Here is a 115,343-nt window from a genome sequence, read left to right as displayed (position 1 = left end):
CGGAAAGCCGTCACGTCTGCGTGTACCTAAAGTGGTCCTGACCACGCTGCTGGGGGAGATGGCGAAGGAAACGCTGCTGACCAGCACCCGCGCGGTCCCCGGGGTGCTGCTCGAGCACGGATTCACCTTCCAGCATCCGACGGCGGCGGCCGTGGCGGCATGGGTAGGCGGCCCGGAAGAATCCACCGTGATTTAGCGCACGTCATGGGCGGGGCTGGTGAACCTCGGCGATCCGCCAGCGCCCCTGCTCCCGGTGGAGCACAAACAACAGCTGCTGTGTGACGGCGTCGGGTTGCGTCCGGACCACCACGCCCTGCCCGTCCTGTTCGGCGAAACCGCTGGTCACTGTGGTGGCGTTGAGCTCCGCTGAATCGGGAAGCTCGTCTGCCAATTCCGTGACGTTGAGGACCTGGCTTTCCAACCCGCTCAGCACGTGCCCCTTTTGCTCAAGCGCCGCGGCAACGTCCCCGTCCGCTGCCGCGGCGGGCGAACCGCTGACGTTAACAAACTGCAGCATGTTGGGCTGTCCGGACGAAAAGGCGTAGGACCGCAGCCAGGCCAGGGCACCGAGGGCTTCTGAGGGGGCGTTGGATGCGAGCCTGATCCGAATGCTGTCCGGAACCGCCAAGGACAGCAGCGCATCGTGCGGTGGTACAGCTTCCGTATCGACGTCTGCCGGCGCCAGAGGCCCCGCCGGCATCGTCCCCCACATCAGCATGCATGCCGCCGCCAGCAGCAGCAGGACCAGCGCAGCCGCAACCGCACGGATCCCTCGGACGGTCCTGCTGCGCAGATGATGTCGTCCACCAGCAGCCACCGCCACGGCCCGACTGTTCCTGCGCGGATGATTGCCACCGCGAAGGTCCCTGTGCCGGTGGCTGCGGTCCCGGGCACGGTCGATTCCCCTGCCGTCTTGCCGAGTTGATGGCAGGTGTGGACCGGCAGCGAAGGGCCGGCTGAGCCAGTCTCCCGGCTTGTACCAGCGGGCGCGCGGCGCCCGCACCTTTCGACGCGTCAGCAGGTCGGGGAGGACACTGGGGTGAACTGCGCTGGACAGATCGATGGGCGCAGCCGGCGCGCTGCGGTACACGGCCTGGGCAAATTCCATCGCCGTGGGGCGCCGTGAGGGAGCCTCCTGTAATCCTGCTTCGAGGGCGGCAGCAAGCTCCTCCGGCACGCCCGGCACGAAGGCCGAAAGCGGCGGCCGAGAGTCCGTATCCCCGGGCACTTGCCCGGTTAGGGCATACCAACCTACGGCCGCGGCTGCATACACATCGCCCGTGGTATCCAAAGCCAGGTCGGCATCACCGCGTAGGAGATCACCGTGAAGGGGATCACCATGAAGGGGATCACCATGAAGTTGATCACTGAGTGGATCACCGCGAAGGGGACCATCGCGAAGGGGATCATCGAACTCGGCGGTACCACCAGGCCTTCGGGACTCCGGATCGCGGCGGGCTGCTGCAAAGAATCCCGGGGTCCCGAATTGGGGCCGCCCGGCCTCGCCCACCATTCTCGCGACGCCAAAATCGGCCAGCATCGGTTTGCCCTGAGCGCTGAAGAGCACATTGCCCGGGGAAACATCACCGTGCGCAACACCCTCGCCGTGCAGGTAACCTAACACCTGGGCCAGCGGCGTGAGGACGGTGACGGCCTCGCCAACGCTGATCCGCCCGCGGATGGCGACCAGACCCGCCAAGGATCCGCCTGGTGCATAGTCCATCAGCAGCGCTCTACCGCCGCGCCAGCTGCCGGACAGTCCAACGACGCCCCGGGCTGTGAGCAGGTGTTCGTGGCTAAAATTTCCCAGGATACGCAGTTCGCGCAGCAATGCCGGGCCGGAACATAAGCCAGGTGCCGCATTTAGTGGGCCCGCAACTCCCGGCCCGGCGACTCCGGCAACTGCGGCACCACCGGCGTTCCCGCCCGCACCCGTGGCGCCCGCGTCTGCGGCTTCCACGCCTCCAGCTTCCACACTTCCAGCTTCCACGCCTGTAGCTGCCACGCCTGCAGCTTCCACATCTGCAACGACGGGCGGGAAGCACTTCGCCGCCAGGAGTTCGCCGGTTCCTTCATGCTGGACCAACCAAACTTGCGCGCTTGCCCCGGTGCCGAGCAGCCGCTCGGAACGGTAGCCCGGCAGGACAGGGGTGGCAACCAGTCCGTCGTCGAACCCGGCTGCCAGTCTGTCGTCGAACCCGGCTGCCAATCCATCGTCGACCCCGGTCCTGGCGGCGTCATCGACCCCGGTCCTGGCGGCGTCATCCCGGCCGAAACTATCCATACCTCAGGAATAGCCCAAATCCAGCCGGACCGCAGAAGTTATCCACAGGTTGCCTGTTCCCGGATGGATTTAGGCCTGCGGTTCAAGAGGTCTACCCTTGAGTTCATGACTCTTGAGTTCGCTGAGGTCGGTTTCGCACCGGACTTCGTAGATTACACACAGGCGTGGGATCTGCAGCGCACGCTGCACGGTGACGTCCTGGCCTCCCGTGCACCCAGCACTGTCCTGTTACTTGAACACGCGGCCGTTTACACCGCGGGCAAGCGGACCGAAGACCACGAGAGGCCCTTTGACGGCACGCCGGTGATTGCGGTCGACCGCGGCGGAAAGCTGACCTGGCACGGTCCAGGGCAGCTGGTGGGGTATCCGATCCTGGCGTTACGGGATCCGCATGGTATCCGCCAGTACGTCCGCATCCTCGAGGAAATCATCATCAATGTACTGAGCGGCTATTCGCTGCTGGTCAGCCGGGTTGAAGGCCGCGCCGGGATCTGGATCGAGGCCGACAGCAAGGGGCCGACGCGCAAGATTGCGGCCATCGGCATTCGCGTTCATGAGGGCGTCACAATGCACGGCTTTGCCATTAACTGCAACAATGATCTGACTCCGTATTCAATGATCATTGCCTGCGGGATCACGGACGCAGGCACCACGTCCATTGCGGCGGAGACAGGTCTGGACGTTCGCCCGGCGGATCTGACCGCAAGGATCAAAGAGGAATTTTACAAGTACGAAGGGGCGCTCGTTGCCCCGGACGTTCATCATGACGCGAGCGGATGCGGCCCCACCGGACCGGCACCGGCAGAAGGAGTTCTACTGTGACCTTGGCACCCGAAGGCCGCAAGATGTTGCGCATTGAACAGCGCAACTCCGAAACGCCCGTTGAGCGTAAGCCCGATTGGATCAAGGCGAAGGTCAAGATGGGCCCGGAATACATCGGCCTGAAGAACCTGGTCAAAAAGGAGGGGTTGCATACGGTCTGTGAGGAAGCGGGCTGCCCTAACATTTTTGAGTGCTGGGAAGACAAAGAGGCTACGTTCCTGATCGGTGGGGCGCAGTGCACCCGCCGCTGCGATTTCTGTCAGATCGATACCGGGAAGCCCTCTCCGCTGGACCGCTTTGAGCCCACCAAGGTGGCCCGTTCGGTCAAGGCAATGGAGCTGCGCTACGCCACTGTCACCGGAGTGGCGCGCGATGATCTCCCGGACGAGGGAGTCTGGCTGTACGCCGAAACGATCCGCAAGATCCACGAGCTGAACCCCGGCACCGGCGTCGAAATCCTCATTCCGGATTTCTCCGGCAAACCCGAGCACATAGGGGCCATCTGTGACTCGCGGCCGGAAGTCTTCGCGCACAACGTCGAGACTGTTCCGCGTATTTTCAAGAGCATCAGACCGGCGTTCCGCTACGAGCGGTCGCTCGGAGTCATCACGCAGGGACGCGATCTGGGCATGGTCACTAAATCGAATTTGATCCTCGGCATGGGGGAAACGCGGGAGGAAGTCTCCTCGGCGTTGCGCGATCTGCACGAGGCCGGTTGCGATCTGATCACTATTAACCAGTACCTGCGCCCCAGTGAGCGTCACCACCCGGTGGACCGCTGGGTCAAGCCGCAGGAATTCGTGGAACTGGCGCAGGAAGCGGAGGAAATCGGGTTTCTCGGCGTCATGGCAGGACCGTTGGTGCGCTCGTCCTACCGCGCCGGTCGGCTTTGGGCGACGGCGATGCGCAAGAAGGGCCTGACGATACCGGAAGAACTGGCGCACATCGCCGATTCGGGATCCACCCGCCAGGAGGCGGCGACCCTTCTGGCCGCACACTAAGCGCTCCAATTACGGTTAGAATTAGTTCCACTATGGCCAAATCCTCTAGCTCCGCAGCCACCAGCCCCGACGCGCCAAAGCGCAAGGTGTTTACCCGTCGTGCCAAAGGTGGTGCCACGGCCGTCCCTAAGAAACAGGGACGCGTCAAACAGATGGTGGAAATCTTCAAGATAACCCGCCGCCACGACCCGAACGTGGCGTGGCTCATGCTGTTGGTCTTCCTCGGGGCCATCATTGTGGCACTGGTTCTGGGAATCTTCGTCTTCGGCGGGAACTGGATTACCGGGCTGATCCTGGGCATCGCGCTCGGACTGCTTGGCGCATTGCTGGTCCTGTCCCGACGTGCCGAGAGCGCAGCTTTTGCCCAGATCGAAGGCAAGCCCGGTGCCGCGGGGGCTGCGTTGAACACGCTCAAACGCGGTTGGATCATTGATGAGCAGCCGGTAGCCGTCAACCCGAGGACGCAGGATGTCGTCTTCCGTGCCGTTGGCCGGCCGGGCATTGTGCTGATCACCGAGGGCCCCTCCATCAGGGTGCGCACCCTGGTGGACTCCGAGCGCAAGCGCTTGAAGCGCATTCTCCCTAACGTCACCGTACATGTGATCGAAACGGGCCGCGACGAAGGTCAGGTAAAGCTGCAGAAGCTGACCAAGAAGCTGCGAAAGTTCAAGCCGGAGCTGACGAAGACCGAGGTCGGGGCGGTCAACAAACGTATCTCTTCCTTGGGGAACAAGCTGCCGATCCCTAAGGGCATCGACCCCAACAAAGCCCGGCCAGACCGCAAGGCCGCCCGGGGCCGCTGACCCACAGACAGCAAATCCGGGAAAGATGACAGAGGTGCCGTCCCTTGGGGCGGCACCTCTTTCATCCTTCCCGATCCAGCCTTTGCCTGCCGCACCATCTCCGGCAACAGGGAATTCCTCTCCTGCTACGTTGGCGGTTGTTCATGCCGGCGATGGCTTGAGCGGCGAGGAAATGCAGCCGTTCGCCACCCGGGCATGGCTGGACGCCGGGACAGTCCGACGTTAACCGATCATGCTCCTCGTGCCCCCAGGCCGGTAATGATCGAGCGCTACATCCGGACGAGTTTGGTGTTGAACGCCTGGTCGTGGAGGCCGCGGTGATCGGCGTCCACAACAGCGACGGGGATCACCAGGGCCAGCAGCAGGGTGCGGACTACTGCGGCCAGCGGGCCGGCCGGGCCGCCGTCGAGCCTTGTCACGTGGATGCCGGCAATCCGGTGACCAATGCTGTAACCCAGCGTGCCCACCAGGAGAATTTGTTCCAGGATGAAAATACCCAGGATTCCAGCGGAGTTTCCGTTCAACAGCAGGTGCGCTATCAGGTAGCACAGTCCCCAGTCAATGCAGATGGCCAGGATTCGCCGCCCGGCCCGGGCCATCGAGCCGGGGCCGGATTCGGGCAAGCCGAGCCGTTCCCCCGGATATTTGGAAATTCCCGAGGTATCCGGGCCACCGAGCCAGGAACCGATGTCTTTGCGATCTACCACGTAACAAGCCTACCCGCGTCACGGGTGCGGGCCGGACCCGGCACCGCCGCTAGACTAAAGGCAGCGGCGAGTGCGAAACCTCTCCGAAACACTGCAGACACTCCCGGGTAATCCCGTGTGCTTAGTCTGGTAACAGTTGCAGTTGCACTACACGGCCCGCTGCGGCCGGAAACCCCTTATGCGTAAGGAGCATAGATGTTCAAGAACGCGGACGAAGTCCTCAAATACATCAAGGACGAAGACGTTAAATTCGTCGATATCCGATTCACCGATCTCCCGGGGGTCCAGCAGCATTTCAATGTTCCCGCGAAAAGCGTCGACGCGGACTTCTTCGTCCACGGGCAGCTGTTCGATGGTTCCTCCATCCGCGGTTTCCAGGGCATTGCCGAGTCCGACATGCAGCTGATCCCTGATGTGACCACCGCCTTCGTGGACGCCTTCCGGCTCGAAAAGACGCTGGCATTGAACTTTTCCATTGTTAATCCGCGCACCGGGGATCCGTACCACCGGGATCCCCGCGGGGTTGCCGAGAAGGCTGAGGCCTACCTGGCCTCCACCGGGATCGCAGACACCGCGTTCTTTGGCTCCGAAGCGGAGTTCTTCGTCTTCGACAACGTCCAGTTTGAGTCCTCCCCGCAGGGTTCGTTCTACAAGATCGATTCCGTGGAGGCGCCGTGGAACAGCGGCCGCAAGGAAGAAGGCGGCAACCTCGGATATAAGACGCCCACCAAGGGCGGCTACTTCCCAGTAGCACCCGTTGACCACCAGGCAGATCTGCGCGATGCGATGTGCATCGAATTGGACAATGTTGATCTGGAGGTGGAGCGCTCCCACCATGAGGTCGGCGCTGCCGGCCAGGCCGAGATCAACTATAAGTTCAACACTCTGGTCCATGCCGCGGACGATCTGCAGAAGTTCAAATACGTCATCAAGAACACCGCGTGGCAGTGGAACAAGTCCGTGACGTTCATGCCCAAGCCGGTCTTTGGTGACAATGGCTCCGGCATGCACTGCCACCAGTCACTGTGGAATGGCGGCGAGCCGCTGTTCTACGATGAGAAGGGCTATGCGGGACTGTCCGACCTGGCGCGCTGGTACATTGGCGGCTTGCTCAAGCATTCCTCCGCCGTGCTGGCCTTCACCAACCCGACGGTGAACTCCTATCGCCGCCTGGTCAAGGGTTTCGAGGCCCCGGTGAATATGGTGTATTCGCAGGGCAACCGTTCGGCCGGTATCCGCATTCCGATTACCGGTTCCAACCCGAAGGCCAAGCGCCTGGAGTTCCGTGCCCCTGATGCCTCGTCCAATCCGTACCTGGCGTTCGCCGCGCAGCTGATGGCCGGGCTTGACGGGATTAAGAACAGGATCGAACCGCCGGCACCGATTGACAAGGACCTCTACGAGCTGCCCGCCGAGGAGGCCAAGGACATCCCCAAGGCTCCGGGCTCCCTTGAGGAAGCGCTGCAGGCTCTGGCCGATGACAACGAGTTCCTGCAGGCCGGAGGGGTCTTTACCCAGGACCTGATCGACACCTGGATCGAGTACAAGTACGAATACGAGATCCGGCCGCTGTCCCTGCGCCCGAATCCGTACGAGTTCGAGCTCTACTACGGGGTGTAGCGTCCGCAGCACGTGTCGCTGACAGAACGACGACGGCGGCCTGCACCTGATGGTGCGGGCCGCCGTCGGGCTTGTAAGGAATTTCCGGCGGCAGAGGACTAGAAGATGGACCAGCCGGTCCGGGTGGTGAATTCGTCTAACGCGGCCATGCCGGCCAGCGAGTTGCCCGATTTGCTCAGTCCCGGACTCCAGACACAGATGGTACAACGGCCCGGTACCACGGCAACGATTCCGCCGCCGACGCCGCTTTTGCCCGGCAGCCCAACGCGGTAGGCGAATTCACCAGCAGCATCATAGGTGCCGCAGGTGAGCATCACGGCGTTGATCCGCTTGGTCTGGCTGGGCGAGAGGAACTGCGAGCCGTCCGCAGCCACACCGTTGCGGGAGAGGAAGCGGGCTCCCACGGCTAAATCCCGGCAGCTCATCTCCAGGGCACACTGGTCAAAATACTGCTCGAGGACCAGGTCCACCGAATTTTCCAGATTTCCGTAACTGGCCAAAAGATGCGCCAGGGAGGAGTTCCGGTGCCCATATTCCGCCTCCGACGCCGCCACCAGCGGATCAACGGCGACCTCCGGGTTGCCGCTCTCGCGGCGGAGCAGATCCCGCACGGCCGCTCCCGCGTCGCCGGTGAGGGTGATCAGCCGATCCGTCACTACCAACGCCCCGGCGTTGATAAAAGGATTGCGGGGTATGCCCTCTTCGGATTCCAGCTGAACCAGTGAATTAAACGGGGTACCGGACGGCTCCCGGAAAACGCGCTGCCAGATACGATCGCCGTCGCCGGCCAGCACCAGAGCTAGGCTGAAGACCTTGGAAATACTTTGGATGGAGAACTTGCTGGCCCACTCCCCGGCGCCGTAAATTTCGCCGTCGGCCGTCGCTACGCAAATGCCGAAGTGATCGGCGCTGACCGAGCTCAGCCCGGGGATGTAGTTTGCCACCTCACCCGCGGCCGCCACGGGGCGCACTGTGCCGGCGATCTCTTCGAGCAGATTCTGAATATCCATGCGTGGGTTCTCCTGTCTTGCGGTGCGTTCTCCCCGGCCATCAAGGGTGCTTAACGTCGCCATGGAAGTCCGTGAAAGCACAGCACCCTAACGGACAGGCACCCTAGCGCACAGAACCTCAGAGAACTTTGGCCAGGAAGTCCTGCAGGCGCGGCTGCTGCGCGTGGGCAAAAATGTCCTCGGGGCTTCCCTGCTCGCAGATGACGCCGTCGGCCATGAAGATCACCCGATCTGCCACTTCGCGGGCAAACCCCATTTCATGGGTCACCACAACCATGGTCATCCCCTCGGCGGCCAGGTCCCGAATGACCTGGAGCACCTCGCCCACCATTTCCGGATCCAGCGCGCTGGTGGCTTCATCGAACAGCATAATCCCGGGGTTCATGGCCAGCGCCCTCGCGATGGCAACGCGCTGCTTTTGGCCACCGGAAAGGGACGCGGGCCGGGCATCCGCTTTCTCGGCCAGGCCGACGCGCTGGAGCAGGTTCATTCCGCTCTGGCGGGCCTGTTCCTTGGTCTGCTTCTTCAGCTCCACGGGGGCCAGGGTGATGTTCTCCAGCACAGTCATGTGCGGGAAGAGGTTGAAATGCTGGAAGACCATACCGATCTGCTGGCGGACTTTGTTAAGATCCACTTTAGGTTCCGTCAGGTCGGTGCCCCCGACCAGCACCGACCCGGCGGTGATGTCCTCCAGCTTGTTCAGGCAGCGCAGGAACGTCGACTTCCCGGAACCGGAGGGACCTATCACACACACCACTTCACCGTCCGCGACCTCCACATCGATGCCCTTGAGGACCTCGTTGGTGCCGAAACTCTTCTTCAGCCCCCTGACGGAGATTTTGCTGCTGCGGTTTGTGCCGGTGGATCCCGGGCCGGATCCTTCGCCCGGCTGCGCCGCCTGTGCCTGCTCGCTCATTTGTTGAACCTCTTATCCACGATGTTGGACAGCTTCGTCAGGATCATGATCACGATAAAGTACATCGCGGCCACAATCAGCAGCGTTTCGCTGATGCGGAAGTTATTGGAGTAGATCTGCTGTCCCTGGTACAGCAACTCGGCGAAACCGATGGCCAGCAGCAGGGAGCTGTCCTTGAGCAGGATGACCAGTTGGTTGATCAGCGACGGAGTCATGATTTTGAAGGCCTGAGGAACCACGACGCGACGCATCGAGGTGCCGTAGCCAAGCCCAAGGCTGCGGCTGGCTTCCAGCTGGCCGGGATCCACCGACTGGATGCCGCCGCGGACGATCTCGGTGACGTAGGCGGCAGAGTTCAGGCTCAGGGTCAGCACACCGGCAACCCAGATATTGACCGGTTGGCCGATGATCTGCGGCAGTCCGAAGTAGAAGAAAAACGCCTGCACCAGCAGCGGAGTACCGCGGAATATGTTCACGAAGGTGGTGGCTGCACCACGCATGACAATGTTGTGGGAGACCTTCAGGAAGCCAAAAAACAGTCCAAGAAGCATGGCGAATGCGAAGGAAATCAGCGTCACAACGACGGTGTTCTGCAGACCCTTCAGCAGCGCGGGCATGCTTTGGACCAGCAGCGCCCAGAAACTGCTGTCCGCCGATACAGTGTCCTGCGGGGATTTGAGGTACTTATCCAGGATTTTCTGGTACTGGCCATTGTCCTTCAGCTCCGCCAGCCCGGTGTTGAAGGCGGCCATCAGGTCCGCATTCTGCCCCTTGTTGACCGCGAATCCATAGGATCCGCCGGCCTCCTTTGCGGTTACCGTTTTCAGTCCGTTGTTCTGGCTGACGCCGTAGGCCAGCACGGGATAGTCGTCAAAGACAGCGGCGGCATTGCCGGATTTGACCAGTTCATACATGGTCGCCGATTGGTCAAGCGCCTTGATAGTGAAGCCGTACTTGGCCGCAATGGATTTTGCGAACGTCTCCCCTTCGCTGCCGGTTTTGGCGGTGACCGTCTTTCCCTTTAGGTCCGCATAGCCCTTGATATCCGTGTTGTCCTTGGCGACGGCCATCTGCACACCGGAATCGAAATACGGATCGGAGAAGTCGTAGACCTTTTTCCTCTCGTCCGTGATGGACATTGCAGCGATGACCCCGTCCACCTGCTTCGACGACAGTGCCTGCAATGCCGCGGCGAATCCGAGCGACTTCACCTCCACGGTGAAACCCTGGCTTTTGGCTACGGCCCGGATAATATCCATGTCAATGCCGACCAGTTCGCCGCTGCTGTCGCGGAACTCAAACGGGGCAAACGTGGTGTCGGTGCCGATAGTGAAGGTTTTGCCCTCGACTTTCGACGACCCAACGTTCGACGACGGCGCAACGTTCGACGACGACGCAGCGAGCGCCTGGGCAGCTTTCGGCTGGGCAGACGGACCCTGTGCCCAAGCACCACTGACACCGAAAAACATGGCCAAGACGGTCAATAACACGCCCATTACGGCGAAGCCGCCGCGCCGGGTTCGTCGGGCTATCGGTAGCCTCTGCATCTAATACAACCCCTCATAGTTCACGACCGGCGGGTTTGAACGCCGATAAAGTACGCAGCTACGCTACCCGCTCTGTGCGGCTGCGCGAAAACGCGTCAGCCGCGCCCCTGATGTCAGTACCCGTAAAAAAGCCGTTCAAAGACGGCTCGGGCGCGCCTCGTCAGGCCAAGGTAGTCATCTTCGAGCTGCGCCGCCTGACCCCCTTCGTATCCGCACCAGCGGGCCACCGCCTCCAGATCCCGGCGGGAAGACGGCAATACATCCGACGATTTTCCGCTCCAGATCACATTGGCCGAGCGGATCCTGCTGGCCAGCCGCCAGCTCCCGGCCAGCAGTCCGGCGTCCTCGGCGTTCACCAGGCCCAGTTCCTGGGCTGCTTGCAGCGCACCCAGAGTGGACGTGGTGCGCAGCGCGGGTTCATGGTGTGCGTGTTGGAGTTGCCACAGCTGCACCAGCCACTCGACGTCGCTCAGTCCGCCACGGCCCAGCTTCACGTGCCGTGCCGGGTCGGCCCCGCGCGGCAGCCGCTCGGATTCGACTCTCGCCTTGACCCGGCGCACCTCGCGCAGATCCGCTTCCGTCACTGCCGCAGGGTAGCGCACCGGATCGATCAGCGCAGTGAAATCGGCGGCCAGCTCGTCGGGGCCGGCCATCGGCCGGGCCCGCAGCAGCGCCTGTGCCTCCCAGATGAGGGACCACCGCTGGTAGTACTCCCGGTAGGACTCCAGCGACCTGACCATCGGCCCGTTCTTTCCCTCTGGGCGAAGATCCGCGTCGATGCTCAGCACCCGCTCGGCCGGAATGGCCGGCTTAAGCGGCTGCGTCAGTAACCCGGAGAGCCGGGACACCATGGATTCGGCCTGCTGCTGCGCCGCAGACGCCGGTACGCCCGGCAATGGCCTGTGCACGTAGATGACGTCCGCGTCCGAACCATAGCCGATTTCGCGCCCTCCCTGACGGCCCATTGCCACCACCAGCAGCTCCGTTTTCGCGCCTTCGGCAGCATAGGCCTCCGCTTCGGCCACGTTCAAAGCGCCGAGTACGGCTGCACGATCCACATCCGCCAGCGCATGGCCGACTTCGTCCTGGCGCAGCAGTCCGGAACTGTCCGCGATGGCAATCCGCAGGACCTCGCGCCGGCGGATCAGCCGAATCAGCCGCATCGCCTCGGTCGCGGCCGGGTGCCGGGACATTTTGGCCCGGATCTCCTGCCATTGCGCCTCAAAAGTCAGCGGCACCAGTTCCTTGTTCGAGCCGAGCCACGCCGTCGATTCGGGCGAAACCTCCAGCAGATCAGTGATAAGTCTGGAGCTGGAGAGAACATGGCAGAGCCGTTCCGCCGCCGCCTGCGAATCCCGGAGCATGCCCAGATACCAATGTGTTGTGCCCAAGGCCTCGCTTACCCGCCGGAAGCCGAGGAGCCCGGCATCGGGATCAACGCCGTCGGCCAGCCAGTCCAGCAGCACCGGCAGCAGCTGGCGCTGCAGCGCCGCGCGCCTGCTCACCCCCGAAGTCAGGGCCTCGATGTGGCGGATGGCACCGGCGGTGTCCCGATAGCCCAGCGCGCCCAGCCTTCCCTGCGCCGCCTCGGACGTGAGCCGGACGTCGTCGGCACTCAGGTGCGCCGCCGTCGTCAGCAGCGGCCGGTAAAAAATCCGCTCATGCAGGCTACGGACGTCGCGCTTGATCTTCTGCCACTGCGCCAGCAGTGAATCTCCCGTGGGGCGCCCGGTGCTCAGCGGGCCGGCCAGCGACTTCGCGAGCGCCCGCAAGGCGCTGTCCTTAGTGGGCATCAGGTGCGTGCGGCGCAGCTGCACCAGCTGGATCCGATGCTCCAGCACCCGCAGGTAGCGGTAGGCTGCATCGAAACCGCGGGCATCCGTGCGGCCGATGTACCCGGCGCTGGACAACGCTGCGATGGCCGACGTCGTGTCCCGGCAGCGCAGCGCAGCGTCGGCCTTGGCATGGACCAGCTGGAGCAGCTGGACGGTGAACTCGACGTCGCGCAGGCCGCCCTTGCCAAGTTTGATCTGCCGGCCCTCTTCCGTGCCGGGAATATTGTCCGTGACCCTGCGGCGCATGCTTTGCACCGATTCAACAAAACCGTCCCGTTCGGAGGACTGCCAGACCAGGGGCGCCACGGCGTCCTCATAGCGCGCCCCGAGGGCCGGGTCTCCGGCGATGCTGCGGGCCTTGAGCAGCGCCTGGAACTCCCAGCTCTGGGCCCAGCGCTGGTAGTAAGTCAGGTGCGATTCCAGCGTCCGCACCAAGGGGCCGTCCTTGCCCTCCGGGCGGAGGTTGGCATCGACGTCCCACAAACCAGGCTCCCGGCCGGGAGCGTTGATGGCATGCGAGATTCCGGCGGCAAGCCGGTTTCCAATGGTGACGGCCAGGGACTCCTCCATACCGGGGGCATCAATGACGTAGATGACGTCGACGTCGGAAATATAGTTCAGTTCCCGTGCCCCGCACTTGCCCATGCCAATCACCGACAGCCGCACGCCGGCGACTTCGCTGGGACTTACCGTTGCGGCCAGTTCGCACCGGGACACGGCCAGCGCAGCCTCGAGCGCGGCTCCGGCCAGGTCTGCCAGCTCCGCGGCCGCGTCCGGCATGAAGTCCTGCGGGGACGCCGCACACAGGTCACGAATGGCCAGTTCGGTCAGGTGCCGGCGGTACCGGGTGCGCAGCGCGATGTACGCCTCGGCGCCGTGCAGCTGCGCCACGGGCAGGTCGGCCTGCGGATCCGCCCCCACAGACTGCAGCAGCGACCGCCGTAACTCAGCGCCGTCCCTGGCCCTGGGCTCGGGGCTGACGGCGGCATTGAGCACGTCCAGGTGTTCGGGATGACGCATCAGAAATTCGGCCAGCGCCTCGGACGCTCCGAGCAGCCGGAACAGCGGTTCGGAGCGCTGCACACCGTCGTCGATCAGCGTCCGCAGTGCCGGGTTATGGCTCAACAGCCGGACCAGGGACTGCAGCGCCAGGTCAGGATCCGCAGCCATGGCCAGGCCGTCAAAAAGCACCGGTTCCGTTATGCCGTGAAGTTCCGGCGCGTTTAGGAACCTCTCGCTCTTGTCCAGATCCGCGAAGCCGTTGGCAATGAGCGTGCGCTGCAGGCTTATCACCTGCGTTCCCCTGCTGTGTTCGGCACCGTCATGGACACGGCTTACAGGATGCCCAGATAGCGCTGCAGCTCATAGCGGGTCACCTGCAGGCGGTATTCCTGCCATTCGGCGCGCTTATTGCGCAGGAAGTGCTCAAAGACCTGCTCGCCCAGGATCTGCGGCAGCAGCTCGGAGTCCTCCATCTGCCGGACTGCGTCGTGCAGGCTGGAGGGCAGCGGATCGTGACCCATCGCCCGTCGCTCGCCGGCGGTCAGGGACTCGATGTCATCTTCGGCCGCCGCGGGCAGTTCATAGCCCTCTTCGATGCCCTTAAGGCCAGCGCCGAGCAACACGGCATAGGCCAAGTACGGGTTGGCTGCCGAGTCGATGCCGCGGTACTCGATCCTCGCTGACTGGCCCTTGCCGGGCTTATACAACGGCACCCGTACCAGAGCTGAACGGTTATTGTGCCCCCAGGACAGGTAGCTCGGCGCCTCTCCCCCGCCCCAGAGCCGCTTATAAGAATTGACAAACTGGTTCGTCACGGCGGTGAATTCGGGCGCGTGGCGCAGTACGCCGGCGATGAATTGCCGGGCGGTCAAGGAGAGCTGGAATTCCGCCCCTGCTTCGTAGAACGCGTTGGTATCGCCTTCAAAAAGGGAGAAATGTGTGTGCATTCCGGAGCCGGGATGCTCGGAGAAAGGCTTGGGCATGAACGTCGCATAGGTGCCCTGCTGGAGCGCGACCTCCTTAATCACCGTCCGGAACGTCATGATGTTGTCCGCGGTCTGCAGGGCATCCGCATAGCGCAGATCGATCTCATTCTGCCCGGGGCCGCCCTCATGGTGGCTGAATTCCACGGAAATGCCTACGTTTTCCAGCATGGTCACCGCCGTACGGCGGAAGTCCTGCGCCGCACCGCCGGGAACGTGATCAAAATACCCCGCCTGATCCACCGGTACCGGAATGCCGTCCGGTCCCAGATCCTGGGACTTGAGCAGGTAAAACTCGATCTCCGGATGGGTATAACAGGTGAACCCCATGTCCGCGGCCTTCGCCAGCGTCCGCTTGAGCACATTGCGCGGATCAGCGGCCGACGGTTCGCCGTCGGGTGTGAGAATGTCGCAGAACATCCGCGACGTCTGGTCCTTCTCCCCTCGCCACGGCAAAATCTGGAAGGTGGATGGATCGGGCTGGGCCAGCATGTCAGACTCAAAAACCCGGGCCAGACCTTCGATCGCGGAGCCGTCAAAACCGAGTCCCTCCTCGAAGGCGCCCTCCACCTCGGCGGGCGCCAGGGCGACGGATTTTAGCGAGCCGACGACGTCGGTGAACCACATGCGCACAAAGCGCACGTCGCGCTCTTCGATGGTGCGAAGTACGAATTCCTGCTGGCGATCCAAGACGCCCTCATTTCTGACTCGGTAGCGCATCTTCGGGGCACTACATACTGTACTAAGTAAATCGCCATCCTCTCCCGCCCGGCATTAAGCTCAAAGCATGGCCTCCGCAAGCACTCCCGATCCGTCGCCCGCCACCGAACTCCCCGCGCCGTACGGCTCCGGGCCACGCGCCGCTGGTCCGCCGGCGGCTTCTACGGACCCGCAGACCACCCGTGCGGCCCCGATTAAGCGGGTGCGCACCCACCATCTCCAGGCAGCCAAGGACAGCGGCAGCAAATTCGCCATGCTCACCGCCTACGACCAGTACGCCGCGCAAATTTTTGACGAGGCGGGGATCGAGGTGCTGCTGATCGGTGATTCCGCAGCGAACAACGTCCTGGGGTACCAGACGTCGCTGCCGATCACGATGGATGAAATGGTCATCTTTTCCCGCGCGGTCAGCACCGCCGCCCACCGCGCCCTCATCGTCGCTGACCTGCCCTTCGGCAGCTACGAGGCCTCCCCGGCCCAAGCCATCGGGTCCTCCGTCCGGCTGATGAAAGAAGGCGGGGTGCACGCGGTCAAGATGGAAGGTGGCGCCTACTATGCGGAAACGGTGCGGGCCCTGACGGCCGCCGGCATTCCCGTGATGGCGCACATCGGCTTCACTCCACAAAGCGAGCACGCCTTGGGCGGGTACCGTGTGCAGGGCCGCGGTGCGGCCCAGCAGGCACTCATTGACGACGCCGTCGCCCTGGCCGAAGCGGGCGCGTTCTGCGTCCTGATGGAAATGGTGCCGGCCGAGGCCGCGGCCGCCGTCGACGCCGCCGTGCGGGTGCCGACCGTCGGCATCGGGGCGGGAAATTCGACCACCGGCCAGGTGCTCGTCTGGCAGGACATGGCCGGTCTGCGGACCGGACACATCGCCAAGTTCGTCAAGCAGTATGCGGATCTGCACAGCGTACTCGCCAATGCCGCCGCGGCGTTTGGCGATGACGTCCGCAAGGGGACGTTCCCGGGACCGGAACACTCCTTTTAGCCCCCGAGCTCCCGCTCGCCGGATTTTCGCTGCACCACGGAAACCGGGACCGGCCGGCGGAACCGGTCAGTCGTCGTCGCCCGCTTCCCAGGACTCATTGCGGGCCTTAACCTTCTGCAGCGCCAGTTCTGCCTCCTCACGGCTGTTGTACGGGCCGATCAGCTGCGTGTAGTCGCTCATCGCGTCCTCTTCGACCTGGTGGGTGTTGACGTTGTACCAGAACTGCGGCATTGCTGCTCCTTCGGTTGATCCGAAACGCTGCTGACCGCAACGCCTCCGGTGACTCCTTATAGGATAGGACCATGCCTGCGTACGCTACCACCGCCCCCGTCGGAACTCTTATGCAAGGAACCGTCAGCCCGCAATTACCGGTGCCGGCTTCCATTGCCCGCCCCGAGTACGTGGGAAAGTCCGCCCCGGCCAAGTTCACCGGGACGGAGGTCAAGTCCCCTGAGACCGTGGAGCGAATCCGCGTGGCGTCCAAAATTGCCGCCGGCGCCATCGTGGAAGTGGGCAAACATATTGTCCCAGGCGTCACCACGGATGAGTTGGATCGGGTAGGCCACGAATTCCTGCTGGACCACAAGTCCTATCCGTCGACGCTGGGCTATCGTGGTTTCCCCAAGTCGCTGTGCTCCTCGCTCAACGAAGTCATCTGCCATGGCATCCCGGACAGCACCGTTGTGCAGGACGGCGACATCATCAACATCGATATCACCGCTTACATTAACGGCGTGCACGGCGACACTAATTACACCTTCCTCTGCGGCGACGTTGACGAGGAGTCGCGGCTGCTGGTGGAGCGCACCCAGGAATCCCTGGCAAGGGCCATCCGCGCGGTGGCGCCGGGGCGCGAAATCAATGTCATCGGACGCACGATCGAGTCCTATGCAAAGCGGTTCGGCTATGGAGTGGTCCGTGATTTCACCGGCCATGGGGTCGGCGAGGCCTTCCACACCGGACTGATTATTCCCCACTATGACGCCGCCCCTGCTTACAGCACTGTGATCGAAACGGGAATGGTGTTTACCATCGAACCGATGCTTACGCTCGGCACCGTCGAGTGGGACATGTGGGACGATGACTGGACGGTCGTTACACGTGACCGCAAGCGAACGGCACAGTTCGAGCACACCCTGCTGGTTACCGATTCGGGCGCCGAAGTCCTTACCCTTCCCTGAGGCTGGAAACTCTGCACCACCCGCGGTCCCCCTACCCAACCCTCAACCCTTCCGGAGTCACCATGTCGAAAAAGTCCCATTCGCATTCCAATGTCATCGGCATTGACATTGGCGGCACCGGCATCAAGGGCGGCATCGTCAATCTGGACAAGGGCAAGCTGGTCGGCGACAGGTTCCGCATCGACACTCCGCAGCCCTCAACTCCAGAGGCTGTGGCCAAGGTTGTCGGCGCCATTGTGGCTGAGCTGATGACCCGCGACGGCGCGCCGGACAAGGACGCGCCGGTGGGCGTCACCTTTCCGGCCATCATTGCCCATGGCGTCGCCAAATCGGCTGCCAACGTGGATAAAGGCTGGAAAGGCACGGACGTCGACGCCCTGCTAACGAAGGAACTAGGCCGGGACGTTCAGGTCATAAACGATGCGGACGCCGCCGGACTGGCCGAGGCCCGCTACGGCGCCGGGCGCGGGGTCAAAGGTACGGTACTGGTTATCACCCTGGGAACCGGCATTGGTTCGGCCTTCATCTTCAACGGCAAGCTGGTGCCCAACGCCGAACTCGGCCATCTTGAGCTCGACGGCGCCGACGCCGAATCCCGTGCTTCGGCAGCTGCCCGCCAACGGGAAAATCTCAGCTGGCCCGACTACGCCGAGCGACTGCAACGCTACTTCGGCCACCTCGAATTTATCTTCTCCCCTGAACTGTTCATCATTGGCGGCGGCATCTCCAAACGCACCGAAGACTTCCTGCCGGCCTTGCACCTGGAAACCGAAATCATCCCGGCGCAGCTGCAGAACAACGCGGGGATCGTCGGCGGAGCTCTGCAGGCCGCAATGCACTTCAAGCTCGTCAAGTAACCGGTGGTGCCGGTGGCGGCCCGGGCTTCCCCTCCCCGGCCGCCACCGGAGTCTACTGTGCACTCCGGCCTCAGATATGCTATCCGGCCTCAGATATGCTATCCGGCCCCAGATACGCTATCCTGCCTCAGATGGGCTGCCGCCCTCAGGTGCCGGGGCCTGCGGCTGAGGCGCCGGGTGAGTTGCCGGCCGGTACCGCCCCGTCCAGGCTGGGGTTCCGATCCTGCCGAAGAACCGCGATGGCCTTTTCGAAGTCCTCCAGCGACTCAAAGTCCTGATAAACACTCGCGAACCGCAGGTAGGCGATCTGATCCAGTTTCTGCAGCGGGCCCAGAATGGACAGGCCGACCTCGTGGGCTTGGATTTCAGCTGCCCCGCTGGCACGAATGGCTTCTTCAACTTCCTGGGCCAGTAAAGCCAGATCATCTTCGGTGACCGGGCGGCCCTGGCATGCCTTGCGCACGCCGCTGATGACCTTGCTCCGGCTGAATGGTTCACCGACTCCGGAGCGTTTAATCACCGAAAGGCTGGCCGCTTCCACTGTGCTGAACCGGCGACCGCACTCCGGACACTGCCTGCGGCGCTTGATGGCTGCGCCGTCGTCGGTCATTCGGCTGTCGACCACCCGAGAATCGGGGTTCCGGCAAAACGGACAGTACATGCCTCACCCTTCTCGCGTTAGTCACACAGTCGTGACCGATCGACTCCAGTCTAGGACTACATCTGGTTGAACTACAACAACGTCATTACCATATGTAGTGGTCGGCATCGCTTGCAGCGTCAGCGCAGTGTCCCGCTGCCGGCGGTCACGGTCTGGCCGAAGCGGGCCCGCACCGCATCTGCATGCGCGGGAAGGTTCTCCGCAGCGGATAACGCGCCGATGTGCTCAGCCACCTGCGCCAGTGCCGCCTTGCCGTAGTTAATCACCTGGACGGCGCGCAGGAACGTCGTGACATTCAGTCCCGAGGAGAACGCCGCGGTACCCCCGGTAGGGAGCACATGGTTAGACCCTGCACAGTAGTCCCCCAGGCTCACCGGGCTGTACTCGCCGACAAAGATGGCACCGGCGTTGCTGATCCTGGCAGCCACCGCGGGAGCGTCCTCGGTCATGATTTCCAGATGTTCGGCCGCGTAGGCATCGCAGACGGCGATGCCCTGTTCCAGCGAATCCACCAGCACGACGCCGGACTGCCGGCCGGAGAGCGCCTGAGCCACTCGGTCACGGTGCCGGGTTGCCGCACCCTGGACCTGCAGTTCGCCCTCGACTGCCAGGGCAAGTTCCGGCGAGGCTGTGACCAGGACCGCTCCCGCCTGTGGATCATGCTCGGCCTGACTGATCAGGTCCGCGGCCACCAGAACGGGATTAGCCCCAGCGTCGGCCAGGATTGCGATCTCCGTAGGCCCGGCCTCCGAATCGATGCCGACCACCCCGCGCACCAGCCGCTTGGCGGTGGCAACAAATATATTCCCCGGCCCGGTGATCACATCCACGGGATCCAGCCCGGCTGCCCCGTCGTCCCCGGCGGAAATGCCGTAGGCGAAGGCCGCGATGGCCTGGGCGCCACCGATGGCATAAACCTCCTCGATGCCGAGCAAGGCAGCGGCCGCCAGAATCGTCGGGTGCGGGCGCCCGTTGAACGACTTCTGCGGTGGTGACGCGAGCGCAATGGAACCGACCCCAGCTACCTGGGCGGGCACGACGGACATCACGACGGAGGATGGATACACGGCCAGGCCGCCGGGAACATACAGCCCGACGCGGCCCATCGGCAGCCACTTTTGGCCCACCACGGCACCATCGGCCAGTTCGACGTCAGCATCGGCCGGGCGCTGGGCAGTGGCGACTCTCCTGACCCGGTCAATTGACTCCTCCAGTGCCGCCCGTACGTCCGGAGCGAGCCCGGCCAGAGCCTCGGCCAGCGCAGCCGCCGGGACGCGCGGGTGCCGTTGGGTGACGCCATCGAACCGTTCCGCCATCTCGCTGAGTGCGGCAAAACCGCGCCGCCGCACGTCGTCGATGATCTGCTGGACCTTGGCCTCGGCATCGGCAGCGTCGGCCGGTGCGGCCCTGGGCACTACGCGCCGGAGCCCGGCGGCGCCCAGTTCCCTGCCGCGCAGGTCAATCGTGCGGAAGGTGAGGGCATCGGTGGGGCGGGAACCTTGAACCTGGCTGCTAGTCACTCTTGCAGTTTACCGTCTGGCGCGCTGTGGACCGGAGCCAGCCAACACCTGGGACTAATCAGCACCTGAGGAGTACGGGCACCCGATCGTGGAATGTGGCACTTCACTGTTCGTGGGACGGACCGGCGCGCAGCAGGCTGACCAAGGTCACGGCAAAAACGATCAGCGAACAAACGGCCGGCCAAAGCGCGAGTACGCCGAGGGAACGCAGCGAGAAGGAGATGCTCTCACTCGCCGGGTGGTCGGGGGTGTGGCCGAAGAGCGCTCCGGCCAGGGTGCCGATCTGCCATGCGACAACCGAGCCTGCTGCGGAACCGACCACGGCGGCGAGCACCTTTGCGAACGAACCGGCACGACGGCGTTGTGGCAGCAGGATGGCCGCGACGACGATGCCGGCTACCAGTCCCAGTGTGCCCAGGACAAGATCCCGTGGAAGCCAGGTTGCGGTGTCAGCCCCTGACCCGTAGAGCGCACCGCCGGGTGCCAGCAACCACCAGAGGACCCCCACCACGATGCCTGCGGCTGCGGTGAGGGAAAACCAGCGCAGCAGCGACGCCGGCGGGGCGCTGGTGAGGTCGCCCGGAACGGCCTGCGCGTAAACGGCGGGCGGGTACTGTGCTGCGCCGGTGTTGGGCGGTTGGGTCATGGTTCTACGCTAGCAAACGAAACAGCGCGCCAAATCCGTCCGGTTAGGCAACTCGTGACACTGCAGGGTCCGCCATCGAAGTCCCTGGCATCGGCGCCGGCGCCGCTCACACCTCCAGGCATGCCGGGCCCAACAGGACCTTGAGGTCCCCGAAGAGCGCCGGACTCGGGTTCACGCGCAGGTGGAGTCCGAGTTTCATTACCTCCACGGTGCGGGATCCGGCCAGCCGCACCTGCACTTCCGTGGTTCCCGGGTGCGTCTGCAGAACGTCGCCCAGGGCAGTGACCACGTGTTCGGTGGCCTTGAAGCTCGGCAGCGAGATAACGACCGGTCCGGAATGGCCGTCGCTGAGGTCGGGAACCGTCAGCTCCATCGCGTTCAAGGCGATCGCGCCGTCGTCGCGTTTCTGCAGCCTGCCCTTGACCACCACGATCAGGTCTTCCGCCAGAACGGTGGCGATCGGCCCGTACACCTGGCCAAAGAACATCACCTCGATCGAGGCGCCCAGATCCTCCACCTCTGCCCGGGCATAGGCATTGCCGCTGGCCTTGGCGATGCGCCGGGACAAGGAGGTGATCATCCCGGCGATGGTGACGATGGCGCCGTCGGCCGGACCGTCCTCGCCGATCAGGGCCGTAATCGTCTGGTCGGCGTGCTGGCTGAGCACACCCGCCAGCCCCTGCAGGGGATGGTCCGATACGTATAGACCCAGCATGTCCCGTTCGAAGGCAAGTTTGTCCTTCTTCTCCCATTCGGGCAGCTCCGGAATATCCAGGGCAAGGCTCGCCTCGGGCTCCTCCTCGGCGAAACCGGCGAAAAGGTCGAACTGACCGACGGCCTCATTGCGCTTGAGGACGATCACCGAATCGATGGCCTCCTCGTGCACCATCGCCAGCGCACGGCGCGGATGGCCGAGGGAATCGAAGGCACCGGCCTTGATCAGGGATTCGATGGTCCGCTTATTGCAGACGACGGCGGGAACCTTCAGCAGGTAGTCCTTAAAGGACGTGAAATCGCCCGCTTCTCCCCGGGCGGTAACCATGGCTTCAACGACGTTGACGCCGACATTACGGATCGCTGCCATACCGAATCGGATGTCGTGCCCGACCGGAGTGAAGTTCACACTGGATTCATTGACATCCGGCGGCAGCACCGTGATGCCCATCCGCCGGCACTCGTTCAGGTACAGCGCGAGTTTGTCCTTGTCATCGCCCACGCTGGTCAGCAGCGCCGCCATATATTCGGCCGGATAATGCGCTTTCAGGAAGGCCGTCCAGTAGGAGATCATCCCGTACGCGGCCGAGTGGGCCTTATTGAAGGCGTAGTCGGAGAACGGCAGCAGGATGTCCCAGAGTGTTTTGACGGCCGCGGCTGAGTAGCCGTTGTCCTTCATCCCCTGTTCAAAGCCGGCGTACTGCTTGTCCAGCTCGGACTTCTTCTTCTTACCCATGGCGCGGCGCAGAATATCGGCCTGGCCCAGGGTGAACCCGGCCACCTTTTGCGCAATCGCCATTACCTGCTCCTGATACACGATCAGGCCGTAGGTGCCGCCAAGAATCTCGGCCAGCGGCTCCTCTAGTTCCTTGTGAATCGGGTCAATGTTCTGCAGACCGGTCTTGCGCAGGGCGTAATTCGTGTGCGAGTTGGCGCCCATCGGCCCCGGGCGGTAGAGCGCGATGACGGCGGAGATGTCCTCGAAGTTATCCGGGCGCATCTGCTTGAGCAGCGCGCGCATCGGGCCGCCGTCGAGCTGGAAAACGCCGAGGGTGTCACCGCGGGCCAGCAGCTCGTAGGACTCCTTGTCATCAAGTTCCAGATCCTCGAGCACCAGGTCGACGCCGGCATTGGCCTTAATGTTCTCCACCGCGTCGGTAATGATGGTCAGGTTACGCAGCCCCAGAAAGTCCATCTTGATCAGGCCCAGGCCCTCACAGGTGGGGTAATCAAACTGGGTGATGACCTGGCCGTCCTGCTCCCGGCGCATGATCGGGACAATGTCGATCAGCGGGTCCGAGGACATAATGACACCCGCGGCGTGCACACCCCACTGGCGTTTGAGGCCCTCCAGCCCCAAAGCCATATCAAAGACCCGCTGTGAGTCCGGATCCGTGCGCAGAATCTCCCGGAGCTCCTCGGCCTCGGAGTACCGCTTTGCCTCTTTGTTATGCACCTCGGTCAGCAGCATGCCCTTGCCCATGACGTCTGGCGGCATCGCCTTCGTCAGGCGCTCACCGGTGGAGAACGGATAGCCCTGCACCCGGGAGGAGTCCTTCAGCGCCTGCTTGGCCTTGATGGTGCCGTAGGTGACAATCATGGCCACCCGCTCGTCGCCATACTTCTCCGTGACGTAGCGGATAACCTCGGAGCGGCGCCGATCATCGAAATCCACGTCGAAGTCGGGCATGGAAACACGCTCCGGGTTGAGGAAGCGCTCAAAGATCAGTCCGTGCCGCAGCGGATCCAGGTCCGTGATGCGCATGGCGTAGGCCACCATGGAACCGGCGCCGGAGCCACGTCCCGGTCCTACCCTGATGCCGTTGTTCTTGGCCCAGTTGATAAAGTCCGCCACGACCAGAAAGTATCCCGGAAAGCCCATCTGGGTGATGACGCCGACCTCGAACTCGGCCTGCTTGCGCACCTCGTCCGGAATTCCGGCCGGGTACCGATAGTGCAGTCCCGCTTCCACCTCTTTGATGAACCAGGAATGCTCATCCTCGCCCTCCGGCACGGGGAACACCGGCATGTAGCTGGCACTGGTATTGAAGTCCACGCTGCAACGCTCGGCGATCAGCAGGGTGTTATCGCAGGCCTCGGGATAGTCCCGGAAGAGCAGCCGCATTTCCTGCGGTGATTTCAGATAGAACTCATCGGCATCAAATTTGAAGCGTTTCGGGTCGGCCATGGTGGACCCGGACTGCACACATAGCAGGGCCGCATGCGAGGCTGCGTCTTCTGGATGCGTGTAGTGCAAATCGTTGGTGGCCAGCAGGGGAAGACCCAGTTCCTTGGCCAGCTTGTGCAGATCCGAGGAGACATTGCGTTCGATGTCCAGACCATGGTCCATCAATTCACAAAAATAATTGTCCTTGCCGAAGATGTCCCGGAAGTCCGAGGCGGCCTGAACGGCTTCCTTGTACATTCCCAGCCGGAGCTTGGTCTGAACCTCCCCCGATGGGCAGCCGGTGCTGGCAATGAGCCCCTTGCCGTAGGTCTGGAGCAGGTCCCGGTCCATCCTGGGCTTATACAGGTACCCTTCCAGCGAGGCCTTCGAAGACATCCTGAAGAGGTTGTGCATGCCCTCGGTGCTTTCGGACCACATCGTTAGGTGCGTGTAGGCACCGGCTCCGGAGACGTCGTCGCGCCCGCCCCCACCCCACTGGACGCGAGTGCGGTCCTGACGCGCCGTGCCGGGTGTCAGATAGGCCTCGACGCCGATGATGGGTTTGATGCCAGCGGCCTTCGCCTTGGCCCAGAAGTCGAAGGCACCGAAGACGAAGCCATGGTCTGTGGTGGCCAGGGAAGTCATGCCGAGTTCGCCTGCATGACTGAACAGGTCGGTCAGCCGGGCGGCACCGTCCAGCATCGAATACTCGGTGTGATTGTGCAGATGAACAAAGGAATCGGAGCTAGCCACCCGTACATTCTAGGCCGTGCTGGCCGTGATTCCCCGACCATGGGGCGTGCCGTAACGCGTCAGGGAGGAAAAGAACGGCCTAGTGCAGGCCAGACTGCAGCGCATTCAGCGCATAGGAAAGATCCTCGGGGTACTCGCTGACAACCTCAACCCAATCACCGGTCCGGGGATGGCTGAAGCCCAGCTGGCGGGCGTGCAGCCATTGCCGCGTCAGCCCCAGCTCGGCTGCAAATTTCGGGTCCGCTCCATACGTCAGATCCCCGGCACACGGATGGCGCAAAGCGGAAAAATGCACCCTGATTTGGTGCGTCCGCCCGGTTTCCAGATGAACCTCCACCAAGGCAGCCCGGCCAAAGGCCTCCAGCACTTCATAGTGCGTGATCGAGGGACGGCCGTCGTCGATCACCGCGAAACGCCAGTCATGGCCTGGGTGCCGACCGATGGGTGCGTCGATGGTCCCCCGAAGCGGGTCGGGCAGGCCCTGCACGACGGCGTGATAGACCTTCTCCACCGTCCGCTCCTTGAACGCCCGTTTAAGCACCGTGTAGGCAGCCTCGGTCTTGGCCACCACCATCGCCCCGGACGTGCCGACGTCGAGCCGGTGCACAATGCCGGCCCGCTCCTGCGCACCCGAGGTGGAGATACGGTAGCCTGCTGCAGCCAGCGCCCCGACGACCGTCGGCCCCACCCAGCCCGGCGAAGGGTGCGCAGCAACGCCGACGGGCTTATCGATGACAACGAAGGATTCGTCGTCGAGCAGGATCTTCAGGTCCTCCACGGGCTCGACGACGACGGCCAGCGGGTCCCTGCGTACAGGGATAGTCACCTCCAGCAGCGAACCCGCACGGAGTTTGTCCGCCTTGGCCAAGGCGGCTCCGTCGAGCCGGACGTTACCCTCGGAACAAAGCAGCGCCGCTGACGACCGGGACATCCCCAGCAGGTGGGCCAGTGCGGAGTCGACTCGTTCCCCGGCCAGATCCACCGGGACGTGCACCTGCTCAGACATCGGGGCGCTCGGCAGCCGCGGAATCCACCGTTGCGGCGTCAGCCGGTGGAACCTTGCCACCGAAGGGGATCCCCTTGAGCGTCAGAATGCAGATCAGGATCACCGAACCAACAACAGCGGAATCAGCGACGTTGAAGATGGCAAAATTGGGCAGCGCGATGAAATCGACCACGTGTCCCATGCCAAAGGAGGGCTCACGGAACAGACGGTCGGTGAGATTCCCCAGCGCGCCGCCGAGCAGCATGCCCATGGCCACGGACCACCAGACGGAGCCCAGCTTGCGGGCCTGCACCACGATGCCGATGGCCACCGCCGCCATCACGATGGTGAACAGCCAAGTGACGTTTTCCCCGATGGAGAACGCAGCTCCGGAATTACGGATGTAATGCCAGCTCAGCACCGGAGGGAACACTTGGGTGATCTGCCCATCCGTCATGGTGCTGGAGACCCACCATTTGGTCAGCTGATCCAACACATACGCCAGCACCGCAAATCCGGCCAGCGTCAGCGTCAGGGGGCCACGGCGGCGTCCGAGACGACCCGCCGCGGCACTCGCATCCGCACTTGGCTCCGCGGCCACCGGAGCCGGTGCCGACGGGGCGGGAGCCGACGGGAGCGGGGCTGCTGCGGGAGCCTGCTGGCGCGGGGATGGTTGGGATGCGGCAGCGCCGCGGGCTGGATCGTCGTTCATAATGCTTTCATCGTGTCGCTGGAAGGGGACCATCTCAATGCCGGAAGCCGGCGTGTTAAGGCCGAAAACCGGCAACCGGGGATATCCCCGGCCGCCGGTTTTGCGTTATGCAGTTCAGGAATCGGCGTTGCTGTCCGAGACGTCCGCTGATGCGACCGAGCCGCGGGCGTCCAGATCGCGCAGCTGGCCTTCGATGTAGGCCTTCAGTCGGGCTCGGTAATCGCGTTCGAAGCCGCGAAGCTGCTCGACCTTGCGCTCCAGCACGGAGCGCTGCTGTTCCAGCGCCCCAAGAGTTTTCCGGCTTTTCTCCTGCGCGTCGTTGACCAGCGAGCTGGCTTCCACCTGAGCCTCGGCTATGATCTTATCGCGCTGCTCAACGCCGGCGTTGACGTATTCGTCGTGCAGACGCTGGGCCATTGCCAGCACCCCGGCAGCGGAATCGATGCCGGCGGCGTTGGCGGTCGGCGCGGTGGCGGCAGGTGCGGCAGCAGCGGGTGCTGGGGTCGCTTCGGCAGAAGCAGCCTTGGTATCCACTGGCGGAACCGGGCTTGTGGATGCGGCGTCACTCTTGGGCGAGGCGCTGCCTTTGATGTCAGTGCCCTTGATGTCACTGCCCTTGCCGACGGACTTAGCGGCCTTCGTCTCGGCCTTGACGTCATCGCTCTTGCTGTCTCCGGCCGGAATCTTTTCCACAATCGGTGCCGGCACAGAGGCGGCGGATGCGGAACCCGCAGGCTGCGCGGCGAGTTTCTTGCGGAGCTCCTCGTTTTCCTGGGTCAATCGGCGGAGTTCAACAACGATCTCGTCAAGAAAGTCGTCGACTTCGTCCTGGTCATAGCCTTCACGGAATTTAGTTGGCTGAAACCGCTTGTTGACAACATCTTCTGGCGTGAGCGCCATCTAGTCACCTCGTTGATCTAAGTTAGTCCAGACCGCCCGGGAGCGCTCTCAACTGCGGTACCTAATATGGACCTCACGATCCATAGTTCAGGGTCTATCGAATTTACAGTATAGCTTTTCTCGTGCACTGACTAACGTCACGAGCAGTACCTCGCTGGAAAAGACAATTTGGTTACTCCCGTGCTACATGGCGAAGCCCTGAGTGAGCGACATGGCTATGCCGACGAGGATCAGCAGGAGCATGAATCCGAGGTCAAGTGACATGCCGCCGAGTTGCAGCGGCGGGATCCAGCGCCGGAGCAGTTTCAGCGGTGGATCCGTCACCGAATACACTCCCGACGCGGCCACAAGCGCCATGGACTTCGGACGCCAGCCGCGGGCGAACACCTGTACCCAATCGAAAACAAGGCGCACCATGAGCGCCAGAAAGAACAGGAACAGCAGCAGGTAAAGCAACGCGAAAACAATTGACACGGCGGTCAGACACGATCCTTATCCGAAGTCGGCAGGTGGAGAAATCAACAATACCTTCCCCGGACGTGAAAAGGCCCGGCCACGCGGCCGGACCTTGTCTCGCTTAGCTCTGGTTAAAGAAACTGGCTTGTGTGTCCGAGGCCTTCTTGTCGTCTCCGAGAACCTCAATGTACGAGGGCGAAAGCAGGAAGACCTTGTTGGTCACGCGCTCAATGCTGCCATGCAGGCCAAAGACGAGGCCTGCGGAAAAGTCGACCAAGCGCTTGGCATCGGCTTCACCCATATCCGTGACGTTCATGATGACGGGGATGCCCTCGCGAAAGCTTTCCCCGATCACCTTGGCGTCGTTGTAGGAACGAGGGTGCACCGTTGTGATCTGGCGCAGGCCGGACGTACTTTCGCGACTCGAGGCTGCTCGCTTGATCGGCGTCACCGGAGCACGGTATTCGTCGACGGTTGCCTTTGCAGCAGCGGGCTCGGGCGCGGTATCAACGCGGCCGTGTACTTCCCGGCTGGCGCCATCCCGATTTTGTACATCCCTGTCGTAGTCCACTGAATAGTCCTCATTCTTGTGTCCAGACTGAGGGAGCTCAGCCTCGTAGTGCTCCTCACCATCGGCGAGCCCAAGATAGATCATTGTCTTGCGCAGAGCGCCAGCCATGGTAGCTCCTCATAGATAAATTAGCTGCAGGTCATAGGGTTTGTTCCCAACGGCTTCGACGCTACCTCAAGGCCTGCCGCGGGCCGAGGATATCGGATCCGACACGCAGGTGTGTCGCTCCTGCGGCGATGGCACGTTCCAGATCCTGGCTCATGCCGGCTGAAATGGCCGTTGCCTGCGGAAAGCGCTGGACGACGACGGCAGATACCTTGGCCAGTCGTGCAAAGGCTTCGCCGGCGTCACCGTCGTGCGGTGCCACAGCCATCACACCTGCCAGCCGAAGGCCGGGAGCCAGTTCAATGAGTTCTGCCAGAGCCAGCACGCCCTCTGCCGGCACCCCACCCCGGGACGCCGTTCCGGGCACTGCCGTTCCTGGCACTGCTGCCAATGCCGGATCCAGGTTCACCTGTACGAAACACAGCAAATCAGCCCGGCCGGTGCGCTGCTGTTCCGCGGTGACAGCCGTGCTCAGTGCCTTTACTAGCCCCGGTCGGTCTACGGAGTGGACGGAGTACGCATAGGCAGCCACCGATTTCGCCTTATTGGACTGCAGCTGGCCAATAAAATGCCAGCGCATGATGGCTCCCGTGTTTCGCTGCGAAACCTCGGCCGACTTAGCCGCCGCTTCCTGATCCTTGTTCTCCCCTACGTCCCGAACGCCAAGTCCCGCGAGCAAGAGAACATCCGCGGCGCTGTGGAACTTCGTCACCACGATCAGCTCCGGATCGGCCATCCCAGCCGGGCGCTTATCGGCAGCGCTGGCGATCCGAAACCGCACCTGCTCCAGATTCCTTCCCAGCTCTGAGCTCCTGCGTTGATCGACCGGCTGCTCTTGACGTGGTTGCTCATCCACTGACATAGATTACTCCTGCGAATCGGCCCTGCGGACGCTTCCGTGCGGTATCCCTGCGGTGTGAAAACAGATCCGGTTCCTCCATAGTGCAGCCGGGCACCCGTTCGGCCAGTACGCCCTCGGCGGCGAGCTGGGCCATGACGCCGGCGGGGAGATCCAGGGCCGGCGTCCGCCGGCTCGTGGCGGCAAAAGCTGACGGCTCAACCGCTGCCACCTCGTCCCGAAGCTGGGCTGGAACCTCATAACAATTTCCGCAGACCGAAGGGCCCAGCCAGGCACGGATCCGCACAGCGCCGCGATCACGCATGGCAGCCACGGTCTTCAGGACCACCTTCGCCGCAACGCCAGCCCTGCCCGCGTGGGCAACGGCGAGCACGGGACCACCACAGGCACGTTCGCCCAACAGCACCACAGGAACACAATCGGCCACCAGCACAGCCAGGGCGGCGTCGACGGAAACCATGGCGTCCGCCGTCGGCACTGCTGCCTGACCGGCACCCTGCGCGGGGCTTAACCCGTCGACCCTGTGATGACTGCCGCTCGCGCCGGCGTAGCCGAGTTGACTGCCGCTCGCGTCCACGCCGCGCACCTGGAATACGGTGGAACCATGCACCTGGTTCATAAACCGCACAGGTCCGGCTCCGCACCCTAGTTCCCGCTGCAGCCTCGCGCGGTTCCGGCTGACAGCCTCCTTATGGAGCGGATCGCCTCCACCTACGTGAAAGGCCAGGTTACCGGCTCCCGTGTCCGTGAACCCCACCCGGATCCCCGGGCTGACTTCACGGTTCCACCAAAACACGGCGACCTGGCCTCCTGTCCGCTACTTCAGGAAGTCCGGCACATCCAGGTCATCCATCCGACGACCGGAAAGATCCGGCTCGACGACGGCTGGCAGATCTACGTCAAAGCCGGCGTCCGCGGGGACGTGATGGCTGGGCTGCTGGCCCCAGTGGTGAGTCCCGGCGGAGGGAACCGACACGGGCACGCCAACCGGAGCGGCAGTCGGAACCGCGGGAGCGGCCACCTGTGCCGGCAGCGCCGGCTCCGCCTTGGCGGAGGTAACATCCACGTTGTCAAACCCTGCGGCGATGACCGTCACGCGGGCCTCATCTCCCAGGGCATCGTCAATGACGGCACCAAAAATGATGTTTGCCTCGGGGTGCGCCACTTCCTGGACCAGGCGGGCGGCCTCGTTGATCTCGAACAGCCCGAGATCGGAACCGCCCTGGATGGACAGCAGCACGCCGTGGGCGCCGTCGATCGAAGCTTCCAGCAATGGCGAGGCGATCGCGAGCTCCGCGGCCTTGACGGCACGGTCCTCACCGCGGGCCGAGCCAATACCCATCAGAGCCGACCCCGCACCCTGCATCACGGACTTTACATCCGCGAAGTCGAGGTTGATCAAGCCCGGTGTCGTGATCAAGTCGGTGATGCCCTGGACACCGGACAGCAGAACCTGGTCCGCGGAACGGAAGGCATCAAGGACCGAAACGTTCCGGTCGCTGATGGAGAGCAGTCGGTCGTTCGGAATGACGATGAGCGTGTCGACCTCGTCGCGCAAGGAGTCAATGCCGTTTTCGGCGCTGGTGGCCCGGCGGCGTCCCTCGAACGTGAAGGGACGGGTGACGACGCCGATGGTCAACGCGCCGAGTGAGCGGGCGATGCGGGCAACGACGGGTGCGCCGCCGGTACCGGTGCCGCCACCTTCGCCTGCAGTAACGAAGACCATGTCGGCTCCGCGCATCACTTCTTCGAGCTCGTCGGCATGATCCTCGGCAGCCTGGCGCCCCACCTCTGGATTTGCACCTGCGCCGAGCCCGCGGGTGAGTTCACGGCCTATGTCGAGTTTGACGTCGGCATCGGACATCAACAGAGCCTGCGCGTCGGTGTTGACGGCGATAAACTCCACACCGCGAAGACCGACATCGATCATCCGGTTGATTGCGTTGACGCCACCGCCGCCGATGCCGACGACCTTGATGACGGCCAGGTAATTCTGGGGTGCTGCCACGTTACGTGTCCCTTGTTCGTGTGCTGTCTGAAAATCTTTGTACCCCGCGGGGCGGAAGGCAAAGCCGGTAACGAAAACTTTGTACTCAGACTCTGTACTTAAACGCTGTACGTGAGCCCTAAACTCTCTACTACTGATTGAAGCTCTGGAGCCTAACCCTCAACTTGAAGGTTATAGTTATGTCAAGTAACTCTTGTTGTGACGCTATGGGGCATAGCTCCAGCATGCAATTACCGCCGGGGCGTGTCGGATAAATCGGTGCAAATTATCTGATTCCGCTGCGGCTGAGATGACTGCTTACCGGGTCACCGGATGCCGGGGCGTGCTGACATCGTAGACCTGCACAGGCGCCGGCAGCGGCTTACCGGCCGAGGGGCTCGGCGCTGGTGCGTTGAGCAGTGCCTCCAACACCTTGGCCTTCAACTCCTTTTCACTGGCGTTGCCCCAGACGATGGTTTTACCGTCATTGAGGGTGAGCTCAACGGCATCCGGGGACGCCGCTGAAGCATGCTGCAGTTTACCGAGCACACTCTGCGGCAAAGCAGCCAGCACGGCAGTCATGGCTTTAAACGTTTCCTTACCGATCGCGGCCGTGCCGCCGTCGATCAGTGGTAGTGCAACAGCGGCCGGATCGGATGTAACACCGAGCTGCACTCCGTCGGGATCGACCATAATGTATTGCTGGTCGGTTTTGAGCAGGGCCACCGGCTCGCGCTCCACTATCTGCACCAACAACGACGACGGCGGCCTCGCCTGTACGGAGACCGATCGGATCTGCTGCAACGGCGTCAGCAGCTTTTGCACCTGCGCCTGATCGATTTGCGGCAGCGGCTTGTCCAACAACGGCGCCAGTGCTGCCTGGATGGCCTGGGTCGTTGCCAGTTTGTTGCCGTCCACGGTGATGGTCTTCAACGCCAGCAACGGCGAGAACATGACGGCAGCCATGACAACCGCGATCAGTGCGGCCACGGCGGCGACGGTGATCCATAGATTGCGTTTGTGCCGCCTCCGCTGGACGCCCGGAAAGACTAAGACCTTCGCCGACGAGCCGTCACCACCCGTCGTCGCGGCAGACGGATCAGCTGTGTCTGGATCTGAGCGGCCTGGCGTCTCAGCTCCCGGATTTTCAGCGTCTGTGCCGGCACGTGGCGGGCCCGACGGCTGCACCCGACGCCCCGGCCGGATCAAGGCTGCCGGTTCCGATGCCGTAGACAGCCGGAGGACGGAGACCTTCGCCGACGTCACAGAGACCTTCGTCACAGGAACCTCCGTACCGGGGGCCTCCGTGCCGGGAGCCTCCGTGCCGGGAACCTTGGCGCCGGGGGCCTCCGTGCCGGGAACCTTGGCGCCGGGGGCCTCAGTGCCGGGAACCTTGGCGCCGGGGACATTTATGCCAGGCGCAGCGCCGCCCATCTGTTCGTCGCCGCCTTGCCTCTCGCCTGGGTTACTGCGCCCGGCATCAACATTTGCGAAACCACCGCCGGCGGGATCAATCCTTGCTGAGGTGACCTTTGCTGAATGGACCGCGCTGCTTGTGGCCGTGCCGTCGCTGCGTTCCCGTTTACGGTCGCGAAAACCGGTTCCCGGCTTATTGGGGTCGGTCCGGATGACCGGAGGTTTCCGTCTAGGCGCCATGTCGCCCGCCCGGCTCATCCTGTCGTCCGTCGCGCAGCGCACCCTTTTCCACTAGGGCCCGCACTATTACCGGGCCGTATTGCGTGACGTCCCCGGCGCCCACAGTGAGGATTATGTCTCCAGGGGCGGCAGCTTCCGCCAGCAGCTGTACGGCCGCTGACGGGTCCACGATATGCCCGCCGGGTCGGTCCAGGCCCGCGGTGATCAGTTCGCTGCTGACCCCGGAAATGGGATCCTCGCGGGCCGGATAAATGTCCAGCACCGCGACGGTGTCTGCCTGAGAGAGTGCGTGCCTGAACCCGGCGGCAAATTCCCGGGTCCGGGAGAACAGATGCGGTTGGAACATTACGTGGACGCGGTGCTCCCCCGCGACGGCCCGCGCTGCCGCCAAGGCCGCCGACACCTCCGTGGGGTGATGTGCGTAATCGTCGAAAACACGAACGCCGGCGGCCTCTCCCTTGGCTTCAAACCGGCGGGACGCACCCGAGAACGTGCCCAGTGCCGCGACTGCTGCTTCCGGCGCAACGCCGAGTTCAAGGGCCACGGCCAGGGCTGCCACGGCATTGCGGGCATTATGCAGCCCGGGGACCTGCAGAGCCAAGGACACCTCCCGCGGGCCCTCGGTCCGAAGACCTTCGGATCCCGTCCAGGCAGGCATCGTCAACGTAGTCACGGTGCCGACACCGCTGCTGGTCATGTCATCGGCGAGCCGCAGATCCGCCGCGTCGCCGTGCCCGTACAGCACCACGCGGGTTCCGCGTGCCCGCGCTTTGCGCGCCAGCTCCAGTGCGCCGGCATCGTCCGCGCAGGCAACCAGCAGGCCATCCGCCGGCAGCAATGCCGCAAATTCGTCGAAGGCCCGGTAGACCGCTTCGGCATTGCCATAGTGGTCCAGATGGTCCGGCTCGGCATTGGTCACCACAGCGATCTGCGGCCGGTAGTTCAGGAAAGAGCCGTCGGATTCATCCGCCTCCGCAACGAAGACGCCGGAGCTTCCATGGGCTGCATTGACACCGAGAGCCGGAACGGTCCCGCCGATGGCAAAGGAAGGATCCCGTCCCACCGCGCGCAGCAGAACGGCAATCATCGCGGTGGTCGTCGTCTTACCGTGTGTTCCCGCGACCGCCACAACGGTGTTGCCCGTCATCGCCGCAGCAAGGGCCGACGATCGGTGCAGCACCCGCAGTCCCGCGCCCCTGGCTGCCACCAGTTCGGGGTCCGTCTCACGGATCGCGGAGGACACCACGACGGTATCGGCCGCTGCGGCCACGGCAGAATCATGCCCCACGTGTATGCGGGCCCCCAACGCGCCTAGCTCGATGAGCTGGGCGGATTGCACGGCATCTGATCCGCTCACGTCCACGCCTCGGGCCAGCAGAATCCGTGCGATAGCTGACATCCCGGCTCCGCCGATACCGATGAAATGTACGCGTCCCAACGCGGCCACGGCTCCGCCGGAAAAGACACTGTCGATACTGCTTCCTGAGGCTGCCGTCATTGTCCTGCCGCTTCCCTGACCATCTTTGCCATTCGTACATCCGCGTTCCGTATTCCCAATTCCCGCCCCGCCCGGCCCATACTTTCCAACCGCTGCGGGTCCTTCAGCAGGGGCAGAAGTTCACGCTCCAGCCAGTCCACCGTGAAGTCGGAGTCCTGCACCAGCACGGCCCCGCCCGCAGCAACCAGAGGCGCCGCGTTGAGTGCCTGTTCGCCGTTGCCCACCGGTAGCGGTATGACCACGGCCGGTAGACCGACGGCCGCAAGTTCGGACACTGTCCCGGCCCCTGCCCGGCAGAGCAGCAGATCCGCGGCAGCGTAGACATCCTCCATGGCATCGACGTACTCCACCTGCCGGTACCGTTGCGCAATCAGTTCCGTACCGTCGTCGGCCATAATCCTTTTGCCCCGTCCGGTGATATGCAAAACCTGCAGACCGGCGGCGTGCAGTGCGGGAAGGGATTGCGCAACCGTTTGGTTGATCCGCAGGGCACCGAGCGAGCCGCCGGTGACAATCAGCGTGGGCAGTACCGGATCCAGACCCAAGGCAGTCCGCGCCGCCATCCTCGCGGCGCTCCGATCCAGTCCCGAAATCTGCCGACGCATGGGCATCCCGACGATCTGGCCGTGCCGTATCCGGGTCTGCGCGAAGGCCGTCCCCACAAAGGCTGTGAAGCGTGCGCCAAGCCTATTGGCCAGTCCGGCTTTGCTGTTCGCTTCGTGAATCACGATCGGAATTCCGCGACGCCGGGCCGCCAGGTACATCGGCGTGCACACATAGCCGCCAACGCCCACCAGCACGGATGCGTTGGCACCGTCCAGGATTTCAGCGGCCTGGCGCACGGCCCGGAGCATCCTGCCGGGGAGCCGGAAAAGATCTGCTGTTGGCTTGCGCGGCAGCGGAACACGGTCGACGACGGCGAGCTCCACTCCGGCGGCGGGGACAAGTCGGGTTTCCATTCCATCAGCCGTGCCGACAGCCAGCAGACGGACGTGGGGATCGGCCGCCCGCAACGCAGCAGCAATCGCGAGCAGCGGGCTGATATGCCCGGCGGATCCACCTCCGGCGAGCACCACTGAAAAGCCCTCGGCCGCAAGTGCCTCCGCCGACAGCCGCCTCGCCGTTGCGGAGGGAGCACTCTTAGGTGTGGCAGGGTCAGCCATGGTGCGATGTCTCTTTCCGTATTGTTGCTTGTTTGACAGGCCCTGTTCGTCTCCGGAGAGCAGGCGGCCTACGGGGAGCGATCCGTTTCAAGGGAGCTAATCGCGTGGCGCGACCTTCCACAGGGATGGCGCGGGCAAAGGAGAGCACGACGCCAAGGGCAGCGAGCACCAGCGTCAACGCCGTACCACCGGAAGAAATCAGCGGCAGTGGGACACCGATAACCGGCAGCAGACCGGTGACCATGGCGATGTTCACGAATGCCTGGCCGATGATCCAGGTGAGGATGCAGCCGGAGACGATCCGAATGAAGGGATCGGTGTGCCGGACAATGACGCGGAAGATTGCCAACGCAATGATTCCGTAGAGCAGTACGATCACTAAGGTGCCCAGCAGGCCAAACTCCTCACCGATAATGGCAAAGATAAAATCGTTGTGTGCTTCCGGGATCCAGTTCCACTTCTGCCGCCCCTGGCCCAGCCCGACGCCCCACCAGCCGCCGGAAGCCAGCGCGTAAATGCCGTTTTGCGCCTGCAGGCAAAGATCGTTTCCGTCGTTGCAGTTGCCCTGCCAGCCGGAAATGCGAGACATTCTGTTTCCGCTGCTCAGTGCCAGGATCAGCGCCGCGAGTGCCCCGACGACCCCGACCGGAATAAAAAGCCTGGCCCCGACACCGGCGAAAAACAGGCCGGCGGCCATGATCGCCATTATGATCACCGACGTGCCCAAGTCGTGCCCCAGCAGCACCAGCGCAATCACCAGTCCACCCAACGGGACGACAGGAATAAAGGCGTGCTTGAACTGTCCCAGCAGGGCATGCTTGCGGGCGAGCACGGCGCCCATCCACAGCGCGAGGGCCAGCTTGGCGGCTTCCGACGGCTGGGCCGTGACACCGCCGATGGAAATCCAGTTCCGGTTACCACCCACGGCGAAGCCCAACGGGGTAAAAACCAACAGCAGCAGGAATATGCCGATGATCAGCGCCGGCCAGGCCAGGTGCTTCAGCGTTGAAATCCTGAGCCGGGACAAGACGATCATCAGCACCACACCGATGACACCGAAGATACTCTGCCGCAGGAAGAGCTGATAAGGATCTACGCCCTGGGAAATCGATTCCACTGCGGAGGAGGACAGGACCATCATCAAGCCAATGCAGGTCAGCGCAATCGTTGAACCCAAAATGAGATAGTAGCTGGACCCATTGCTGGGACGGTTGCTGCCCTCCACGCGGGGCCAGAACTCTCGGAAAAACCGTCGGACCCGTGATTGGCGGGTAGGACGCGCGGGCGTGCTGACCATTAGAACTCCTTGCCGGCCTTCGCCTGCCCTTCCACGAGCCCGCGGACGGCGCTGATAAAAGCGTCGCCCCGGTGAGCGTAGGAAGAAAACTGATCCATCGATGCGGATGCCGGAGCCATCAGCACGGTGTCGCCCCCCAGGGCAATGCCAGCGGCCGCGGCCACCGCCCACGTCATCACGGCGGCACCATCGATGTGACCGCCTCCGGCTCTTTGTACCATTTCAGTCTGACGCGTACCGGGCTCTATCACGGGCACATCGGGTGCGTGTCGCTGCAATGAGCCGCGCAGGGCAGCGCTGTCGGTGCCGATCAATATGACGGCCCTGAGCCGGGCGCTGTGCATGCGCACCAGCTCGTCGTAATCAACGCCTTTGGACAGACCGCCGGCGATCCAGACCACCGGGTCGAAGGCCGCCAACGACGCGGCTGCGGCGTGTGCGTTTGTCGCCTTGGAGTCGTTGACCCAGAGCACGCCGTCGATTGTGGCCACTGGTTGGATCCGGTGCTCACCGCTGTGATAGCTGCGCAGTCCGTCCCGCACCGCTTCGGGTGCAAGGCCATAGGCCCGGACCAGAGCCGCGGCTGCCAGCGCGTTGGCCGCCAGATGCTTCGGCACCAGATCCGCGATGTCGGAGACTTTGGCCAGTTCGACGGCGGAATCCTTGCGTTCGGCGATGAAGGCCCGGTCCACCAGCAGGCCGTCAACGACGCCGACCATGCTGATGGCAGGCACGCCGGTCGTGAACCCGACGGCTCGGCAACCGGCAACGACGTCGGCATCTTCGACCATCCGCTCTGTCTGCGGTTCTTCGGCGTTGTAGACGCAGGCAATCCGGGTCTTGGCGTAGATCTTCGCCTTGTCCTGCGCATAAGCGGCGAAGGAACCGTGCCAATCCACATGGTCCTCGGCCAGGTTCAGGCAAACACTCACCGCCGGCGAGACGGAGTGCGACCAATGCAGCTGGAAGCTGGAGAGCTCCACCGCGAGGACGTCGTAGCCCTGGGGATCCCTGACCGCGTCCAGGATCGGCGTGCCGATATTCCCCGCGGCAATGGCGCGCAGGCCGCCGGCCTGCAGCATCAACTCCACCATGCTCGTCGTTGTGGTCTTGCCGTTGGTGCCGGTGATCGTAATCCAGTCGGCGGTCTTACGACCCGCCCGAGTACGCACCCGCCACGCCAGCTCAATATCCCCCCAGACCGGTATGGCGGCGGCGGACGCAGCCATCAGCAGCGGATGGGCCGGGCGCATGCCAGGCGACGTGACCACCAGATCGGCCGGTTTCCCGTCCACCAGCGGCAGCTGGGTGGACGAATCTTCACCCAGGAGCACGTCAACAACACCCACGATCCGCAAGGTATCGGCGTTGCGGCGGGCTTCGTCGTCGTCCGACGCGGCGACCACCACCACCCGCGCGCCCAGTTCAGCCAGCGTGTCCGCGGCGGAGAAGCCGGTTTTGGTAATGCCGGTGACCACTACCCGCAGTCCGGTCCAGTCCGCATCCCAACTGGTCAGCGTGGAGAGCCGATGAGCTGCTTGTGTCTGCTCCGTCGGGGCGCCCGATTGATTGTCCATCACAACTGAACGATCCATTCCGCGTAAAAGGCCCCTAGGCCCACAGCCACCATGAGCCCACAGAGTATCCAGAACCGGACCACCACGGTGACCTCCGCCCAGCCCTTCAACTCAAAATGATGCTGCAGCGGGGCCATCTTGAACACGCGCTTGCCGCCGCTGAGTTTGAAGAAGCCCACCTGAATAATGACCGAGAGAGAGATCAGCACGAACAGACCGCCGATGATGGCCAGCAGGATCTCCGTTCGGGAAAGAATCGCGAACCCGGCGATCGCGCCGCCGATAGCCAGCGAGCCCGTATCCCCCATGAAAATTTTCGCGGGCGAGGTATTCCACCACAAAAACCCGATCAAGGCACCAAAAATAATGACGGACAGCAACGCCAGGTCCAAGGGGTCCCGGACGTTGTAGCAGATCGTATCGGAGACCGCCCGTGGCGACCCGCAGCCCTGATTGCTCTGCCAAATGCCCATCAGAGTGTAGGCGCCGAAGACCATCACCGAGGCTCCGGCGGCGAGCCCGTCAAGGCCATCCGTGAGGTTCACCCCGTTCGTCGCGGCGGTGACAATCAGGTTGGACCAAATAATGAACAGCACCACCCCGACACCGGCGCCGGCGAAGGCCAGGTCCAGACCCGGAATGTCGCGTGCAAAGGAAACCTTGGTGGTGGCCGGCGTCAGTCCGTAGTCATTGGGGAAGTTCAATGCCAGCACGGCGAAGGTTATCCCCACGGCGGCCTGCAGAACGAGTTTGGCTTTCGCGTTCAGGCCCAGGCTGCGCTGTTTGGAGATTTTAATGAAGTCATCCAAAAAGCCGACCAGCCCCATGCCGACCATCAGAAAAAGCATGAGCCAGGCCGAAACGCTAGGCCCCGGGGAGCGTGGGTCCAGCAGCCGGAGCACCAAATGGGTGATCAGGTAGGCAAAAACCACGGCGCCGACCACCACGGCGCCGCCCATTGTGGGCGTGCCGCGCTTGGTGTGGTGCGAGGTAGGACCGTCATCACGGATGAACTGGCCATACCCCTTGTTCACCAGCAACCTGATGAACAGCGGCGTGCCGATCATGGCAAAGGACAGGCCCAACCCGGCGCCCATGAGCAATCCGATCATTGGATCTGTGTCCTTCCTTCATCGGTGCCGTCAGTTGGTAATGCTATCCGATCGCCCAAAAATCTCAGTCCGGCGCCGTTGGAGGATTTGAACAGAACTACGTCGCCCGGACGGAGCTCTGCGCGCAGCAGGGCATAGGCCGCGTCCACGTCCGGGACAAAGACGGATTCCTCACCCCAGGAGCCCTCCATTACAGCCGCGACGTGCATGGCGCGGGCCTGTTGCCCGACCACAACCAGCCGGGAAATATTCAGCCGGACCGCGACTCGGCCAATGGCGTCGTGTTCATGGATCGAATCCGGCCCGAGCTCCAGCATCGCCCCAAGGACGGCCCACGTCCTGTGTTCGGCCCCGTCACTGCCTCGTCCCAGTTCCGCAAGGGTGCGCAACGCGGCCCGCATGGACTCGGGATTTGCGTTGTAGGCATCATTGATGACGGTCACTCCATCGCCGCGAACCGTACGTTCCATTCGCCACCGGCTGAGCGCCTTCTGCCCGCGCAGGGACTGCGCAATCACGGCCGGCGGGGCACCCGCGGCGTGAGCGGCTGCGGCTGCTGCCAGCAGATTGGAAACCTGATGCAGGCCCAAGAGACCGCTGGTGATGGGCCAGGACGTGCCGGTGGCTACTTCGTCCTTCGTCCCTGTCCCGTCGGTCCCGTCGGCCTGGCCGACGCCGGGCGGGCCTGCCTGGGCCGCTCTGTCGGCCCTGTCGGCCTCGCCTGCCTCGGCGACGAACTGCAGGGTGAACTCGGGCTGCCCCTCGTCGTTGGTCGTGACATCCACACCACGCACCAGGCCTTGATTCCGTTCTGCCTGCCGATCACCGGTCCCGAAATTGACAATCCGAGCCGCGGTGCGCGAGGCCATGGCCCGGACCCGGGCGTCATCGGCGTTCAGTACAGCGGTTCCGTTGGCAGCTAAGGCTTCTACTAATTCGCCCTTGGCCTGCGCGGTGTTTTCAATGGAGCCGAATCCACCGGCATGGGCCGTTCCCACGCCGAGCACAACTCCGATGTCCGGCTTGACCAAGGACGCCAGGTACTCGATGTGGCCGATCCCGGTGGCCCCCATTTCGATGATCAGATATCGGGTGGAACCATCGGCGCCAAAGACGGTCAACGGGACGCCCACCTCGCCGTTGTAGGAGCCCTTGGGTGCCACGGTGGGACCGAGCCGGGAGAGAATATCCGCCAGCAGGTCCTTGGTGGTGGTCTTCCCTGCTGAACCGGTAATGCCAATGACAGTCAGCTCCCCCGCAGCACGAATCATCCGCACGGCTTCCGCGGCCAGGGCACCGAGAGCCAAAACGGCATCGGCAACGACCACCGCCGGGTAAGCGCTGCCCGTCGGATCGGAGACCTCCCGCTCTGCCAGCACCAGGATGGCTCCCGCAGCGACGGCATCACTAATGAAGTCGTGGCCATCCGCTGACTCCCCAGGCTTGGCGACGTAAACGCAGCCGGGAAATGCATCGCGGGAATCTGTCACGAGAAAGCCCAGGGCGACGACGAGCCCGGGTTCTGCTGTGGATGTCAGGTGGCCGTGGGTTAGCGCGGCGAGTTGCGCCGCTGTCAGTTCAATCATCTCGGTTTAGGACTCTATCCCGGGAACGGGCTCCGGGGTGAATCCGCAGCGGCGAAGGGCAGCGCGGAGTTCGGCCCTGTCATCCAAGGAATAATTGATCCCTTTCACTTCCTGCCAGACTTCGTGACCTCGCCCGGCCACCAGGATAACGTCCTGGGCCCTGGCCAGTTCAACCGCACGGACAATGGCGTCAGCGCGCGGAAAAACCTCCAGGATCTCATGTCCCAGGGCTTGTTCGTCGTTGGCCTGGCGGGCGCCCAGCAGCACGTCCGCTCGGATCGCCGCCGCATCCTCGTCATGCGGATCGTCATCGGTGATAATCACCACATCTGCCAGCCGAGCCACCACAGCTCCCATTTTCGGGCGCTTGCCTGCGTCCCGCTGCCCCGTTGCGCCGAAAACAACGATCACCTTTGAATCAGGCTCCGGGGACCGAACTGCCAGCAGGGCGCGCTCGAGGGCATCAGGATTATGCGCAAAATCAACGATTGCCGCCGGCGACTTCCCCACTAATTGCATCCGTCCAGGCACTGCCAGCGTGAACGGGTCATGGCTGTCCAACGCGGACTGAACGCGTTGCAAAACCACCGGGCCCGCACTGCCGTCCTGCAGCTGCAGCTGCAACACCATCAGAACGGCCAAGGCCGCGTTCGCGATGTTGAAAGTTCCAGGCAGCCCCGTCGAAACGCTCAGCGAGCGGCCATCTGCGGCAGCCAATACGAAGGAGCTGCCCAATCCCTGTTTCCTGACCCGGGTGACCTGCCAATCGGGCTGTTCGTCGGTTTCCCGCGATCGGTTGGCTTCAACCGTGCCTTCTTCAACCGTGCCTTCTTCAACCGTGCCTGCTTCAACCGTGCCTGCTTCAACCGTCCGCAGCGTAGTAACCGGTATGGCCGCCTCCTGCGCCAGCCGTTGTCCCCAGACATCGTCCACAGTGACCACGGCCCGTCGCGCTCTGCGAGGACCGAACAGTTGGGCCTTAGTGGAAAAATATTCTTCCATGGTCCCGTGCAGATCCAGATGGTCCTGTGTCAGGTTGGTGAAGCCGGCGATATCGAAGACCACGCCGTCGACGCGGTGGAAGGACAAGGCATGCGAAGACACTTCCATAGCAGCAGCGTCCAGCCCGCGCTCACGCATCAGCGCCAGCAGGGCATGCACATCCGTCGATTCCGGCGTGGTCAGCCTGCTGGGCACAGCCCCGACTCCGGCCAGGATTTCAATAGTTCCAATCAGTCCGGGCGTGAAGTCCAAGGCCCGGAGCAGGGAATTGATGAAATACGTAGTAGTTGTTTTGCCGTTCGTTCCGGTCACCGCATACAGCTCCATGTCGGCTGCGGAGGGATCGCGCGAAGCGGGATCGTCCGACGCAGCGTGGCGGGTGCCGTAGACGAAGGCCGCCGCCGTACCGACAATGCTACGCGGGGACGGAACCACCAGAACCGGAACACGGACAATCTCCGGCAGATCGCGCAAAAGTCGTGCGCCGTCGTCGTCCGTCACGATCGCCACAGCTCCCGCCGCCACTGCCTGACCGGCATATTGCGCACCGTGCGCGCTGGCACCGGGGAGCGCCAAATACAGATCAGAAGGCTCGACGGCGCGCGAGTCAAGGCTGACGCCGGTCAGCAGGACAGTCCCAGACTCCTGCAACGGAGCACCAATTAGTTCTGCAAGCGCGGACAGCGGAACGGGGGTGACCCGGGCCGGACGGAGCGAGGGTTCAACGCCGGACGGCTTCGTGCCGGGGGACGGTGGTTCAGTGGTACTCATGCAGCTGGCTCCAAAAATCTAGTATTTCTGCGGCAGTGCAACAGAGGGCGTGGTGGACGGCGGCACATTGTTGGCGTGCAGGACCTGGCTCATCACGGAGTTAAACACGGGGGCCTGGGAGATGCCGTAAATATCACCTTGCGGACGTTGGACCGTGACCAGCACAACATACTGCGGGTCTTCCATCGGCGCCATGCCCACGAACGACGCGGTGTAGCCCTGGAACCCGGATCCGTCGTCCTTGACAGCCTCCGCTGTACCGGTCTTGCCGCCAACCCGGTAGCCGGGCACAGAGATGTCCTTCGCATCCGCGGCGGTGACCACGCTCTCCAACAGGTCTTTGACGTCCCCCGCGGTCTGCGGACTGACTACCTCGGTGCCCGGGGCCTGTTCCACCTTGTGTTCCGTGCCGTCCGGATCGATGTAGGAATCGATGAGCTGTGGCTGTAGCCGAACACCATTATTAGCGATCGCCTGGTAGATCATCGCAGTCTGCAGCGGCGTCTGCGAAACGCCCTGGCCAAAGAGCACGGTGAACTCCTGCCTCCCGTCCCACGTCTCCGGCGGCGCTAAAATCCCCTTGTTTTCGCCTGGAAGCGGGATCCCCGTGGACTGTCCGATGCCGAAGTTATGCAGATAATCGTAGCGCTGCTGCTTACTCAACCGTTCACCGACCATTACCGTACCGGTATTCATCGAATCCCCAATGATGCCCGCAAAGGTCCGCTGTTCCGTCCCGTGCGTGAACGCGTCGGAAAACGTCTGACCGTTGACTGTATACGTTGGCGGTACCAGAACGTGGGAAAGCGGTGAGACCTTGCCCTCCTGGATAGCGGCCGCTGCAGTGACAGTCTTCTCAGTAGAGCCCGGCTCAATCGCTGCGGTCACCGAACGGGCGCCCCGGTTAGCCGCCGCAGTTTTCCCGGGCTGGTTCGGGTCAACCGAGGAATCCTCCGCCATCGCCACGACCTTGCCGGTCTTAGCCTGCACCACCACAATATTGCCCCACTGCGCGCCCAGCTTCTTGACCTGGTTGGAGATTGCCTGCTGCGCGTAGTACTGGAGATCACTGTTAATCGTCAGCTTGACGGTCTCACCGTCCACCGCGGCCTTGTTTTCCTCCGGCGCGGTGGGGATCACGATCCCATTCGCTCCGCGCTGGTAAGTACGGCTGCCGTCGGTGCCCTGCAGCTTGGCGTTCAGCGTCTGTTCAATACCCGAGCCGCCGCCGGTGGCCGCTCCGCTGGAATCTGGTCCGATGAAGCCGACGATGCTCCCGCCGACGGCTCCGAGCGGATAAGTCCGCCGGCTGGTCGGCTCCGAATATATGCCCGGCAGGCCTAAAGCCATTACCTTAGCTTCCACTCCGGGCGTTACATCTTTAGTGATGTACGCAAAGTCCCCCGTGCCGGTGGCCTGCTTGCGCACATCCTCAACCTTCAGGCCAAGGACGTCTGCCAACTCCTGCAGACCCTTGTCCCGACTGACATCCTCGACTTTGCCGGTCGCCGGGTTCAGGCGCTTAAATTCACCGGTCTTTAGTTCACCCGCCGTGGTGTTGTTCTTCGGGGACACCGTGATGTTGTATCTGATTATGCTTTGCGCCAAAACCTTGCCAGTGGCATCTAAGATCTCACCCCGCGTGGCCGGCAGCTTCGTGACAACCGTGCGTTGCATGACTGCCGCCTCCGCCATGGAGCCCGCGTCCAAGCCCTGAATCATGAACAATTTGCCGGAGATGATCAACAACAACGCGAGGACAAACCCCAGGCCCACCCGGAGGCGAAGCCGGTTCTGGCCGGGAGTTTTCGTAGTCTTGGGGTCCTTGCCGGTATTTTCTGCCACGTGCTGTTCCTTTGTGCGTTGCCCTTATAGCGCCGCGGCCGCTCCGCCGTGCCGTCCGATTGCCCCAGAGAGTTTACCGTTAACCGTTCTTTTGCTTGGGTGCAGGGATTGTGCCGCCATTGAGATCGGCCGCCGGTGGCGCGGCAACCTGAGACGGAGCGGCGGGAACTTCAGCGGGTGCCGCCGCCGCTCCTGCCTTGGACGGCCCGCCCGGCGCCACGGGAATCTTCTGTGCGTCCGTTGTTGGGGCAGCGGGTGTTACGTGGGACTCCCTGGGCTGCCCGCTCACCGCCGGCGGTGCGATTACGGCCAACGGCTTGTCTCCCGCGACGGCGGCCTTCGGCGTACCACTAACGGTCTTGGACTCCACATTTATTTGGCCCATCGAGGTGGACGTGACCATGCCGAGTTCCGTGGCTTTTGCGACCAAATTCTGTGGAGCCTGCGCGGCCTGCACCTGCTGCGTCAGATCCTGATTCGATTTCACCAGGTCGACCTGATTGGCGCGCAGCTCCACCAATTGGTACTGGCCGCTTGAGACAGAAATGTTCAGCACCAGAACCGTAGCCAGCGCAGCTACGAGGGTGAGGAAACAGAACACGACAAAGGGCGTGCGACGCTTGCGCGGCTGGCTAACCACCAATGAAAGCGGAGACCTGGAGCGGCGCTCCCGCGCCGGTTCCGAAGCCGAAGGCATAGAACGGGAAAGCGCACGGGCGGTATTTCCCTCGGTAGGTTCAAAGTCATCCTGGACCGCTGCGCTCATACTGCTCTCCTGATTCGAACTCGTTCTACTGCCCGTAGCCGTGCCGATGCGGCCCGCGGATTTTCGGCTATTTCCGCCTCGGTGGGAACCTCGGTCCCCCTGGTCAACAACTTCAAATCGGCCTTGTGCTCCTCCAGTTCAACCGGAAACCCTAGCGGAGCGGAGGACTTCGAACCGGCGGCAAAAACGGATTTGACGATCTTGTCTTCCAGCGAATGGTAAGACATGACCACGCAGCGTCCGTGCAGGGCCAGCGAACCAACGGCCGCAGGAACCGCCGCTTCCAGCACTTCGAGTTCCTCATTGACCTCAATGCGCAGTGCCTGGAACGTCCGTTTTGCCGGATGCCCGCCCGTTCGGGAAGCGGCAGCTGGCACGACCTGGCGAATCTGCTCCACCAACTCCCCGGTTGTAGAGAATGGCTTCACCTCCCGGGCGGCCACGATCCGGTTGGCAATTCGGCCGGCAAACTTTTCTTCACCCCATTTGCGGATAACGCGCAGCAGGTCCTGTTCGCTGTACTTGTTCACAACGTCCGCCGCTGTCTGGCCCCGGGTGGTGTCCATGCGCATGTCCAATGGTGCGTCATACGAGTAAGCGAAGCCGCGCTCCCGTTCATCGAGCTGGAGGGAAGACACACCCAGATCCATCAGGACACCGTGAACTTCGTGGAAACCCAGATCCGCCACAACGTCAGCAATTTCGTCATATACGGCGTGGACCAAATCCATCCGCGCGGCAAAAGTGGATAGCCTCTCGCCGGCCAGCGCGAGGGCCTCGGTATCCCTGTCTATGCCGACCAGATGCAACGTAGGGAAGCGCAACAACATGGCCTCGCTGTGGCCGCCCATGCCGAGAGTCGCATCTACTACTACCGGAGTCGTGCCAGCGGAAACGGCTCGGTCAAAAGCAGGCGCCAGCAGGTTGATGCAACGGTCCCTTAATACAGGCACATGGCGGGTGGAAGTGGGCGGCGTGGCGTTATCGTCAGACGTCATCGACGCATCCTCCCTCTCCGTTTCCGCTTGTCGGTCAAAGTACCGGTCCTGCGTTCAGTGCTAATACTTTGTGCGTCTCATTGCTGTGCTCATCGTGCTTTGCGGCCTGCATGGTCTGCAGTCTGCGTCCTTTGGTTTCTTAAACCAGATCCCCATCCGCGCCGGATGCATCCCTGCCTGGCACCGGGGAAGGTGAGCCAGGTAGTCAATGCCGGGCGGCTGGAGATCTTATTCAAGAACCCGCTGCTTGGTCGTTCACGGCTTCGGAAAAATCTTCTTCGGAAAATCGCTGCATCAAAAATCACTGCTTCAAAAGACCCCCGGCAGTCGGGCTTCGGCCCTCGTTACCTCCTGACTTATGTTGCAGTTGCACTCGTTCTACTGTTGGCTCAATCGGTGCCGGGTAGCGTTTCCTCATCCCTTTCTGAGAAAGCGTTCTCCTTCTCCTCCAGGTAGTCCTCCCAGGCTTTCGCATCCCAGATTTCTGCCCGGCTGCCCGCTCCGATCACTGCCAGCTCGCGTCCCAGCCCGGCGTACGTGCGAAGAACCGCAGGTATAGTGACCCTCCCCTGCTTGTCCGGCACCTCATCCGAAGCCCCGGAAAGAAAAACTCTGCTGTAATCGCGCGCCTGGCGGGAGGAAAGTGGAGACCGGCGCATCTCCTCATGAACTTTTTCAAATTCGCTCTGGCTGAAGACGTAAATACACCGCTCCTGCCCCCTTGTCAGGACAAGCCCATCCGCCAATTCCTCCCGGAATTTGGCTGGCAAGAAGATTCTGCCCTTCTCATCAAGGCGCGGTGAATGTGTTCCGAGAAACATGTCCACCGCCTAGCTGTTGCGGGGATCTGCAATACCCCATTGCCACTACCCTCTTACTAGCTCCACTTTACTCCACAATTCCCCACCGTCAACGCCAAAAGTGTGCCCCTTCGCCCATGTTGCGGGAAACACCCGCGGGATGGCGCGGCTCTCACGCGTGGGAGCAAGTGGAGGAAAAATTCGCCTTAAATGCGAAGAGGTCCGCGGTGGCGGACCTCTTGACCGATTGTGCCGCTATTCACGGCACTCGGTTAGCGTCTTTAGGTAGTGGTCGTGGTGCTGTCAGTGCCGAAGGCTCCCGGCAAGATGAGGATCGGCGGGCACGGGCGCTGGTGCCTTGGAAAATAGTGGCGGTAACTACTCTCACAAGTGGTCTACAGGCCTCCGTTTGGCTCCTGATTCGGTGGCCAAGGAGCTGTACGGCCCGCGCGAGGCGGAGTCGGAAACCATCGGAGCAACGGGTTCGTTTCAAAGTCGCTTCAGGATGACGAGGTCTGCACCGTTACTGGCCGTGTCGGCGCTCATCCCAGCGCTCTTCGAGGCTGCTCATAAAGGAACTCTTCGACCGTTTGCTCTGCCCCGATGTAGAATTCCCAGCGCCAGAACGGGGAGATCCTTTGCGCAGCGTGGCGAAGTAGACACCGCCCCCCATCAGCACGAATCCCCCGACACCTAATGGGATCAACTGCCCAGCTACGCCGGCCAGCAGAACAATAATCCCGACAATAGCTATCAACACGCCGATCACTACATGGCGGGTTGAGAAAGAATTTGCCGGATCAGACCCCAAAGTGTGGGCGAACTTTGGATCCTCCGCATGCAACTGCTGTTCGAGCTGATCCAGTAGCCGTTGCTCGTGCTCCGAAAGGGGCATCTCGACCTCCTTCAGGTCCTTGCCGTGGGCGTCTACCCTGTCAACGAGCCACGCAGGCCATTTAGTTCCCAACATCGCCAACTCCCGCTGCTGGGTGTACTGCTACCTGCGAAGTCGCCTTCAGATAACTCCGTGCCTTAAGAATAGGCTGGTTTTCGCAGAACTGAAACCCTTGCCGACGCCGCTCCCATAAGGGATCTCCCGCTAGCTGATTCGGCCTATGATCAGGACTCCTTGGCCCCAGGGACGGACCGCGCTGTCCTGCCGTCGAGCAATCTCGCGGGCATAATTTTCCGCGACCCAAACTTAGCGGTTACGGCGTCTAGAGCCGCCTCAGCGGTGCGCCAATTGTCATCGCGGCGATCCAAGCTCAGCTGCAGGAAGGATTGACCGGCGTCTTCCAATTGTTCCGCCCGCAGACCCAGCAGCCGAACGCTCATGGGTCGGGGTCCCAACGATTCCAGCAGCTGCACGGCGGTGGCGTAGAGAAGTTGGGCACTGTCGACCGGCGTTGCAACGGTGTGAGACCTACTCACCGTTGAGAAGTCCGAATACCGAAGTTTTAAAGACACGGTCCGTGCGACCATTCCGGATTGCCTAAGCCTGGCGCCAGTCCTGTGTGCCAGTGCCAGCAACTCACGCCTCAGGATTTCGGCATCTGACGTATCTGCCACAAAGGTCTGCTCCGCACCGATGCTCTTTTCTACTCTGACGGGTGTCACCCGCCGTGGATCAACACCGTGCGAGAGTCGATAGACTTGCTCCCCCGTTGCTCCAAGAGCCCGGCGCAGCACCGGTAAGGGCGTACCGGCTACGTCGGCCACCGAATGAATTCCCAGCCGGGCCAGAACCTGGACGGTCTTCGCCCCTACACCCCACAGCGCCTGCACAGGAAGCGTATGAAGGTAGCGAACGGTCTCCTCTGCCGGAATCAAAAGCATTCCGTCCGGTTTGCAGCGCGTGGAGGCAATCTTGGCTACAAATTTTGTCGACGCGATTCCCACCGATGCAGTGATTCCCAGTTCTGAGCTGACGCGACTGCGAATCAACCGGCCAATCTCCAATGGTGGGCCGAGGCGGCGCATCGCTCCAGCAACATCCAAAAATGCCTCGTCGACGCTCAGTGGCTCTACTAAATCCGTGATGGAGTCAAAGATCTCCATAATGTGTCCGGACACTTCACGGTACAGCCAGTGCCGGGGCTCAATAATGAAAGCACCGGGACACATCCGGATGGCTGCGGACATCGGCATGGCTGAACGTACTCCTACCGCGCGGGCCTCATAGGATGCCGAGAGAACCACCGAGCGGCCTTCCGGGTTCCCCACAACCACAGGCTTTCCTATCAGCTTGGGGGCATCCCGCAACTCCACGGAAACGTAAAAGGCATCCATATCCACGTGCATAATATGACTCCTGCGGTGCCCGTTACCACTGTTGCTGTCGTCTGCCTCCATGTCAGCCATCTTAGGTTCAGCAGCCGACATTCCCCTCCGGCCCAAGCAGTCCGCCGGTCTTTCTCTGCCCATGCGGCTCTTCTCGTGCTTCAAACCCCTTGTTCGACTACCCAGCATCGCGGTATCCACTCCGCCCGTCCTCTCGGATTTGCACGTCTGTGATGATGGTGCGGGCGAAGTTTTGGGCGTCTTTGAGGTCGTCGTGGTAGGTGTTACGGATCCAGGGATTCTCCGTGTACCCGGCCGCAGGCCCTCCGTCTGGGGTGGTGCCTGTCCTCGCGTTAAGACCGGTGCCGGTGGTGCCTGTAGTGCCGGTGGTGCCGGTGGTGCCGGTGGTGCGGTTGTAGCAGTGCAGGCCCGGGCGTTGACGGGCGTTGGGTCCGTACCGGAGGTAGGGGATCTTGTTGATCATGGTGGCTTCCAGGATCCCGGCGTGGACCAGGGAATGACATCCCGGGCACAAAGCACACATGTTGGAGACGGCGGTGGGTCCGCCGCGGGAGTACCAGATAACGTGGTGGATATCGCACCAGGACGCAGGCCGGTTACAGCCGGGCCGGACGCACCCGCCGTCCCGGACGGACACGGCCCGGCGCTGCGCGGGGGTCGCGAGCCTGACCGCGGTCCCCAGATCCAGGAGAGCCCCGTTGCTCCCCAGGACGGCCCGCTCGAATGCCGCGTCACACACCATTCGGGCCAGGGTGCCGGGGCTGATGCTGCCCAAACCATCACACCAGGACGGCATCGGATCCAACGGCGTCAACCCACCGGCACCGACCAAACCGGCACCGGCCCCGGCCAAACCGCTTTCTGGAGCCGGGCCGATCCCTCCCGGCCACCCATCACCGTCCGGTGGTGCGGGTGGGTCTGCCGGCGTTCCTGGCCCCGGCAGCCCCGGTCCGGCTGTCAACGCCAGCTGTGCCACCGATTCCCATGGTCCCCGTGGTTCCAGTGGTTCCAGTGGTTCCCGTGGTTCCCGTGGCGCTGTTAGTTCCGGTCGTGCTAATGGTTTTGGTTGGTTCCACAGCGTGTGGCGGAGGATGGAGGCTTCCCTGTCCGGGAAGCTGCGGAGCTGGTCAAAGGTAGTCGTGATCGTCATACGGGCCGGCCGCCGGCCCGGGCGGAGCCTGCCGGCTATACTCGAACCGCAACGAGTACTCCTCCTCCCCGTGTCCTGGCCGTTTCCGGTACCGGTCTCCGTGCCGGTACCCCTGTGCGTGCCTTCGCCAGTGCCGGTCTGCCTGGTGTCGTTCACTGGTGTGAGGGAGAACAGGTCCTCGGCCTGGGCCGCGGCAGCCTCTGCCCGGGCCCAGGCATCCATTTCCGGATGCGCCCACCCACCGCCACCACCGGCCAAACCGCCATCACCACTGGCAGAACCAGAACCGCCGCTCTCAGCAGAACCGCCGCCAGTGCCTTCAGCAGAACCGCCGCCAGTGCCCTCAGGGGAGCCGTCGCTTCCGCTGTCGTGGTCACCGCTGGCACCGGTGCCGGCGGTACCGGCGCTGTTGGGGCTCTCGTTACGTGGTGGGTGGGTGAGGTTGAGGTAAGCGCCGGCCGCACGGGCCATTTCGGTGAGCGCGTCCGCGCGCCGCTGATCCGCGGTCCGCTGATCAACGGCGACCAGGTCCCCGTCGGGGGTCCGCTGATCCGGGTGCGGAGCCGATAACGGGTTCAGGATCGCCATCAACTCCGCCCCCGCGACCGGGTCCAGCTGATACGAACCATGCACCATCCCCGTCACATCCACCCCCATCGTGAACTTACGACGCATCACCGACTCCGGATCATAATGATCCCCCGTATCGGCCTGGCAAAGCCGGATGACCTGCTCAGCGAACCGACGGAAATCATCACTACGCAGCGTCGGAGCCTGCCGGGCCAGATACTCCCCCATCCGCTCCGACGTCTCCTCGGTAATGATCCGGGCCGGGACCTTCTCCAACACCCGCACCCCCGTCTTCACATGCCCGGCCGTGATATCCCCGGCCGCCAACCGGGCACCCAGCAACGCCAACGGCCCGCCCCCCAACTCCACCTCACGCACCAAAAAACCGGGACCATTCCTGCTGCCAGGCCCGGTATGGAGGGCGCGGGCCGCTTCCACCTCGGCCTTCGCCCGCCCCGGCTCCACCCCGACCCCATGAACCAGGAACTCGCGCACGTTCTTCGTCCCGATCCCCGACAACGCCGCGGCCCCACACTGATCCGCTGCCGCGACACTTCGCAAATACACCGCATCCAACCGACGCCGTGTCCCCTCAGACACACCAATCACCGACAACCACGCCTCCGGCGACACCGCCTGCGGATCCGTCCCCAACACCTCCGCCAACAACGAATCAATCAATTCCAACCGGGCCACCATCCCCGCCGACGGACCACCAACAGGAAAACCATCAACAGAACAAACGGGACACGCAGGAACAGCAACACCGGCAGTAGCCGGGGCACCAGCAGGAGCAGCAGGAGCAGCAGGAGCGGCCGGGTTCGCTGCGCCGCTGCCCTCGGGTTGAGCGGTCCCGCACCCGGCAGTACTGCCGTTGTCGCCGAGGCCTGCGCGCTGGACCCGGCGCGGATACTTCGCGGTGATCGCGGCCAGCACCTGAGCCAGATTCTCCCGATCAATCTCCACGCCCGCCCACCACCTCTCAACCCACAAACCCAGCAACCCAAACCCGGCAACCCGTACCGGCAACCTGCACCAACAACCCGTACCGGCAACCTGCACCGGCAAAAACCGGGAAATCCCGCTGATCTCCAACTACTACAAGGCTACGAGCAGGCACTGACATCATCAGGACAAAAAGACCCCAAAACAGGCCCCTGTGGAAAGGAACTTAGGAAAAACTTTCGGTAGTCGCAAGCTTGGCGCAGAAATGCCCGCAACCCCTCCCGGACCGCCCGGATCCTCCTGGACTGCGCCGCGCCACGCCCCCGCTAAACTGGAACGACCTCTTGGAGACCGCCGCATGTAAGGAAGCCAGTGATGTTGAACGGACCTGTAAGCCCGAATCGACCTCGGGGAGGCCTCCTGTCAGTCCGACCTATCGGCATGCGGACGCATGGAGACCGTGCCGCTGTCGTCGTCACTGCTGTTCTAGCCGCGGCACTTTTCCTGACCGGTTGCACATCCGCTGACGGCTCCGGAGGAACTACCAGCGCGGCGCCAAGCAGCGTGACCGAAGCCTCTGGATCTCAGCCATCGGCGGGATCAACAGCATCCAGCACTTCAACTGGTACAACGTCGCCGTCGCCGTCGTCATCAGCCAGCCCTACGGCGGGCACCACTGCGACCGTCGGCGCGCTTGTTGCGAACTTTCCTGCCACCTTGCTCCCCGTCATGCCCGGCGCCAAGGTGAAAGCGTCGAGTTTCGATAGAACCAAGACGCCCGCAACGGCCTCTGTCACCGCTGCCATCAGCGCGACCAGTACCGATGTCCTGGCCTACTACACCAAGGCGTTTCAGGACCAGGGTTTCACCCCCCTCCCAGGAGACGCAGTTGGCTCGGTCGCCGCCAAGGATTTCAGCCGCGCCAACGGGACCGAAACCGCGCAGGTTTCGGTCGTCCCGTCCGAATCCGGCGTCACCTTCACGGTGAGCGCCAATGTCCTTCCGGCTTCCCTCAAGTGAGCGCGAACAGCAGCCGCGGCGACGAGCTTCCGGTGAACCCAGGGACGGCTAACGTCCGCACAGAGCAGGATGTGTTCATTGCCAGCGTTGCCCGTGAGCTGGCCGTCTTCCTTGATTCAAAACGTGAGATGCTCACGGCCATCTCCCCGGACACTCTGGTGCTGCTGGATTCCATCCGCACACTGGTGACCGGGGGGAAGCGCCTGCGTGCCCTCATGTGCTACTGGGGCTGGCGCGGTGCCGGCGGCGGGGAGGAAAGCTCAGAAATCATCGCCGCGGGCGTCGCACTGGAACTCTTCCAAGCGGCGGCGCTCATCCACGATGACATCATTGACCGGTCGGACATTCGGCGCGGCGGTCCCAGTGTGCACCGACGGTTCAGCCTGCTGCATGCGGCGAATCGCTGGTCCTTGGACGCCGAGCGGTTCGGTCAAGCGGCAGCCATCCTGACCGGTGACCTCTGTTTGTCCTTCAGCGAAGAGGCCTTCGCCGCGATAGTGCAGCCGACGGCGGCGGGCGCCAGGGCGCGCAAGGTGTTCGATCTCATGCGGACGGAGGTCATGGCCGGGCAGTATCTAGACATTCTCGAGGAAGTCTCCGGGCCGGCCCGACCGGCCGAAACAGCCGTGCAGCGGGCGCAGGCCATCATCCGCTACAAGAGTGCCAAGTATTCGACCGAGCATCCTCTTGTACTTGGCGGCGCTCTGGCCGGAGCCGAGGAAGAATTGCTGACCGGCTATTCGGAGTTCGCTTTGCCACTGGGTGAGGCTTTCCAGTTGCGTGATGACCTACTTGGGGTTTTCGGCGACCCTGCCACCACCGGAAAGCCCGCCGGCGACGATCTGCGAGAGGGAAAGCGCACGGTCCTCGTAGGGCTCACGCTGGCGGCCGCCGGCGAACCGGAAGCACGGTTCGTTGATGAGCGGCTGGGCAGTCAGGAACTTGGGAATGCAGAGATTGAGCGTATCCGGGCGATCATAGTTGATTCCGGATCCTTGGCGGCAGCCGAAACCCTTATCGAGGACTACAGCGCAACGGCCTTCGCAGCCCTGGACTCCTTGGAAATTCCACTCGGGGCCGCGGCGTCACTGCGTGCGTTGGCCACTGCCGCCGTTCGCAGAAAGTCCTAATCCGGCGGAGGCCGGCCAACAGGCCGGACTACCTGCCTGCCGTGCTACCACAGAGTGCAGCCAGCAAAGGTTCCGGCTACCAGCCCAGGGCCTGGGCGCGGCGGCGGATTTCTGTCTTGCGACCCTCACGCAGGGCGTCCACTGGGCGGCCAGGCAGGGAGTCATCTTCGGTGAACAACCAGGCGATTGCTTCCTCATCGCTGAATGCCGCATCGCCAAGGACCACGAGAGTTCCCTTGAGGCTGTCCAGAATCTTCCCGTCCATAAAAAACGCTGCAGGCACAGAGCGTATTTTGCGCTCGCCTATCCGTAGGGCTAGCAGCGCGCGCCCTTCCAGAAGGCTGTGAACCTTGGTGACGGAAACACCGAGAAGCTCGCTGACATCGGGTAAGGGCAACCATTCACTGACGAGACTCTCCACATTGTTCACGCGACAAGCCTGCCACACGTCATGGCCGCCGTCCTACTCGCGGCCCTGACACACAGCGATTGTCAGTGTCGCCAGCACTACAGCGTCACTAACATTTTACGACACTCCAGGCAAGCCTGCTGGCAGGATTTTTCAAATGGTTGTGCTATGGAGATTCTCGTGTAAATTCACACTAGTCACTTATGCAACAAGAACAACATGGGCTTCTTCCAGTGTTTCCTGCATCATGACTAGCAACGGCATCACAGGTAACACCGACATCACACCATCAACGTTGAGGAATTATGTCCATGACTCCCGCATTCGCGCCACGACCTGGCCGAAAATCAGCCAGGCAGCTAGCTGTAGTGTCCACTGCCGCGCTTCCTGTAGTCATGCTCTCGTCTCTGGCCTTGGCCCTGCCGGCAACCGCCGCACAGCCTGTCTCGGTCCCGGCGAAGAGCATCTCCGGCTCGTTTTCCCTTGCCGGGCAGTTTGCCGGCATCTCAGCCGGCATGAGCACTGCCAACTATGCGCATATGCCGGCCGGCTATGCCGCCACCGCGATCCCGGCCAGCTTTGTCCCCACTAAGGCCGCAGCGCCGACCGAGTACACGGTGCTGACCGGGGACACGGTCAGTGCCATTGCGGGACGCTTCGGTCTCGACGTTCGGCAAGTCCTGGATGTGAACAATCTGGGCGCGGCATCGTTGATCCATCCGGGACAAACACTGCGCCTGACGGATTCCGGTAGCTCTGTGGCTGCCCCTGCAGCGCCTGCACCGTCTGCCGCCGCCGAATACACCGTGCAGGCCGGAGACACGATTAGCGCCATTGCTGCCGCTCATTCCTTGTCGATCAATGAAGTGTTGACTGTCAATAACCTCTCGCCGGCTTCGATCATCCGCCCGGGCCAGTCGATCAAACTGACGAATGGCGGCTCCACGGCCGCCGCGTCAGCAGCGGCAACGCAGGGACCTACGCAGCCAGCCGCCGCAACAACTGGTTACGTCATCAAGGCCGGAGACACCTTGTCCGCCATCGCGGCGGCCAACAATGTCAGCGTGCAGGCTCTGGCATCGGCCAACGCCATCACGGCGAACAGTGTCATCCATCCGGGCCAACGCCTCACCTTGCCCGGGTCCCTTTCGGTGGCGTCCAGCGAAGCACCGACGCAGCTGGTTCCCAGTACATTCCTGCATTACACGTATCCTGAAGCTGTGGTATCGCAGGCCAACGTCAACAAGGCCGCCTTGCTGTCCGCGCCCGTTCCCACGCGGAACGAGATAAAGGACCTTGTCGCCACGACCGCCGCCCGGATGGGCGTGACGCCCTCGCTGGCCTTGGCCTTTGCCCTGCAGGAATCCGGGTTCAATCACCGGTCCGTATCCCCCGCAAACGCGATCGGCACCATGCAGGTCATCCCGCAGGCCGGCGAATGGGCCTCGGAGCTCGTCGGACGGCATCTGAACCTCCTCGACCCGCAGGACAACGTCACGGCCGGGATAGCAATTATCCGCGCCTTGGTCTCTACCAGCGATTCGCTCGACAACGCGATCGCGGGCTACTACCAGGGCCAGTACTCGGTCTCGCTCTACGGGATGTACCCTGACACGGCTAATTACGTCGCTTCGGTGAAGAAAAACGCGCTGACTTTCGGCTAGCACCGGACATCGGCCGGATGCTGCCGCCATTAAACGAGCAGGGCCGGAACGAGTGTTGTTCGCGGCCCTGCTCTTTTGAGCGCCTACGATTGAAGGGTGCAAGAACTCTCGGTAGACCTTCTGGTAGGGACAACGGTCGGGCAGCGCTACCTCGTTCTGTCGAAGGTGGCGCGCGGCGGGATGTCCACCGTCTACCTCGCCACGGATCTGCGTCTGGACCGCAACGTCGCTCTTAAGGTCCTGCACCCGCATCTGGCCACGGACAATAGTTTTCTCGATCGGCTGGGCCGGGAGGCTAAGGCAGCAGCGCGTCTGTCGCATCCGCATGTCGTCGGAATGTTTGACACCGGCAACGATGGGCCCCTGGCGTATCTGGTAATGGAGTACATCCCCGGCCACACCTTGCGGGACGTGCTGAACGAGCGCGGAGCGCTCCCGCCACGGCTCGCACTGGCCTATCTGGACGCCGTCGTCGAGGGCCTTGGTGCCGCCCACGCCGCCGGCCTTGTCCATCGGGACGTTAAGCCGGAAAACGTTCTCATTGCCGATGACGGCCGGATCAAGGTTGGTGACTTCGGCCTGGCCCGCGCCGTAACGACGACGACGAACACGGGAATGCTGATCGGGACCGTCGGTTACCTCTCACCAGAACTGGTGGACGGAGCTAAAGCGGACGCCCGCAGCGACATTTATTCCATCGGCATCATGCTCTTCGAGCTGCTGACCGGGCATCAGCCGTTCCGCGGCGAACTCCCGGTCCGAGTGGCCATGCAACATCTGACGACACCGGTCCCCGCCCCTTCGACCGAGCTGCCAGGGCTTTCCGAAGACCTCGATGAGCTGGTCCGCTGCTGCACCGAGAAGGATCCGGAGGCCAGGCCCGCAGATGGCTTTGCCCTGCTGGAAGACCTGCGCCATATCCGCGTCACGCTCAGCGACGCAGAATTGGACTTCCGGGCGCCCTCGGGACGCGCCGCGGACGGCGGCACCGAGGTCGCACACTTGGCGACGGACCCGATCCATACCCAGGCTCAGCAGACCGAGGTGATCGGCAACTCTTTGAGACCAGAAAACAGCGCGCAGCAGACCAGAATGATGGCCCGCGCGCAGCACACGACCGCACTGCCGGCGGGGATTTTCCCGGCGGCCCGGCAGGCATACTCCGGGCAGCTCTCCCCACCGGAAGAACCAGTCCCGGTTCTGCGACCCAGCCGGCGCGAGGCCAAACGCGAAGCCCGCAACGCGGAGAACGCCCGGATCAAAGCGGCCGAACATCCGCTGCAGACCCTGCGCCGCGGCCGGCCCCGCCGCCGCGCTCTAATCTGGCTGATTGTGGTGCTGGTGCTGGCGCTGCTCGGCGGGGGTGCAGGCTGGTTTTTCGGGATCGGTCCAGGCGCCCTTTCGGCCATCCCGAACGTGCAGGACAAGACCGTGGCACAAGCACAGGCCCTGCTTCAGGAACAGGGCTTCGGCTCCATCAGCAAGGATATCCATGACGAGACCGTGCAACAGGGCCTGGTGGTGACGAGCGACCCAGGGCCCGGGACGCAGCGACGTCGGTTTCTCCCGGTGACATTGCTGGTTTCCATGGGACCTGTCCTGTACCGGGTTCCGGCGCTGGCCGGCGGTACCCTGGAGGCAGCGAAGACGGCTCTGCATAACGCCAAGCTCGCCCTCGGTAGCGTCACCGAAGAATACGACGAAGAAAAGGCCGACGGCGTTGTTCTGAGTCAGAGCCCGGCCCCGGACACGCAGCAGCGTGGGGCCACGCAGGTGAACCTTGTCGTCTCCAAGGGCCCGATGCCTATCCCGGTGCCCAACGTCGTCGGCGAGGATAAGGACGCTGCGCGCAAGGCTCTGACAGATCTTGGGCTCGTCCCGCAACTCGCTCCGGACACGGTCTTCGACAAAGAGGTTCCTGCAGGTTCCGTCGTCTCCCAAGATCCGGCGGGCGGGACGCTGTCCCGGGGTTCTGCGGTTACGCTGACCATGTCGAAGGGCCCCAAGCTGGTCACAGTCCCCAGCTTCATCGGTAAGCAGGTCGACAAAGCGGTCCAGGAGCTCCGGCAACTCGGTTTTCAGGTCAAAGTCAATAACATATTGGGCGGGTTTTTCGGCACCGTGCGTGACCAGAACCCGGTCAACAAGGACGTTGCTGAAGGGTCGGTCATTAGCCTGACGGTAGTCTGACCCGGCCAGCTAAAGGACGGGCAGGGATCCGCCCGCACCTTCGGACCCCTGCGGGATTTAGGACCGGTTGGACAGGGCTCCGGCCACCAAAAACGCCATTTCCAGGGACTGCTTATGATTTAGCCGCGGGTCGCAGACCGATTCATAACCTTCCAGGAAGGCTTCCTGGTCGATCGGATCGGCACCGCCCAAACATTCTGCGACGTCGTCGCCCGTCATCTCCACGTGCAAACCTCCGGGGAATGTTCCGAGTGACTTGTGCACCTCGAAGAAGCCCCTGACTTCGTCGATGACATCATCGAAGTTGCGGGTCTTATACCCGTTGGGCGACGTGACGGTGTTGCCGTGCATGGGATCGGTGACCCAGAGGACCTGGGCCCCGGAATCCGTGACTTTCCGGACCAGCTGTGGCAGCTTTTCGCGGATATTCCGTGCACCCATCCGCGTAATGAAGGTCAGCCGACCCGGTTCCCGGTCCGGATCGAGCTTATCGATCAACCGTAATGCGTCCTCTCCCGTGGTGCCCGGGCCCAGTTTGACGCCGATCGGATTGCGGACGCGGGAGAGGAAGTCGACGTGGGCCTGATCCAACTCGCGGGTGCGCTCACCGATCCACAGAAAGTGCCCCGAGGTATCGTACGGCAGGCCGGTGCGCGAGTCGATGCGCGTCAGCGCCCGTTCATAATCCAGCAGCAGCGCCTCATGGCTGGCGAAGAACTCGACGCGTTTGAGCGCTTCGAAGTCCGCTCCGCAGGAGGCCATGAACTTGATGGCGCGGTCGATGTCCTTGGCCAGGGATTCATAGCGCGCATGGGCGGGATTTTGCGTGAAGCCACGGTTCCACTGGTGCACCAGACGCAGGTCGGCGAAGCCGCCCTGCGTGAAGGCACGGATGAGGTTCAGCGTGGAAGCGGAGGTGTGGTACGCCTTGAGCATTCTGGCGGCATCGTGAGCACGTGACTGAGGGGTGAATTCGAAACCATTGACAATGTCTCCGCGGAAGGCCGGGAGGGTCACGCCGTCGCGCGTTTCATCGTTGGAGGAACGCGGTTTGGCGAACTGGCCCGCCATCCGGCCCATTTTGATGACCGGCATGGAAGCGCCGTAGGTAAGCACCACGGCCATTTGCAGAATCGTCTTTACCCGAGCACTGATTTTGTCCGCCGTGGCGCCGGCGAACGTTTCCGCGCAGTCTCCTCCCTGCAGCAGAAAGGCCTTCCCCTGGGCGGCCAGGGCCAAACGATCACGCAGGTCATCCACTTCACCGGCAAACACCAGTGGCGGCAGCATCGACAGTTCCTTGACCGAGGCCTCGTAGACGGATGGATCCGACCACGACGGCTGCTGCGCAATCGGCAGTCTCCGCCACTCGTCCAGACCGGGATAGGCGGCGGCGCCTCCGGTGGCAGCGCCGGCTGCAGGCGCAGCGCCAGGAGCGGCGGCGAAGTCTGGAGGAAGGATGGGAGCAGGTGTTGAAAGATCAGTCACGGCTTAAGCGTAGTTGCTTTTGCCGCCTCCAGCTGTGGCCGCGGTCATGACGGGTCTGCCGCCGTCATAAAGCGAAGTCAGCAGGGGACGAAGCCCAGGCAGTGATTGGCTACAGTTGAGCACTTCCCCCGCCAATGGCGGGTTCCCCCGAGCCCCTTTCCGGCGCCTGCGAGGCAGCGGGACCGGGTATTCCTCTGGCAGCTCCTGTGCTGGTGGAACTCTCCCCCGTGTTGCTGTCAGGGCCCGCGGCCTCGGCGGCGCCCTCAGCGGCGGCGCCCTCAACGGTGTCGGTATCGGTGTCGGCGGTGTCGGCGTCCCAGTGGTGACCTTCGGGGCGAAGGATCGCCTCTGCTACCTCTGGCGGCACACTAACTGCCACCTCGGGCCTGTCCCCGGAATGCAATCTGCCTGCGGCTGACGTTCCCCGCAGGGAACCGGGCCCGGCTTCCGCTTCGAATACTGCCCCGGATGCCGCAGCGGAGGCGGCTCCACCGATTACGGTTACTGCTCCCGGTTTGACGGCATGTCCTGCCGCTGCCAGCCGGACGGCCGCAGCCGCGTTCGGATTCGCCGCTTCTTTGCCGGCTTTTTTAGCGGCCAGCTTCTCCTTGACGGTGCTGGCGTAGGCGTCCACATATTCCTGGCCGGACAGGCGCATGAGCTCATACATTATTTCGTCCGTCACCGAACGCTGCACGAACCTGTCGTTCCCCAGTCCCTGATACCGGCTAAAGTCCAACGGTTCGCCAAAAATCACGCCGATCCGCCGGATGTTCGGGATTCTGCGGCCAATCGGCTGCACCTTGTCCGTACCGATCATGGCCACCGGAATTACCGGGACACCCGCACTGAGCACCAGTTTGGCAACGCCGACCTTACCGCGGTAGAGCTTCCCGTCCGGGCTGCGCGTTCCTTCCGGATAGATCCCCAGCAGTCCGCCATTGCGAAGAATCTGCCGGCCGGACTCCAAGGAATTCGCCGAGGCCGCACCGCCGGAACGATCCATCGGCAGCTGGTTGGTCAGCCGAAAGAAGCTGGCCGTGAGCTTTCCCTTGATGCCTTTGCCCGTGAAGTACTCGGATTTTGCCAGGAAGACGACGGGCCGCGGAACCATCAACGGCATGAAAATGGAGTCCGAAAAGGACAAATGGTTGCTCGCCAAAACGGCTGCCCCGTCCGCCGGAATGTTGTCCAGCCCCTTGATCCAGGGACGGAACAGCAGCTTCAGGACGGGACCTATGAAGATCCGCTTCATTATCCAATAGAACACGCAGTGTTTCCCTTCTGGTGCCTTCACACACGGGACACACTCGATGCTGCTTTTTCGCCCGCACTTTTGCTAAGACAATACTCTAATGAGAATACGGCCAGTGGGTCGCGGCTAGTGAGAAATACGTCAATGAGTGGCACGATTGCCCTATGATCTTCACAATTCCTGCCCGGGACGTTGAAATCCTGCGCGGATGCCGTCGGCAATGACATTTTCCAGCAGCGGTCACGGGCCCATGGCCAGGCTCGGGGTCGCCCTGAGCCATGGCTTTACCGGTTCTCCGGTGAGCATGCAGGGCTGGGCGGATTATTTAGCCGGCCAGGGATTCGCCGTCAGCCTTCCCTTATTGTCCGGCCACGGCACCAGCTGGGAGGACCTCTCCCGCACCCCCTGGATACGGTGGTACCAGGATTTCGAGCGGGCCTACCTGGAGTTGACGGAACGCTGCGATGCGGTCTTCACCGCAGGGCTGTCCATGGGTGGCGCCCTGGCGTTGCGGGTGGCTGAACATCACAACGTTGCCGGAGTCGCCCTCGTCAACCCCGGTCTGACGTTTGCCGACAGCCGGGCACGCTACTCGGGATTGCTTAAATATGTACTCAGGAGTGTTCCCGCGATCGGCAACGACATCAAGCTCGCAGGGGTCAGCGAAGGCGCGTACGCGAGGACACCCGTTGCGGCCGTTCATCAGCTGGCAGGACTTTTCAAGGACACCATTGCAGGGCTGGACCGGGTCACAGTGCCAACGATCGTGTTCCGGTCAGCGGTGGACAGGGTAGTGCCGGAGAGCAGCATGGAGGTTCTTGGGCGCAGGATCGGCAGCACTGATTTCGAGGTTGTCCGGCTGGAAAACAGTTACCACGTGGCCACCATGGACAACGATGCCGCGCTGATCTTCGAGCGTTCCGCAGCATTCTTCCGGGAGCATGCCGGTGGTCAGTAAACCAGAGCAGGATCCATCCGGAACCAACGCCAATGATGACGACGACGCCATCTGGCGGGATCTGGTGGCGCGGTTGGAAGGTCCGTCGGTGGCGGGCTACACCACCGGTGGACTCGATGATCCGTCGTCCACGGACGCCATCGGTACGGATTCCAACGGTGCCCCCCCGGCCGGGAAGCCAACGTCTTTCGGCGATTTTGACCCCTTGGGCATCTCCCGGGCGCCACACTCCGGGGCACGGGGCAACGGAGCGGACGCGGATACCGGGCCCGCTGCCGGTACGGGGCCGCCCGGCCCGCGTGACTACGCAGCCGAAGATCAATGGCCGGACGGTGAGGAGTTCGTGCCCGAAGATCCGCCGCCGCTGTCCGCCGTTGAGCCGGCCCTGATGCTCGCCTGGACAGGGGCTGTGGGCGGACCCATCGTGCTGCTGCTCACCGCCCTCCTGTGGCGAGGCGCGCCGCTGACGGCGATCATCGCCATGATTGCGGTCTTCGTCGTCTCGGCGGCTTACCTGATGTTTCGGTTGCCTTCACAGCGGAACGACGACGGCGACGACGGCGCTGTCCTCTGAGCGGGACCCGCTGCTACGGACGCTGCTCCTTACCAATGACAAGCACCAAGGCTTCTTTGAGACAGGATGGGCCGCCTTGAGGCAGGATGGGCGCGTTGCTTTTTTAAACGTTCCCCCTCCGATCACGCAGTTAGGGCCGCGACCGGCTGCTGACCCGGGAGAGATCAGCAGCACCGATCATTCCCGCCCCCGGTCCCAGCGCGGCCAAGCTGATGGGCGCCGCAGGACGGAAACCACGGCCGGTCAGATTCCTCGCGAACGATCTGCGGGCCGGGGCCAGCAGCATCTCCCCCGCTTCGCAGAGGCCTCCGCCGATGACGAACAGGCCCGGATCCAGGGCTGCGGCCAGATTCGCCAGTCCAAGACCCAGCCACTCACCGACCTCCTCCACCAATTCACGGCAGGCCGCGTCCCCGGCCAGCGCCAGCTCGGTGACCACCGTGCCGGTTATGGCATCCACGTCGCCGTCGACACGGCGCAGCAGCTCCTGCGCCACCGGGGACTTTGCCCGTGCCAGTTCGCGGGCCTCCCGCCCGAGGGCGTTCCCGGAGGCGTACTGTTCCCAGCAGCCGCGGTTTCCGCACTCGCAACGGTGGCCCTGCGGCATGACCACTTGGTGCCCGAATTCGCCGGCAAGTCCAAATCGGCCGCGTTCCAGCTTTGAGTCCATCACCATGGCACCTCCGATGCCGGTCCCCAAGGTGACACACACCAGCCGGCTTTGTCCCCGGCCCGCACCGAAACGCCATTCTGCCCATCCAGCGGCATCGGCGTCGTTGCTGAGTACCACCGGCCGTCGGAGCAGCCTTTCCAGGTTCGCCCGTAACGGCTCGTTGCGCCAGGCCAGATGGGGGCTGAACAGCACGTTACTGGAGCTTAGGTCCATCCAGCCGGCGGCCCCGATGCCCACTGAAAGCACGCGGTGCCCGGCGGAGAGCTCCCGGACGAGGTCCACAATCGTCGCCTCAACGGCCCGCGGATCATTTCCCGGGGTCAGCCGGCGGCGTTGATCCAGGACGGCTCCCCGCGGGTCGACCACCCCTGCCGCAACTTTCGTCCCGCCGATGTCAATACCAATCGCCAGACCACGGCGTCCCAGTCGCTGCGGAAACCGCTCCGCCCGGTGTTCCCGAGCGCGCGGAACGGCCGCCGGGACACGCCGGCGCCAGCTCAACTTCAGCGTGGAAGTCCCGGCAGGGCCAAACGCCACAGGCTTTTCGGGCGGCGGAGCGGCTTCGGGCCCACGGGGCAGATTCTCAACCATCACGGCCATTCTAGTGTCCGCGCTCCAGTGCTGTTCACCTCGAATTAGCACTGCAGCTCAATGGCACTCGGCCTGCAGAAGAGTCCTCCCGGCTTGGAAAACCAGGCCGCCCGCCCTAAAGTTACTGACCAGTAACAATAAGTGACCCAGCTGGCTCGTACTGCCGGATAGAGTAAGGGCAAACCCCAGTGGTCCTCAGGCATCGAAGGAGCTACAGTGCGAGAAATTTCCGTTGCGGCAGTGGTCGACGTTCCCCGGAACACCAACACCACGGACCTGGTCCTGCGGCAGGCCAACAAGGCCTCCAACCCGGCTCTCTTTGCCCGGCTGGACGCGCAGAAGCACTGGGTGGACATCTCCGCGACGGCCTTTCGCGATGATGTGAGCGCTTTGGCTAAAGGGCTTATGGCCTCCGGCATCGGCGCCGGAGACCGGGTCGGAATCATGTCCCGGACGCGATATGAGTGGTCCTTGGTGGACTTCGCCATCTGGTTTGCCGGGGCGGTCTCGGTACCGATCTACGAAACATCCTCCCCCAGCCAGGTGGCCTGGAATCTTGGGGATTCCGGCGCGGTCGCGGTCTTCGCCGAGACCGCCCATCATGAGAACATGGTCCGGCAGGCGGCCGCCGCCGAATCGCTCACTGCGCTGACCCATGTCTGGCAGTTGGCTGGCTCCGGGCTGGACGAACTGCGGGACGCCGGCCGTGCCGTCCCGGATGCCCAGCTGGAAGAGCGCCGTAGCTCGCGCGGGCTCGACGACCTAGCCACCATCATTTACACCTCCGGAACAACCGGCCGCCCCAAGGGCTGCGAACTAACGCACGGAAACTTCGTGGAGCTATCCGACAACGCTTTGGGCGTTCTCTCCGATGTGGTTCCCGAGGGCGCCCAGACCATCATGTTCCTGCCGCTGGCCCACGTTTTCGCGCGTTTCATTTCCGTTCTGGCGGTGGCAGCGGGTGCGAAGGTGGCGCATACACCTGACATCAAAAATCTTCTCTCGGACCTGCAAAGCTTCCAGCCGACGTTTATCCTGGCCGTCCCTCGGGTGTTTGAGAAAATCTACAACTCTGCGGCGCTCAAGGCGGAGTCCGAGGGGAAAGGCAAGATCTTTGCCCGGGCCGCCGGCACGGCCATCGCTTACTCCCGTGCCAGGCAAAGCGGTAACGTACCGTTCCGGCTCAAGGTTGCGCATGCGGTCTTCGACAGGTTGGTCTACGCGAAGCTCCGTGCCGCCATGGGCGGACACATCAGGCACGCCGTTTCCGGCGGCGGCCCACTCGGTGAAAGGCTGGGCCACTTCTTCCAGGGAATCGGCCTACAGATCCTAGAAGGCTACGGCCTGACGGAAACCACGGCTCCCGTGACCGTCAATCGCCCGGCCCGGATCAGGATCGGCAGCGTCGGCGCGCCGCTGCCGGGGAATGCTGTCAAAATTGCCGACGACGGCGAAATCCTGGCTAAGGGCGTGAGCGTCATGCGCGGCTACTGGGGTCGGAACGACCTGACGGCTGAAGCGTTCGCCGACGGCTGGCTGCACACCGGGGATATTGGCGAACTTGATGCTGACGGATTCCTCCGGATCACCGGGCGCAAAAAGGAAATAATTGTCACCGCCAGTGGCAAAAACGTGATTCCCGCGATGCTCGAGGACCAGATCCGTGCCGATGCCCTGATCTCGCAGTGCGTGGTCCTCGGGGACCAGCGCCCGTTCATTTCGGCCCTGGTAACGCTGGACGAAGAAGCGCTGCCCAAATGGGCCCAGGCCCACGGCCTCCCGGCGGGAATCAGCATGCAGGACGCGATTGTCCACGACACGGTCACGGGGGCGGTCCAGCGGGCCGTGGATAAGGCCAATGAATCCGTCTCGCAGGCCGAATCCATCAAGGCCTTCCGTATTGTGCCGACGGATTTCACCGAGTCCTCCGGGCATCTGACGCCGTCCCTGAAGATCAAGCGGTCCCAGGTGCTCAAGGATTTCGACACGCTGGTGGAGGGAATCTACGACGCGAAGAAACCGGCCTAGGGCGCAGGACCCGCCCCGGGACGTCAGCGGAGTTTCAACGACAGCAGGGCGTTTTCCACGACCTCCGTCAGCGCCGGGTGGATCCAGTATTGGCCGCTTGCCATGGTCCGTGCATCGAGCCCGAAACTCATGGCCTGGATGAGCGGCTGGATCAACAATGACGCCTCGTGGCCCATGATGTGCGCGCCCAAGAGTAATCCGCTGTCTTTTTCGGCGATGAGTTTCACGACGCCGGAGGTGTCCTCCATGGCCCAGCCATACGCCGTCGACCCGTACTCCTGGACGGCGGCCACGACCTCAACCCCGCGGCGTGCCCCATCGGCCAGCGCCTGCGCCTCCGTCATCCCGACCTTGGCTATCTGCGGTCGGGTGAAAACTGCCTCCGGGACAAAGCGGTGGTCACTGGCGCGCAGCTGCCCGGGGCGGAAAAGGTTGTGCGCCACGGTCCGGGCCTCATGATTGGCCACGTGTTTGAGCTGAAAGTCACTGCTGATGTCCCCCAGCGCCCAGACGCCGGCCGTTGGGACACCACCGGAAAGCACCCGCTGATACTGGTCAACCCGCAGCCGTCCGTCAACGGACAGGTCAAACCCGGTGGCCGCAATATTGAGCGAATCGGTGTTCGGCCGGCGGCCGGTGGCGATCAACACCAGATCCACCTCGACCGACGCCGGCGCATGAGCCGATCCCGTTACCGGGGTGAGCTGTACACAAACCCGTTCGCGGCCGGCCGCCTCAGGGGTGCCATCGACCGACCGCACGGACGCCACCTGATAGCCGTGCCGGATATCCCAGTGGCCGCTCACCTGCTCTTCGAAGCGCCGCGAGATCTCGGCATCCTGGCTCTTCAACAGCCCAGGTGAGCGGGTGAGCATGACCACTTCGGAACCAAGCGCGGAAAATACATGCCCGAACTCCGCCGCGATAAACCCGCCGCCGACAATGAGCACTCTAGCCGGCAGTTCGTCCACCCGCATGACTGTGTCGGAGGTGTGCACCAGCTGGTGATCGTTCCCCGGGAAGTCCGGGACCACAGGGCGGGAACCGGCGGCCACCACGATCTGGTCGGCTGTTATTTCGGTGCCGCCGGCGGTCAGCAGCGATTTAGGTCCGGTGAATTCCGCATGCTCCGGGTACAGCCTGATGTTTGGTTCCCCGTGCGCGCGGTATTCCATTCCGCCGGCGGAGATCGCATCGATTCGACCAAAGATCCGGTCCCGGATGGTGCGCCAGTGCACGTCTTTTACCTCGGCGTCGACGCCGAGACGTCCCGCCTCGCGTGCGCCTGCTGCAAGATCGGCGGGATAAACGAACATTTTGGTCGGAATGCAGCCGACGTTCAGGCAGGTGCCGCCGAAGGTTCCGCCGTCAATGACGGCAATGTTTTTGCCCGCCCATTGTGGCCCCGGCAGTGAATTGCCGGAGCCCGAGCCCAGGATCGCCAGATCGTAATGCACCATCCCTAGCCCGCCTGCAGTTCGTCGACCACCGGTGCGGCGCCGCTGTGCCCTGCGGGAACGGGCCCAGTGGCAGCAGCCCCGCTTTGGAAGGCCGCAGTTATCCGGTTTTTACTGTCCTGCGTCATAACTCCCGCTCGTTAAAAGCGGGCCGCAGCCGCCTTATGCAGCTACGGCCCCGCCGGTCAACACCATTTTAGCGCAGTCGGGTGGGAGGGGGCGCGCCGCTGCCACCGAGACCGACTGCTACTCCACTACTACCAGCAGGTCCCCGCCCTGCACCTGTTCGATGGCGGAAACGGCAATTCGGGAAATAGTCCCGGCCACCGCGCTGGTGATGGATGCCTCCATCTTCATCGCTTCGATGGTCGCGATAGTCCCGCCGGCTTCAACGGCGTCACCGACAGCAACCGTCACCGTCACAGCACCCGCGAACGGGGCTGCGATCTGGCCGGCCACGCCTGGATCGGCCTTCTCAGCGGCTTTAACGTCGCTGACGACGCCATTGTCACGGATCAGCACCGGGCGCGATTGCCCATTGAGCGTGCACATTACGGTGCGCATGCCCTTCTCATCAACCTCGGAGACGGCCTCCAGCGAGGCGATCAGCCGCACGCCCTTCTCCAGGGCAATGACATGTTCCTGGCCGCGTTGCAGACCGTAAAGATAGTCGCGGGTGTCCAGAACGGACACGTCCCCATAGGTGTCTCTGACCTTCAAATAGTCCTTTGTTGGACCGGCAAAGAGCAGCCGGTTCAAGGTCTCGCGGACCGTGTCCGGGTCTCCCGCCAGGGCTGCACTGTCCTCGGCGCTCAATTGCACGTCACGGACCTTGATTTCCCTTCCCTGCAGCGCCTTGGTCCGGAATGGTTCCGGCCAGCCGCCCGGCGGATTACCCAGCTCGCCGGATAAGAAACCGATCACCGAGTCCGGGACGTCGTAGTTCTGCGGGTTTTCTTCAAAATCCCTTGGGTCCGCCTTGATGCCGACCAGATGCAGGGCCAGATCGCCAACCACTTTGGAGGACGGGGTCACCTTGACCAAATGGCCCAGGATACGGTCAGCAGCGGTGTACATGTCTTCGATTTCCTCAAAGCGTTCGCCCAGGCCCAGCGCCATGGCCTGCTGCCGCAGATTCGAGAGCTGTCCGCCGGGGATTTCGTGCCGGTAGACGCGCCCGGTGGGCCCGGCCAGTCCGGACTCAAAAGGAGCGTAGACCCGCCGGACGGCCTCCCAATAGGGCTCCAGCGCGCAAACATTCGGCAGCGATATTCCGGTGTCCCGCTCGGTGTGCGCCAGCGCTGCCACGAGCGCCGATGCCGAGGGCTGGCTGGTGGTTCCCGCCAGCGCGGCGGATGCCACGTCTACGGCGTCCACGCCGGCATCGGCGGCGGCCACCAGGGTAGCCATCTGCCCGCCGGTGGTGTCGTGAGTGTGCAGGTGCACCGGTAGGTCAAATTCGGACCGCAGGGCGGCGACCAGCTTGGCTGCTGCCGCGGGGCGGAGCAGCCCAGCCATGTCCTTAATGGCCAGAATATGAGCGCCGGCTGCAACGATCTGCCGGGCCAGTTGCAGGTAATAATCGAGCGTGTAGAGCTTTTCCGTTGGATCCAGCATGTCACCGGTGTAACAGAGCGCCACCTCGGCGACGGCCGTCCCGGTGGCCCGGACGGCCTTGATGGCCGGTTCCATCTGAGCCACGTCATTGAGGGCATCGAAAATCCGGAAGATATCGATTCCGCTGCGTGCCGCCTCGGTGACAAAGGCCTCCGTGACCTCTGCAGGATACGGCGTATAGCCCACGGTGTTCCGGCCGCGCAGCAGCATCTGCAGGCAAATATTCGGCAAGGCATTGCGCAGCGCCGTCAGCCGATCCCACGGGTCTTCGCCCAGGAAGCGCAGCGAAACGTCGTAGGTGGCACCACCCCATGCTTCGACAGAGAGCAGCTGCGGCGTCAGCGCGGAGACTGCCGGTCCGGCGGCGACCAGGTCCCGAGTACGCACTCGGGTGGCCAGCAGCGACTGATGCGCGTCGCGGAAGGTGGTATCCGTGACAGCCAGGGCAGTCTGCGCCCGCAATGCGGCGGCGAAGCCTTCCGGCCCAAGCTCCTGCAGCCGCTGACGCGAACCGGGCTGCTGGTCCTCAGCGGTGACAGAGGGAAGCTTTTGGGCCGGGTCCGCGTGGACGGTCAGCTCACCATGGGGCTTGTTCACCGTGACATCGGCCAGCCAGGTCAGCAGCTTAGTGCCCCGGTCGGCGGAGACGCGGGCCTTGAGCAGTTCCGGTCGCTCATCGATGAAGGAGGTCGCAACGTTGCCGGCGATGAAGTCCGAATCGTCCAGCACCGCCTGCAGGAAGGAAATATTGGTGGATACCCCGCGGATCCGGAATTCCGCCAGGGCTCGGCGGGCACGCGCCACAGCGCTCGGGTAGTCCCGGCCCCGGCAGGTCAGTTTCACCAGCAGTGAGTCAAAGTGCGGGCTGATCTCGGCGCCAGCGTACACGGTGCCGCCGTCGAGCCGGACACCGGCACCGCCAGCGGAACGGTAGGCGGAAATCTTTCCAACGTCGGGCCGGAACCCATTGGCCGGATCCTCCGTGGTGATGCGGCACTGCAGCGCGGCACCCTTGATCGACACCGAGTCCTGGCTCAGACCCAGATCCGCCAGTGTCTCCCCCGCAGCGATCCGCAGCTGTGCCTGCACCAAGTCGACGTCGGTGATTTCCTCCGTCACGGTGTGCTCAACCTGGATTCTTGGGTTCATCTCAATGAAGAAATGCTGACCGGCCCGTTCGCCCACGGTATCCACCAGGAACTCCACGGTGCCTGCGTTGACGTAACCCAAGGCCTTTGCGAACTTCACGGCATCGCGGTACAGCGCCTGCCGGATATTTTCGTCAAGGTTTGGAGCGGGCGCAATCTCCACCACCTTCTGATGCCGGCGCTGGATGGAGCAGTCGCGCTCAAACAGGTGCATCACATTACCGGCGGCGTCGGCCAGAATCTGCACCTCGATGTGGCGCGGACGCAGAACCGCCTGTTCCAGGAACATGGAGTCGTCGCCGAAGGCGGCATCGGCCTCACGCATGGCCGCCTTGAGAGCCTCCGGCAGGTCCTCCCGCTTATCCACCCGGCGCATGCCGCGGCCACCACCGCCGGCAACGGCCTTGGCGAAAATGGGGAACCCAACCTCGTCGGCAGCGGCAATCAGCTCAGCAAGGTCCGACGACGGCTGACTGGATTTGAGCACCGGGATACCTGCCCGGCGGGCGGCGTCCAGCGCATGGACCTTGTGGCCGGCCAGTTCGAGCACATCCGCCGGCGGGCCGACGAAAGTGATTCCGGCTTCTTTGGCCGCTGCCGCCAGCCCCGGGTTCTCGGAGAGGAAACCGTAACCAGGGTAGATCGCATCCGCCCCGGCTTCCTTGGCGACCCTGATCACCTCATTGACATCGAGGTAGGCCCGGACCGGGTGGCCCTCCTGCCCGATCAGATACGCCTCGTCGGCCTTTTGACGGTGGATGGAATTGCGGTCTTCGTACGGAAAAACGGCCACTGTCTTCGCGCCGAGTTCGTAGCTCGCGCGGAAGGCGCGAATCGCGATCTCGCCGCGGTTGGCTACCAGAATCTTTGAAAACATTGTGCTCCTGGGGAACTGGTCGTGCGGGGCATTCCCTCACTGTTGCTGAGTCTGTTAGTGCCCAGTCTGTGTGACGGCGTGAGGTCTAAACAAGTCGACGTGTCCCAGCTCACGTTTTTACTTCTTAATCGGCCACACAATCGGCGTGCGGCAGGCGAAGGACTGAAACCGCGGGCCGTCACCATATGATGAACGTGCAGCTCATTGCTCTGCGGCCATCTGCCGGCGGCCAATACCCACCGGAGGGCTGGCCGGCGAGGACAGGCAACGCAGCCGCACCCCGCATACGACTACGCGTTATACGACCACGCGATGAAAAGGTATTGGTTCAACCCGTGCAAGTAGTAAGCATCAGCAGTCTCAAAGGAGGCGTCGGCAAGACGTCTGTCACCCTGGGGCTTGCCTCCGCGGCGCTCGCTGCCGGCATTGCGACCTTGGTGATTGATCTTGATCCGCATGCCGATGCCACTACCGGGCTTGGCGTGCGCGCCGACGCTCAACTGGACATCGGCCGGATGCTGAAAAACCCCCGCAAGGCCCAGCTCGCGGCCAACGTGCTGCCGAGCGGCTGGAGCAAAAACGCCAAGGCCGACGGCGGCGCGCCCGTTTTGGACGTCGCGATCGGTTCGGCGTTCGCCGGGATCTACGACCGACCGGATCTTGGCCGCAGGGACCTGCGTCGGCTGTCTACCTTGCTCAATAATTCCGCCAATTCGACCGGCAGCAGTGCCGGTAAATATCAGTTGGTCCTGATCGACTGCCCCCCGTCGCTCAATGGGCTGACCCGAATTGCCTGGACGGCCAGCAACCAGGTCCTGCTGATCGCCGAGCCGGCGCTGTTCTCGGTCGCCGGGACGCAGCGCACACTTCGTGCGATCGAGCTTTTCCGCGCCGAATTTGCCCCCGGGTTTACCGCTGCGGGTATTGTTGCGAACCGTGTGCGCAGCGGTTCCAGTGAACATACTTACCGCCTGGCCGAAATGAAAACGATGTTCGGGCCCCTGCTGCTTTCACCGACAATCCCCGAACAGGCCAACTGGCAGCAAATTCAGGGGGCGGCCCATCCGATCCATCAGTGGCCGGGCGAGTCGGCCAGGAACGCGGCGGGGCTCTTCGACCATCTGCTCGGCGGGCTGCTGGCGAAGGGGTCCCTGCGCAACCGCGTCTATCGCTAACGGCGGGAAATTTGTTGACACCGCGTCAGCAAGGACACGGCGCACACCCACGACCTTCGAAAGCACGGCCCTGCCCCGCAGGATCTTCCGTCGTACCGGGTCAGGATATTTTACGCGCGTCCCTGCGCTTCGTCAGCTCGTCGTCCGGGAAGGACTGTTCGGCGTGTTCGCTGGGCAGCGCCGCGAGACTTCCTTCCACCTCGCGCCAAACCCGCCCCACGGCGATGCCAAAGACGCCCTGGCCGCCCTGAACCAAATCGATAACCTCGTCAGCGGAGGTGCACTCGTAGACCGAAGCTCCGTCGCTCATGAGCGTAATCTGCGCCAGGTCTTCGACCCCGCGTTCGCGCAGGTGTTCCACGGCGGAACGGATCTGCTGCAGGGATACTCCGGTGTCCAGGAGGCGTTTGACTACCTTCAGCACCAGGATGTCCCGGAAACCGTACAGGCGCTGCGAACCTGAGCCGGCAGCACCGCGCACCGCCGGTTCCACCAGCCCGGTCCGGGCCCAATAGTCCAGCTGGCGGTAAGTAATGCCGGCGGCCTTACAGGCCGTGGGCCCGCGGTAGCCGGCATCAACGTCCAGAACCGGCAGATCCTCGGTGAACAGCAGTCCTTGTGCCCCGGCCGCCATGACCGCACCCGGGATGGGAGCCTGCCGTAGTTCGCCGGCGTCGCCTTTCGGACTCACGTGGACCCTCCTTGTCGTTGTTCCCTCATCGGAACCAAATATCGGCTGCTGCAGCCGGCGCCTACGGCAAAAAACCTGCCAAATAACCGGGAAAAACCGGCAAACTTCAGACCGGAAATTCGTTCAAAAGAGTGGGTTACACATCCTGGCTCAAACCCTGCGCCCACCCTCATTGTGCCCGCAGGAACCCTCACCGGCAATGGGAACTCTCAGTATCGACGTTAGGGCCGCATGGGCTATAGGTCAAAGATGCGGGACTAAAGAATTTGACCGTGTCGGAACTTTAAGGTTCAGCTTTAACCTTACCGTCCCGCCCGCCACCGGGGCGCCGTCGTTATTTGTCGAAATCCTCGGGCTCAACCTCATTGAGAAACTCGCGGAACCGCCGCAGTTCGCGTTCCTCGGCCTCCGGCGAATCAATCGCGTCGGGATCGTCTTCATCATGGTCCGTGACCTGCACCCCGGCATCCTCGAGCACCTCGGGTGCACACCAAATGGTGCAAGCGGCGCGCAAGGCGATCGCCAGCGCATCCGAAGCCCGCGACCCTACTACTGTTCCGTCGTCGAACGTCAGCTGGGCATAGAAAACACCGTCCTCAACGGCGGTCAGTGTCACACTCGCGACGCTGCGGCCCAGCGCAGTCACCACGCTGCAGAGCAGGTCGTGGGTCAGTGGCCGCGGCGGGACGACGCCTTGCTGCGCCAACGCGATGGCGGTTGCTTCCGCGGTACCGATCCAGATCGGTAAGTGGCGGGGACCGGCAATCTCTTTGAGCAGCACCAGTGGCTGGTTTGACGGCATCTCCACCCGCACCCCGACGATCTCCAGCTCAATCATGTCCGGTCAGTCATCCTTAACAGACATAGCTTGCTCAGCTTGCATCAGCGGTCCATCCGCGCGATCCGGTCCTGCACCAGCGCACTGTGCAGACCGAGGCAGAGCTCGCTGATCTCCCGGGCGGTTTCAGCAGCCCTGGCCTGAGAAGCCCCGTCCCGCCGGGAGCTCAGCGGCGCAACCACCCGTTCCACCAGCCCGAACTCCCGCTCTGCCGCGGCCTGGAAAGGACGCAAGTGACGCGGCTCCAAACCGTGCGCGGACAAGGCGGTGCAGGCCTTCGCCACCCGCAGCGCGTGGTCATCGAAATGGCCTTCCTTGGCTGCAATCAGCCCAAAGCTGATCAACGAGGACAGCAGCTCAGCGCTGGCCCCCGACTCGGCCCGGAGTTGCTCAGGAGTGAGCCTGCGTGCCCGGCTCTTGAGCTCCATGGCGAGTTCGTCGGAAACCATCCGAGGCGCAATGGACACGCCCGGCGGGAGGTTTTCCGGCCCCTCACCCCGATCGATGGCGTCCAGATAACCGCGGATTACCTTCAATGGAAGATAATGATCACGCTGCAGCGCGAGCACAAAACGCAGGCGCTCGACGTCGGACTCCCGGAACTGCCGGTAGCCGGCTGGAGTGCGCTGCGGTGTGATCAGCCCCTTCTCTTCGTAGAAGCGGATCTTGGAAGCTGTTACGGAGGGAAAATCCTCGGTCAACTGCGCCAAGACCTCTCCGATGTTAAAGATGACCTGCGGCGCAGTTCTCCCCCGGTGGACGCTCACGTCCGGCAGGACCCTGCGCGCCGACGCGGCGCTGCTTACCATCGCCGCCTCAGGACTGCGTCTGAAGGGGAACGGCGGGCCGGGCGCGGACAGCGGGGCTGTAGTAGTAGGTTAGCCGGAACTTCCCGATCTGAACCTCATCGCCTGAGCGCAGCCGGACCGAATCCACCCTGTCCCCATTGACGTAAGTTCCGTTGAGACTGCCTGAATCGACGACCTCGAAGCCCCCCGGTAGGCGGCGAAACTGTACATGCCGGCGCGACACGGTGACGTCATCAAGGAACACATCGGCACCCGGGTGACGCCCCGCCGTCGTCGTATCCGCATCCACCAGGAACCGGGCTCCGCGATTCGGGCCACTGTGCGCAATCAGCAGGGCTGACCCGGAGGGCAGAGCCTCAACGGCGATGCGCTCCTCGGGAGCCAGTTTGTATTCGACCGCTGGCTCCGTGCTGGACGGGGGCAACTGGATGGAAGTGGTCTCTGAAGCGCCGGGCTGATCCGCAAACTCCGCCTGACCACTGGGCACGGCGTTGCTTGAGTTCTCAACCATCGGTACTCCTTCTCGTCTATGTTGTTTACCGTCTCGAGGAGCCGGACGCGCAACTAGTGCACGCGTGTATCTAGCCTACCTGTTGTTCGTAAGCGCTGGCACTGAGCAAGCCCTCCACCGAGGCAACGTCGTCGAGCTTGATCTCCAGCAGCCAGCCGGTACCGTACGGATCGGAGTTAATCAAGGCAGGATCGCCGTCCAAGGCCTCATTGCGGGCGGAAACCTCTCCGGAAAGCGGAGCGTAGATGTCGCTGACACTCTTGGTTGACTCCACCTCCCCGACAACGGCCGCGGCGCTGACCTGCGTTCCGGCCTCCGGCATCTGCACATAGACAACATCGCCCAGCGCGTCCTGGGCGAAATCGGTGATGCCCACCCGGACCACGCCGTCCGCGCCCGGAGCGGTAATCCACTCGTGCTCGGCCGTGTAGGAGAGATCTGCTGGAATGTTGCTCATCTTGTGCCTTTCGCGGAGGGGAAGTGCTTGAGTCCAGTCTTTCGGGCGGCGGCTGGCATTACAAGCTGACGCAGAAAGTATAGGCATACCGGACAGGGTACCGTGTCGATGGTGCAGTCACACGCCTCCCCGGCGCGAACTCACGCCCGGAGGGTGGGGCTCCGGATCAGCGCACCGACTTCCGGTTGTAGAGCACCATTGACCAGGCGTAGCCCACGACCGACAGCAGCACGATCCAACCGATCCCCAGCAGCGGGTTCACGCCCATGTCGCTGCCGGTCAGCAATCCCCGCACGGTTTCGATCCACGGGGTGAACGGCTGGTACTGCGCAAACCCGTGCAGCCACACCGGCATCGATTCGGTCGGCACGAAGCCGCTCCCCAAAAAGGGGAGGAACGTCAGGACGAGCGGCTGGTTGCTGGCGGTCTCCACCGACTTTGCCGCCATCCCCATCGCGACCGCGAGCCACGTGATGGCGAATGCCACCAGAGCCATCAGGCCCGCGGCCGCAAGCCACTGCAGCGGCCCGGCCGTGGGCCGGACGCCGATCAGCAGTCCGACGCCGAATACGACCACGACGGCGATGAGCCCCTGCAGGGTGTTCCCGAGCACGTGCCCGGTCAGTACGGCTGCCCGAGAGATGGCCATCGTGCGGAATCGCGCGACGATGCCCTCCGTCATATCCATCGAGACCGTCGTCGCGGTGCCTCCCGCGCTCCCGGCGATCGTCATGAGCAAGATGCCCGGAAGCACGTAGGCGGCATACGTCTCGCGTCCGTGGACGGCCCCACCCGGCAGGCCTGCCCCGATAGTGCCGCCGAACACATACACGAACAAAAGCAGGAAGACCACTGGTAACACGACGACGAAGACTGTCAGACCCGGATATCGGACCATATGCAGCAGGTTGCGGCTCGTCATCGTCAACGAATCCGTCACGACGTGCCCGCGCTGGGGTTGGATGGTTGCGGCGGTCATGAGGGGATCCCTTCTGTCTGGGGGCGCTCGACCCGGCCGGTGAGCGCGAAGAACACGTCGTCCAGGTCCGGGGTGTGGATGCTGAGGTCGGCAACCTCAATGCCTGCTCCGTCGAGGCGGTCGAGCGCGCTCCGCAGGCTCTTTACCCCGTTGGGGTTCGGTACCTCCAGGGTGAGCGCCGCATCCCTGCGGGCAGACCCGGCGAACAGGGCCGCCGCCGAGTTCAGGGCCTGCGCGTCCGCGAACTGCAGGCGGATATGGCCGCCTGGCACGAGCCGCTTCAGCTCCTCGGGGGTGCCCTCGGCGACGATCTTCCCGCCGTCCAGCACCACGATCCGGTTGGCGAGCTCATCGGCCTCGTCAAGGTACTGCGTGGTGAGCAGCACCGTGGTGCCCTGCGCAACCAGATCGCGCACTATCTCCCACATGGTGTGGCGGCTGCGCGGGTCGAGTCCGGTGGTCGGCTCGTCGAGGAAGATGATCCTCGGGGTGTCGACAAGGGTCATGGCCAGGTCCAGCCGGCGCGCCATGCCACCGGAGTAGGTGGCGAGCGGCTTGCGGGCCGCCTCGAGCAGGTCGAACTGCTCGAGCAGCTCGGCCACGCGGGCCCTCACCCGCTTCGCCGGCAGATGACGCAGCCGGGCCATAAGCATGAGGTTCTCCTCGCCGGTCAGCAGCTTGTCGACCGCCGAGAACTGGCCGGTGAGGCCGATCCCGGCACGCACGCCGTCCGGGTTCCGCACCACATCGTGTCCATCGACGGTTGCGGTGCCGGCGTCGGGCCGCACCAGGGTCGTGAGGATGTTGACGGCGGTGGTCTTGCCGGCGCCGTTCGGGCCAAGGAGAGCCGACACCGTACCGCGCGCGACAGTGAGGTCGACGCCGTCGAGCACCACTTTATTGCCGAACGACTTGCGCAAACCGCGCACGTCGATCGCTGGGCTGACGATAGTCATTTGTAGTTCCTTCCGTTCGGTGGTTGGACAGGTCAGTTCCGGCTGCCGGGCGTCGCCCTTTCCTCCCTGGAGGTGTGATGGTGCGCCGATCTACTGTGCGATGGCGGGCTGCACCGTAATATCCCCGTAGCTGGTGCGCACCCGCACTTCAACGCTGCCCTCGCTACCGGCGGGGCCTTGGTCGGCATTCATGTCGTTGCGGACGACGCCGTTCTTGGACTGGACGTCGAGCCACGCGGCGACGCCACGGCGGATACCGACGAGCACCTCCCCAAAGGAGGCCTCGAGGGCGATGATGCCGGCGGACACCTCTTCGATGCGGATCTTGCCGTAGGAACTGCGGGCGGTCACCGAGTCGAGTGCCTCGCGGACGCTGATCGAACCGTTCGCGAGCTTTGCCGTCAGTGCCCCGCCTGCCACACCGACGTGGATGTCGCCGTTGGAAGCCTTGAGCGTGGACGTGCCGCCTACATAGTCGACACGAGTCGGCCCGTTGCCTGAGGTGAGCTCCAGATCGCCATCGACGTGGACGACGATCACCTCACCGCTGCTGGCGTGCACCTGCAGTTGTGCCGCTCGCTCGATACTCACGTCGCCGGTCGAGGACTTGATCCGCGTCGCACCGAGTGGCCCGCGGGCGCGGATCCAGCCGACACTGGTCTCAGCGGTCAGCCGTGAGCCGCTCGGCAGGTCGACGGTGACATCCACCGACTCTTTACCGCTACCAATGAGCACACCATACCGGTGCGGTGCGGCGATGGTGACCCGGCCGTCCCGGTACTCGACGACGGTCTCGGCGGCAGCGCGTACGTCGGCCTTCTTGCTCGGATTACTGGGATCGACACGCACGTCGACGTCGGTGCGCTCGCTGGCGGAGACCTCGATGCGCCCAACGGGGACGTCGAGGGCGAGGTCGATGGGACCGTTGGTCTGATATTCGGGCATGCTGGAGCCTGCCTTTCGAAGGGCCTGGTCGGGCGGCCCCGCGGTTGCGAGGCCGGTCAGTGGGCGGGGCGGACTATCGCACCCAGCCTGCGTAATGGTCGCCGGAGCCTGACCCTCGCTGGGTCGAACGCCGGATCGCGGGTTCCAGGGCGGCTGCGATGGCACGCACCAGCCAGGAATTCACGGAGAGCCCGTCAGCGGCGGCCGCGTCCTCGACGCGGACCTTGAGGGCATCCGGGAGCCGCAGCGTTGTTCGGGATGTGCTTGCGCCGTCCGCGTCAGAGGACGCGCTGCCGCGCGCCGCCCCAGGGTCGAGGTAGGCCGCCTCGGCGGCCGGGCTCACCACAAATTCGGCGTCGCGGCCGCGCAGTCGCACGTCCACCGACCCGGGTGAGAGCTCGCGGCTGATCTCCCCCGCCGCCGCCGAGAGGGCCTCAAGCAGCACAAGCCGGGTCGCTGAGTCGAGGGGTGCGCTCAGGCGCTCGGCGATAGCGCGGGCCTCGTCCCCGCCGCTCTCGGCGGCGACGGCCAGGTGGTGCTTAAGCTCTGCGACGTACTGATCGAGTTGCATGACATCAGTATCACACCATCATGGTGTCACGTCAAGCAAAACTGATGTCACTCCGTCCGGTTATGACACCATACTGCGGATTCTGCACGGCCAGGAAACGGCTGACGCCCGCTCTGCGCAGAACCGCCCGCGACGTCTCGGAAGAGAACGCCCGCGGGCATCTACGGCGGCACAGTTGAGCCTCGCCCCCTGCTCCTCATCGTGCCATTGAAAATACCTCCTTAGACTGTGATACTTTCCCGCATGTCCTACCTGGTGAAGCCTGAGCACCTCGCCGCTGCGGTGACGGCACCCGTCCCCGCGGACGAGTCTTTGCCCCGCACCTGCATCATCGGCGCCGGCTCCTCGGGGATCGCTGCTGCCAAAGCGCTGTACCTCGCCGGCGTGCCGTTCGACTGCTTCGAACGCGGCAGCGCGATCGGCGGCAATTGGCTCTTCGATAACCCGAACGGCCTATCCGCCTGCTACGAGACATTGGAGATCAACACCTCCGGCCCCAGGATGGCATTTTCCGATTTTCCGATGCCGGCTGACTATCCGCCGTATGCCCGGCACGACCAGGTGCACGCCTACTTCGAGAACTACGTTGATCACTTCGGCTTTCGGCACACGATCAGCTTCGGCACCACGGTTGAGGAAGTCACCCGCGATGCCGATGGCGGCTGGCTTGTACGCACGAGCGGCCCGAATGGCCGGCGGGCGGGCAGATATGATGCGGTGCTGGTCGCCAATGGACACCACTGGGACGCACGGTGGCCTGACCCGGCCTACCCCGGCTCGTTCGATGGCGAGCAGATTCACGCCCACGATTACCGATCTGGCGATCAGCTTGCAGGCCGCGACCTCGTGGTCATCGGCGCGGGCAACTCCGCCATGGACATCGCGGTCGAGGGCTCCTACCGCGCCAAGAGCGTCGCCCTGTCGATTCGCCGCGGCCAATGGGTGCTGCAGAAGTTCCTGCTCGGGCATCCCAGCGATCAGGTCACCTTGCCGGCCTGGCTGCCGTGGAGGGCGACCGCGCTGCGACTGCGCATCGGGGCCTTGACCGCCGGCGGCCTCCGCAGGTACGGGCTGCCGAAGCCGGCGCATAAGCCCGGCCAATCGCATCCCGTTCAATCGGACCAGATCCGCGCCCGCATCGCCTCGGGCCGAATCGCCGTGCGCCCGGGCATCGAGCGTTTCGACGGCGACACGGTGGTGTTCGTCGACGGAACCCGCGCGAAGGCCGACCTGATCGTGTGGGCGACCGGATACGAGGTGACGTTCCCATTCCTTGACCCCGCGCTGGTCTCCGCAGCAGGTAACGAGTTACCGCTCTGGAAACGGACGGTGCATCCGGACCTGGCCGGTCTGTTCTTTGTCGGGCTGGTGCAACCAGTGGGCGCGGTGATGCCGGTGGCCGAAGCGCAGGGGGCGTGGCTGGCCGAGACGCTGAGCGGGCGCTACGCTCCCCCGCCGGAGCGCGAGATCCGCCGGCAGATGGCCAAGGACCACGAGCGGAACAAGCGACAGTTCTACGCCTCGCCGCGACACACCATGGAGGTGGACTTCGATCACTACCTCTGGGATCTCGCCCGCGAACGAGCTCGCGGCGGGCAGCGCGCCCGCCTGGGTCGCCGTCAGGGACCATGACGCGGAGGACATAGAGGCACCATCTCGACGTTCCGGAAACGACAAATGCCTGATGAAACTATACGTCTCATCAGGCATTTTCCTGTCGGGCTGACAGGATTTGAACCTGCGACCCCTTGACCCCCAGTCAAGTGCGCTACCAAGCTGCGCTACAGCCCGAAAGTTCTGGTCCGGTCAAAATACGGCCGGGCGAACCACCTCAAAAAGCTTACCGTAAAATCCATGCCGTGCCGACCAGCAGACGTCGGGGGATGTCAGTTCCGCGCAGCGTTGGACCGCTGCGCTGCGCAGGAGGCATCATACGCGGGCTTTGCGCGGAACGCTGGGCAGAAGTGCACGTGCAGGCGGGCACGCGCAGGGCGGCACGACGACGACACCAAGCGTCCGACGTCGTCGTACCTGTTGCCTGCGCTACTTCCGTGCGGTCTTGCCGCGTTTTTCGCGCACCCGCATGCTGACCTCGATAGGGGTACCTTCGAAGCCGAAGGTTTCACGCAGCCGGCGGGTAATAAAGCGGCGGTAGCCGGCATCCAGGAACCCGGTGGTGAAGAGGACAAACTTTGGCGGCCGGCTGGAGGCCTGCGTGCCGAAGAGGATGCGGGGCTGCTTACCGCCGCGCACGGGGTGCGGGTGTGCTGCGACGAGCTCGCCCAGGAACGCGTTCAGGCGGCCGGTGGGGATGCGCCGGTCCCAGTTCTCCAGCGCCAGGTCCAGAGCCGGCACCAGGCGGTCCTTGTGCCAGCCGGTTTTGGCGGAGATATTGACCCGCGGCGCCCATTCCACATGGGCCAGGTCCTGCTCGATTTCGCGTTCCAGATAGCGGCGGCGTTCATCGTCGAGCAGGTCCCATTTATTAAAGGCCAGCACCAGCGCACGGCCGGATTCGACGGCCAGCTGCAGGATCCGTACGTCCTGCTCGCTGAGCACCTCATCAACAGCCAGCAGGACGACGGCGACCTCTGCCTTCTCGAGAGCAGATTGGGTGCGCAGCGAGGCGTAGAAATCCGCGCCCTGCGCCATATGCACCCGGCGCCGGATGCCGGCGGTGTCCACGAAGCGCCAGGTTCGGTCGCCGAGTTCAATGAATTCATCCACCGGGTCGCGGGTTGTGCCGGCCATCGGGTCCACCACCACGCGCTCGCTCCCGGCCAACTTGTTCAGCAGTGAGGACTTGCCCACGTTCGGACGGCCGATCAGGGCAACCCTGCGCGGGCCGCCTGAGCGTTCCAGTCCTTGGACGGCGGAGAATTCCGGCAGTACTTCCATGACGCGATCGAGCATGTCGGCAACACCGCGGCCATGGACGGCCGAAACCGGCCACGGCTGGCCCAGCCCCAGGCCCCACAGCATGGCGGCGTCGGATTCCTGCACGATGTCGTCCACCTTGTTGCCGATCAGGATGACCGGCTTCTTGGACCGGCGGAGCATCTTGACTACGGCTTCGTCGGTGGCCGTGATACCCACGGTGGAGTCGACCACCAGCAGCACGGCATCCGCCATTTCGACAGCTACCTCGGCCTGGTCGGCCACCCGGGCGTGAATTCCGCGTGCGTCGTGCTCCCAGCCACCGGTGTCCACCAGGGTGAATTTGCGCCCGTTCCAATTAGCGGCATAGGAGACCCGGTCCCGGGTGACTCCCGGGGTGTCTTCCACCACGGCTTCACGGCGCCCGAGGATGCGGTTCACCAGTGTTGATTTTCCGACGTTCGGCCGTCCCACGATGGCCAGCACCGGATCCTGCCGGACCAGACCGTCGTCGTCAGCGTCCTCGAAGGTGCCGTCCAGCAGGGCAGCATCTTCGTCGTCGAGCTCGTAATCGGACAAACCGGCGCGCAGCGATGCGGCCCGGACCTCGGCGTCCTCGTCATTGAGGGCAGCCAGGTGCTCAGCAACCCGGTCAGTGCCGGTGGGCGTATATTCTTCGTCACCGTGGCCAAAGTCACCCGCATCGTTTCGACCGGTGGACTGAGAGTCGCTCATGGTTGCTTTCCTTCATGCTGATTTGTAAGGTCATCGTCCGCAGAAAATACTTGTCCCCCGCCGGCAAACGCGGCCTGGACGTATGCGGATAGCCGGATTTCTTGGTGACCGGCTGCTTGGATTTTGTTAAACACGTCTGTCCATTGAAACACGTCTGTCGTGTCCCGGGTTTGGCCTAACCATCCGCGGCGGAGCTGAAGAAGTGTTTTCCCTCCACCGCGTCGATCACTACCCGAAGGACGGCGGCCACGGTTTGTTCAAAGTCGAGGGTGGAGGAATCCACTGTTACTACGCCGTCGGCCGCGCGTTGGAATTCCACGACGGTGGAGTCCTTGGCATCGCGGGCCAGCACCTGCGAGGTGAGCTGCTCCGCCGTCTGCGTTCCGCCCAGCTGGATCCCGCGGCGCGCCATTCTGGCCTCTTCGCTGGCGGTCAGCAGCAGCCTGACCTCGGCAGATGGCGCAACCACCGTTGTGATATCTCGACCTTCCACCACCATTCTCTTGGCGGCGTGCGTTATTGCCTCGCGCTGACGGCGGACCAGCTCGGTACGGGCACCGAGTGTGGTTGCCACTGCGCTGACCGCCGAGGATATCCTCGGGTCGCGGATCTTTTCTGTGATGTCCACGCCGCCAACCTTGACGAATTCGTGCTCAACGCCGGTACTTTGCTCCAACTCCAGGGCCCGGGCGGACGCCTCGACGGCAACCGCGTCGTCAAGCGCCACGCCGGTGTCCAGGCATTGCCAGGTGAGGGCGCGGTACATTGCGCCAGTATCGAGGTAGGCCAACCCCAGGCGACGGGCGACCTCCCGGCTGACACTGGATTTCCCCGATCCGGACGGGCCATCGATGGCCACCACGAGGGACTTGCCCAGCCGCAAGTGGCGCAGATCCGTTGCCGCCGACTCGGCTGCTTCGTGGCTGGAACGGTTCTGGGCTTCCATCACAATATGACCTTCCAGCCGCGATCCGTCAGTTCCTGCACCAGTGCTACCCGTTTATTGGGTACTACGGAGAGTTCCACCATGCCCACTTCCCTGCCGGCCGAATGATCCAGCCGCAAATCTTCGACGTTAATCCCGATGTCCCCGATTTCCGTCAGCAACCGCGCAATTTGGCCAGGTTTGTCATCCACCAGGACGGTCAACCACGCATACGCCTGCGCCGGGCCGCCATGCTTACCGGGAATCCGCGCCTGACCTGCATTGCCCTCGCTGATCAGCCTGGCGAGATCCAGGTGGGCGCCCGGAGCGTCGGGAGCCTCCAACGTGCTGATCAAACGGTTCACATCGGCCCGGACGCCGCGCATAATGTCGATTAGTTTCGCCGCGTTGGCTCCGAGGATCTGAACCCACATGGCGGGGTTGCTGGCGGCAATTCGGGTGACGTCGCGCAGGCCGTTTCCGGCCAGTGACAGCGCGTGGGACGGGCTGTCCTGCAAACGCGAGGCCACCAGCGACGCCATGATCTGCGGCAGGTGGGAAACCAGGGCCACCGCTTCATCATGGTCATCCGGGGTGAAGCGAAAGACCACCGAGCCGAGGTCAATGGCCAGTGAATGGGCCACTTTGATGGCCGCTGCCGAGCTCTCCTCCGAAGGACAAAGTACCCATGGCGTGCTGGAGAATAGTTCCGCACGGGCTGCCACCGGGCCCGAACGTTCGCTGCCGGCCATCGGATGCGTGCCCACGTAGCGGCTCAGTTCAGCCCTGCTGACCCCCGGAAGGCGTCGCAGCGTGGCTAGAATTCCGGCTTTGACACTGGCAATATCGACGACGACGGCGTCCGGGTAGTCTGCCAGTGCCGCTGCGACGACCCCCGCCGTGACATCCGGCGGGGCGGCCACCACGACCAGCTCAGGCGCCACAGTCTCACCGGGCGTCAGGCCACGTCCCGCGCCGATATCCACCGCAACGGCCTGGGCAGAAGGTGATGTGTCGTGTAAAACAACATCAAGGCCCCGGGCACGTAGCCCGAGCCCAATACTGGCGCCCAAGAGACCGGTGCCGATCACCAGCACCGGTCCGGTCAGATGCGACGGATTCATCGTTTTTTAGAGCCCCACAGAAGCGAGCAGGTGCCCCACTTCCTGCCGGCCCAGGACCCTAATGCTGCCCTGGCGCTGATCGTTCATGCGGATAGGCCCCACCTGAACGCGGACAAGGCGCTCTACCGGGTATCCAACTGCGTCAAAGAGACGGCGGACGATGCGGTTCTTGCCGGAATGCAGGACAACTTCGACAAGAATATGACCTGGGGTGGAGTCCACCAGGCGGAACGAATCCACCCGTGCGATGCCGTCCTCCAACTCGATTCCCTCGCGCATCTGGGCACCAATGCCCTGGCCCATTGGCCCGCGCACCTGCGCCATGTACGTCTTGGGAACCTCATACTTCGGATGCGATAAGCGGTTGGCCAGCTCGCCGTCGTTAGTCAGCAGCAGCAGCCCTTCGGTAGCCGTATCCAGGCGTCCGACGTGGAAAAGACGCTCGTTGCCGTGTCGGTTTTTCAGGAAGTCACTAATGCACGGACGCCCCTCGGGATCGTCCATTGTCGAGACGACACCTTTGGGCTTGTTGAACACCATGTAGACCTGGGATTCGTCCAGCTGGAGCCGAATACCGTCCACGGTAATAGCGACCTTTTTTGGATCAACCCGCAGCCCTACTTCGTTGATGATCTGACCGTCCACTTCGACGCGGCCCGCTTCGATCATGTCTTCGCAGACGCGGCGGGACGCAACACCGGCCGATGCCATCAGCTTCTGCAGCCGGATGCCCTCGGGATCATGCATATCCACATACGGGCCCTGGTCTTCCCGACGCCGGTTCTGCTCGGTGGGACGGTTCTTCACCGGACCGAGATTTCCGCCGAACCGCTCGTTGCCGAAAGCACGTGGCCCCCTGGGCGCACCTGACTTTGGACCGCCGGACTTTGCGCCGGAAGACTTCGCCGCAGCTGATTTCCCCGAACCGGGGGTTCCGGGTTTGCGCGCAGCACCGAATTTCGAAGGGCCGCCGGTTCCGTTGCCGATCCGCGGTGCCCCGGAGCCGGGAGCGCGTGCGTAAGGTGCATTCGATCGAGGTGCGCCCGCGCGGCGATCATCGACACGCTGCGCGTCCGGGCGCGAATCACGATCCCGCGAGTACGGCGCATCCGAGCGTGGCGCAGACCAGCGGTCATCCGAGCGTGGCGCAGACCGACGATCGTCGACATGCGGGGCACCGGTGCGGCGATCGTCCACGCGCGGCGCAGACCAGCGGTCATCCGAGCGTGGCGCAGACCGACGATCGTCGACATGCGGGGCACCGGTGCGGCGATCGTCCGCGCGCGGCGCAGACCAGCGGTCATCGGCACGCGAATCACGACCCCGCGAGTACTGCGCATCGGCACGCGGCGCTGCCGAATCGCGATCTCCGGACCATGGTGTGCTGGTTCGCCGCTCTCCGCCGCGGGCCGACTGTGAACGGGGTGCATCGGATCCTGACCGATCCGCCCGGGAGCCGCCTGACCGGGGGGCACCGCTGCGCGGTCCCCCGGTACGGAGCCGGTTCCGGTCCTGGTCCCGCCCTTGGCCGGAAGGGCCGCGTCCGGAATCATCTGAGCGGTGCGACGGTGTCATTGCGTTTCCTCATTAAAAATCGATATCAATAATCGAATAGCTGGTCAGTACGATGAATCTTCAAAATCCTGGAGGTTTTCCAGTCCGGGCAAGTGTGGAGCGAGCTGCGGAAGGTCCTCCGCGCTGCTGATTCCCATCCGTTCCAGAAAGTAGTCTGTGGTTTGATACAGCACCGCGCCCGACTCGGCATCAGTTCCCGATTCCTCGATCAAACCACGTTGGGCAAGGGAACGGACTACGGAGTCCACGTTGACCCCGCGAATGGCGGAAACCCGCGCACGCGATACCGGCTGCCGGTACGCGATAACGGCCAAGGTCTCCAGTGCGGCCTGCGTGAGCCTGGCCGTTTGGCCGTCCATCACAAAACGCGAAACAATGTGGGCAAAATCCCTGCGCGAATAAATGCGCCAGCCGCCTGCCACGTTGCGCAGCTCGAATCCCCGCGGTGCTGCCGGGACCGGTGCTGGCGGGACAGATGCTTCTGAAACAGATGCCGTTGAAACAGGTGCTGCGGAGACCGGGCTGGCACCCTTGCCCGTACTAGTATAGCCGTCATACTCCAGCTGCAGAGCGACGAGCAGTGCGCTCACCTGATCAACTCCAAGACCGACGACGGCGGCAAGCTGTGCTTCGCTGACCGGCTCGTCTGTGACCATCAGCACCGCCTCCAGTGCCGCCTTGGCACCACCTGGCAAGTTCACAGCGTCCATCGACTCGGTTTCCATAGACGCATTAATCAGTTCCATTGTCCGTTTCCTTGCGTGCGAAGGGGCCTGTCCAGTGCACTTGCAGTTCACTTAGCGGGCCGGCCTGTTCGAAGGCCACTACGGCGTCACGGAACATGTCCAGCAGAGCCAGGAACCGTGCCACCACCACCAAAGTAGTCGCCGCATCCGCTGTCAGTACGCGAAATGACATTGCATGGCCGGCGGCCAGCATCGCTGTGATGATCTCTGCCTGTTCGTTCACATTCACCGTCGGAGCGTGCAGATGGGTCAAGCCCACCGCCGTTGGCGCCGGAGCACGGGGCGTGAGCGCCGCGCGCGCCAGAGCGGCAAACTTTTCAGGCGGGTGGCGCCACAGCAGTTCGGGAAGCAGTGCGGCGAACTGCGGCTCCAGCCCAGTCAGCCGCGGAAAGCGTTCTGCCTCGCTCTCCAGCCGGTCCCCGATGATGGCAGCGATTTCCTTAAAGGCCTTGTATTGAAGGAGTCGAGCGAAGAGCAGGTCACGCATCTCCAGTAAAGCAATGTCATCATCGTTTTCGGCCTCACCGGCGGGCAGCAGCCGCGCCGCCTTGAGATCAAGCAAGGTGGCGGCCAGCACCACGAATTCGCTGGCCTCATCCAGCGCCCAGTCGGCACCGGTCTCGCGCAGTCGCCGCAGATAACCGATGAACTCGTCCGTCACCTGGGCCAGCGCCACGTCGGTGATGTCCATTTCGTGCTTGGAAATCAGGCCCAGCAACAGGTCGAAGGGGCCACTGAAGTTCTCCAGCGTGACTTCAAAACCCGTTGACTCTGCCGGTTTAGGGCGAGCCGCCACGAGCCACGAGTTCCTTGGCCAGCCGGCGGTAGGCGTCCGCGCCCTGATGATTTCCGGCGTAGCTGGTGATGGGCTCCGCTGCGACAGTGGCATCAGCAAACTTGATGGTGCGCTTGATCACTGTTTCGAAGACGTTGTCGCCGAAGGCCTCAACCAGACGGGAAATGACCTCCCGACCGTGCAGCGTCCGGGCGTCGTACATCGTCGCGAGTACGCCGTCGATCTGCAGCCCGGGATTGATCCTGTCCTGGATCTTTTCAATGGTCTCCACCAGCAGAGCCACCGCACGCAGGGCAAAGAATTCACAGATCAGGGGAATGATCACGCCGTGCGCCGCGGTAAGGGCATTAACCGTGAGCAGGCCCAGCGACGGCTGGCAGTCGATCAAGACCACATCGTAATCATTTTCGACCTTTTTTAGCGCTCGGTCGAGCACCTGTTCCCGCGCAACTTCATTGACCAGTTGCACCTCGGCGGCGGAAAGGTCAATGTTGGCCGGGAGCAGGTCAATATTCTCAATCCCGGTGTGCCGGATGGCATCCCGGATATCCACTTTGCGGTCCATCAAAACGTTATAGACAGTGAGGTCGAGCTCATGCGGATTCGTCCCGAGTCCAGCGCTCAGCGCGCCCTGTGGGTCGAAATCCACCAGCAGCACGCGCCGGCCGGCCTCGGCCAGCGCGGCGCCCAGATTAATGGTGGAGGTAGTCTTACCCACGCCGCCCTTCTGGTTGACCATCGCAATGACCCGGGCGGGACCGTGAGTGGTCAGGACGGGCGGCTCCGGGAATTCGGTCAGCGGACGTCCTGTGGGACCCATTACGGCGTCGTCAAGGTCCAGGTCCGTGCGCTCCGGTTCCGTACCACTGGAAGAACTGCCCGTACGGCCTGTGCCTTCCAGAGTTGTTGAACCCTGATCGTTGCTCACGTATTAGTCCACACTTTCTCGTCCGTGTAATTCCTGGCGATGGTCTCCGGTCCGCCCCTCCTAGGTTACCGCCCGTCACCGATCGTATTCGGGACATTGACGCGCGGGGATTTTGAGCCTTGACCCTCAAGTTGAGGCTGAAAGTTGACGATTCGCTGGCCTCGTCCCCCCCCGACCTGACCGTCCGGCACAGCTGCCCAGGCCTTGCACCTCTATACTTTCAAAGACATGAGTAAACCGCATAAACCCGCCAAGCCCGCCCCCGGCGGCCCCGCCACCGCAGTGCGCCCCGAGCTGGTCCGTGCCGAGAGGTTGCGGGTCGGCTACGGCACAAAACCTGTCTGCGGCGAGATCGCCTTCACCCTCCGGGAGGCCGAGGCTATCGCTCTGGTAGGACCCAATGGGGCCGGAAAGTCGACGGTCCTCAAGACCGTCGTCGGCCAGCTGGAAGCGATCAGCGGTAAAACGCATATCCGCGGGCAGGAGGCAGATGACCGGCGGCTGGACTTCCGCCGCGAGGTTGCCATGGTCTTTGATGACGACGCCTTCTTTCCTGCGCTGACAGTGGAGGAACACCTGGCCATCGTGGCCGCCGGCCACGGTTCGACCGAGGTTGACGACCTCATCGACACGGAGCTGGAATTCTTCGGTCTCACCGGCGAGCGTGCCGCACTGCCGCACAACCTTTCCTCCGGACAGCGACGGAGGATGCTCCTCGCCGCGGCTTTCGTCCGGCCCCGCAGCCTGCTCGTTCTGGATGAGCCCGAGCAGCGTCTGGACACCGGGATGCGGTCGCGGCTGGCGGAGCGGTTGCGCAGCGAGGTCGACGCCGGACTGGGACTGCTGCTGGTGACCCATGACCCGGCGTTCTTGAGCATCGTAGCCACCCGGGCGATTTTTGTGGACGACGTGGTGAAGAAAATGACTCCGGACCAGGCGGCCCTGGCCATCTCCTTCGAGAACCCGCACGCGGGCTGAGCCGCCACTATGTCTTATTCGACGTCCATGTCAGAGCCGGCAGCAGCGCACGGGCACACGCTCAGTGCGAAGGAAATCCGCCGCTACACCTTTAAAGTCGGCCTGGCGCGTTCCGAGGGTGGCATCATGGAGCTCGTCTCGGAGATCTACACCTACGTTTTCGGCGCCGTCGTGCTGATTGTCATGTCCGGGGCCATCATCGTCGGGCTGCGGCACTCATTGGGCCTCGGATCCGAGCCGGCCTGGTCCGCCAGCGCTCTGGCCCCCGGCTTTGCCAGTCTCGAACCGCTGCAGGCCAGTGCCACGTTGATGCTGACGCTGGCGGCAGCCCTGCTGAGCGTGCAAATGAACATCGGCCCCATCGCCATGACAGTGCCGCAGACCTTCTGGTGGCTCGGCCTGCCGGTGCGCCGGCGAGGTTTCATCGAGCCGGGATTCTTCCGGTCCATGATCTGGCCGGCGGCCGGCGCCGTCGCCGTCGTCGTGCCCTTGTCCTTGGGTATCGGCGCGGCGAGCTCCCCCGCCTTGGTGGCCCTTGCCACTGTCTGCGGTGCGGCCCTGGCGCTCCTGCTCTACGGAATCGCCGGCTGGGTGCAGATCGTTGGCGGCGAACGTTGGCTGCGCGCACTGACCGGCGCCGTCACCGTCGTAGCACCGTTGTCGTTGGTGGCGACCGCGCTGATCAATAACGCCGAAAAGACCCGCATCGATATGTCCTGGCTGCAGTATTTGCCCACCAGCTGGCCCCTGCTGGTGGCCGGCGGGCAGCTTTGGCCGCTGCTGGTGACCGCGCTGGCCGTGGCCATGCTCGCCGTCGTCTACGCCAATCTCGAGCGGCTCGGCTCCGCCAGTTTGAAATCAAGTGCTGTGGCTAGCGCTTACGTGGCCGGCTCGGTGCTGTCCATGGACGCCAGCGAGCTGTCCCGCTCGCTGAGCAACGGTTCGCGCAGCGGGCATTCCTGGATCAGGCTGCCACTGGTTTTTCACCGCGGCTCGTTGACCAGGCGGTCCGTGCTGACGATGCTCAGCGCTCATCTGACCATGCAGCTGCGCCAACCTGGGACCCTGGTGCGTGTGCTGGTCCTGGCCGCTATTCCAGCGAGCCTGGCTTCAGTGCAGTTCCTGGGCAACGCCACGCTGATCGCCGTGGTGCTGTACTTCTGCGCGCTCTTTGCCGTCACCGGCCTGGGGTCCGTGGCACGCTTCGCCGCCGGCAATCCCAGCGTGGATGCCCTGATGCCGCTGCCTGCCAAGACCGTGCGGCGGGCGCACTATGTGATCCCGGCGGTAGGCATGACGCTCTGGATGATCATCTGTTTTGCCCTGCTGCATGTCCTGGGTGTTGGTTCGTGGCCGCTGATCATCCTTGCCGTGCTCGCCGGGCCCGGCCTGGGTGGGGCCACCTTGCGCGCTGCCTTCCGCCCCACACCGGATTGGAACATGCCCGCAGTGGCCACCGCGATGGGTCCAATACCGACAGGTGCCATCCGCAGTTTCCTGATCGGCCCCGACCTGACCCTGATCTCGTTGCTTCCGGTGCTGATTTGCCTGATTTCCGGCGTCGTACCGCTGCTGGCCTTCCCCATCCAGCTGGCTCTGACCCTCATTGCCTACGCTTGGGGCACCAAAGTACGCAAGCCGAAAAAGAAGGGCGACGGCGGCATCTTCGGCCTGCCTGCTGCGGCACCAACGCGCTGACCCTGGGGGTCGGACGCCGCTGGGTCCTGCCTGCTTCACCGGACACCGCGCCCGACACCGCAGCGCTGCGCTTTGGCGGCCGGAATGCGGCACTACGATGGATCAATGACACGCGGAGCGCCCGTTGAGGACATCGACGAAACCAAACTGACCGTTACAAAGCCCAAGACGAGCGCAGCCGGGCTCACGGCGGTTGGTGTCGCCCTGGACCGCGGCATAGCCCAGGCCGGCGTATCGCGGACGGCCAGGGCGCTGCTGCGGCTGAACCAACGCGACGGAACGGACTGCCCCGGCTGTGCGTGGCCGGAATCCCAGGGCCACCGGAAAACGGCCGAGTTCTGCGAAAATGGAGCCAAGGCGGTGGCCGAAGAAAGCACGTTACGCACCGTCACCCCGAATTTCTGGGCTCAGCACTCCATCGAAGAGCTGGCTGGCCGCACGGAATACTGGCTGGGCAACCAGGGACGAATCACCTATCCGATGGTCATCCGACCCGGTGGGACGCACTATCAGCCGATCCCTTGGAGTGAGGCCTTCGAGCTGATCGGCGAGCATATCCGCGCCTCCACCCCGGAGCGCACCGTCTTTTACACCTCCGGCCGCACGGCCAATGAGACGGCGTTCATGTATCAACTGTTCGCCCGCTCGCTGGGGACCAATAACCTGCCCGACTGTTCCAACATGTGCCACGAGTCGTCCGGTTCGGCGCTGAACCCCACCATTGGTATCGGCAAGGGCACGGTGTCACTGCAGGACATCCAGAGCGCCGAGCTGATTTTCGTCGTGGGACAGAATCCCGGGACCAATCATCCACGCATGTTGTCGGCGCTGAAGGAATGTAAGGACAATGGCGGCCGGATCGTGGCGGTCAATCCACTGCCGGAGGCCGGGCTGTTCAATTTCAAGGATCCGCAAACCCCAGCGGGGCTGCTCGGCGGCGGTACGCCGCTCGCCGACGAGTTCCTGCAGATCAAGGTCGGTGCCGATCTGGCGCTCTTCCAAGCCCTCGGCCACCTACTCCTTCAAGAGGAGGAGCGGGTCCCGGGTTCCGTCGTCGACCATGAGTTCATTGCCGCCAATACCGATGGAATCGATGCCTACCGGGCCGCCCGCAAGTCCATCGATTGGGCCGAAACCGAACAGGCCACCGGGCTCTCCCGGCTGGAGATTTCCACCGTTGCCAAGATGATGGTGGAGTCCAAAGCGACCATCATCTGCTGGGCCCTGGGGCTGACTCAGCAGCCGCATTCGGTGAATACGCTCAAGGAAATCATTAACCTCCTGCTGCTGCAGGGGAACTTCGGGAAACCAGGAGCGGGTGCCTGCCCCGTCCGGGGCCACTCCAATGTGCAGGGCGACCGCACCATGGGAGTGTGGGAAAAGCCACACGAGTGGATGCTTGCGGCGCTGGATGAGGAATTCGGCATTGAATCCCCGCGCCGGCACGGACTGGACTCGGTGGACACCGTGGCGGCGTTTGAGAACGACGACGTCGATGTCTTCGTCTCGATGGGCGGCAACTTCGCGCTGGCCTGCTCGGACACGGAGGTGCTCGAGGCCGCGATGCAGCGCGTCGGGCTCACCGTGCATATTTCCACCAAGCCCAACCGCTCGCATGTGATGCATGGGATGACATCCCTGATCCTGCCGACGCTGGGCCGTACCGATATCGATGACAAGCACTCCGGAGGGCGTCAGATCCTCTCCGTGGAGGACTCCATGTCGGTGGTCCGTTCCACCCAGGGCAGGTTGACTCCCGTCTCCGACCATTTGCTGGCCGAGCCGGTCATCGTTGCCCGGATGGCCAGTGCCACCCTTGGCGACGATCATGGCGTCGATTGGAAGGCCATGGCAGCGGATTACGACGTCATCCGTGACCACATTTCCAGAGTCCTGCCCGGCTTTGAGGACTTCAACCGCCGGCTGCGGACCAAAAACGGCTTCATCCTGCCGAATCCGCCGCGTGATACGCGCAGCTTTGCCACGGATATCGGCCGGGCGCGGTTCACGGTCAGTGAACTGGAATACCTTACGCCACCGTCCGGGCACCTGATTCTGCAGACCCTGCGCAGCCATGACCAGTACAACACGACTTTTTACGGACTGGACGACCGCTACCGGGGAATCTCCAACGGCAGGCGCGTCATCCTTGTCCACGAGGCGGACGTCAAAGCACTGGGATTCCGGGACCGCGACCTGGTGGACGTCATCAGCACCTTTCAGGGCGCAGAACGTCGGGCCAATAAATTCCGGCTGGTGGTCTACCCGACGCCGCAGGGCTGCGCGGCCGCTTATTTCCCGGAAGCCAATGCGCTGATGCACCGGGAGCTTGTGGCCCGTGAATCAAACACTCCCGGGTATAAGGCCATGGCCGTGCGGTTTGTGCCGCATGCGGAAAATCCGGAGTAAATCAGCTGACGGGCCGGGACCGGGCGCTTTCATTAATCGCTGAAACCACCCATTGACATTAAAATGCAGCCGGGTTAGGCTAACGATAATTTCCGTTACCGCAATTTTATTTGCACCGCACGATTTCTTCGTAGTGCTGTTTTGATATCCGTGACGGGCATTTTCCACAGCCGTCATGTTCCATTATCTTTTGAACTCTGGAGCGTTATGAGTAGTGTCGGTTTGCTGTACGTAGGGGCCGTTCTCTTCATCAATGGCCTAATGCTGATTGGACGTATTCCCGGGAAATCCGCGGGTATCCTGAATTTATTTGTCGGCGGTATGCAGGTCATTTTTCCTACGATCATCATCCTGCAGGCAAATAATGATTTAGCGACGATTTTCGCGGCCGCCGGCCTCTATTTGTTTGGCTTCACCTACCTCTACGTCGGAATCCTGCAATTTACAGGAATAACCGCAGAGGGCCTGGGCTGGTTCTCGCTCTTCGTGGCCGCCAGCGCCGTCGTCATCGGCACCTTGCAGTTCACCATGGTGAACGATCCGGTCTTCGGCGTCATTTGGTTTGTCTGGGCCGTGCTCTGGTTCATGTTCTTCCTCCTGATGGGACTCGGGAAGGACTCACTGGCCCGTGCCACCGGCTGGTTCACCATCTTTATCAGCCATCTGACGGCGACAATCCCGGCGTTCTTCCTGCTGGTCGGCAGATACGAAACGAATGCCGGGCTGGCCGCTGCCCTGGCTGTCATCTCCATGATTGCCCTCGGTGCGGCGTTGTATCTGGGCCGCCGTCCGCCGCAGGACATGGAACCTGCCGAAGCGGAAGGAGCTCTGCAGACCGTCTAAGCTTCCCCCACAACCGCGAAAGGCGCGTCTATGCCGCTTTATGAGTTCCGGTGTCCGAACTGTTCGTCCTTTGACGCCTTCTATCCCATGACTGATGCGCCGGATTCTGCACTCTGCCCCACCTGCAAGAGCCCCGGGCGCCGGCGGATAAGCGCACCGAATCTGTCCAGGACCGGTTCGTCAGCATTCAAATTAATTGACTCCACCAAACGCAGCGCTGCCGAGCCGCAGGTTATCGATTCGCATCTGCCCGGATCCTCTTCCCGTACCACTGGTCGTATTACATCTAATCCATTGCATCAGAAACTGCCGCGCCCGTAACGTACGCAGCAACGAGTCACAGGAGATGAAATGCCCGAAGTACTGTTTCCACTGGATTCCAGTAAGAAGTTCGAAGACCAGGAGAAGATCGGCCATAACAGATGGCACCCTGAAATTCCGCCGGTGGCCACGGTCAAACCGGGCCAGTCATTCCGGGTGGACTGCCGGGAATGGTTTGACGGTGCAATTGTCAATGATGACTCCGCCGAGGATATTCTCAATGCACCGTTGCTGACGGTGCATAAACTCAGCGGGCCGTTCGCCGTCGAGGGCGCCAAGCCCGGCGATCTGCTGATTGTGGACATCCTTGATGTCGGGCCGATTCCGCAGGAGGACAGCGGGGCGCTGGCCGGCCAGGGCTGGGGCTATACCGGCATTTTTGCCAAGAACAACGGCGGAAGCTTCCTTGTGGACCAGTTCCCGGATGCCTATAAGGCGATCTGGGATTTCAATGGCCAGATCGCCACATCCCGCCACGTACCCAATGTGTCCTTCCCCGGTCTTATTCACCCCGGTCTGATGGGCACCGCGCCGTCGGCAGCGCTGCTGGCGAAGTGGAACAAACGCGAGGGTGACCTCATCGCCACCGATCCGCACCGGATGCCACCACTGGCGCTTCCCCCGGAGGCGCAGCACGCGGTGCTCGGCAGCCTGCCGTCCGAGGACTTTGACAGGGTTGCCGGGGAGGCTGCCCGCACCGCTCCCCCGCGGGAAAACGGCGGCAACCAGGACATCAAGAACCTGTCCAAGGGTTCGCGGATCTTCTACCCGGTCTTTGTTGACGGCGCAAACCTGTCGGTCGGGGATCTGCACTTCTCCCAGGGTGACGGCGAGATCACGTTCTGCGGTGCCATCGAGATGGGCGGGTTCATCGATCTGCGGGTGGACATCATCAAGGGCGGAATGGACACCTACGGCGTGAGTGAGAATGCGATCTTCATGCCGGGCACCGTGGAACCGCAGTTCAGTCAGTGGCTGGCGTTCTCTGGTACCTCCGTAACCCTCGATGGTGAACAGAAGTATCTGGACTCACACCTCTCGTACCAGCGGGCTTGCCTGCACGCCATCGACTACCTGACAAAGTTCGGCTACAGCCCGGAGCAGGTCTACCTTATGCTCGGTGCCGCACCGATCGAAGGCCGGCTCTCCGGCGTTGTCGATATTCCCAACTCGTGTTCCACCGTCTACATTCCGACATCGATCTTCGACTTTGATGTCCGGCCCTCGTCCGCCGGTCCGCACCAGATCGATCCCGGCATCGGGGCGCCGAGGGCGAACAACAAGTAACACTGGCGGTGTGACCGGCAGCCACCCAGCTGCCGGTCACACCGCAATAATGACATCCAACCGCCGCGGCCCGTGCACACCCTCCACCCGTTCAAGTTCAATATCGCTGGTCGCGCTGGGTCCGCTGATCAGGGTCAGCGGCCGGGTGCCATCCAGCCGTTGGAGGGCCTCCGGCAGAATTCCGACGATACTCTTCACCGGCACCACACATATGTGGTGGTCCGGAACCAGCGAAATGGCCCGGCGGCCCTGATCGGCGGAGCCGTCGAGCACAATCGTGCCGGTCTCCGCCACCGCTACAGCGCTGCAGGTCAATACCGCGTCCATCGCGTCCAGCTCCCCGACTGTCAGCGGATGGTCCGGATGGTCGACGACGGCGCGGGCCGGTTCTGCGTCGAAGGCGAGCCAGCCAACCGGCAGGCCCGGGGGGATCACAAACCGCCCGGCACCGGCCAGCAGCTCACCGATCCGGCCGCTGACGCCGTCGGGCTCCTCCACGAAGACGTTAGCCTTGTAATCCACCAGACGGTCCACCAGCAGCTCCACCAGCGCTTGAGCGTCCAGCCCGGTCGTCTGCCGGTAATTCCGCGGAACAGGCGGAACCGCCGGCTGATCGGACAGTGCCGCGCGGATCCGGTCCAGAATTTCTTCCCGCGCGCTCATCCGTCTTCGCCCGATTCGGCTGCCGCGTCCGGCGTCTGCGATGTGTCGGGCGTGGGTACATGTTCCTTCTTCCACCAGGCACGGAACGACTGCTTCGGCGGCGCGGGAATATCCCGGCTCTGCGTCCAGCCGCCGGCCATGCCGGGCAGGCGCTTAATTTTTTGATCCGGGCCGGCCATCAGCTTGCCCAGCGGAAGTCCCTTCTCCACCAGTGCCAGGTTGCGGCCGGAGGAAAACGCCACCCTCGCAGCCGCCATTCCGACGTCCATCTGGCTGGGCAGCTTACGTTTGGCATGCTCGGCGTCCACGTCCTTCCCGCGCAGATGGACCAAGATCTCCGGGATATTGATCTTCACCGGACACGCATCAAAGCACGCCCCGCACAACGAGGAGGCGTAGGGCAAGGAGTTGTTTTCCTCGGCCTCGATCCCCGTCATCAGCGGGGAAAGGATGGCTCCAATGGGACCGGGATAGGTGGAGCCATAGGCATGACCGCCGGTGCGTTCGTAGACCGGGCAGACGTTCATGCATGCACTACAGCGAATACAGTGCAGCGCTGAACGGCCCATTTCGTCGGCAAGAGCAGCGGTACGGCCGTTATCCAGCAGCACCAGGTGGAAGTTTTGCGGCCCGTCTCCCTCGGTGACGCCCGTCCACAGCGACGTGTAGGGATTCATCCGTTCACCGGTGGAGGAACGCGGCAGCAGTGCCATGAATACCTCGAGGTCCAAAAAAGTGGGCAGCAGCTTCTCGATGCCCATCACCGTGATCAGCGTTTCCGGCAGCGTCAGGCACATCCGGCCATTCCCTTCGGATTCCACCACGGCCAGCGTTCCGGAATCCGCGATGGCAAAGTTGGCACCGGAGATTGCGACCTTGGTGCTGAGGAATTTTCGGCGCAGATGCGCACGTGCGGCCATCGCCAGTTGCCGGGGATCATCGGTCAGCTCCGGATCCACCCCTGCCATTTCAGCCAGGAAGATGTCCCGGATCTCAGTTCTGTTTTTGTGGATGGCGGGCACCAGAATGTGACTGGGTTTGTCGTGGCCCAACTGGACGATGAGTTCGGCCAGGTCCGTCTCGTAGGCCGCGATTCCCTGTTCTTCCAGGTACTCATTAAGACCGATTTCCTGCGTGGCCATGGATTTGACCTTGACCACCTCGGTGGCGCCCTCGGCCCGAATAAGACCGGCGACGATCTCATTGGCTTCCTGTGCATCTCGGGCCCAATGCACCGTGCCGCCGCGCTGAGTAACATTTTCCTCCAGCTGCACCAGCAGCCGTGGCAGATCGGCCATGACCTGCTGTTTGAGCACGCTGCCGGCTTCGCGCAGTTCCTCCCAGTCGGGAAGCTCCGCCACCACTTTGAGGCGTTTCTCCCTGATCGTGCCAGTGGCGTGGCCCAGGTTCGCACGCAACTGGGCGTTATCCAGGTCACGATGTGCGGCATGCGGGAAGGACTCTGTTGCGAACAGGTTGCCGCTGCCGTAACTAGCGATCCTTGGCATACCCAGACTGATCTGGCTCATGAGCGTCCCCGTCCGGTCAGCAGTTCGACCTCACCGGACACGGAGACGGGCGCTTCCATCGTGCTGGCCAGTATCTCGGCAAAGTGCAGGGTTGCGGTGCCGCTGTCCTTGCGGGAGAGGCCACCGCCGATGTGCAGCAGGCAGGAGGCATCGCCGCCCACGCACAGTTCCGCGCCGGAGGCTTCAATACTCTTGACCTTGTCCTCGAGCATCGCACTTGAGACATCCGCGTTTTTCATCGCGAAGGTGCCCCCAAAACCGCAACACTGATCGGGCCCGGAAAGGTCCCGCAATTCGATCCCACCGACGCTCCGCAGCAGGTCCAGCTGCCGATCACCCAGGCGGAGCAAACGCATGCCGTGGCAGCTGGGGTGGTACGTCACCGTGTGCGGGAAGTATGAGCCCAGCTGGGCCGCCGCATCGGTGATGCCCAGGACGTCCACCAGCAGCTGGGAAAGTTCGTAGGTCTTAGCGCCGACGGCGTTGGCCCGGTTTTCGAGGTCGGCGTCACCGCAGTGCCGGGCAATCATGGGCTGCTGATGCTTCACCGAGGCTACGCAGGAAGCAGACGGTGCAACAGCGACGTCGTAATCTCCTTGGCTGAATGCTGCGACGTGATTGGCCACCACCGGCAGGGCATCGTCGAAGTAACCGCTGTTGATGTGCATCTGACCGCAGCAGGCCTGGGTGGCCGGGAAGAGGACCTGGTGCCCCAACCGTTCCAGAATGGTCACCGTCGCCTTGGCTGTGCGCGGAAACATGGCATCCACGATGCAGGTGGCGAAGAGCGCGATCTTCATGGGGTCCTCCCGGTGATCTGACGAACCCGGTGGAATGACGGGCGGCACATGAGACGATTCTCTCACCGGATGCCGGCTCCCGAAACCTGGCCCGGCAGCCACGCCTGTGCGGTAGCCGTCTGAATAGCCTTCAAACGCCGCTCACGATCCGGCGTTCAGGATGACGGACCACATGGCGCTTTTGGTGTCCGGTGTCGCCAGCGGTGTGGCGGTGACCTGGCCGCGGACACCGGCCCCGACCGGAGCGGTGTCACCAACCAGCGACGTGATCCTGCCGCTGCCGGTCCCCGTTGTCTGCGACCGTACTCCCACGCTCGGGTCCGCGGACCAGCCGTTATCGGCACTGGACTTGTTCGCCCAGTACGAGACCAAGGTGCTGCCGGAAAAACCCGCGGTCACCTTAGGGGTGGTCCTGACCGACGCGGTGGTCCCGTCAATGACCGGCACCGCGGCGTCGACCCACGCGGGTCCGGTGACGCCGCTGTAGGCGAGCAACTGCACCGCGGACTTCGCCAACGTGCTGATCGGCACCTGCACCACCGATCCGGCGTCGGCCGCCTGCGCCGTCCTGGCCCACAGCTGGGTCTGCATGGTGCTGCCGGACTTCGACGCGACCAGCCGCCAGCCCGGGCCCGACGGCGGCCCGACCGTGGACGCCGCGTCCCCGACGGTCACGAACAGCAGCGTTCCATCCCCGGCCTGCACCGACGACGGGACCGTCACCGACGGGACCATGCTATTGGCATTCGTTTGAGCCGCGGCACGGAAGACGGGTGCTGCCGCCGGCGGGGCGGTCACCGTGACGACCTTGGAGGTCGTCCCGCTGGCTCCGGCGTTATCGGTAACGGTCAGCGTGATCGTGTACCTTCCGGTTGCGGAGTAGACATGTGTTCGCGTCGCGCCGGTGGCTGTGCTTCCGTCACCAAAGGACCAGGCATAGTCCGTTATGCTGCCATCCGGGTCGCTGGAGCCGCTGGCGTCCACCTGTACGGTGAGGTCAGCGGCTGCTGCGGTGAAGAACGGCGACGGTGCCTGGTTGGCTGCCAATGGTGGTGTTTGCATCGATCCGGCGTTCAGGATGACGGACCACATGGCGCTTTTGGTGTCCGGTGTCGCCAGCGGTGTGGCGGTGACCTGGCCGCGGACACCGGCCCCGACCGGAGCGGTGTCACCAACCAGCGACGTGATCCTGCCGCTGCCGGTCCCCGTTGTCTGCGACCGTACTCCCACGCTCGGGTCCGCGGACCAGCCGTTATCGGCACTGGACTTGTTCGCCCAGTACGAGACCAAGGTGCTGCCGGAAAAACCCGCGGTCACCTTAGGGGTGGTCCTGACCGACGCGGTGGTCCCGTCAATGACCGGCACCGCGGCGTCGACCCACGCGGGTCCGGTGACGCCGCTGTAGGCGAGCAACTGCACCGCGGACTTCGCCAACGTGCTGATCGGCACCTGCACCACCGATCCGGCGTCGGCCGCCTGCGCCGTCCTGGCCCACAGCTGGGTCTGCATGGTGCTGCCGGACTTCGACGCGACCAGCCGCCAGCCCGGGCCCGACGGCGGCCCGACCGTGGACGCCGCGTCCCCGACGGTCACGAACAGCAGCGTTCCATCCCCGGCCTGCACCGACGACGGGACCGTCACCGACGGGACCATGCTATTGGCATTCGTTTGAGCCGCGGCACGGAAAGCCAGGCCTGCGGCCGGCGGCGCAGTCATAGTGAACGTCTTGGATGTCGTGCCGCTGGCGTTATGGAAGTCTGTAACCGTCAGGGAGACTGTGTACCGACCAGCTGCCTGGTAGATGTGCGAGGCGGTGGGACCGTCTGCCGTGCTGTCGTCGCCGAAGGACCAGGCATAGGACTTGATCGGACCATCCGGGTCGCTGGAGCCGTTCCCGTCCACTTTCAGCTCAAGATCGGTCGCCGCCGTGGAGAACGCGGCCGACGGCGGTTGGTTAGCTGCCGCAGCAGCAGGCGCCACGAGTGCGCTGCCGGCAAAGACAAAGGTGTCCCGCGCAGTCCAATTCACGCCGTCCAGTGCCGGACCCGAAACCACGATGCCGCTTCCCGCCACCGGCGCACCGGACCCAGGGTTCCAGTCCCACCGGCTAAGGCCGCCGGTGGACGAGGCGACGTAGAGCTGGGTGCCGTCAAGAAACATCGAGCGGGCATCTGAGAAAGTCAACCCGGGAAGGCTGGCAGAGGCAGTGAAGCGTGTTGCACCCGGAATGCCACTTTGCGTTTCGAAATACCGGTAGTACAGGTTGTTGTTGCCCGCGAGCGTGTAGTAGATCCGCGCCGTGGCCCGGTCGTAGAACAGCCCCGTCATGGTGCCTAGCTCGGTGGGGAAATCGATCAGGCCGTTGAGATTGATCACCGTCGGAGTCCCGAGTGCCGCTCCGTCGAAGGTCTGCTGCTGAAAGGTGCCGTCAGAACGGGCGGAATAGAGGACGCCGTCTACCATGAACAGACCCCGGACCAGCGCCCAGTCCTGTGCAGAAGGCACTATCGAGGATGAGGTCACCTCCGTGCCGCTGAATTCGCGGCGGATCAGGGCTGTGCCAGGCAGAGCCGCCCCGCGGTCGTCTTTGGCTGCGCCGGCCGAAAACACGCTGGTCGGCAGCCGTCCGGCGTCGTCCGCCGGCATCGCGAAGCCACCCTTGATCGGCATGAAGGCCAGTCGACCGTGATACTGGGAGTTGGAGATGCGGTCGGTGTCGCTGCCGATCCAGAGGCCGCTGTCCGTGGCCACGAAGCTGTAGACGCCATAACCGCGGGCGCGCGTCGGATTCCAGGTGGTGGGCATGCCATCGCGCGGATCGATCGCGGCCAACCCGGTGCGGACAACGGCGCCCGGACCCATGGAATTACTGCCGGCCGGATTATTCAACCAGCGGAAGTGGCCGCCGAGATAGACAGCAGTCTGCGTCACAGCGACCCGCGTGATGGTGTCGCCACCGGTGTAGTTGACCCATGTCGGCTGGGACTGGGGAGCCTCAGTTCCGAGTTCCCAGCGTGAGGCGGTGTCGCAGAGTTTTCCCGGGTGGGGGCCACCGGTGGTGCCCACCACGAAATAACTTCCGTCCGGTGAAATATCGACGTCGCGCATCTGACTGTCGAATTGCTGGCTGCAGTCTGCGGTGAACCGGTCCGTGGACCAGTTGGTCAGGGTCGGTGGCGATGTCGTCAGATCAGCGGTAAAAATCATGGCGCGTGTCTGCCCGTTAACGATGGTGAAATTGCCGATGGCGACCAGGCGCCGACCGTCCGGGGTGATATCGGCGCGCTGGATCGAAGCATCGGTTTGAGTCGTTCGTGGCGTATTGATATCCATGCGCACATCGGCGAACACAGCGCCCGTGGAAGGATTCAGCGCCGACAAATAGGTGGTTGCGGTCGTGCCGACGGTCAAGAAGCGTCCGGTCACATAAAGGCGATCCCCGCGCAGAAGCAGCTGGTTGATCCGCCCGTCAAAAGCCGGAGCCGCGAATGACACGTCAAGTGCACCGGTAAAAACATTGATTTTGGCAATGCTGCGTGCCTTGGAGCCGTTGACCTGGCTGAAGGAGCCGGAGATCCAGACATTCTGGCCGTCACCGACAGCCAGAACGTCCATGATCTCCCCATTGACGGCAACGTTCAGGGCTGTGATCTCACCGGTGTTGTTTTTGAAGGCGAAGATATTGGTGCGTGCGATCGGGGTCTCGTCGACCGCACTGCGAACAGAACTGAAGTTGCCGACGGCGACCACCAGTCCGCCGGTTTCAGCAAAACCCGATACATAGCCGTCGAGTACATGTGGCGTCCAGCGCGCGGCATCGGCGCTGACCACCGTCGACTGGTTTCCTCGTTGGACCGCGCCCGCGGGCGCCGCAGGGACGAGGACGGCCAGGATCAGCGTGAGGGCGGCTATCAGGGCTATCCATCCGTGGCTGGCCCGATGCGGCGCCCGGGATTTGGATCCCAAGTGGTTCGGGATCCGCGCTGAATGTATTCCCGTAGTCGCCATCACGCCAACCTTCCGCGCCGCGGTGTCTTGGGTTCCCAAAGTCTCGGTTCCCGCGCACCAGCGCACGCTATTTGGTGTAGGACCAGTTTTCCGACCCACTGCCAAGCAGTATCCGCGCTCCGGGATTCCAGCTCAATAAGTAGTTTCCCAACCCACGGCAAGTATCCTGGCCGCACAGTCTTCGCCGTTCGAACGTTATGCCAGGCACGGATTACCTTCGACGCAGGGACACCGGGGCCATCAGCACGGCCGCGGGCTCCCTGACCCACTCCGCCCCGGTGGCCTTCCGCTCCGCCCGCGTGGAGAAGCGGTAAGAGAACAATCGCGCGCGGAGCCAGCGCGGAGCCGCACCATCAAAGGGATCGGTCCGCAGCAGTTTCAGCGTCCGGCGGTCCGCTACTAACAATTTGCCGAGCAAGGGAACAAACCAGTGATCGCTTGGCGACCCCAACGCCATGAACCACAGCATCCAGCCCAGCCGTAAGTGATACGGCGCATATTGACGCGACCTTCGGTGCGGATCCCCCGGTTTGCCCCGGAACTCATACTCCCGCCAGCGCGCCTCGTCCGGATCGTCGTCGTCCGTTCCCTCCACAATCACCTCGTACCGTTCCCGGGTAATACTGCCGAACGCGCCATAGGCGTTCACCAGATGCCAGCGGTTAAAGCTGGCGTTCATTAGCTGATGGTGCGAGAAAAGATTGCGGAGCGGCTTATAACTCAGCACGATCAGCCACGCTGTCACTGCCAGTACGACGACGGCGAACCAGCCAGGCAACTGCGCAGACCCGGCGGTCCCCGACGGAACCGCCGGAATCACCAGGTGCCCGGCGTCGTTGCTGATCGCGGAAAACGCCAGGATCATGGTGAGCACGTTAAGCCAGGCAAAATTCCCGGACAGCACCAGCCATGCCTGGGTGAGAACAATGATCGCCGCGGCAATGCTGGCCAGCGGCTGCGGGGCAAAGAGGAAGAACGGCACGATCAACTGGGCGAAGTGATTGCCCACAACTTCACAGCGGTGCAGCGGCTTGGGGAGGTGATGGAAGTATCTGCTCAGCGGGTTGGGCATCGGCTGCGTCTCATGGTGGTAGTAGAGCGCGGTCAGATCCCGCCATACCGTGTCCCCACGGATCTTGATCATGCCCGCGCCGAACTCCAACCGAAAGACCAGCCACCTCAGGAGCCAGAGTATGGTCACCGGAGGAGCAACGGCGTCCGACCCGAGGAAGGCCGCGATGAACCCCGCCTCCAACAGCAAGCTCTCCCAGCCGAAGCCGTAGAACGTCTGGCCGATGCTGACGATCGACAGATACAGCGCCCAGATGAAAAGGAAAACCAGCAGCGGGATCCACGGCGGACCGACCTGCGGCAGTCCGAGTACCAGCGCAAAGGCCAAAATCGCGCCTGTCCAGGCTACGGCCAGGAGCAGGTTATCCGAGTAGCGCCAGTGGAAAAGTGAAGGATAGCTCCGCCGGGGTGCGCGGGCCAGAAATCTCGGGGCCGGCAGCAGCCCGTGCTCACCGAGCAGAGCCGGGAACTGGGCCACGGCGGAGAGGAACGCAATGACGAACACCGCGGCGATACCGCGCTGCAGGACCTGACGGGAAAACCCGTATCCGTCGGCGCCAAGCCAATCGGTCAATCCCTGCATGCTGAACCGCCCCCGGCGAAACCTGACCGGATGGGGCGAGCATTCCTCCGACCCATCCCGGTAGTCCCCACGCTACGGTTGTCACCGAAGATGGTCAACGCCGCTCCCTACCAGGCGGATAAGGCACCAACGCCCCGTCGACGATGAGCCGCCTTCGCCTCTTTCACGGTGGACCCGGCATCCCGGCCATATAGGCCATCCCGGAGCAGTTCATGGAAGAGCAGCAGATCCGCAGCAGTCGGGAAATCCGCGTGCCGGGTCCTGACGTTGCAGCCGCGCCCCAACGCGCGCGCTTATGGAAACCAGAGCTTGGGTGCGACGCGTCAGCTCAGCATTCTACGACGTTGACCGCCAGACCACCCATCGCCGTTTCCTTGTACTTTGAACTCATGTCCTTGCCCGTTTCGCGCATGGTCACGATGACCTCATCCAGCGAGACGCGATGTTGTCCGTCCCCCCACAGTGCCATCTTGGCGGCGTTGATCGCTTTCGCGGCGGCTATGGCGTTGCGCTCAATGCAGGGGACCTGGACCAGTCCGCCAATGGGATCACAAGTCAGACCAAGGTTGTGTTCCATCGCGATTTCGGCAGCGTTTTCCACCTGTTCGGGCGTCCCGCCCATGACCTCGGCAAGCGCGCCAGCGGCCATTGAAGAAGCCGACCCGACTTCGCCCTGGCATCCCACTTCTGCCCCCGAGATTGAGGCCTGCTCCTTGTACAGCACCCCAATGGCGCCGGCGGTGAGCAGGAACTTCACGACGACGTCGTCCTTTGCTTCCGGAGTGCCCTCACGCATGCCGTCGGTGTAGTGCGTCGCATAGAACATGACGGCCGGAATGATGCCCGCGGCGCCGTTGGTGGGGGCAGTGACTACTCTGCCGCCGGAGGCGTTTTCCTCATTAACGGCCAAGGCCACCAGGTTGACCCACTCCTGCCAGAACTTCGGGTCCCTGTCCGTGTCCTCGAGCCGGAGTCTCGCGTGCCAGTCGGGGGCCCGACGGCGAACCTTGAGTCCGCCGGGCAGCAAGCCGGTGCGCTGCAGGCTGGAGTTCTTGGATTCTTCCATCACGTCGCGGATGTGCAGCAGACCGTCGCGGACCTCCGTTTCGGAACGGCTGACCAACTCATTGGCGAGCATGACGCCGCTGATGCCCAATCCGGTTGCCGTGCAGTGCTGCAACAGCCCGACGGCCGTCCGGAAGGGGTAGGGCAGCTGCTGCTTGGAATCCGCCAGTTCCTGCTTCGCTGCGTCTTCCTCACCCTCGCGAACAATGAAGCCGCCGCCGACGGAGAAGAAAGTGGCTTCGTGGAGTACGTCGCCTGCAGTGTCGGTGACCTGGAATTTCATGCCGTTGGTGTGCCTGGCGAGCACGGTCAGCGGGTGCAGGATCATGTCCTCCACCGCATAGCTGAGGGTCTTCACTCCGCAGAGGTCCACCTCGCCGTGGCTCTCAAAGAAGGCCAGCCGGTCCTGGACTTCCTGCGGGAGGATGAGTTCAGGCTCGCGGCCCTCCAACCCCAGCAAAACGGCTGTCATGGTTCCGTGGCCCCTGCCGGTTGCGGCCAGCGAACCGTAGAGGTCCACGCGCAGACCCGCTACAGCACCCACGATGCCTTGCGCGCAGAGTTCGGCGGCGAAGACAGCCGCCGCACGCATCGGCCCCACCGTGTGTGAGCTCGAAGGTCCAATGCCGATCGAGAAAAGATCGAAGACTCCTACTGCCATGACTGGTCCTTATCCGAAAACGGGGAAAAATGCGTGGTGGTCTGGCACGTTGGCCTAGGCCAGGAGTCCTGCCGAGTGGTTTTCAACGGCGGTCAGTTCCACGACGTCCCGGGACAGGGACGCAGTGACTGGCTGTGCTCCGGCCGGCGCGCTCACAGCTCGCCGCCATTGGCTGCCGCGTAATCCTCGGCGCTCAGCAGCGGGCCGTCGGTATTGACGTCCACCTTGAAAAGCCAGCCGAGGCCATACGGGTCACCATTGACCAGGGCGGGATCGTCCACGACGGCGCTATTGACTTCCGTTACCTCGCCGCTGACGGGGGCGAAGAGTTCCGAAACCGACTTCGTGGACTCGATCTCACCGCACGGTTCGCCGGCCGTGATGGCGGCTCCCACCTCTGGCAGATCAACGTAGACGATGTCCCCGAGGGCGTCAGTGGCCACGGCGGTCACACCCACGGTAGCGGGCCCGGCTCCATCCCGCGCGATCCATTCGTGTTCTGCGGAGTACTGCAGCCCGGGCATTACCTTGGTCATGTTGTCTTCTTTCGCTAAAAATGCTGAGGTAAACCGGAACCCGGCCTGCCGGGTTTGTTTACTTTTCCCGCTTGTAGAAGGGCAGGTCCACGACCTTGAACGGCTCGGCTTTGCCGCGCAGATCGATGCTCAGCTCCGTCCCGGGCACGGTGTGTTCGACGTCGACGTAGGCTAAAGCCACCGGGTAACCGAGCGTGGGGCTCAACGCCCCGGACGTGACTTCTCCGATGACGTTACCGTCCAGTGTGACGGGGTAATGAGAGCGTCCGGCGCGACGGCCCATTCCCTGCAGCCCGACCAGTCTGCGCCCGGTGGTTTTGCCTGCGCCGCTGGCCTTCTTTGCCTCCAGCGCCTGGCGCCCGACGAAGTCCGATTTTTTGGACAGTGCGACGATGGGCCCAAGGCCGGCCGAATACGGGTCACCGTCCATGCTGAGCTCGTTGCCGTAGAGCGGCATTCCGGCCTCCAAACGCAGCGAATCGCGGCAGGCGAGGCCGGCCGGGACCAGCCCTTCGCCGCCGGCCGCCAGCAGTGCCGTCCACAAGGCCGGGGCCTGGGCGTTGGGTATGTAGAGTTCAAAGCCGTCCTCGCCGGTGTAGCCGGTGCGGGCCAGCAGCACGTCCATCGTGCCGCCGTCGGCAAGGCCGCCGCCTGCGTGCACCTGGATGTCGGTGCTGGCATAGTACTTAAGACCGCGCACGGTATCGGCTTGTTCGGCCGGGACCAGGGTCAGCAGAATTGCCTCGGCGTCCGGCCCCTGCAAGGCAATCAGGGAGGTCGCTGCGGACTGGTCCTGCACGACGACGTCGAATCCGCCCGAGCGCTCAGCCAGTTCCCGGGCCACCACCTCGGCGTTCCCCGCGTTCGGCACCACCAGGTAGCTGTCCGAGGTACGGCGGTAGCTGATCAGGTCGTCAATGATGCCGCCATCGGTGTTGCAGATCAGCGAGTATTTTGCCTTGCCGTCCGCAACGGCGGAGAGCTTCCCCACCAGAGCAAAATCCAGAAACGCTCCGGCATCCGGGCCGGTGACGTTGATTTCGCCCATATGGGAGAGATCGAAGAGCCCGGCCGCTTTCCGCACGGCGTGGTGCTCGGCGAGTTCGCTGCTGTATTTGAGCGGCATCTGCCAGCCGCCGAAGTCGGTAAAGGATGCACCCCGCTTGGCGTGCTCGTCGTAGAGGGCAGTGTGTCGGGAAACAGCTGTTTCGGTCATGATCGTCACCGGTTCTCTGTGGATGTGGCTGCTGCAGTGGGCGCCGCTGTGGAGGACTCTTCCTCCGAAGCGACGGGTGCGTCCTCGAAGGCTTCGATCGGCGGGCAGGAGCAGATAAGGTTGCGGTCTCCATTGGCGCCGTCGATCCGGCCCACCGGAGGGAAGTATTTATCCGTCCGGAGCGAAGCCAGCGGGAAGGCCGCCTGCTCGCGGCTGTAGTTACGGTCCCAACTGCTGGTAACAACGGCGGCCGCTGTGTGCGGAGCCTTCCGCAGCGGGCTCTCCTCCGCAGTGAAATCACCGGCGGCCACCTGATCAATCTCGCCCTTGACGGCGATCATCGCGTCGATGAACCTGTCCATTTCATCTAGATCCTCCGACTCGGTGGGCTCGACCATCAGGGTCCCGGCAACGGGGAAGGCGAGGGTGGGAGCATGGAAACCATAGTCAATCAGGCGTTTGGCCACATCTTCGGCGCTCACTCCGGTGCGGGCTGTCAGCTCACGCAGATCCAGGATGCATTCGTGCGCCACCAAGCCGCCGGTGCCGGTATAGAGAATCGGAAAGTGCTCGTTCAGCCGGGATGCGACGTAGTTGGCCGCCAGCAGCGCCGACTTGGTCGCCTCGGTCAGACCATCCCCGCCCATCAGCTTCACGTAGGCCCACGAGATCGGCAACACCCCGGCGGAGCCAAAGCGGGACGCCGAAATCGGCACCCCCGCACTGGCGGACCCGGCGCTGCCAGCGCCGCTCAGCCCGCTCGCGGCAGAGTTCAGGGCCGCTGCCGCGTCGCCGGGCATGAACGGGGCCAGGTGTGCCTTGGCTGCCACCGGCCCAACGCCGGGGCCGCCGCCGCCGTGCGGGATGCAGAACGTCTTGTGCAGATTCAGGTGCGAGACGTCGCCACCGAACTGGCCCGGCTGTGCCAGTCCCACGAGCGCGTTAAGGTTGGCGCCGTCGATGTAGACTTGGCCGCCGACGGCGTGCACGGCGTCGCAGACCAGCCGGACGTCGTCGTCGAACACCCCGTGCGTGGACGGGTAGGTAATCATTATCGCCGCCAGGGTGTCCTTGTTGGCGTCGATTTTGCCCTGCAGATCAGCGTGGTCGATGCTACCGTCGGGAGCGGTGGCGACTACGACGACCTTCATCCCGGCGAGCACGGCGGAGGCCGCGTTGGTACCGTGCGCGGAGGCCGGAATCAGGCAGATCCGGCGCTGCTCATCTCCGCGGGACCGATGGTAGCCCCGGATGGCGAGCAGGCCTGCGAGTTCGCCCTGGGAACCGGCGTTGGGCTGGATCGAGACCTGATCGTAGCCGGTGATCTCCGCCAGGCTCTGTTCCAGATCGGCGATCAGCTCCCGCCAGCCCTCGGTCTGTGAATCCGGCGCGAACGGGTGGATGGAGGCGAATTCCGGCCACGAAATGGGCTCCATCTCCACCGTGGCATTGAGCTTCATCGTGCACGAGCCCAGTGGGATCATGGTGCGATCCAGCGCCAGGTCCCGGTCGCTGAGCCGGCGCATGTAGCGCAGCAGCGCGGTTTCGGAACGGTGGCTGTGGAAAACGGGGTGGGTCAGATAACCGGAGGTACGGACGACGTCGGCGGGCAGCTCAAAGCCGGCCGCTGCGGTGCCGCTGGTGGTTCCGGCTTCGGTACCGGCTGTGGCGCCGAAGGCGGCCGCGACCGCGGCGATGGTTGCCGCCGTCGTCGTTTCATCCGTCGAGACGCCCACGGTGTCCGCATCGATGACGCGCAGGTTGATGCCGCGTTGCTCCGCGTCGGCAATGATGCCGGCTGCCGTGCCCGGGACGCGGACGGTGAGCGTGTCGAAGAATGACTCGCTGACCAGCTCGAAGCCGGCGGATGTCAGGGCCGCGGCCAAGGTGCGGGCATGGGCGTGGGTGCGCTCGGCGATCGCTTTCAGGCCGTCCGGGCCGTGATACACCGCATACATGCTCGCGACGATGGCCAACAGGGCCTGCGCGGTGCAGATGTTGGAGGTCGCCTTTTCCCGGCGGATGTGCTGCTCACGGGTCTGCAGCGCCAGGCGGTAGGCCGGCAGACCGGCGTCGTCCTTGGAAACCCCCACCAAGCGGCCCGGCAGCGAACGCTCCAGACCCTTGCGGACCGCCATGTAGGCCGCGTGCGGGCCGCCGAAAAACAGCGGAACGCCAAAACGCTGGGCCGTGCCGACGGCAATGTCCGCACCCTGCTCCCCCGGCGCGACGATCAGGGTCAACGCCAGCAGGTCGGCGGCCACAGTGACCATGGCACCGCGGTCCTTGGCGGCAGCGATGACCGGGGCGTAATCGAAAACGCGACCGGACACGCCCGGCTGCTGCAGCACAATCCCGTTGATGGCGCCCTCCGGCAGTCCGGCCGACAGGTCTGCCACTTCCACCTCGAAATCCAGTGCCTGGGCGCGGCCCAGCACGATGGCCAGCGTCTGCGGCAGCAGGTCCGCATCCAGCACCGTTTTACCGGCTCCGGAACCCGGTGCCTTATTGGCCCGGCGCATCAGCAGCACGGCCTCGGCCACGGCGGTGGCTTCATCGAGCAACGACGCGTTGGCCACAGGGAGCGCGGTGAGATCTGCCACCATGGTCTGAAAGTTGAGCAGGGCCTCCAGCCGGCCCTGCGAGATCTCCGGCTGGTACGGCGTGTAGGCCGTGTACCAGGCCGGGTTTTCCAGGATGTTGCGGCGAATCACCGCCGGCGTCAGGGTGTCGTAGTAGCCCTGACCGATCATCTGTACGGCGGTCCTGTTTTTGCCGGCAATCCCACGCAGGGCGGCCAGCGTTTGGGCCTCGGTCAGCGCCGGCGCCAGGGCAAGCGGCTTGGCCTGCCGGATGCTCGCCGGCAGGGCCACATCAACCAGGCCCTCGAGGCTGTCGTAGCCAATGGCTTTGAGCATCGTATCGATGTCGGATTGCCGGCGTGCGCCAATGTGGCGGTCGGCGAAATTAGTGGGCGAGGACTGAACCGTCATGAGGAACTCCAAGGTTGGCCGACGCCAACAGACGCCAGATGCGGACCGAGTTCCTCCCCGCTCTGTATTGGACCTGAGAGTTTCCGCGGGAGATTCCGCTTGCACCGTCGGTGAGTCCGGGCTTTCGCCTGACTGCTTTCCAGAGTTGCCTCGCCGCAGCGGTACAGGTGCCTGAGAGATTCCTGGGGAGGATTTGCTCCTACGGCGCCTACTGGGTGTTACACCGGCAGGACTCTCCCGCCGCAGTTCGAAGGCTATTAAATTATGGTGATTCGGCTCACGAGTCTACCGGATGCACAGCCGCGGGCCAAAGCGGCGCGAGTTTGACTTTATTGCGTGAGAGACAACACACTGAAAACCCCAGGCAGCCGCGGCCAAAGCGGCAACATCAACTCCGGGCAAGCCCGACGAACGCCGCCTTTGTGGCGCGCTTTATCCATATTTTAAGAGGGAAGTTCCATGTCTGAAAGTACGACGGTTCAACAGCCGGTCCGCGCGCCTGAGCCGGCCGCGGAAGGCCCGCACCTTACGCGCTCATTGTCCAACCGGCACATTCAACTGATCGCCATCGGCGGCGCCATCGGCACCGGGCTGTTCATGGGTTCCGGGAAAACCATCAGCCTTGCCGGCCCCTCGGTCATTTTCGTCTACATGATTATTGGCTTCATGCTCTTTTTCGTCATGCGTGCCATGGGGGAACTGCTGCTCTCCAACCTCAAGTACAAGTCCTTCAGCGATTTCTCCGCAGATCTGCTTGGCCCGTGGGCGGGATTCTTCACCGGCTGGACGTACTGGTTCTGCTGGATTGTCACGGGCATCGCGGACATCATTGCGATCGCCGGCTACGTGCGGTTTTGGTGGCCCGCTGTTCCGCTGTGGATCCCGGCGCTTGCCGCCATCGCGGTCTTGCTGGGGCTGAACCTCCCGACGGTTAAGGCCTTCGGGGAGACGGAATTCTGGTTCGCTCTGGTCAAGATCGTTGCCATCGTCACGCTGATCATCGTGGGTCTGGTAATGATCTTCACCGCTTTTCAGGCGCCCAATGGCGAGCAGGCCAGCTTTACGAATCTGTGGAGCGACGGCGGTCTCTTCCCCACCGGGCCGATGGGTTTTGTGGCAGGGTTCCAGATTGCCGTCTTTGCCTTTGTCGGCATTGAACTGGTCGGAACCACCGCGGCCGAGGCCAAGGACCCGGAAAAGAACCTGCCTAAGGCCATTAACTCCATTCCGGTCCGCGTCATGCTCTTCTACGTTGTGGCCCTGATTGTGATTATTTCGGTGACTCCGTGGCGCGAGATCACGGCGGAGAAGAGCCCGTTCGTAGCCATGTTTTCGCTGGCCGGTCTGCTCATTGCCGCCGGTATGATCAACTTCGTGGTGCTCACCAGCGCGGCCTCATCGGCAAATTCCGGTATCTACTCCACGTCGCGGATGGTGTTCGGGCTCGCGCAGGAGGGTGACGCTCCGCGGAAGTTCGGCACACTCACCCGCAACCATGTTCCGGCCAACGCCCTCATTTTCTCCTGCATGTTCCTGCTCGCGGGCGTGGTGCTGCTGTACGCGGGTCAATCCATCATCGAGGCTTTCACGGTCGTGACGACCATCTCGGCCCTGCTGTTCATGTTCGTCTGGACCATCATTCTGGTCAGCTATCTGGTCTTCCGTAAACGGCGGCCGCATCTGCATACGGCATCCAAATTTAAGATGCCCGGCGGCGTTGTGATGTGCTATGTGGTGCTGGCCTTTTTCGCTTTCATACTCTGGGCCCTTACCCAGCAGGCGGACACGCTGCAGGCCCTGCTGGTGACACCGCTGTGGTTTGCGCTCCTGGCGGTGGCATGGCTGATTATTCGCCGCAGGCCCGGACACCTCGCACGGTACGCCCGATTCCAGGAGCAGCTGCAGTCGGATAAGACAGCTCTCGCAGACGCTCAGGCGCCCGGCGGGAACTGAGTTACTTTCGCCTCATCCCCAGCGGCCGGCACTGGTGACGCCACTACGCGCCTACTCGCCACCAGTGCCGGTCTGCCGCCTTGCCCGCTGGTTGTTGCCGGCTTGCTGCTGACTCATTTAAGACTCGTTCCCGGTGCCGAGTGTGCGCATTTCACTTTATCCCCGGGCGCTTGGGGTACAACAGATGAGCACTGACACTGCCGCTTCCTGGCCGCATGCCGGCGGCAAAGTCGATGATGCGTTGTTGTTGCACCAGCAACGTCGCCAAGGTTTCGGGACAGAGCATTGCATCTCGACCGGTGGCAGGAGCACAGTTGCAGCATGTGCGAACAGCATCATCAACCGGCCGGTGCCTGGTTTGGCAACACGATGAAAACACGCTGATGAGCACCGTGGAACGGCCTGCGAGGTCCAGGATCGGCCGCATCCGGCGGGCGTTGACTCTTCGGGAATGGGGGTCGATCGCCTCAATGACTGGTTTCGTGGCCCTCCTGCATCTGGTGGGGTGGGGCGTCTTGGCGGGCATCGTGGAACCGGAACACCTGCAGCCGGGCCAGGCCGGCGTTTTCGGGCTCGGCCTGGGCCTAACCGCCTATACCTTGGGCCTGCGGCATGCCTTCGACGCCGATCACATTGCTGCCATTGACAACACCACCCGCAAGCTGATGAATGATGGAAAAAGACCGCTGTCCGTCGGGTTCTGGTTTTCCTTAGGGCATTCCAGCATCGTCTTTGGCCTGTGTCTGCTGCTGGCCATGGGCGTGCGGGCCCTGGCTGCCCAGATGGATTACGATTCCTCCACCCTGCGCACGGTGCTGGGAATTATCGGGACCGGCGTGTCGGGGATCTTTCTCTACATCATCGGGATCATAAATCTGGTGATCCTGCTGGGCATTGTGAAAATCTTCCGCCAGATGCGGCACGGCCGGCTCGATGAGCCGGCGCTGGAGGAACAGCTGAACAAGCGCGGCCTGATGAACCGGTTGTTCGGCGGCGTGAACCGGCTGGTTACCCGCCCGTGGCAGATGTACGTCGTCGGCCTGCTCTTTGGTCTCGGGTTCGACACAGCGACCGAAGTTTCCCTGCTGGTGCTCGCCGGTGGTGCGGCTGCGTTTTCGCTGCCGTGGTATGCCGTTCTCACCCTGCCGGTTCTCTTCGCCGCCGGGATGAGCCTGCTCGACGCGCTGGACGGATGCTTTATGAACTTCGCGTACGGTTGGGCGTTCTCCAAGCCCATCCGCAAGATCTACTACAACCTCGTGATCACCGGACTCTCTGTGGCCGTGGCACTGATTATTGGTTCCATCGAGCTCATCTCCATCCTGGTGGACAAAACCGGGATTCGGACCGGTCCGCTGGCGGCCATCGGCGGTCTGGACCTGAACGACGTCGGTTACGCTATCGTGGGCATTTTCGTACTCGCCTGGATCGTCGCCGTCGGCATCTGGAAGTTCGGCCGGATCGAAGAAAAATGGACCAACGGGATGCTGCGCCCGGGAGCAACGGACAGCGCCGGATCCTGACCGGCCAAGACCTCCGTGGTGCCTCATGTCAATATGCTCGCCAAATGATTCCTGCGTGCCTCATCTAATGTGCTCGCGAAAGTGTCATGCTGCGTGGGGTGCTTGGGAGTAGGTCTTGGCTGCGGCGAGCCGGATGAGTT

The 115,343-nt window shown here is 63.4% G+C and carries 92 protein-coding genes, 1 tRNA gene, 1 pseudogene and 2 riboswitches (1 of these 96 running past the window's edge); of the genes and pseudogenes, 25 read left to right on the top strand and 69 right to left on the bottom strand.

What is annotated here, in order from left to right; all coding sequences use genetic code 11:
• Nucleotides 1–196, top strand: partial view of a TIGR01777 family oxidoreductase gene (locus OS914_RS05050; RefSeq protein ID WP_267544975.1) — the end only. The gene continues 716 nt to the left of window position 1, outside the view; the window shows 196 of its 912 coding nt (coding positions 717–912); its start codon lies off the left edge, out of view; its stop codon occupies nucleotides 194–196.
• Nucleotides 197–202: 6 nt separating this feature from the next.
• On the opposite strand, the gene OS914_RS05045 is transcribed toward OS914_RS05050, so the two are convergent.
• Nucleotides 203–2,284: a serine/threonine protein kinase gene (locus OS914_RS05045; protein ID WP_267544974.1), complete on the bottom strand. Its 2,082-nt coding sequence runs from the start codon at nucleotides 2,282–2,284 to the stop codon at nucleotides 203–205.
• 105 nt (nucleotides 2,285–2,389) lie between these two features.
• On the opposite strand from OS914_RS05045, the gene lipB reads away from it, so the two are divergent.
• The 3 genes from lipB to OS914_RS05030 are packed head-to-tail and all read left to right on the top strand — an operon-like array spanning nucleotide 2,390 to nucleotide 4,910.
• Nucleotides 2,390–3,106 (top strand): lipoyl(octanoyl) transferase LipB, encoded by a 717-nt coding sequence (lipB, locus tag OS914_RS05040; protein ID WP_267544973.1) that lies wholly within the window; start codon nucleotides 2,390–2,392, stop codon nucleotides 3,104–3,106.
• Nucleotides 3,103–4,107 carry a lipoyl synthase gene (lipA, locus tag OS914_RS05035; protein ID WP_267544972.1) on the top strand — a complete coding sequence of 335 codons (1,005 nt, stop codon included), beginning with the start codon at nucleotides 3,103–3,105 and terminating at the stop codon, nucleotides 4,105–4,107. Before lipB ends, lipA begins: the two co-directional genes overlap by 4 nt.
• A 32-nt stretch (nucleotides 4,108–4,139) precedes the next feature.
• Nucleotides 4,140–4,910: a DUF4191 domain-containing protein gene (locus OS914_RS05030; protein ID WP_267544971.1), complete on the top strand. Its 771-nt coding sequence runs from the start codon at nucleotides 4,140–4,142 to the stop codon at nucleotides 4,908–4,910.
• A gap of 269 nt (nucleotides 4,911–5,179) precedes the next feature.
• On the opposite strand, the gene OS914_RS05025 is transcribed toward OS914_RS05030, so the two are convergent.
• Complete coding sequence (locus OS914_RS05025; protein WP_267544970.1) at nucleotides 5,180–5,617, bottom strand: RDD family protein; 438 nt, start codon at nucleotides 5,615–5,617, stop codon at nucleotides 5,180–5,182.
• Nucleotides 5,618–5,812: 195 nt separating this feature from the next.
• Between OS914_RS05025 and glnA (OS914_RS05020) the strand changes: the two genes are divergently transcribed.
• The gene (glnA, locus tag OS914_RS05020; protein ID WP_267544969.1) at nucleotides 5,813–7,237 is read left to right on the top strand and encodes a type I glutamate--ammonia ligase; all 1,425 of its coding nucleotides are present in this window, start codon (nucleotides 5,813–5,815) and stop codon (nucleotides 7,235–7,237) included.
• 98 nt (nucleotides 7,238–7,335) lie between these two features.
• Here the strand turns inward: glnA (OS914_RS05020) and OS914_RS05015 are convergent, their stop codons facing one another.
• The 5 genes from OS914_RS05015 to glnA (OS914_RS04995) all read right to left on the bottom strand — a co-directional run bounded on the left by OS914_RS05015 (nucleotide 7,336) and on the right by glnA (OS914_RS04995) (nucleotide 15,220).
• Nucleotides 7,336–8,247, bottom strand: a complete 912-nt coding sequence (locus OS914_RS05015; RefSeq protein WP_267544968.1) for a glutaminase — start codon at nucleotides 8,245–8,247, stop codon at nucleotides 7,336–7,338.
• A 118-nt stretch (nucleotides 8,248–8,365) separates the two neighbouring features.
• On the bottom strand, nucleotides 8,366–9,163 hold the full coding sequence (locus OS914_RS05010) for an amino acid ABC transporter ATP-binding protein (RefSeq protein ID WP_267544967.1): 798 nt from the start codon (nucleotides 9,161–9,163) through the stop codon (nucleotides 8,366–8,368).
• Nucleotides 9,160–10,710: an amino acid ABC transporter substrate-binding protein/permease gene (locus tag OS914_RS05005; RefSeq protein ID WP_267544966.1), complete on the bottom strand. Its 1,551-nt coding sequence runs from the start codon at nucleotides 10,708–10,710 to the stop codon at nucleotides 9,160–9,162. Before OS914_RS05005 ends, OS914_RS05010 begins: the two co-directional genes overlap by 4 nt.
• Before the next feature lie 113 nt (nucleotides 10,711–10,823).
• The gene (locus tag OS914_RS05000) at nucleotides 10,824–13,835 is read right to left on the bottom strand and encodes a bifunctional [glutamine synthetase] adenylyltransferase/[glutamine synthetase]-adenylyl-L-tyrosine phosphorylase (RefSeq protein ID WP_267545077.1); all 3,012 of its coding nucleotides are present in this window, start codon (nucleotides 13,833–13,835) and stop codon (nucleotides 10,824–10,826) included.
• A 44-nt stretch (nucleotides 13,836–13,879) separates the two neighbouring features.
• Nucleotides 13,880–15,220, bottom strand: a complete 1,341-nt coding sequence (gene glnA, locus OS914_RS04995) for a type I glutamate--ammonia ligase (protein WP_267544965.1) — start codon at nucleotides 15,218–15,220, stop codon at nucleotides 13,880–13,882.
• 97 nt (nucleotides 15,221–15,317) lie between these two features.
• On the opposite strand from glnA (OS914_RS04995), the gene panB reads away from it, so the two are divergent.
• A complete protein-coding gene (panB, locus tag OS914_RS04990) occupies nucleotides 15,318–16,238 on the top strand; it encodes a 3-methyl-2-oxobutanoate hydroxymethyltransferase (protein WP_267544964.1) in 921 nt (306 codons plus the stop codon).
• 66 nt (nucleotides 16,239–16,304) lie between these two features.
• Here the strand turns inward: panB and OS914_RS04985 are convergent, their stop codons facing one another.
• A complete protein-coding gene (locus OS914_RS04985; protein ID WP_267544963.1) occupies nucleotides 16,305–16,469 on the bottom strand; it encodes an SPOR domain-containing protein in 165 nt (54 codons plus the stop codon).
• A gap of 71 nt (nucleotides 16,470–16,540) precedes the next feature.
• Between OS914_RS04985 and map the strand changes: the two genes are divergently transcribed.
• Both map and ppgK read left to right on the top strand, forming a co-directional pair.
• Nucleotides 16,541–17,419 (top strand): type I methionyl aminopeptidase, encoded by an 879-nt coding sequence (map, locus tag OS914_RS04980; RefSeq protein ID WP_267544962.1) that lies wholly within the window; start codon nucleotides 16,541–16,543, stop codon nucleotides 17,417–17,419.
• 62 nt (nucleotides 17,420–17,481) lie between these two features.
• A complete protein-coding gene (gene ppgK / locus OS914_RS04975) occupies nucleotides 17,482–18,276 on the top strand; it encodes a polyphosphate--glucose phosphotransferase (RefSeq protein WP_267544961.1) in 795 nt (264 codons plus the stop codon).
• Nucleotides 18,277–18,421: 145 nt separating this feature from the next.
• On the opposite strand, the gene nrdR is transcribed toward ppgK, so the two are convergent.
• The 28 genes from nrdR to OS914_RS04835 all read right to left on the bottom strand — a co-directional run bounded on the left by nrdR (nucleotide 18,422) and on the right by OS914_RS04835 (nucleotide 53,080).
• A complete protein-coding gene (gene nrdR / locus OS914_RS04970; RefSeq protein ID WP_267544960.1) occupies nucleotides 18,422–18,937 on the bottom strand; it encodes a transcriptional regulator NrdR in 516 nt (171 codons plus the stop codon).
• Between the two features lie 119 nt (nucleotides 18,938–19,056).
• Nucleotides 19,057–20,457: a histidinol dehydrogenase gene (gene hisD, locus OS914_RS04965; protein WP_267544959.1), complete on the bottom strand. Its 1,401-nt coding sequence runs from the start codon at nucleotides 20,455–20,457 to the stop codon at nucleotides 19,057–19,059.
• A 103-nt stretch (nucleotides 20,458–20,560) separates the two neighbouring features.
• Nucleotides 20,561–21,103: a hypothetical protein gene (locus OS914_RS04960; RefSeq protein WP_267544958.1), complete on the bottom strand. Its 543-nt coding sequence runs from the start codon at nucleotides 21,101–21,103 to the stop codon at nucleotides 20,561–20,563.
• A 106-nt stretch (nucleotides 21,104–21,209) separates the two neighbouring features.
• Nucleotides 21,210–24,686: a DNA polymerase III subunit alpha gene (gene dnaE, locus OS914_RS04955; RefSeq protein WP_420713872.1), complete on the bottom strand. Its 3,477-nt coding sequence runs from the start codon at nucleotides 24,684–24,686 to the stop codon at nucleotides 21,210–21,212.
• 130 nt (nucleotides 24,687–24,816) lie between these two features.
• Complete coding sequence (locus OS914_RS04950) at nucleotides 24,817–25,743, bottom strand: RluA family pseudouridine synthase (protein ID WP_267544956.1); 927 nt, start codon at nucleotides 25,741–25,743, stop codon at nucleotides 24,817–24,819.
• On the bottom strand, nucleotides 25,736–26,323 hold the full coding sequence (gene lspA / locus OS914_RS04945) for a signal peptidase II (RefSeq protein WP_267545076.1): 588 nt from the start codon (nucleotides 26,321–26,323) through the stop codon (nucleotides 25,736–25,738). The genes OS914_RS04950 and lspA overlap by 8 nt, the downstream gene beginning before the upstream one ends.
• Nucleotides 26,324–26,548: 225 nt before the next feature.
• Nucleotides 26,549–27,334: a DivIVA domain-containing protein gene (locus OS914_RS04940; RefSeq protein WP_267544955.1), complete on the bottom strand. Its 786-nt coding sequence runs from the start codon at nucleotides 27,332–27,334 to the stop codon at nucleotides 26,549–26,551.
• A gap of 183 nt (nucleotides 27,335–27,517) precedes the next feature.
• Nucleotides 27,518–27,808: a YggT family protein gene (locus OS914_RS04935; RefSeq protein ID WP_267544954.1), complete on the bottom strand. Its 291-nt coding sequence runs from the start codon at nucleotides 27,806–27,808 to the stop codon at nucleotides 27,518–27,520.
• Between the two features lie 103 nt (nucleotides 27,809–27,911).
• Nucleotides 27,912–28,469, bottom strand: coding sequence for a cell division protein SepF (locus tag OS914_RS04930; RefSeq protein ID WP_267544953.1), 558 nt, complete (start codon nucleotides 28,467–28,469; stop codon nucleotides 27,912–27,914).
• A gap of 61 nt (nucleotides 28,470–28,530) precedes the next feature.
• Nucleotides 28,531–29,328: a YggS family pyridoxal phosphate-dependent enzyme gene (locus OS914_RS04925; protein WP_420713866.1), complete on the bottom strand. Its 798-nt coding sequence runs from the start codon at nucleotides 29,326–29,328 to the stop codon at nucleotides 28,531–28,533.
• On the bottom strand, nucleotides 29,315–30,121 hold the full coding sequence (locus OS914_RS04920; RefSeq protein ID WP_267544951.1) for a purine nucleoside phosphorylase YfiH/LACC1 family protein: 807 nt from the start codon (nucleotides 30,119–30,121) through the stop codon (nucleotides 29,315–29,317). Before OS914_RS04920 ends, OS914_RS04925 begins: the two co-directional genes overlap by 14 nt.
• A gap of 21 nt (nucleotides 30,122–30,142) precedes the next feature.
• Nucleotides 30,143–31,333 (bottom strand): cell division protein FtsZ, encoded by a 1,191-nt coding sequence (gene ftsZ / locus OS914_RS04915; RefSeq protein WP_267544950.1) that lies wholly within the window; start codon nucleotides 31,331–31,333, stop codon nucleotides 30,143–30,145.
• A 297-nt stretch (nucleotides 31,334–31,630) separates the two neighbouring features.
• On the bottom strand, nucleotides 31,631–32,746 hold the full coding sequence (locus tag OS914_RS04910) for a cell division protein FtsQ/DivIB (RefSeq protein WP_267544949.1): 1,116 nt from the start codon (nucleotides 32,744–32,746) through the stop codon (nucleotides 31,631–31,633).
• 211 nt (nucleotides 32,747–32,957) lie between these two features.
• Nucleotides 32,958–34,466 (bottom strand): UDP-N-acetylmuramate--L-alanine ligase, encoded by a 1,509-nt coding sequence (gene murC / locus OS914_RS04905; RefSeq protein ID WP_267544948.1) that lies wholly within the window; start codon nucleotides 34,464–34,466, stop codon nucleotides 32,958–32,960.
• Nucleotides 34,463–35,629, bottom strand: a complete 1,167-nt coding sequence (gene murG, locus OS914_RS04900; protein ID WP_420713865.1) for an undecaprenyldiphospho-muramoylpentapeptide beta-N-acetylglucosaminyltransferase — start codon at nucleotides 35,627–35,629, stop codon at nucleotides 34,463–34,465. Before murG ends, murC begins: the two co-directional genes overlap by 4 nt.
• Nucleotides 35,622–36,926 carry a putative lipid II flippase FtsW gene (gene ftsW / locus OS914_RS04895; RefSeq protein WP_267544947.1) on the bottom strand — a complete coding sequence of 435 codons (1,305 nt, stop codon included), beginning with the start codon at nucleotides 36,924–36,926 and terminating at the stop codon, nucleotides 35,622–35,624. The genes murG and ftsW overlap by 8 nt, the downstream gene beginning before the upstream one ends.
• Entirely contained in the window at nucleotides 36,926–38,503 is a 1,578-nt protein-coding gene (gene murD / locus OS914_RS04890; protein ID WP_267544946.1) for a UDP-N-acetylmuramoyl-L-alanine--D-glutamate ligase, read from the bottom strand. Before murD ends, ftsW begins: the two co-directional genes overlap by 1 nt.
• Nucleotides 38,503–39,615 carry a phospho-N-acetylmuramoyl-pentapeptide-transferase gene (mraY, locus tag OS914_RS04885; RefSeq protein WP_267544945.1) on the bottom strand — a complete coding sequence of 371 codons (1,113 nt, stop codon included), beginning with the start codon at nucleotides 39,613–39,615 and terminating at the stop codon, nucleotides 38,503–38,505. Before mraY ends, murD begins: the two co-directional genes overlap by 1 nt.
• A complete protein-coding gene (locus tag OS914_RS04880; RefSeq protein ID WP_267544944.1) occupies nucleotides 39,612–41,201 on the bottom strand; it encodes a UDP-N-acetylmuramoyl-tripeptide--D-alanyl-D-alanine ligase in 1,590 nt (529 codons plus the stop codon). The genes mraY and OS914_RS04880 overlap by 4 nt, the downstream gene beginning before the upstream one ends.
• 6 nt (nucleotides 41,202–41,207) lie before the next feature.
• Complete coding sequence (locus OS914_RS04875; RefSeq protein ID WP_267544943.1) at nucleotides 41,208–42,974, bottom strand: Mur ligase family protein; 1,767 nt, start codon at nucleotides 42,972–42,974, stop codon at nucleotides 41,208–41,210.
• Between the two features lie 18 nt (nucleotides 42,975–42,992).
• Entirely contained in the window at nucleotides 42,993–44,819 is a 1,827-nt protein-coding gene (locus tag OS914_RS04870) for a peptidoglycan D,D-transpeptidase FtsI family protein (protein WP_267544942.1), read from the bottom strand.
• Nucleotides 44,820–44,898: 79 nt separating this feature from the next.
• Nucleotides 44,899–45,585, bottom strand: a complete 687-nt coding sequence (ftsL, locus tag OS914_RS04865; RefSeq protein WP_267544941.1) for a cell division protein FtsL — start codon at nucleotides 45,583–45,585, stop codon at nucleotides 44,899–44,901.
• Entirely contained in the window at nucleotides 45,582–46,583 is a 1,002-nt protein-coding gene (rsmH, locus tag OS914_RS04860; protein ID WP_267544940.1) for a 16S rRNA (cytosine(1402)-N(4))-methyltransferase RsmH, read from the bottom strand. The genes ftsL and rsmH overlap by 4 nt, the downstream gene beginning before the upstream one ends.
• Before the next feature lie 389 nt (nucleotides 46,584–46,972).
• Nucleotides 46,973–47,404: a division/cell wall cluster transcriptional repressor MraZ gene (mraZ, locus tag OS914_RS04855; protein WP_267544939.1), complete on the bottom strand. Its 432-nt coding sequence runs from the start codon at nucleotides 47,402–47,404 to the stop codon at nucleotides 46,973–46,975.
• Between the two features lie 502 nt (nucleotides 47,405–47,906).
• Entirely contained in the window at nucleotides 47,907–48,278 is a 372-nt protein-coding gene (locus OS914_RS04850; protein ID WP_267545074.1) for a DUF3040 domain-containing protein, read from the bottom strand.
• 224 nt (nucleotides 48,279–48,502) lie between these two features.
• Complete coding sequence (gene dinB, locus OS914_RS04845) at nucleotides 48,503–49,735, bottom strand: DNA polymerase IV (RefSeq protein WP_267544938.1); 1,233 nt, start codon at nucleotides 49,733–49,735, stop codon at nucleotides 48,503–48,505.
• 106 nt (nucleotides 49,736–49,841) lie between these two features.
• Complete coding sequence (locus OS914_RS04840; RefSeq protein ID WP_267544937.1) at nucleotides 49,842–52,370, bottom strand: HNH endonuclease signature motif containing protein; 2,529 nt, start codon at nucleotides 52,368–52,370, stop codon at nucleotides 49,842–49,844.
• 563 nt (nucleotides 52,371–52,933) lie between these two features.
• Nucleotides 52,934–53,080 (bottom strand): hypothetical protein, encoded by a 147-nt coding sequence (locus OS914_RS04835; protein ID WP_267544936.1) that lies wholly within the window; start codon nucleotides 53,078–53,080, stop codon nucleotides 52,934–52,936.
• Between OS914_RS04835 and OS914_RS04830 the strand changes: the two genes are divergently transcribed.
• Both OS914_RS04830 and OS914_RS04825 read left to right on the top strand, forming a co-directional pair.
• Entirely contained in the window at nucleotides 53,079–53,369 is a 291-nt protein-coding gene (locus OS914_RS04830) for a hypothetical protein (RefSeq protein WP_267544935.1), read from the top strand. The two genes, OS914_RS04835 and OS914_RS04830, sit on opposite strands and share 2 nt — an antisense overlap.
• Nucleotides 53,366–54,499, top strand: coding sequence for a polyprenyl synthetase family protein (locus tag OS914_RS04825; protein ID WP_267544934.1), 1,134 nt, complete (start codon nucleotides 53,366–53,368; stop codon nucleotides 54,497–54,499). Before OS914_RS04830 ends, OS914_RS04825 begins: the two co-directional genes overlap by 4 nt.
• Before the next feature lie 76 nt (nucleotides 54,500–54,575).
• Here the strand turns inward: OS914_RS04825 and OS914_RS04820 are convergent, their stop codons facing one another.
• Nucleotides 54,576–54,929, bottom strand: coding sequence for an Rv2175c family DNA-binding protein (locus tag OS914_RS04820; protein ID WP_267544933.1), 354 nt, complete (start codon nucleotides 54,927–54,929; stop codon nucleotides 54,576–54,578).
• Between the two features lie 374 nt (nucleotides 54,930–55,303).
• On the opposite strand from OS914_RS04820, the gene OS914_RS04815 reads away from it, so the two are divergent.
• Both OS914_RS04815 and pknB read left to right on the top strand, forming a co-directional pair.
• Nucleotides 55,304–56,572, top strand: coding sequence for a LysM peptidoglycan-binding domain-containing protein (locus OS914_RS04815; protein ID WP_267544932.1), 1,269 nt, complete (start codon nucleotides 55,304–55,306; stop codon nucleotides 56,570–56,572).
• Nucleotides 56,573–56,668: 96 nt separating this feature from the next.
• Nucleotides 56,669–58,762, top strand: coding sequence for a Stk1 family PASTA domain-containing Ser/Thr kinase (gene pknB / locus OS914_RS04810; protein WP_267544931.1), 2,094 nt, complete (start codon nucleotides 56,669–56,671; stop codon nucleotides 58,760–58,762).
• Between the two features lie 57 nt (nucleotides 58,763–58,819).
• On the opposite strand, the gene OS914_RS04805 is transcribed toward pknB, so the two are convergent.
• Nucleotides 58,820–60,223 (bottom strand): class II 3-deoxy-7-phosphoheptulonate synthase, encoded by a 1,404-nt coding sequence (locus OS914_RS04805; RefSeq protein WP_267545073.1) that lies wholly within the window; start codon nucleotides 60,221–60,223, stop codon nucleotides 58,820–58,822.
• 460 nt (nucleotides 60,224–60,683) lie between these two features.
• Nucleotides 60,684–61,520 (bottom strand): annotated as a pseudogene (locus tag OS914_RS04800) (lysophospholipid acyltransferase family protein); the annotation flags it as partial.
• Between the two features lie 193 nt (nucleotides 61,521–61,713).
• Here OS914_RS04800 and OS914_RS04795 point away from each other — a divergent pair.
• Nucleotides 61,714–62,463, top strand: coding sequence for an alpha/beta hydrolase (locus tag OS914_RS04795; RefSeq protein WP_267544930.1), 750 nt, complete (start codon nucleotides 61,714–61,716; stop codon nucleotides 62,461–62,463).
• Nucleotides 62,453–63,037: a hypothetical protein gene (locus OS914_RS04790; RefSeq protein WP_267544929.1), complete on the top strand. Its 585-nt coding sequence runs from the start codon at nucleotides 62,453–62,455 to the stop codon at nucleotides 63,035–63,037. The genes OS914_RS04795 and OS914_RS04790 overlap by 11 nt, the downstream gene beginning before the upstream one ends.
• A gap of 130 nt (nucleotides 63,038–63,167) precedes the next feature.
• On the opposite strand, the gene OS914_RS04785 is transcribed toward OS914_RS04790, so the two are convergent.
• The gene (locus tag OS914_RS04785; RefSeq protein WP_267544928.1) at nucleotides 63,168–64,301 is read right to left on the bottom strand and encodes an ROK family glucokinase; all 1,134 of its coding nucleotides are present in this window, start codon (nucleotides 64,299–64,301) and stop codon (nucleotides 63,168–63,170) included.
• Nucleotides 64,302–64,517: 216 nt separating this feature from the next.
• Here OS914_RS04785 and OS914_RS04780 point away from each other — a divergent pair, with 216 nt between their 5' ends.
• A complete protein-coding gene (locus OS914_RS04780; protein ID WP_267544927.1) occupies nucleotides 64,518–66,329 on the top strand; it encodes an AMP-dependent synthetase/ligase in 1,812 nt (603 codons plus the stop codon).
• A 23-nt stretch (nucleotides 66,330–66,352) separates the two neighbouring features.
• On the opposite strand, the gene OS914_RS04775 is transcribed toward OS914_RS04780, so the two are convergent.
• From OS914_RS04775 to OS914_RS04765, 3 genes are all read right to left on the bottom strand, one after another.
• Nucleotides 66,353–67,789: a mycothione reductase gene (locus tag OS914_RS04775; protein ID WP_267544926.1), complete on the bottom strand. Its 1,437-nt coding sequence runs from the start codon at nucleotides 67,787–67,789 to the stop codon at nucleotides 66,353–66,355.
• Nucleotides 67,790–67,791: 2 nt separating this feature from the next.
• Nucleotides 67,792–67,914 (bottom strand): hypothetical protein, encoded by a 123-nt coding sequence (locus OS914_RS04770; protein WP_267544925.1) that lies wholly within the window; start codon nucleotides 67,912–67,914, stop codon nucleotides 67,792–67,794.
• A 118-nt stretch (nucleotides 67,915–68,032) separates the two neighbouring features.
• Nucleotides 68,033–71,428, bottom strand: coding sequence for a pyruvate carboxylase (locus OS914_RS04765; protein WP_267544924.1), 3,396 nt, complete (start codon nucleotides 71,426–71,428; stop codon nucleotides 68,033–68,035).
• Nucleotides 71,429–71,763: 335 nt separating this feature from the next.
• Between OS914_RS04765 and OS914_RS04760 the strand changes: the two genes are divergently transcribed.
• Complete coding sequence (locus OS914_RS04760) at nucleotides 71,764–72,603, top strand: ParA family protein (RefSeq protein ID WP_267544923.1); 840 nt, start codon at nucleotides 71,764–71,766, stop codon at nucleotides 72,601–72,603.
• A 100-nt stretch (nucleotides 72,604–72,703) separates the two neighbouring features.
• Here OS914_RS04760 and OS914_RS04755 read toward each other — a convergent pair whose 3' ends face one another.
• The 9 genes from OS914_RS04755 to OS914_RS04715 all read right to left on the bottom strand — a co-directional run bounded on the left by OS914_RS04755 (nucleotide 72,704) and on the right by OS914_RS04715 (nucleotide 79,360).
• Nucleotides 72,704–73,294: a MerR family transcriptional regulator gene (locus OS914_RS04755; RefSeq protein WP_267544922.1), complete on the bottom strand. Its 591-nt coding sequence runs from the start codon at nucleotides 73,292–73,294 to the stop codon at nucleotides 72,704–72,706.
• A 334-nt stretch (nucleotides 73,295–73,628) separates the two neighbouring features.
• Nucleotides 73,629–74,132 carry a bifunctional nuclease family protein gene (locus OS914_RS04750; protein ID WP_267544921.1) on the bottom strand — a complete coding sequence of 168 codons (504 nt, stop codon included), beginning with the start codon at nucleotides 74,130–74,132 and terminating at the stop codon, nucleotides 73,629–73,631.
• Between the two features lie 44 nt (nucleotides 74,133–74,176).
• The gene (gene ftsR / locus OS914_RS04745) at nucleotides 74,177–74,941 is read right to left on the bottom strand and encodes a transcriptional regulator FtsR (protein ID WP_267544920.1); all 765 of its coding nucleotides are present in this window, start codon (nucleotides 74,939–74,941) and stop codon (nucleotides 74,177–74,179) included.
• Between the two features lie 7 nt (nucleotides 74,942–74,948).
• Nucleotides 74,949–75,452, bottom strand: coding sequence for an FHA domain-containing protein (locus OS914_RS04740; RefSeq protein WP_267544919.1), 504 nt, complete (start codon nucleotides 75,450–75,452; stop codon nucleotides 74,949–74,951).
• A gap of 70 nt (nucleotides 75,453–75,522) precedes the next feature.
• The gene (gene gcvH / locus OS914_RS04735; protein WP_267544918.1) at nucleotides 75,523–75,909 is read right to left on the bottom strand and encodes a glycine cleavage system protein GcvH; all 387 of its coding nucleotides are present in this window, start codon (nucleotides 75,907–75,909) and stop codon (nucleotides 75,523–75,525) included.
• Nucleotides 75,910–76,075: 166 nt separating this feature from the next.
• Entirely contained in the window at nucleotides 76,076–76,888 is an 813-nt protein-coding gene (locus tag OS914_RS04730; RefSeq protein ID WP_267544917.1) for an ABC transporter permease, read from the bottom strand.
• Complete coding sequence (locus OS914_RS04725; protein ID WP_324290622.1) at nucleotides 76,885–77,844, bottom strand: ATP-binding cassette domain-containing protein; 960 nt, start codon at nucleotides 77,842–77,844, stop codon at nucleotides 76,885–76,887. Before OS914_RS04725 ends, OS914_RS04730 begins: the two co-directional genes overlap by 4 nt.
• Before the next feature lie 90 nt (nucleotides 77,845–77,934).
• Nucleotides 77,935–78,789: a DUF4097 family beta strand repeat-containing protein gene (locus OS914_RS04720; RefSeq protein ID WP_267544916.1), complete on the bottom strand. Its 855-nt coding sequence runs from the start codon at nucleotides 78,787–78,789 to the stop codon at nucleotides 77,935–77,937.
• A gap of 73 nt (nucleotides 78,790–78,862) precedes the next feature.
• Entirely contained in the window at nucleotides 78,863–79,360 is a 498-nt protein-coding gene (locus OS914_RS04715) for a histidine kinase (RefSeq protein WP_267544915.1), read from the bottom strand.
• A gap of 243 nt (nucleotides 79,361–79,603) precedes the next feature.
• Between OS914_RS04715 and OS914_RS04710 the strand changes: the two genes are divergently transcribed.
• On the top strand, nucleotides 79,604–80,992 hold the full coding sequence (locus OS914_RS04710) for a flavin-containing monooxygenase (RefSeq protein ID WP_267544914.1): 1,389 nt from the start codon (nucleotides 79,604–79,606) through the stop codon (nucleotides 80,990–80,992).
• Nucleotides 80,993–81,077: 85 nt separating this feature from the next.
• Here OS914_RS04710 and OS914_RS04705 read toward each other — a convergent pair.
• The 8 genes from OS914_RS04705 to OS914_RS04665 all read right to left on the bottom strand — a co-directional run bounded on the left by OS914_RS04705 (nucleotide 81,078) and on the right by OS914_RS04665 (nucleotide 89,066).
• Nucleotides 81,078–81,151, bottom strand: a tRNA-Pro gene (locus OS914_RS04705).
• A gap of 252 nt (nucleotides 81,152–81,403) precedes the next feature.
• The gene (gene der, locus OS914_RS04700) at nucleotides 81,404–82,972 is read right to left on the bottom strand and encodes a ribosome biogenesis GTPase Der (RefSeq protein WP_267544913.1); all 1,569 of its coding nucleotides are present in this window, start codon (nucleotides 82,970–82,972) and stop codon (nucleotides 81,404–81,406) included.
• A gap of 175 nt (nucleotides 82,973–83,147) precedes the next feature.
• Nucleotides 83,148–83,918, bottom strand: coding sequence for a (d)CMP kinase (cmk, locus tag OS914_RS04695; RefSeq protein WP_267544912.1), 771 nt, complete (start codon nucleotides 83,916–83,918; stop codon nucleotides 83,148–83,150).
• Entirely contained in the window at nucleotides 83,918–85,021 is a 1,104-nt protein-coding gene (locus tag OS914_RS04690; protein WP_267544911.1) for a prephenate dehydrogenase, read from the bottom strand. Before OS914_RS04690 ends, cmk begins: the two co-directional genes overlap by 1 nt.
• 6 nt (nucleotides 85,022–85,027) lie before the next feature.
• Nucleotides 85,028–86,218 (bottom strand): pseudouridine synthase, encoded by a 1,191-nt coding sequence (locus tag OS914_RS04685; RefSeq protein WP_420713871.1) that lies wholly within the window; start codon nucleotides 86,216–86,218, stop codon nucleotides 85,028–85,030.
• Nucleotides 86,219–86,640: 422 nt separating this feature from the next.
• Entirely contained in the window at nucleotides 86,641–87,342 is a 702-nt protein-coding gene (gene scpB / locus OS914_RS04675; RefSeq protein WP_267544910.1) for an SMC-Scp complex subunit ScpB, read from the bottom strand.
• Complete coding sequence (locus OS914_RS04670; protein ID WP_267544909.1) at nucleotides 87,329–88,138, bottom strand: segregation and condensation protein A; 810 nt, start codon at nucleotides 88,136–88,138, stop codon at nucleotides 87,329–87,331. Before OS914_RS04670 ends, scpB begins: the two co-directional genes overlap by 14 nt.
• Nucleotides 88,122–89,066, bottom strand: a complete 945-nt coding sequence (locus OS914_RS04665) for a ParA family protein (protein ID WP_420713864.1) — start codon at nucleotides 89,064–89,066, stop codon at nucleotides 88,122–88,124. Before OS914_RS04665 ends, OS914_RS04670 begins: the two co-directional genes overlap by 17 nt.
• A 228-nt stretch (nucleotides 89,067–89,294) precedes the next feature.
• Here OS914_RS04665 and OS914_RS04660 point away from each other — a divergent pair, with 228 nt between their 5' ends.
• From OS914_RS04660 to fmdA, 6 genes are all read left to right on the top strand, one after another.
• Nucleotides 89,295–90,044, top strand: coding sequence for an ABC transporter ATP-binding protein (locus OS914_RS04660; RefSeq protein WP_267544908.1), 750 nt, complete (start codon nucleotides 89,295–89,297; stop codon nucleotides 90,042–90,044).
• A 27-nt stretch (nucleotides 90,045–90,071) separates the two neighbouring features.
• On the top strand, nucleotides 90,072–91,742 hold the full coding sequence (locus OS914_RS04655; RefSeq protein WP_267544907.1) for a DUF6297 family protein: 1,671 nt from the start codon (nucleotides 90,072–90,074) through the stop codon (nucleotides 91,740–91,742).
• Between the two features lie 105 nt (nucleotides 91,743–91,847).
• Nucleotides 91,848–94,151 (top strand): FdhF/YdeP family oxidoreductase, encoded by a 2,304-nt coding sequence (locus OS914_RS04650; protein WP_267544906.1) that lies wholly within the window; start codon nucleotides 91,848–91,850, stop codon nucleotides 94,149–94,151.
• Nucleotides 94,152–94,358: 207 nt separating this feature from the next.
• On the top strand, nucleotides 94,359–94,994 hold the full coding sequence (locus OS914_RS04645) for an AmiS/UreI family transporter (protein ID WP_267544905.1): 636 nt from the start codon (nucleotides 94,359–94,361) through the stop codon (nucleotides 94,992–94,994).
• Nucleotides 94,995–95,024: 30 nt separating this feature from the next.
• Entirely contained in the window at nucleotides 95,025–95,315 is a 291-nt protein-coding gene (locus OS914_RS04640) for an FmdB family zinc ribbon protein (protein ID WP_267544904.1), read from the top strand.
• Between the two features lie 30 nt (nucleotides 95,316–95,345).
• Nucleotides 95,346–96,602, top strand: a complete 1,257-nt coding sequence (fmdA, locus tag OS914_RS04635; protein WP_267544903.1) for a formamidase — start codon at nucleotides 95,346–95,348, stop codon at nucleotides 96,600–96,602.
• Nucleotides 96,603–96,638: 36 nt separating this feature from the next.
• Here the strand turns inward: fmdA and OS914_RS04630 are convergent, their stop codons facing one another.
• The 9 genes from OS914_RS04630 to gcvP form a co-directional block, all read right to left on the bottom strand.
• Complete coding sequence (locus OS914_RS04630; protein ID WP_267544902.1) at nucleotides 96,639–97,265, bottom strand: LutC/YkgG family protein; 627 nt, start codon at nucleotides 97,263–97,265, stop codon at nucleotides 96,639–96,641.
• Nucleotides 97,262–98,794, bottom strand: coding sequence for a LutB/LldF family L-lactate oxidation iron-sulfur protein (locus tag OS914_RS04625; RefSeq protein WP_267544901.1), 1,533 nt, complete (start codon nucleotides 98,792–98,794; stop codon nucleotides 97,262–97,264). The genes OS914_RS04630 and OS914_RS04625 overlap by 4 nt, the downstream gene beginning before the upstream one ends.
• Nucleotides 98,791–99,594, bottom strand: coding sequence for a (Fe-S)-binding protein (locus OS914_RS04620; protein WP_267544900.1), 804 nt, complete (start codon nucleotides 99,592–99,594; stop codon nucleotides 98,791–98,793). The genes OS914_RS04625 and OS914_RS04620 overlap by 4 nt, the downstream gene beginning before the upstream one ends.
• Nucleotides 99,595–99,735: 141 nt before the next feature.
• A complete protein-coding gene (locus OS914_RS04615) occupies nucleotides 99,736–103,602 on the bottom strand; it encodes a PKD domain-containing protein (protein ID WP_267544899.1) in 3,867 nt (1,288 codons plus the stop codon).
• A 211-nt stretch (nucleotides 103,603–103,813) separates the two neighbouring features.
• On the bottom strand, nucleotides 103,814–105,256 hold the full coding sequence (locus tag OS914_RS04610) for a lipase maturation factor family protein (RefSeq protein WP_267544898.1): 1,443 nt from the start codon (nucleotides 105,254–105,256) through the stop codon (nucleotides 103,814–103,816).
• A gap of 328 nt (nucleotides 105,257–105,584) precedes the next feature.
• Complete coding sequence (locus OS914_RS04605) at nucleotides 105,585–106,982, bottom strand: L-serine ammonia-lyase (RefSeq protein ID WP_267544897.1); 1,398 nt, start codon at nucleotides 106,980–106,982, stop codon at nucleotides 105,585–105,587.
• Nucleotides 106,983–107,134: 152 nt separating this feature from the next.
• On the bottom strand, nucleotides 107,135–107,518 hold the full coding sequence (gene gcvH / locus OS914_RS04600; RefSeq protein WP_267544896.1) for a glycine cleavage system protein GcvH: 384 nt from the start codon (nucleotides 107,516–107,518) through the stop codon (nucleotides 107,135–107,137).
• Nucleotides 107,519–107,576: 58 nt separating this feature from the next.
• Nucleotides 107,577–108,734 carry a glycine cleavage system aminomethyltransferase GcvT gene (gene gcvT / locus OS914_RS04595; protein WP_267544895.1) on the bottom strand — a complete coding sequence of 386 codons (1,158 nt, stop codon included), beginning with the start codon at nucleotides 108,732–108,734 and terminating at the stop codon, nucleotides 107,577–107,579.
• Nucleotides 108,735–108,739: 5 nt separating this feature from the next.
• Nucleotides 108,740–111,727: an aminomethyl-transferring glycine dehydrogenase gene (gene gcvP, locus OS914_RS04590; RefSeq protein WP_267544894.1), complete on the bottom strand. Its 2,988-nt coding sequence runs from the start codon at nucleotides 111,725–111,727 to the stop codon at nucleotides 108,740–108,742.
• Between the two features lie 52 nt (nucleotides 111,728–111,779).
• Nucleotides 111,780–111,876: riboswitch (glycine riboswitch) on the bottom strand.
• Nucleotides 111,877–111,977: riboswitch (glycine riboswitch) on the bottom strand.
• 209 nt (nucleotides 111,978–112,186) lie between these two features.
• Between gcvP and cycA the strand changes: the two genes are divergently transcribed.
• Together cycA and nicT are read left to right on the top strand one after the other, a co-directional pair.
• Nucleotides 112,187–113,680, top strand: a complete 1,494-nt coding sequence (gene cycA, locus OS914_RS04585) for a D-serine/D-alanine/glycine transporter (RefSeq protein ID WP_267544893.1) — start codon at nucleotides 112,187–112,189, stop codon at nucleotides 113,678–113,680.
• A gap of 437 nt (nucleotides 113,681–114,117) precedes the next feature.
• On the top strand, nucleotides 114,118–115,203 hold the full coding sequence (gene nicT / locus OS914_RS04580) for a Nickel transporter NicT (protein ID WP_476375311.1): 1,086 nt from the start codon (nucleotides 114,118–114,120) through the stop codon (nucleotides 115,201–115,203).
• The last annotated feature ends 140 nt before the right edge of the window (nucleotides 115,204–115,343 follow it).

This window comes from Arthrobacter endolithicus (assembly GCF_026627425.1).
Taxonomy (GTDB): domain Bacteria; phylum Actinomycetota; class Actinomycetes; order Actinomycetales; family Micrococcaceae; genus Arthrobacter_M.
Note: the sequence above shows the minus strand (reverse complement) of the source record. Positions and strands in the feature narration are given on the sequence as shown.

Coding starts and splice junctions, on each gene's coding strand:
- OS914_RS04940 (WP_267544955.1), bottom strand. CDS start 27,334: ATGGCGCTCACGCCAGAAGATGTTGTCAACAAGCGGTTTCAGCCAACT.
- OS914_RS04720 (WP_267544916.1), bottom strand. CDS start 78,789: ATGCCCGAATATCAGACCAACGGTCCCATCGACCTCGCCCTCGACGTC.
- OS914_RS04950 (WP_267544956.1), bottom strand. CDS start 25,743: ATGTCTGAGCAGGTGCACGTCCCGGTGGATCTGGCCGGGGAACGAGTC.
- OS914_RS04985 (WP_267544963.1), bottom strand. CDS start 16,469: ATGCCGCAGTTCTGGTACAACGTCAACACCCACCAGGTCGAAGAGGAC.
- OS914_RS04880 (WP_267544944.1), bottom strand. CDS start 41,201: ATGATTGAACTGACAGCGGCGCAACTCGCCGCGCTAACCCACGGCCAC.
- OS914_RS04625 (WP_267544901.1), bottom strand. CDS start 98,794: ATGAGCCAGATCAGTCTGGGTATGCCAAGGATCGCTAGTTACGGCAGC.
- glnA (WP_267544969.1), top strand. CDS start 5,813: ATGTTCAAGAACGCGGACGAAGTCCTCAAATACATCAAGGACGAAGAC.
- OS914_RS04795 (WP_267544930.1), top strand. CDS start 61,714: ATGCCGTCGGCAATGACATTTTCCAGCAGCGGTCACGGGCCCATGGCC.
- dinB (WP_267544938.1), bottom strand. CDS start 49,735: ATGGAGGCAGACGACAGCAACAGTGGTAACGGGCACCGCAGGAGTCAT.
- lipB (WP_267544973.1), top strand. CDS start 2,390: ATGACTCTTGAGTTCGCTGAGGTCGGTTTCGCACCGGACTTCGTAGAT.
- OS914_RS05005 (WP_267544966.1), bottom strand. CDS start 10,710: ATGCAGAGGCTACCGATAGCCCGACGAACCCGGCGCGGCGGCTTCGCC.
- OS914_RS04960 (WP_267544958.1), bottom strand. CDS start 21,103: ATGACCCAACCGCCCAACACCGGCGCAGCACAGTACCCGCCCGCCGTT.
- ftsR (WP_267544920.1), bottom strand. CDS start 74,941: ATGGTAAGCAGCGCCGCGTCGGCGCGCAGGGTCCTGCCGGACGTGAGC.
- OS914_RS04785 (WP_267544928.1), bottom strand. CDS start 64,301: ATGGTTGAGAATCTGCCCCGTGGGCCCGAAGCCGCTCCGCCGCCCGAA.
- ftsL (WP_267544941.1), bottom strand. CDS start 45,585: ATGAGCGCAGCGGTCCAGGATGACTTTGAACCTACCGAGGGAAATACC.
- murD (WP_267544946.1), bottom strand. CDS start 38,503: ATGGACAATCAATCGGGCGCCCCGACGGAGCAGACACAAGCAGCTCAT.
- OS914_RS04630 (WP_267544902.1), bottom strand. CDS start 97,265: ATGAGCGCGCGGGAAGAAATTCTGGACCGGATCCGCGCGGCACTGTCC.
- gcvT (WP_267544895.1), bottom strand. CDS start 108,734: ATGACCGAAACAGCTGTTTCCCGACACACTGCCCTCTACGACGAGCAC.
- scpB (WP_267544910.1), bottom strand. CDS start 87,342: ATGGAACTGATTAATGCGTCTATGGAAACCGAGTCGATGGACGCTGTG.
- map (WP_267544962.1), top strand. CDS start 16,541: ATGCCTGCGTACGCTACCACCGCCCCCGTCGGAACTCTTATGCAAGGA.
- panB (WP_267544964.1), top strand. CDS start 15,318: ATGGCCTCCGCAAGCACTCCCGATCCGTCGCCCGCCACCGAACTCCCC.
- der (WP_267544913.1), bottom strand. CDS start 82,972: ATGAGCGACTCTCAGTCCACCGGTCGAAACGATGCGGGTGACTTTGGC.
- OS914_RS04925 (WP_420713866.1), bottom strand. CDS start 29,328: ATGTCAGTGGATGAGCAACCACGTCAAGAGCAGCCGGTCGATCAACGC.
- mraY (WP_267544945.1), bottom strand. CDS start 39,615: ATGATCGGATTGCTCATGGGCGCCGGGTTGGGCCTGTCCTTTGCCATG.
- OS914_RS04615 (WP_267544899.1), bottom strand. CDS start 103,602: ATGGCGACTACGGGAATACATTCAGCGCGGATCCCGAACCACTTGGGA.
- OS914_RS04715 (WP_267544915.1), bottom strand. CDS start 79,360: ATGCAACTCGATCAGTACGTCGCAGAGCTTAAGCACCACCTGGCCGTC.
- OS914_RS05015 (WP_267544968.1), bottom strand. CDS start 8,247: ATGGATATTCAGAATCTGCTCGAAGAGATCGCCGGCACAGTGCGCCCC.
- OS914_RS05030 (WP_267544971.1), top strand. CDS start 4,140: ATGGCCAAATCCTCTAGCTCCGCAGCCACCAGCCCCGACGCGCCAAAG.
- cmk (WP_267544912.1), bottom strand. CDS start 83,918: ATGGAAGCCCAGAACCGTTCCAGCCACGAAGCAGCCGAGTCGGCGGCA.
- OS914_RS04725 (WP_324290622.1), bottom strand. CDS start 77,844: ATGACTATCGTCAGCCCAGCGATCGACGTGCGCGGTTTGCGCAAGTCG.
- cycA (WP_267544893.1), top strand. CDS start 112,187: ATGTCTGAAAGTACGACGGTTCAACAGCCGGTCCGCGCGCCTGAGCCG.
- fmdA (WP_267544903.1), top strand. CDS start 95,346: ATGCCCGAAGTACTGTTTCCACTGGATTCCAGTAAGAAGTTCGAAGAC.
- OS914_RS04640 (WP_267544904.1), top strand. CDS start 95,025: ATGCCGCTTTATGAGTTCCGGTGTCCGAACTGTTCGTCCTTTGACGCC.
- OS914_RS04730 (WP_267544917.1), bottom strand. CDS start 76,888: ATGACCGCCGCAACCATCCAACCCCAGCGCGGGCACGTCGTGACGGAT.
- OS914_RS04850 (WP_267545074.1), bottom strand. CDS start 48,278: ATGCCCCTTTCGGAGCACGAGCAACGGCTACTGGATCAGCTCGAACAG.
- OS914_RS04835 (WP_267544936.1), bottom strand. CDS start 53,080: ATGACGGGGAGCAAGGTGGCAGGAAAGTTCGCAACAAGCGCGCCGACG.
- OS914_RS04690 (WP_267544911.1), bottom strand. CDS start 85,021: ATGAATCCGTCGCATCTGACCGGACCGGTGCTGGTGATCGGCACCGGT.
- dnaE (WP_420713872.1), bottom strand. CDS start 24,686: ATGCTGGACGGTGCCGCCCGGCTGACCGACCTGTTCAGTCATGCAGGC.
- OS914_RS04770 (WP_267544925.1), bottom strand. CDS start 67,914: ATGACGCAGGACAGTAAAAACCGGATAACTGCGGCCTTCCAAAGCGGG.
- OS914_RS04620 (WP_267544900.1), bottom strand. CDS start 99,594: ATGAAGATCGCGCTCTTCGCCACCTGCATCGTGGATGCCATGTTTCCG.
- OS914_RS04830 (WP_267544935.1), top strand. CDS start 53,079: ATGCCCGGCGCCAAGGTGAAAGCGTCGAGTTTCGATAGAACCAAGACG.
- murG (WP_420713865.1), bottom strand. CDS start 35,629: ATGGCTGACCCTGCCACACCTAAGAGTGCTCCCTCCGCAACGGCGAGG.
- OS914_RS04610 (WP_267544898.1), bottom strand. CDS start 105,256: ATGCAGGGATTGACCGATTGGCTTGGCGCCGACGGATACGGGTTTTCC.
- mraZ (WP_267544939.1), bottom strand. CDS start 47,404: ATGTTTCTCGGAACACATTCACCGCGCCTTGATGAGAAGGGCAGAATC.
- gcvH (WP_267544896.1), bottom strand. CDS start 107,518: ATGACCAAGGTAATGCCCGGGCTGCAGTACTCCGCAGAACACGAATGG.
- OS914_RS04650 (WP_267544906.1), top strand. CDS start 91,848: ATGACACGCGGAGCGCCCGTTGAGGACATCGACGAAACCAAACTGACC.
- OS914_RS04775 (WP_267544926.1), bottom strand. CDS start 67,789: ATGGTGCATTACGATCTGGCGATCCTGGGCTCGGGCTCCGGCAATTCA.
- ftsW (WP_267544947.1), bottom strand. CDS start 36,926: ATGGTCAGCACGCCCGCGCGTCCTACCCGCCAATCACGGGTCCGACGG.
- OS914_RS04765 (WP_267544924.1), bottom strand. CDS start 71,428: ATGTTTTCAAAGATTCTGGTAGCCAACCGCGGCGAGATCGCGATTCGC.
- OS914_RS05045 (WP_267544974.1), bottom strand. CDS start 2,284: ATGGATAGTTTCGGCCGGGATGACGCCGCCAGGACCGGGGTCGATGAC.
- gcvH (WP_267544918.1), bottom strand. CDS start 75,909: ATGAGCAACATTCCAGCAGATCTCTCCTACACGGCCGAGCACGAGTGG.
- ppgK (WP_267544961.1), top strand. CDS start 17,482: ATGTCGAAAAAGTCCCATTCGCATTCCAATGTCATCGGCATTGACATT.
- OS914_RS04910 (WP_267544949.1), bottom strand. CDS start 32,746: ATGGGCGGCGCTGCGCCTGGCATAAATGTCCCCGGCGCCAAGGTTCCC.
- OS914_RS04750 (WP_267544921.1), bottom strand. CDS start 74,132: ATGATTGAGCTGGAGATCGTCGGGGTGCGGGTGGAGATGCCGTCAAAC.
- OS914_RS04815 (WP_267544932.1), top strand. CDS start 55,304: ATGCTCTCGTCTCTGGCCTTGGCCCTGCCGGCAACCGCCGCACAGCCT.
- nrdR (WP_267544960.1), bottom strand. CDS start 18,937: ATGTACTGTCCGTTTTGCCGGAACCCCGATTCTCGGGTGGTCGACAGC.
- rsmH (WP_267544940.1), bottom strand. CDS start 46,583: ATGACGTCTGACGATAACGCCACGCCGCCCACTTCCACCCGCCATGTG.
- OS914_RS04645 (WP_267544905.1), top strand. CDS start 94,359: ATGAGTAGTGTCGGTTTGCTGTACGTAGGGGCCGTTCTCTTCATCAAT.
- OS914_RS04655 (WP_267544907.1), top strand. CDS start 90,072: ATGTCAGAGCCGGCAGCAGCGCACGGGCACACGCTCAGTGCGAAGGAA.
- OS914_RS05010 (WP_267544967.1), bottom strand. CDS start 9,163: ATGAGCGAGCAGGCACAGGCGGCGCAGCCGGGCGAAGGATCCGGCCCG.
- OS914_RS04710 (WP_267544914.1), top strand. CDS start 79,604: ATGTCCTACCTGGTGAAGCCTGAGCACCTCGCCGCTGCGGTGACGGCA.
- OS914_RS04740 (WP_267544919.1), bottom strand. CDS start 75,452: ATGGTTGAGAACTCAAGCAACGCCGTGCCCAGTGGTCAGGCGGAGTTT.
- OS914_RS04660 (WP_267544908.1), top strand. CDS start 89,295: ATGAGTAAACCGCATAAACCCGCCAAGCCCGCCCCCGGCGGCCCCGCC.
- murC (WP_267544948.1), bottom strand. CDS start 34,466: ATGACGGCAGCCTCAGGAAGCAGTATCGACAGTGTCTTTTCCGGCGGA.
- gcvP (WP_267544894.1), bottom strand. CDS start 111,727: ATGACGGTTCAGTCCTCGCCCACTAATTTCGCCGACCGCCACATTGGC.
- OS914_RS04875 (WP_267544943.1), bottom strand. CDS start 42,974: ATGAGTACCACTGAACCACCGTCCCCCGGCACGAAGCCGTCCGGCGTT.
- OS914_RS04930 (WP_267544953.1), bottom strand. CDS start 28,469: ATGGCTGGCGCTCTGCGCAAGACAATGATCTATCTTGGGCTCGCCGAT.
- OS914_RS04605 (WP_267544897.1), bottom strand. CDS start 106,982: ATGGCAGTAGGAGTCTTCGATCTTTTCTCGATCGGCATTGGACCTTCG.